The organism is Hymenobacter sp. UV11 (genome assembly GCF_004684095.1).
Classification (GTDB): Bacteria; Bacteroidota; Bacteroidia; order Cytophagales; family Hymenobacteraceae; genus Hymenobacter.
In genome coordinates this window covers 1-115343 of sequence record NZ_SRII01000007.1, presented here as the reverse complement: position 1 = coordinate 115343, position 115343 = coordinate 1, and the positions used below count along the sequence as shown (strand labels likewise).

The following is a 115343-nucleotide window of genomic DNA, read 5'->3' as shown; positions in this document are numbered from 1 at the left end:
CCGTAGTGGATGTGTAGTTGTTCAGCGTCACGGAGTTGCTGGCTGACCGCGAGAACATGCCGTTCTGGTTGTACATAAAGCCCGTTCCGATACTCAGCACTTTTTTGGTGCCTAGGTAGGTGCCTTGCGTGTAGGGCAGCAGGTTGGCTTCGGGCTCGAAGAAGTTGTAGCTGAAATAGCCCTGGTACACGTGCCCGTCGTTTTGCGGGCTATAGTTGGCTACGTTGGTGCCCGTGTTGGTAATAACGCCCGTGGTAGCGTTGGTAGTGGTGAAACCCAGCGCCAGCGGGTTGCCGGCCTGCGCCCCCGCCACGTAGAGCGGGTTGTTGGGCAGGTTGGTCAGGAAGGGGTCGCTCATCGAAAGCCGGTAGTCGAACTTACCGACGCGGCCCTTGGCATACACCCCAATCCAGCGCGCAAACTGGTCGATGGCATCAATGGTCGGGAAGTTGGTCAGCGGCACGTCCATCGTCATGATGCTCGTGGTGCTGGCGTTGGTCATGCGCGAAATACCGTTGTAGTAGTGCAAGCCTGCCCCCAGGCTGAGGTACTTGTTGACCTTGAACTCCGTTACAGCTTCGTGAATGAAAAACTGCGGCTTCTTGCCATCAACAGTGGGGGACACGCCGCCGCTCACGGCGTTCTGGTTGTTGATACCCAGGTGCGTATAAACCAGGAAGCGGGGGCTGAGCTGGGCCAGCAATATCATGCGCGAGCGCCGGATACCGAAGTCGAGCTGGCTGCTTTTGGGCTCGCTGGGGCCGCGCAGGGTGCCGGTGTTGTTCTCATTGTAGCGCACGTACACCTGGGTCCAGGCCATCAAGCGCACGTACTTCTGGCCATCGGGCGAGAGGTTGAACTTCATGCCGGCCCCGTAGGGCACCGACTTGGCGGGGGCGGGCGCCGGGGGGGGCGGGGCCAGCGGAGCAGGGGCCGGCGAGGCAGCGCTGGGCGCAGGTGGCGCCACTTGGGCAGTGGCGGCTCCAGCAAGCAGCAAGCTACTTAGCGCGAGTGCGTAGCGGGTAGATTTCATGCACTAATAAGTGAGTGGGTAGGAAAGCGTAGTAGTAACCCGGGCCTGCGTTTTGGCCCTGAGGTTTAGTGCTGCCAAATAGCAACCCTATTACTACCCCTGCTATCGCCTCGCTATCGTTTTGCTAAGTGCTATAGCTCAGCTACTGCCGAAACCGCTCCCAGCGTATCATCATGTACTTATCGCCTAGCTCCGTCACGACCAGGCCGGCGCTCTTCAGGTTTTCGGGCTTCTGAAAGAACTCCGCCAGCTCTTTCTGATTGAGGATTTTATACGTCGGATGATAGTCGGTTTGGCGGGGTGCTTTCACGCCGTATTTCTTTACCCAGTTCATCACACTCACGTGGCTCACGCCCAGCAATCGCTCAATTTCGCGGTAGCTCACTCCTTCGATATACAGCTGCAACGCCTTCACCACGTAGTAGGGGTTCACCTCACGGCCCACCTTGGCCACCGTGTAGTGGTAGCCGCAGCCCTTGCAGCGAAAGCGCTGACGCTCATTGATTACACCGCTCTTGGTTGCTTCCTTGGAATCGCATTTGGGGCAGATGGGGGCATTCATGGCGCGGCAGACTGAGGTAAAACGATAGGTAATCAGCAAATGTATACTGATTTAGCAAGAAACCCTATTTTCGTCAATCGCCCATCCCTTGTTAATCATTCTGTTAGGCAAATCTTTCCTTCATTGCCTACGCTCAGCCGGCCCATAGCGTGGCCAGGAGCGCCTCCGCAGCGAGGCCCAGGCGGCGCCTGTTGGGGGCGGCCAGCGTGGCGCTGGCGTAGGGCGGCAGCGGTAGCTTTGAGGCATTATCCTCCCCTACCCCCCCATGCCCGCCCCTACCCCCGCCTACCGCACCATTGCGCCCGCCGACCTGCCCCCAAACGATTTCTACCAGTTTTTGATTGGCTCGGTAGCCCCGCGGCCCATTGCCTTTGCCAGCACCATTTCGGCGGCGGGAGAGGTAAACCTGAGCCCGTACAGCTTCTTCAACGTGGTGAGTGCCAACCCGCCGATGCTGGTGTTTTCGCCCACCAGCCGGGGCCGCGACAACTCGGAAAAGGACACGCTGCGCAACGTGCGCGAGGTAGCCGAGGTCGTCATCAACATCTGCGACTACCCCTTGGTGGAGCAGCTGTCGCTGGCCAGCGCCGAGTATCCGGCCGGCGTTAATGAATTCACGAAAGCCGGCCTCACAGAGGCCAAGTCGGACCGGGTGCGGCCGCCGCGCGTGGCCGAGTGCCCGGTGGCGCTGGAGTGCGTGGTGGAGCAAATTATTGCCCTCGGCGACGGCCCTGGTCATGGGAACCTGGTGCTGTGCCGCGTGGTGCAGGCGCATTTTCGGGAGGATATTTTGCTGGAGGGCAAGCCGGGCATCGACCCACGCAAGTTTGAGGCGGTGTCGCGGCTCGGGGGCGACTGGTACAGCCGCCTGCGGCCCGAAAACCTGTTTACCGTGGCGCGCCCCAACCGCCAACTGGGCATCGGCTTCGACGAGCTGCCAGCCCACATTCGCCACAGCAACGTGCTCACGGGAAACGATTTGGCCCGCCTCGCCAATACCGAGCGCGCCGCTCTCCCTACCCCCACCCAGGTGGCCGAAGTCCGGCACGAGCCGCAGGTAGCGCGACTGCTCGCCGCGCACCCCGACGACCCGGCCGCCCTGCGCCACCAGCTGGCCCTGCTGGCCCGCCAGTGGCTGGAGGAAGGCCGCGTGGCCGAGGCTTGGCGGGTGCTGCTGCTTGCTTAGTGGCCATTTGGGGGTCGAACCACTACCCAGCCATTGCGCTTCCTCAGCTGAATAGCCGATTAAGCTGAAGGGTGCTCGCTGATGCTTGTGCCCAGCGCTTCGAGCACGCCCTGCGCTTTCAACAGGCACTCCTGGTATTCCTGCTCGGGCACCGAGTCGTAGGTAATGGCCGAGCCCACTTGCAGGCTGAGGTAGCCGGTATCGGCGCGGTATTGCAGGCTGCGAATCACCACGTTGAACTCAAACTCGCCATCGGGCGCGGGCCACACAAAGCCGAAGCTGCCGCTGTAGAGGCCGCGCCGGCTGGTTTCGTACTGCTCAATGAGCTGCATCGCCCTGATTTTGGGTGCGCCCGTCATCGAGCCCATCGGGAAAGTGGCGCGCAGGATGTCGGCCAGGTTTACGTTGGCCCGCAGCTCGGCTTCTACGGTTGAAATCAATTGCCAAACGTGTTTAAAGCCGTAGGTGCCAAACAGTTCGGGCACTTCCACCGTGCCCACCTCGGCCACGCGAGCCAGGTCGTTACGCACGAGGTCCACTATCATCAGGTTTTCGGCGCGCTCTTTTTCATCGTGCAGCAGGGCCAGGCGCTGTTGCTCATCCTCGGCGGGGGTAGGGCCGCGCCGCCGCGTGCCTTTGATGGGCTGCGACACGATAGCTGGGTAATAATGCGTCAAAAACAATTCCGGCGAGGCGCAAAGTAAGTAGTGGTCGTGGTAGCGCAAAAACCCCGCGTAGGGCGCCGGCGACGCTTCATTGAGCCGCCAAAACATAGCAACCGGGTCTAGTGCCACGCCCTCGGCGTAAAATTCCTGGCAGAGGTTCAGCTCGTACACTTCCCCGTTGAGAATGTCTTCGCGCACGCTCTCCACGGCTTGCAGATACTCGGTGCGGGGCATTCGGGCGCGCAACGGTGGCACGGCGGGGGGTAGGGCGGCCGGTACGGTCGTGGCCAGAATAGCAGCCAGCACATCAGTCACCGCGCCCTGAATTACCAGCGCCGTATTACCCTGCCAGTACAGGCAGGTTTCGGGCAGAAAAAAATGCAGCGCCGGCCAATCAAAGCCCGAGAAATTTTCGCTACTCAGCGCTTCAATCTCATTCTTAACATCATACGTAACAAAGCCGCAACGCGGCGGCTGGTGAGGCAGCCCACTGAGGTACGCGGGCAACTCGGCCAGCGTACGGGGGGTAGGGAGCGTGGTAGTGGCCACTGCCAGCAGCCGGGTAAAGGTGCCGGCGGCCGTGGCCTCCAGGTCATTGGGCTCATAATACGCGCAGTGCGGAAACTGCGCGGCCCACTGCAAGGCGCGGGCGCGAAAGTCGGCGGGCAGGTCGGTGAGCGGAATCGTTAGCATAGAATTGCCCTTACAACCCGCGCAGGGCCAGTTTGGCTTTCTGGTCGGTGCTGTTTTTGTATTCGTGCCGGGGGTAGGCCAACGCCTGCTCAAAATATCCTTTGGCTACCTGGCGCTGGCCCGCCGCCAGCGCCAGGTAGCCCAGCTGCAAAGCCGCCTGCGGCGCGAAGTAATAGGCCGGCTCGCCCAACGCGGCCGAGCGGCGCAGCGTGCGCTGGTAGTCGGCGCGGGCCGAGTCGAGGCGGCCTAGGCCCTGCCACACGCGGGCCCGGCGGTAGGGCGCCTCCAGGCGGTCGCGGGCGGGGGTAGCAGCCGCCAGCCGAAACTGCTGCAACACCCCGAGCGCCTGGATATAATAGCCGCCATCGGTGAGCAGGCGAGCGCGGGTGAGGGTGGGGTTGAGCAGCTGCGCATCGTGGTAAAACCGCTGGGCATACGCATCTTCCTCAATGGTGAGTGGGCCGGCCAGGTTGATTTGCTGGCGGTAGCGCTCGGCGGTGGCGGCCGGTACGCCGCCCAGCCACGCGGCCAGGTAGAGCTTAAAGGCGGCATCCTTGCGGTAATACTCGCCCCGGTAGTCGCGCAAAAACTGCTGGTTTTCGGCCGTCGAGCCGGCATAGTCGCCCCGATACAGCAGCAGGTCAGCCACCATGTGGTGCAGGTAGGCGAGCGGCAGGTAGGCCGGGCCAGTAGGCCGCGCGCGATAGGCGGCCAGCGCCTCCTCGCCGTGGTGCTGGCGCTTATTAAGACTGATAACCAAGTAGCTGAATAGCAGATTATCGGGCTGCTCGCTGGCCAGCCGGCTGGTCAGCGCCAGGCTTTCATCCCCTTTCTTATAGTACGCTTCGCGGATAAGGGCCAGCAAAATCTGGCTCTCGGGCTGAAAGTCGTGGGGCTGCGCGGCCGCCCGGCTTAGGTTCTGCAAGCCGGCTTCCACGCTGCCGCTCAGGCCCAGCAGCCGCAAAAACCAGTGGTAGCCCTCGGGCAGCGAGCCAATGCCGAACTGGCACAGGCCCAGCGTCATGCTCACCGGCAAAAAGGCAGGGTAGCGCCGGGCCGCCACCTGCACCAGCAGGGCCGCCTGGCGCAGGTTCCAGGCAGCGCGCACCTCGTGGTGAAATACCAGCTGGGCCAACGCCTGGTGCAGCCGGATTTCGACCAGCGCATAGTCGCGCAGCGGGCCGGCGGGCACTCGCTCCAGGGCGTCCAGGCGCGCATCCTGGGCGGCCACAGCAGCGGCAAAGCGGCTGGCATCCTGGCTGATAAGCAGCTCCACAAAATCGGCGCAGTCGGCCACCAGCAGCGTGCCGGGCGCGCCGGCCGGCTCGGGCGCCAGCAGCTGGCGGCAGGTAGTTACTTTCAGCTTCAGCAGCTCGGCGTAGGCGTGCCGGGCGCCGGGCGACAGCGTTTCGGCTGTCAGGCTCGTCGTTGGGGCCACCGTTTCCTGCGGCGGCTGGGCCCTACCCCCACCCGGCGCGCCCAGGCTGAGCGCGCACACTACCGCGCTCAGCGTACCTCGACGAATTCTTCTGCGCACCTCTGCGGTAACTTCCAGCACGAAATCAGGAGCTATAAAAAAAAGGAACGACCGCGGCCGTTCCTTTTTCCTGGAAAAATAATGTCCGCTTAGGCAACCACTGGCTTGCCTTCCACGTCGGCCAAAATGCGGCCGCAGTGTTCGCACACGATAATTTTCTTGTGCGAGATAATGTCGGCCTGGCGCTGCGGAGGCACCGTGTTGAAGCAGCCACCGCAGGCGTCGCGGCGCACCAGCACCACCGCCAGGCGGTTGCGCATGTTGCCGCGAATGCGGTCGTATGCCGTAACCAGGCGGGCTTCGATGGGCGCCACGGCCCCAACGCGCTCGCTCACGAGCTGCTTTTCTTCGGCTTCGTTCTCGGCCACGATGGTGTCGAGCTCGCTCTTCTTGGTGTCGAGGTCCTTGCGGCGCTCATCAAGGCGCAGGCGGGTCACGTTGGCCTCGGTGTTGCGCTGGTCGATGAGGTACTGAGCCTCCTTTATTTTCTTGTCCGAAATCTGAATTTCGAGGCGCTGCAGCTCTACTTCTTTCGCAATTGCCTCGTACTCACGGTTATTGCGAACGTTGGTTTGCTGCTCTTCGTAGCGCTTGATGAGGCCTTCGGCCTCCTTGGTAGCGGCTTTACGCTGCTTGATTTGGTCTTGCAAGCCGCTGATTTCGTCGTCGAAGCGCTTTACGCGGGCTTCGTAGCCAGCAATTTCGTCTTCAAGGTCGCGAACTTCTTCGGGCAGGTCACCGCGTACGCGGCGAATTTCATCAAGTTGTGAATCAATGCGTTGCAGGTTGAGTAACGCTTCGAGCTTGGCAGAAACGGGCGCGTCGGCCGGATTTGCCACGGCGGCGGAATTAGCAGTCATACTGAACGGGATTCGTGGGGGTATCGGCGAATAAGACCGCAAAAGTACGACCGAACGCCGCCAGCAGCAAATCGCGGAAAATCTCGTTCGTAAACTGCTCGCTCTCAAAGTGGCCCACATCGCAGAGCAGCAGCTGGCCCTCGGGCGCAAAAAACTCGTGGTATTTCACGTCGCCCGTCACGTAGGCATCGGCCCCGGCCGCCACCGCCGCGCCGGTCAGGAAGCTACCCGCGCCGCCGCACAGCGCCACCCTTTTGATGTCTTTCTCAAACGCCGTGTGGCGCACCACCGGCACGCCCAGCACCTCTTTCAGACGCTTGCGGAACTCGGCGGGGGGTAGGGCCGTAGGCAGCTCGCCCACCATGCCCGCGCCCACGTCCTGGTGTTGATTTTCGAGCTTAATCAGCTCATAAGCAACTTCTTCGTAAGGGTGTGCCTGGCGCAGGGCAGCCAGCACGGCCGCCTGCCGATGCAGGGGTAGCAGCACTTCCACCTTTACCTCGGCCACTTCGGTGGCCTGGTTTTCGGCCCCGATGGCCGGCTGGGTGCCCGCGCCCGGCGTGAAAGTGCCGGTGCCTTGGCTCTGGAAGCTACAGTCGGTATAGTTACCTACCTGGCCCGCGCCGGCGGCGTAGAGTGCGGCCAATACCCGACCCACGGTATCCTCGTGTGACTCTTTAATATACTTGGGCACGTAGGTACTGAGGCGGGCCAGCGTGCCGGTTTGAGGCGCCAGAATGCGGGTATTCACCAGGCCCAGCTTGTCGGCTAGCTTGGCATTCACGCCGTGGCGCACGTTGTCGAGGTTGGTGTGGGCGGCGTAGATGGCCACGTCGGCCTTGAGGGCAGCCATGATGGTCTGCTCGACTAAGCCCTTACCCGTGAGGCGCTTGAGCGGCCGAAAGATGACCGGGTGGTGGCACACAACTACGTTGCAGCCGCGCCGCGCGGCCTCGGCCACTACGGCCGGCGTACAGTCGAGAGCGATGAGCACGCCGGTGATTTCGGCTTCGGGCAGGCCGCATTGCAGCCCGGCATTATCGTAGCTTTCCTGGTAAGCGAGCGGCGCGGCGGTTTCGAGGGCGCGGGCGAGGTCTTGGACGGTAGGCATGTTACGTGCGACTTGAATTTTTGAAATGTTGTCATTGCGAGCGCAGCGCGGCAATCGCCCCAGAACGAGTCGTGTGGATTTCGTTTTGGTGCGATTGCCGCGCTGCGCTCGCAATGACAAACGTGGTTTTTATTGAAGCAGCCCGCCCAGCACCTCCACGTAGCGGGCTACGTTTTCGGCCAACACCTTGCGGCGGTACTGCATCAGGAAGCGCGGGTGGTCTAGGATTTCCAGGCGTTCAAATAAGCCCAGCTCGTCGTTGAGCTTGCGCAAGAACTCGCCGTTGCGGCGGCCCAGGCTCACGGCCACGTCGCGGCGCAGATTCAACTGCTGCACCTGCTCGGTGAGCGAGCGGCGCATGTCGGGCCACAGGGCTTTGGTGAGGGCCGGCGCGTCGTAGTAGTTATAATTTTTACCCGCGTGCGTCAGCTCCAGCGGGTACACCGAGCTCAGGAAAAAGTGCTCGTAAAACGCGGCCGGCCCACCCAGCGCATTAATGAAGTGATACACGAACTCGCTCGACAGCTCGCGGCGCTGCTTGAGCAGCTCGTGGCCGATGCCGCACTCAGTGCTAAGCGCCACCGGGTCGGTGAAGGCTACGCCCGTGCGGCCCCCGCCAAAGCGGCCAGGGTTGATGCCGAAAATGCCTACCCGCGAGGTAGCAGCGGCGTAAAATTTCTGGGCAAACTCGCTGAGAATAGCTTGCACCTCGGGTTCGTGAAACGAGTTGCGCACCACCACCGCGCCCGGCAGCGGGGCGGGGGGTAGGGAGAAGGTAGTGAGCAGCTGGAGCAGGCGGGCAGGAAAATCGGGCATGGCGCAAAGGTATTTGGGGGTTCCCGGTTTCGAGTTCCTGGTTTTTAGGTGTCGCTCAAACCAGAAACCAGAAAAAAACGACCTTTGCGCCATGCCTATGAAAGCAGATAACCAGCAACCAGCAACCAAGAGCCAGGAACCTGTCAACTACTTCCTGCTGCCGTTTGCCTGGCTTTACGCCGCCGTGCTGGCGGTGCGCAACTGGCTCTACGACTGCGGCTGGAAGCGCTCGGCGCCGGGCTGGGTGCCGCTGCTGGGGGTAGGCAACCTGCGGGTGGGCGGCACTGGCAAAACGCCCCACGTAGCCTGGCTGGTGGCCGAATTGCGGCGCCAGGGCCAGCGCCCGGCCATCCTGAGCCGGGGCTACGGCCGCCAAACCCGCGGCCCGCGCCTGGCCACGGCCGCCGACTCGGCCGCCACCGTGGGCGACGAGCCCTGGCAGTATTTCGAAGAATTTGGGTCCCAACACGTGCCCGTAGCCGTGGCCGAAAACCGCCAGCTGGGTCTCGACCTGCTACGTCAGCAGCACCCCGAGCTGACCTGCGTGGTGCTCGACGATGCTTACCAGCACCGCCGCGTGCGCCCTACCCTCAACATTCTGCTCACCGAGCTGGCGCGGCCTTTTTATACGGACTACGTGCTGCCCGCCGGCCGCCTGCGCGAAAGCCGCGCCGGGGCCGCTCGCGCCGACGTAGTTATCATCACCAAGTGCCCGCCCGACCTGTCGGCCGCCGCCCAGGCCGCCGCGGCGGCCCAGGTGCGGCGCTACGCCCAGCCCGGCGTGTCGGTGCTGTTTTCAGCCTATGCCTACGGCGCGCCGGTGCCGCTCACGGCGGCGGCGCGGGCCCTACCCCCCGCCCCGGGCCCGATGGCGCTGCTCACGGGCATTGCGCAGCCGAGGCCGCTGCGGGCGCAGCTGCTAGGCCAGGGCTACCAGCTGGTGGCCGAACACGTTTTTCCCGACCACTACGCCTTCACTCCGGCCGACCTGGCGGCGGTGCGGGCGCGCTGGCAGCCGGGCCAGGTTATTTTTACTACCGAGAAAGATGCGACGCGCCTGCAAGCGCCGGCCCTGGCCGCCGCGCTGGCAGAATTGCCTGTGTACACGATTCCGGTGCGGGTAGCGTTGCTGGGCACTGGCGCGGTGCGGCTAGCGGCGGCGGTGGCGGCCGCCACAGGCCGCCCAGGCGCTAGTACCTTTGCCCCTTAGCACAGTGCCTGCGGGCGGGTTTTGCTCCACAATTGCGTGTTTCTCTGCATGGCTTCTCCTATTTCTGCCGCCGCGCGCTGGCTGTTTTTTTGGCTGCTGGTGCTGGCCTGGCCGCTGGCCGGCCACGCCCAGATTGTCGACGACTCGACCAAAACGCTGTACGGCCCCAAAACGACCCACATCATCTACGAGGCCGAGGTGCAGCGCGACTCCACGGGCGGCACCCCCATCGACACTATCCTCACGCAGTGGCCACAGTCGCGGTTTTGGGCCCACGACACCACCTTTCAGCAGGATTTGGGGGTGCTGGGCTCGGCTTCGCGGCCGCTGCTCTACCAGCCCAACTACCAGCTCGGCGCGCGCTTTGGGCGCAACGCCTTTGACCGCAATACGCTGGATGGCAGCCTGGTGCCGTACTACGATAGCCGCTCGCCCTACTCGTTTTTTCGCTACGTGCAGGGCTCGGCCGGCGAGCAGGTATTCGAAATCAACTACAGCCGCTCGCTGAAGAAGAATTTTAGTATTGGCATTGATTACGAGCGCATTGCCGGCAACCAGACAGTAGGCGTGGGCTCGTCGCAGTGGCAGACCGAGCACAACAACTTTACTATCTACAGCCGCTTCCAGACTGAAGACGCCCGCTACCACCTGCTCGTCAACTACTCGGCCAGCCGGCAGCGCACCCGCGAGTTGGGCGGCATCTGGCCCACTGCCAACGAGCGGGTGAGTAATCTGCAAGGGGTCACTAGCCTGTTCAATTACAGCGCGGAGCGGGTGTACCTCTCGCCGGGCGTCAACATCGACGACCGCGACCAGTTTCACCTGTTTCAGTCCTACCGGCTTCTTAACAAAGGCTTTACCGCCTACCACATCCTCGACGTCCGGCGGCAGTATAATGGCTACACCGACAACGCCCTACCCCGCGATTCGCTCGGCCGCTTACTCTTTTACCCTACCACGGGCCCGGCGCAAGGAGCGTACCGCAACTCCACCGCCACCGACGACCGCGCTACCTACCGGCAGCTGGAAAACACCTTCGGCCTGCTTGGCCGCACCGACCGCATCGAGTACAATGTGTATGCCCGCTACCGCCATGCCAGCTTCTCGGCCCTCACTACCCCGCTCGCGCGCTCGGGTCCGGGGCTGCGCCTGGTGCGGGTAGGCAGCAGTTTGGAACCGCAAGATTCGTCGGCGGCACCGCACCACTTCAATCAGCTGTTTGTGGGCGGCACGGCTTCCTTTAACTACCGCACTATCTACGCCGTGGAGGTGGCCGGCGAGTACCTGCCGCTCGATGGCACCAGCGTGCGGGTCGTCGGCACTGGGGCCGAGTATTGGCTGCGGGGCCGCATTCGCACCGGCCCGCTGTCGGCCGAGCTGTTGCTCAACTCCTATTCGCCCACCATTACCCAGCGGGTTTTTGTGGGCAACCACTACCAATGGAGCAAAGTTCAGGGCACAGACGACTGGACGAGTACCTTCAACAACACTACCACCCAGCAGCTTACGGTGCGCCTCAAGCAGCGCCTACCCCTGCTGGCCGACCACAGCATCGAGCTCAGCGCGGCGGTCGTTAACCTCAACAATCTGGTGTATTACGGGCCCGCGGGCACTCCCCAGCAGCTGGGCAGCAGCCAGCGGCTGCTCATTGGCTTTGCGCGGCACCGCTTCCGGGTGGGTAGCGTATTTTTCGACAACCAGGGCACGTATACGCAGGGTGCCGGCCCCGATAACCCCGGCCTGCGCGTGCCGTCGCTCGTCACCGAGTCGCGGGCGTATTACCAGCGGCGGGTGTTTGGGCACGCGCTGTTTGCGCAGGTGGGCGCCGAGCTATATTATCAATCTCGCTTTCAGGGCTATGGCTACGCGCCGAGCACCCAGCAGTTCTACGTGCAGAATAGCTTCACGATGCAAAACTTCGCGGTGGCCAACGTTTTCGTGGCGGCCGATATCAGCTCGGCATCGATTTTTGTGAAGGTCGCCTACGTCAACCAGAGCCTCGTCAGCGATGGCTATTTTGTGACGCCCTATTACACGGGCTACCCGCGCCGCTTCCTGTTTGGCGTGCGGTGGCGCTTTTTCAGTTAATCGCAGATGTAGCGGATGGCGCGGATTTCGCAGATTCGAACGGCCGCGGGCGGCGCATGCTACCTGAGTTTGCAAGTCTATCTCAACGATTCCGTCCGAATCTGCGAAATCCGCGCCATCTGCTACATCTGCGATTCCGTTCGAATCCGCGCCATCCGCGCCATCCGCTACATCTGCGATTTATGAAGACCATCCTCAAGCTCAAGCTTAATTCCGACCCGCGCTGGGCCGACTTAGCTAGTAAAAACCTCGAAGAAATTCTCGTTGACCACGCCTATTGCGAGCAGAAAGCGGCCAGCACCGGCATCTCGCTCATCGTGCACTACCCCGAAAAGGAGCGCCTGGTAGACGAGCTAACGGCCTTAGTAGCCGAAGAATGGGAGCATTTTGACCGGGTAGTAAAAGAGCTGCGTAAGCGTAACCTGCCGCTGGGCCGCCCCCGGCGCGACGAGTACGTAGTGCAGCTTATGGCCTACGTGCGCAAGGGTGGCCTGCGCGAGCGCCAGCTCATGGACCAGCTGCTGGTGTCATCACTCATCGAGGCGCGCTCCTGCGAGCGCTTCAAGCTGCTGTGGCTACACCTGCAAGACCGCGACCCCGAGCTCAGCCAATTCTACTACGAGCTGATGGCCAGCGAGGCCGGCCACTTCGTGAGCTACGTGGACCTGGCCAAGGAGTACTGCGACCACACCGAGGTTGATGCCCGCTTGCAGGAACTACTCCAGATTGAGGGTGAAATCGTGGTCAGCCTGCCTGTGCGCAACGACCGCATGCATTAGTACCTTTTACCTGTCATTGCAAGCAACGTGAAGCAATCGCAATGACAAACGTCTTCACGTATCATTAAGCTTGATGAACACGCTTACCCTTGAAATCCCTACCCTCGCCGCGCTGCCCACGGCCGCGCAGCAGCTAGCCACGGCCCTAGCCGAGTCGGGCCAAACCATTGTAGCCTTTGAGGGCGACATGGGCGCGGGCAAAACCACGCTCATCCGGGCGTTGTGCGCCGAGCTGGGGGTAGGCGACGACGTGAGCAGCCCCACCTTCGCGCTCGTCAACGAATACCGGGGGGGTAGGGGCGAGCCCATCTACCATTTTGACTTCTACCGCCTCGATTCGGAAGAGGAAGCTGCTCGCCTGGGCGTGGCGGAGTACTTCGATTCGGGGTATCTTTGTTTACTGGAATGGCCCAGCCGCGTGGCCAGCCTGCTACCCCCGCAGCGATTGCTGGTGGAGCTGACCGCAACCGGCCCCGAATCAAGACAAATTCAATTAACAATTATCAATTAACAATTATCAATTTAAGTGGTGAGCAAGTAGTCAGGCGACGCGGCCATATTTTAAGCAATAGGCTGGCAAACTGATAATTGCTCATTGATAACTGATAATTGAAAAAGTTATGGCCGAACAGCTACCCTCTGGCTTTGGCGCGCTGGCCACGAGCCGCGCCTACTTCACCCAGGAGTCGATGCTGGCCGTGGAAACGCGCAAGCGCAAGCTCTTCATCGGCCTGCCCAAGGAAACTTCGCTTCAGGAAAACCGCCTGGGCCTCACGCCCGAAGCCGTGCTGCACCTCGTGAGCGAGGGCCACGAGGTGATGCTGGAAAGCGGCGCCGGCGAGCCCAGCAAGTTTTCCGACCATGCCTATTCCGAGGCCGGTGCCACCATCGCCTACTCCACCGAGGAAGTCTACAAGGCCGATATCATCCTGAAAGTGGCCCCGCCCATGATGGATGAGATTGAGCTGATGCGCCCCGGACAAACGCTCATCTCAGCCCTGCAAATGGGCACCATGACGCCCGAGTTCATCAATGCCCTGGCCCGCAAAAAGGTCAACGCCATCGGTTTCGAGCTGATAAAAGACCCCAGCGGCGCCCGCCCGGTGGTGCGCGCCATGAGCGAAATCGCGGGCTCTACGGTGATGCTGGTGGCGGCCGAGTACCTGGCCCGCTCCAACGAGGGCAAGGGCATTATTCTGGGTGGCATCACGGGCGTGCCGCCGTCGCAGGTCGTTATTCTGGGGGCGGGCACGGTGGCCGAGTACGCCGCCCGCGCCGCCATTGGCCTGGGCGCCGAGGTGAAAGTATTTGACAACCACTTGTATAAGCTGCGCCGCCTCAAGCACAACCTGGGCGCCCAGCTCTACACCAGCACCCTCGACACCTTCGCCCTCAGCCAGCAAATTCGGCGGGCCGACGTGGTTATCGGCGCGCTCGCGGTGGAAGAAGGCCGCATCCCGTTCATGGTGCCCGAGCAGATGGTGGCCAGCATGGCGGCCGGCTCCATCATCATCGACATCAGCATCGACCAGGGCGGCTGCTTCGAAACCAGCGAGCTCACCACGCATAGCAAGCCGGTTTTTCGCAAGTACGACGTGGTGCACTACTGCGTGCCCAACATTGCCTCGCGCGTGCCCCGCACCGCCACCAACGCGCTCAGCAACATCTTCACGCCCATTTTGCAAGACATTAGCCAGCAGGGCGGTATCAACGAGGCGCTGTTTACCAACGAGCACTTCCGCTCGGGCGTGTACATCTACAAAGGCTCGCTCACCAACGCGGCCATCGCCAAGAAATTCAACATGCGCTACAAGGAGCTGGGCCTGCTGATTGCGGTGCGCAACTAAGGCACACCGCGAAACCCTGCGGTTTTACCCTGCGAAACCCTGCGCGAAGGCTATTTCCAGCAGCTCACAATTTGTTTCTATTTAGTGCTTACGTTCCGTTCCGCTTCCTGCTTTTTACTGATGTTGGGGGCTCCTGTCGTCGCGCTTGCCCAGGCCCAGGCGCCGCCCGACTCGCCCCTACCCCACCTGCTGGCTGAGCGCCGGGTGCTCACCGAGCGCTACGCCGCAGCCAGTGCCCAGCGCCACGGCCTGTTTGGGCTCAGCAACAAGCCCAGCAAGCAGGATTTGCAGGAAGTAGTGGATGCCCTGCAAGGCATTGTGGATAAAGACGAGCAAATTGTGGCGGTGCTCAACCAAACCACCCAGCAGGCCCAAACCACGGCCACTACCCTCCAAAATACCGGCCGCGACGACCGCAACCTCACCGCCGAGCGCCTCAGCGAGCTGCAAAATGAGCAGCTGAACCAACAGGAGCGCCTGCGCCAGGCTACCGAGAAGCAGCGCGCCCTGGCAGCCGAGCTGCGCGAAGCCCAGCAGGGCCGCACCACGCGCGATGCGCTGCTGGTGGCCCTGGCGCTGGCGTGCGGCGGACTGTTTTTTTGGCGGCGGCGGCGCTAGGCGGGGCAGCGGCGGGCAGTACCTTGGGGCTACCAAAAGCCGCTGACCGCGTCGCTACGCATGATTTCTTACACCGAAGACCAAGCCACGGCGCTCGTGCCCGATGCGGGCACCCTGCAGCGGGGCCGCGAGCTGGCCGCGCCAGCCAAGTGGGCGGGCCTGGGCCGCACCGACACGGCGGCTTGGGGCGAGTGCGCGGGCAGCGGCACCAAGCCCTACCTCACCGGTATTGACCTCACGGCGCCGGCCTTCAAGTGCTCGTGCCCGAGCCGGGTGTTTCCGTGCAAGCACGGGGCGGGGCTGCTGCTGCTGCTGGCACAGCAGCCCGAGCTGCTACCCCCCGCCGCGCCGCCCACCTGGCTGGCCGAATGGCTGGACAAGCGCCAAACCAAGCAGGAAGAGCAAGCCGCAAAACCCACCGTGGCCCCGGCATCCGATGCCGTCGCCGACTCCGCCGCGCCCGACAAGGCCCGCCTCAAGCGCGAGGCCCAGCGGCAGGCGCGCATGGCGGCCGGGGCCGAGGAGCTGGAAACCTGGCTGCTCGACCTGCTGCGCACCGGCCTGGCCGACCTACCCAGCCGGCCCCGCAGCTTCTGGGAAACGCCGGCCGCCCGGCTGGTCGATAACCAGCTGCCCGGCCTGGCGGCAGTATTGCGCGAACTGGCCGCCTACCCCAGCACCGGCCCCGACTGGGCCAGCCGCCTGCTGGGCCAACTGGGTGAGCTATACCTGCTGCTCCGCGCCTGGGCCAACCGCGCCGCCCTACCCCCCGCTGCCCAGCTGGAGATAGCCCAGCAAGTCGGCGTTACCCTGAAAAAAGACGAGCTGCTAGCCGACCCCACCGCCCTGGCCGTGGCCGATACCTGGCTGGTGCTGGGCCAGCACACCTGGCCCGAGGACCGCCTCATGGCCCGGCGCAGCTGGCTGCACGGCCAGCACTCGGGGCGGCGGGCGCTGGTGCTGGAGTTTGCCTTTGGCAGCCAGCCGTTTGCCACGGCGCTGCTGCCGCAGGAGCGCTACGCGGGCGAGCTGATTTTTTACCCCGGTCTGCTGCCGCTGCGGGCAGTGGCCAGCGCCGGGCTCGTGCGCCAGCCGGCGGCACCGGGCCGGCGCCCTACCCCCCGCAGCCTGGCCGCCATGCTCGATGCTTACGCCACGGCCCTGGCCCGGCAGCCCTGGCTGCGCGAGTTTCCGGCCAGCGTGTGGGCCGTGGTGGGGCGCGGCGCGGCGGGCGCCTGGCAGCTGCACGACCCCGAATCGGGCGCAGCCCTGCCGCTGCGGCTGCCCTCCGAGCGGCGCGGCTGGCACCTGCTGGCGCGCAGTGGCGGGCAGCCCCTGGCGTTGTTTGGCGAGTGGGATGGCCGCGAGTTTCGGGTGCTCAGCTACTGGCTGACGACGGCTGAAGAGGGGGCGGAGCTGCCAATGGCGCCCGCGCCGGCTGTTGCCGGCCCTACCCCCGCCGCTACATCCCAAGTGGCCCCGCCCCCGCCCCCACCACCCGCCACCAACCCCTGGCCGGCCCTGCTGCGCGTAGCCTTGCTGGGTACGCGGCAGGCACCGGAGGCTTTGCCAGACCTCAACTTGGGCGAATTTCCGGCAGCCGCTACCCGTGAGCAGCAGCTGTTGAGCGATGCCGGCACACTGGCGCTGATGCAGAAAGCTGGTTTTCAGCTACTGAATAACGCCCTACCCCCCGCTGCGCCGCCCGAAGCCCAGCCGCTGCTGGGGCCGACGGGCCACGCTTTGCTGCGCCAGCTGCTGAGCCGCCCGCACTACCGCCCGCTACTCAGCCATTATTTACAACAAATAGCTCAGCACCAGCGAATAATACCGCCGGCGCTGCTGGTTGAAGTACTAAGTTGGCTGAAAGACCAAACTTGGGCCGCTCCTCTGCTAGAAGGGGCGCTGGGCGCACGCGGCCAGTGGCTGGCGGCCCAAAACCCCGACTGGTTCTTTGCCGTGGATACGGCCGCCCAGCACGCGCCCACCGAGGCCGACTGGCACACCGACCCTCACCCCCGCCGCCAGCTGTTCCTCGAAAAGCTGCTGCTCACGGACCCCGCCCACGCCGCCCGGCTGCTGGCCGACGCCCTGCCCCAGGAAGCCGCCGCCACGCAGGTGGCTCTGCTGGACGCGCTCGATACCTTGCCCCTGGCCCCGCCGCTGCCCGCCGATTTTGCGCCGACGCTGGCGCCCTTGCTAGCCTCGCGCAGCAAGGAGGTGCGCCAAATCACCGCCCGCTGGTTGGCCCGCGTGGCTGATAGCCCTTTGCTACCCCGTCTGTGGGCCCGCGCCGAACCGCTGTTGCAGGTGAAGCGTAAGCTGCTGGGCCGTGCTAAGCTCACCATTACCCTACCCACCGCGTGGGCGGCTGAGTGGCAGCGCGACGGCATTGAGCAGAAAACCGCCGACTACGCCGGGGGCGAAAAGGCCGGCCAGCTGGGCCAGCTGCTGGCGCTGCTGCCGCCCGGCCGCTGGGCCGCCGCCTGGGGTGTGCGCGCCACCGAGGCCGTGGCGCTGGCTGCCGCGTCTGACTGGGCGGTGGTGCTGCTGCCGGCCTGGCTGCGCGCCGCTCACCTGCACCACGACGCTGATTTTGCCCTGGCCCTGCTGCTGCACGAGGCCAGCCAGCCCAGCCTACCCCCCAAATCGCGGTTGGTTGTCGAAGCTTCGCGAGTGCTCTCGCCGGACCAAACAATTACGTGGCTGCTGGCCGCGCTGCCGGCCTCGGCCGCTACCTTGCCCGCCAGCAGCGCCTGGGCTCACTGGCTGCCGCGGGCCGGGCAGCCGTGGCCCGCCGCGCTGCGCCAGCGAGCGCTGCCGCTGCTGCGCGCGGCCCTGCGCCAGCCGCCTTCGTGGGCGCCCGAGCAAACGGAGCGCGACGCGGCCGTGCGGAACCTGCTCTTATCGCTGGGCGCCAGCCCCGACCCTGAGCTGCTGCTGCCGCTCACCGCGGCGCTGGGCGACCCGGCCGACTGGGAGCCGCGCTTCGCCGACGAGGTAGCCCAGACGCTGGAGCTGCTTGCCCTGCGCCCGCAACTGGCTGCCAGCCTCACGTAATCAGGGTGATTCAATGATAGAAGAACGTCATGCTGAACGCAGTGAAGCATGACAAACGGTTTTACTTTGCTCACTGTTAATTGCTCACTGAAAATGACTGCCCTCCGCCCTCACGCAGAAGAATTGTATGCTGAAGAGCTGGCCGCCCTGCGCGCTGATGACGACCGCCCCAAGCCGCCGGGCTGGCAACTGTCGCCTTGGGCGGTAGTTACCTATCTGCTGGGGGGTAAGCTTGCTAATGGCTTCGAGATTGAGCCTAAGTACATTGGCCAGCGGCGGCTGATGGAAATTGCCGTGGCTACCTTGGCTACCGACCGTGCGCTGCTGTTGCTGGGCGTGCCCGGCACGGCCAAAAGCTGGGTGAGTGAGCACATTACCGCCGCCATCAGCGGGCACACCAACCTGCTGGTGCAGGGCACCGCCGGCACCGCCGAAGACAGCCTGCGCTACTCCTGGAACTACGCCCGCCTGCTGGCTGAGGGCCCCTCACTGGCCGCGCTGGTGCCCAGCCCCCTCTACCGCGGCATGCAGGACGGCCAGCTCGTGCGCATCGAGGAGCTGACCCGCATCCCGTCGGATGTGCAGGATACGCTGCTGACCATGCTCTCCGAAAAAGTGCTGCCGATACCCGAGCTGAGCACCGAGATTCAGGCTACGCAGGGCTTCAACGTGATAGCCACCGCCAACGACCGCGACCGGGGCGTGAACGAGTTGAGCAGCGCCCTGCGCCGCCGCTTCAACGCCGTGGTGCTACCCCTGCCCGCCACTCTGGCTGAGGAAGTGCAGATTGTGCAAACCCGCGTCGAGAAGCAGGGCCGCACCCTGCAGCTGCCCGCCGAGGCACCCGCCCTGGCCCAGATTCAGCGCCTCGTCACCGTGTTTCGGGAGTTGCGCCAGGGCCGCACCGACAACGGCAAAACCAAGCTCAAAAGCCCCAGCGGCACGCTCAGCACCGGCGAGGCCATCTCGGTGATGAACGCCGGGCAGGCGCTGGCCGCCTACTTCGGCGACGGCACCCTGCGCGCCGCCGACCTGGCCGCCGGCCTCACCGGGGCCGTTATCAAAGACCCTACCCCCGACCGCGTGGTGTGGCTCGAATACCTCGAAACCGTGGTGAAGGAGCGCGAAGGCTGGCAGGATTTGTATAGGGCGTGTAGGGAGGCAGTGGAGTAATGAATAATGCGACCATTATGGCTCGTCTCCAAGCGCTAGGGCCACTGCCGGACGCGAGTACGTCCGCCGTTGATTCTTTTCCTTTTTTACTCTTTGATGAATTTGTGCAGCAGCTTACCGCACCACTCTCACAAGAGCACGCTATTGCTCTTATCAACCTAGGCCCACCACCTGACGCCGACAGCCTTGGCGTAGAATGGTCCCTAATACACGCAGTAGACCTATTATCTGCCGAAGCCTTGCAGCAAGCCCTCGCGCTAGCAGCCGATACCGAAGTGAAGCGCACGGTAGAAATACGCTTGGCTAATTATTTCAAAAGTCGGCCAACACCTTGAGAAGCGCCAACCGCAACTTATCTAACGAATGTGCCCCTACCCCCCCGCCAGCCACGCATTGGCGGCGCCCTCGTCCACGAAACGGGCGAACTGCACGGGGCTGTCGGGCGCAGCGACTTGGGCCGCATTGGGCAGGGAGGCGAGGTAGCCGGGCAGCACTAGGAAGCACACGCGTAACGGCTGGCCCAGTGCCTGCTGCACCTGCGGTAAAAACTGGGTAGTGACCCACTCGGGGCCGTTGAGGCTGCGGTTGGTGCGGCGGCGCGAGTCGATGAGCCAATGGCCGCAGCCGTGGTGTAGCGCCGCTTGGCGTAAGGCCGCGTAGCCGGTGTGCAGCTCCGCCTCGGCTACGGAGCGCAGCCAGCGGCCGGTGAGGTGGCCGAGGTCGGGGCGGTAAGCAATTTGCAGAAAATCAGTGGAAAACTGGGTGGGCGACATAGGGTGGCAAGGCAGCCGCGGATGAACTACAGACGCGCGCTAAAACTACGCAGCAGTCGGTGAAGAACGAGCCGCTGCCCTACTCCCCTACCAGCGCGGCAGACAGCCAGGTATTGGCCGCGCCCTCGTCTACGAAGCGGGCAAACTGCACGGGCGCGCTGAGGGGGCAGTTGCAGTAGGCCTGGGGCTGGCTGGCCAAGTAGTCGGGCAGCACCAGCACGCCCACACGCAGCGGCTGGCCCAGCGCCTGCTGCACCTGGGGCAAGTAGTGCGTCGTCACCCATTCGGCGCTACTTAGGCGGCACACGCGGCGGCGCGAATCGATGAGCCAATAGCCGCAGCCATGATGCAGCGCGGCCTGGCGCAGAGCCTCATAGCCGACGTGCAGCTCGGCCTCGGCTACGGAGCACAGCCAGCGGCCCATAAGCAAGCCCAGGTCGGAGCGGTAAGCAATTTCCAGGAAGGTGGTAGAGTATAAGTTTGAATACATAGGGCTGATAGAAGAATGGTAGAAAAGACAGAGAAGCAGTGACTCAACCTACAAAAATCCGGGAGTTGGTTTATTGAATAAAATCGTGCCAAAAATGCTATTTTTTGGTACTATTCAACTTTTAAATCGCTTTTTTTACTAATTACGAGTAGAAGAACTTGCAGTAACGTTGATTTTTAAAACAGCACAAAACTAATAAATAATCCTTCTTAAACTCACTATGCTCGGCCCACTTTTTTATTAATATTCCTACCTTGCTGCTTGCGCACAAGTTGGCTTTGCCGACTGACATCACTTGGCGCAGCCCGCTTGCACTATGCCCCCCGACCTGCGCCTGTTTGGAATTCGTCACCATGGCCCTGGCAGTGCCGCCAGCCTCTTGGCGGCACTCGATACGTTTCGGCCCGATATCGTGCTGCTAGAGTGCCCCGCCGATGGCGAGGCCGCCCTGGCTACCCTCCGCGACCCGGCGCTGGTGCCGCCGGTGGCGTTGCTGCTGCACAACCCCAGGCAGCCGGGCCAAGCCACGTTTTTGCCGTTTGCCGAGTTTTCGCCCGAGTGGCAGGCCGTGCGCTGGTGCCAGCGCGAAGGCGCGCACGTGCGGTGCTTCGACCTGCCGATGGCCATTCGCTTCGCTAGAGAGGAATTAGGAAGTGAAAAGGAAGAATTAATGCTGGATGAGGCGGTCCCGCAAGAAGACGCGCCGCCGGAAGCAGCGCCAGCCCCCGACGACAATTCCACCTTCCTCATTCCCGATTCCCAATTAACTCATGACCCCGTGGCGTACCTGGCCCGGCTGGCGGGCTACGCCGACTCGGAGCAGTGGTGGGAAACGCACCTGGAGCACGCGCCCGGCAACGCCGACACGTTTGCCCTGGTGCTGGAGCTGATGACGGCCCTGCGCGAAGAATCGCAACGCCCCGAAACCGCCGAAACCCTGCTGCGCGAGGCCTACATGCGTGAAACCCTGCGCGCTACCCTGGCCCAGGGCTACCCCCGCGTGGCGGTGGTGTGCGGCGCCTGGCACGCGCCGGTGCTCACGGACCCCAACTTTCAGAAGAAGGAAGACAAGGCGCTACTTAAAGGACTGAAAAAGGCACCCGTGGAGGCCACCTGGCTGCCGTGGACCTACGAGCGGCTCTCAACCAGCGCGGGCTACGGGGCGGGCGTGCTGTCGCCGGCCTGGTACGAGCTGCTGTTTACTACCCCCCGCGCCGAGGTCGTGACGCAGTGGATGGTGCGCGCCGCCCGGCTGCTGCGCGCCCAGGATTTGGCCGCGTCGTCGGCTCACGCCATTGAGGCGGTGCGGCTGGCCACCACGCTGGCCGCCGTGCGCGGACTCAGCCTGCCGGGCATTGAGGAACTCCAGGAGGCCGCTGTGGCGCTGCTGGGCGGCGGCTACGCCGAGGGCCTGGCTGTGGTGCAGCGCGAGCTGGTGCTGGGCGAAAAGCTGGGCGAAGTGCCCCCCGGCCAGCCCGCTACCCCTCTGCAGCAGGACCTAAGCCAGCAGCAGCGCGCCCTGCGCCTCAAGCCCGAGCCGAGTCGCAAGCCGCTGGCCCTGGACCTGCGCCAGGAAACCCACCTGCTGCGCAGCCATTTGCTGCACCGCCTGCGCCTGCTGGCCATCAACTGGGGCCGGCAGCAGCGCGTGGCCGAGGGTAAAGCCGGCACCTTCCACGAAGAATGGGAGCTGGAATGGCCGCCCGAAATGGCGCTGGCTGTACTCGATGCCGGCCGCTGGGGCAATACGGTGCTGGCCGCCGCCGCCGCCCGCGCCACCGCCCGCGCCGCCGAGGCCCCTACCCTGCCCGCCGTGAGCCAGCTGCTCGATGAGGCCCTGCGCGCCGACCTGGGCCCGGCCATCGGGCCGCTGGTGGCTCGCCTCGAAACCCTGGCCGCCGACACCCGCGACGTGACGCACCTGCTCGGCGCCCTACCCCCCCTGGCCCAGGTATTGCGCTACGGCAACGTGCGCCGCACCGATACCAGCCAGGTGGCCCAGGTGGTGGCGCAGCTGGTGCCGCGCCTGGCCATTGGCCTTCCCGCCGCCTGCGCCGGCCTCGACACGGAGGCAGCCCAACCCTTGCTGGAGCAACTGGAAGCAACGCACGCCGCCATTCGCCTGCTGGAAGATGCCCGCCACGCGGCCGACTGGTACGCCGCGCTGGCGGCCGTGGCCCGCGGCGCGACTAGCAACGGACTGCTGGCCGGCGCTGCCACCCGCCTGTTATTTGATGCGCAGCAGGCCACGGCCGACGATACGGCCACCGCACTGGGCCTGGCACTGGCGCCTGCCCAGCCCACCACCTACGCCACGGCCTGGATTGCGGGCTTCCTGCGCGGCTCGGGCTTGGTGCTCATTCATCACCGCCCGCTGTTCGACCTGCTCGATACCTGGCTGGGGGGCCTGGCTGAAGAGGTTTTTCGCGAAATAGTGCCGCTGCTGCGCCGAGCGTTTGCCGAGTTTTCGGCGCCCGAACGCCGGCAGCTGCTGGAACTGGCGGCGGCCGATGCGGCCGCGCCGCGCGCGGCGGCCGAGGTACTGGCCTTCGATTGGGCGCGCGGCGCGCGGGTGCTGCCCGTGCTACGCCAATTGGTGGGGGCGTATATTTAAGGTAGCGCTACCCCTACCATGCCCCTGCAAGCTACCTACGATGCCCTACGCCAGGCGGCCCTACCCCGGCTGGGCCGCGGCGAGGCCGAACTGGACCCGCTTATTGATTCGCCCCAGGATACCCGGCGCGGGATTACGCTGCTGGCCCGGCCGTCGGCGCCCATCACGGCGGCCCTCGCCGAAATGATGGCTGAATTTCAACTTACCGAGCCCGCACAGTACTATTACCCACCTACTGATATTCACCTCACAATTTTATCAATTATTTCTTGTTATCCCGATTTTAAGCTGCACGAAATCAACCCCGCAAGTTACCGTTGCGCGCTACGCCAAATTATTCAATTTATTCCCCCTTTCAGGCTAACTTATCAGGGACTTACGGCCTCAGCGAGCGGCATTCTGGCGCAGGGCTTTCCGCAGGGCAAGGAACTGGAAGAGTTGCGCACAGATATCAGAAATTTATTTCAAGATTCTGATTTACAGCAATCTATTGATAAGCGATACAGTATCCAGACTGCCCACTCAACTATTATTCGCTTTAAAACCCCTCTGCAAAACCCAGCTAAGCTGCTGGCAAACCTCAAAAAATACGAACGCCATTTTTTTGGCACCTTCGAGGTGAACAAGCTAGAATTAGTTTATAACGATTGGTACCAGCGCGCCAGAAATACCGTTGTACTGGACGAGTATTTGCTAAGCAGATAATACCTTTCAACTCTAACCCTTTATTCTTTTTTTTGTCCTATGTCGTCTACTTATCCTTTCAAAGTCGCCACCGCTAAATCCGACGCTGACTCGACTCGTCAGTTCGTCATTTTGGCGGAGGTGAGCGGCCTCGACGATTATTATCAGCTATTCGAAGACTACGGCTACGGCGGCGATGGCCTGTCGTGGCGCGAGCATATCGAAACGATTATCGAAGAGTTTCAGCCCGAGTTGCTCGACCAATTGGAGTTTGCGGAGGACGATACCACGTTCGTGGCCTACGCCGAGAGCCCCGATGCGGTGCGCGACTTTATGACCCTGGTGCTGCCGTATTTCGGCGATTTGGGTAAGCTGAAGAAGTACTTCGCGCAGGCCGACCCGGAGGATTTCTTCGCATAGCTGCCGTCTACCCCCGCGTTGGGTACTCTTCCGCCTGCCGGGCAGGTCGGAACTGGTTTTTTATGCCCCGCGCAGCTTATAATGCCTCTGCGGCGCGAGTCGTTAAAGGCTTGACGCTAAACTGCTGGAGCTACGCCAAAATACAGCCGCCGCCACGACAACAAGCATACAAGTGCCTGTTGTCGTGGCGGCGGCTGTATTTTAGCCTAACTAACCCAAACTACTTTCCAATCAGCCCTACCCCTGCTGCCCATGGCCAACGCGCCCCGCTGGAAACTTGTGCTCGGCGCGGCCGCCGATGCTGACAATAGCATCGAAATGCCCGCCGACTACGGCCCGCTCGACCAGGCTCTGACGGCCCTCTACGATGGCGAGCGCAAGGGCGGCCTGGGCGGCTCGGCCCCGCGCGTGAGCCGCTGGTTGGGCGACATCCGGCAGTATTTTCCGGCTGATGTGGTGGCCGTGATGCAGCAGGACGCGATGGACCGCCTGGGCCTCAACCAGCTGCTGCTGGAGCCCGAGATTCTACGCACCGTGCAGGCCGACGTGCATTTGGTAGCCACCCTGCTCTCGCTAAGCCGCGTAATGCCCGCCAAAGCCAAGGCCACCGCCCGCAAGGTAGTGGCCAAGGTGGTGCGCGAGCTGGAGCAAAAGCTGGCCCAGCCGCTGCGCCAGGCCGTGCAGGGCGCCCTGAGCCGGTCGGTGCGCAACCCGCGGCCCCGCTACCACGAAATCGACTGGGGCGCCACCATTCGGGCCAATTTGAAGCACTACCAGCCGGCCTACCGTAGCGTTATTCCGGCGCGGCTGGTGGGCCACGGCCGGCGCGGCCAAGCCCTGAAGGAAATCGTACTCTGCCTCGACCAAAGCGGCTCAATGGCCGAATCGGTGGTGTACGCGGGCATATTTGGGGCGGTGCTAGCTTCGTTGCGCGCCGTGAAAACGCACATGGTAGTATTTGACACGGCCGTGGTCAACCTCACCGAGGAGCTGCGCGACCCGGTGGACCTGCTCTTTGGCGTGCAACTAGGCGGGGGCACCGATATCAGCCTGGCCCTCAGCTACTGCCAGCAGCTCATCACCCGACCCGCCGATACCATTCTGGTGCTCGTGACCGACCTCTATGAGGGGGGTAGCGTGGTGGAAATGGTGAAGCGCGCCGCCGCGCTCCAGGCCAGCGGCGTGCAGTTTATCGTGCTGCTGGCCCTGTCGGATGAGGGCGCGCCGAGCTTCGACCGGCGCGTGGCCGAGCAGCTGGCGGCGCTGGGCATCCCGAGCTTTGCCTGCACGCCGGCCCGGTTTCCGGAGCTGATGGCGGCGGCCATTCAGGGACGGAATTACGTCGGTTTCTAGTTGCTGGTCCCTGGTTGTCGTTCAAACTAGGAACCAAGAACCAATAGTTATGCTTCGGCGGCGGGCGGGGGGGTAGGCGTAGCGGCGCGGCGCAGCACGGGGGCCAGTTGGGCGAGCGCGTCGGCGTGCAGGTTTAGCGTGCGGATGGGAAACGGAATGTTGATGCCCGCCGCATCGAAGGCGCGCTTGATGCGGATAATGGCCTCACTGCGAGCCTCTACGTAATCGACCTGCCGCCGAAAGGGCACCCAAAACCGCAGCTGAAACGTAATGGAGCTATCGGCAAAGGCCGTGAACATGACCTCCACCTTGCGCTCGGGCACCAGGCCGGGCAGGCTGCGCATGGCCGCCAGCACTACTTCCTGCACCTGCTCCAGGTCCGACTCATAGCCCACGCCGCACTCAATATCGACGCGGCGCACGGTTTGCTGCGTGAAGTTGATGAGCGGGTTTTCGAACACCTTGCGGTTGGGCACAATCACCAGCTCGCCGGTGGGCTGGCGAATGTCGAGCGTGCGCAGGCTGATGCGCTCGATGGTGCCGAAGAACTTGTCGGTTTCAATCACGTCGCCCACGTTGAAGGGCCGTTGCACGGCAATGATGACGCCGCTGATGAAGTTGGCCGCGATATCCTGAAACGCGAAGCCCAGCGCCAAGCCAATGATACCGACGCCGGCCAGCAGGGAAGTCACCGTTTTGTCGAGGCTGAGCACCGTGAGCACGAAGAACGTGCCCACCAGCAGGGTCATAACGTAGATAATGGTCGAAACCAGGTTGTTGAGCGTGACGCTGGGCGATACCCGTGGCAAAAACCGCTGCACCAGCCGCTGCACCAGCCGCGCCACTACGAAGGTGAGCACCAGCAGAATAAGCGCCACTACCAGGTTGGGCAGCATCACAATAAGCTGGCGCAACCAGCCCAGCAGCTTCTCATACAAAAGGTTAAACGCGCTACCTACTTCGTTCACAACTGCCAGCATTAGGGAAAATAAAATGAATTCGGACCTGCTTCTAAGATACGGGCCTGCTCCGCGAATGACCGAGAACAAGGGGGTAGGCGGTAGTATGGCCGGCGGTGCGACAACCCTAGCATGGGGCGTATTTTCAACTAAATCGGGCTTCTAACGCGCTAGCAACGCCATTTCGGAGGCTTTTGCGCTCGTGCCGGCTAGTGGCCGGCCACCTTACTCCCGAGCCAGGCCCGGCCCGCTCTTTTTTTACTAAGCTTTATTCCGCAAATAGTGATGCTAAACTTTCCTTCCATACCCCTCAAAACTGGTTTGGCCAGCCTGGCCCTGCTGCTTGGCATGGGCAGCGCGCAAGCCCAGAAATACACTCAGCTCGCCCAAACGCCGCCCATGGGCTGGAACAGCTGGAACAAGTTTGCCTGTGACGTAGATGAGCAAAAAATTCGCCAGGTGGCCGACGCTATGGCCGCCAACGGCATGAAGGCCGCTGGCTACGAGTACATCGTAATTGACGACTGCTGGCACGGCCGGCGCGACACGCTGGGCTTCATTCAGCCTGATAAGCAGCGCTTTCCGTCGGGCATGAAGGCGCTCGTGGATTACGTGCACGGCAAGGGGCTCAAGTTTGGCATCTACTCCGACGCGGGCAACAAAACCTGCGGCGGCCGGCCCGGCAGCCGCGGCCACGAGTACCAGGATGCCACCACCTACGCGCAGTGGGGCGTCGATTACCTGAAGTATGACTGGTGCGCCACCGAGGGCCTCAAGGCAGAGGGCGCCTATACCACCATGCGCGACGCGCTGGCCCGCGCCGGCCACCCAGTGGTGTTCAGCATGTGCGAGTGGGGCACCGCCAAGCCCTGGCTCTGGGCTAACAATGTGGGCCACCTCTGGCGCACTACTGGCGACATTTTTAACTGCTGGGACTGCCTCCAGGACAATGGCGGCGACTGGAAAGCCTACGGCGTGATGCGCATTCTGGACATGCAGGACGGCCTGCGCCAGTACGCTGGCCCCGGCCACTGGAACGACCCCGACATGATGGAGGTCGGCAATGGCAAGCTCACGCCCAACGAGGACCGCGCCCACTTTGCCATGTGGTGCATGCTGGCCGCCCCGCTCATCGCCGGCAACGACCTGCGCCAGATGAACCCCCAGACCCTGAGCACCTTGACCAACAAGGCCGTCATCGCCGTAGACCAGGACCCGCTCGGCGTGCAGGGCTTTCGCTTCGCGGCCAAAGACAGCGTCGAAACCTGGGTGAAGCCCCTGGCCGGCGGCGACTGGGCGCTGTGCTTCCTGAACCGGGGTAGGAAATCCCAACCCGTCACATTTGACTGGAAGACCCAGCCCATCCACGACGACGTAGCCAAGCGCGACCTCGCCGCCGACCGCACCCGCTATAAAATCCGCAACCTGTGGACCGGCTGCGAGGCGGGCACCACCGCTAAGCCTTTTCGGGCCGAGGTGCCGGGACACGATGTGGTGATGATTCGACTGAGTAAGTAGCCCCAGCCGGCTAACCTCACCCCCCGGCCCCCTCTCCCGTGGAGAGGGGGAGCCTGACGATTGCCTAACGGCCGCGCCGCCGTGGCTTCCCTTCTCCACGGGAGAGGGGACCGGGGGGTGAGGTGCCCCGCGTCCGGCTCAGTCGCGAAACGGCTGGGCGCCGATGGGCATTTTGAATAAATGCACGGGAAAGGCGACCGTCTCTACCCCCTTCTGGAAGCCGGCGGTGCGGTTCATCTGCGGCACCGGAATCCAGAGGTTGCCGGCGTGGTCAATCCACATGGCATCGGCCCAGATGAGGCGCGGGTCCTGCACCAGCACGCTGCTTTGGGCGTCGGGCGTCACTTTGAGAATGCGCTTTTCGTTAGCGTCGGCCACATAGAGGTTGCCGGCCGCGTCGATGGCCGTGCCGCCGCAGGTGGGCGAGTTGAAAAAATATGTCACCTGCTTGGCTAGGTCGGCCGAGCTGATTTTTGGGTCATCTAAGTACTTGGTTTCGACGCGGTACATGGGGCCGGCGGCGGTTTGAAAGTAGTAGTACTTACCATCGGGGCTCACCTCCATCTGGTCGGCGTGCAAGGCTACGTCGCTGCCGTCGGGCTTCACCATTTTCTTGCCTTCGCCCATCATGGGGCGGCGGGCGGTGGTGGTGGTGTCGTCGTCGAGCATGCGGCGCCCTACCCCCGTTTTTTGGTTGAGGATGATGAGGCCCGGCGCGCCGGCATCGGTCACGTAAATCATATCGCCGTGGAAGCGCAGGTCGTCCACAAAGCTCCTGCGCTTCACATACTTATCGAGCGAAATTGATTTCACCAGCTGGTTTTTGGCGATGTCGAAAGCCAGCAGCTTGGGGCCGTCGGCAACGGGCGGGGCATCGCTCTTGGGCGTGCCAGTGTCCACTATCCAGAGCAGGCCGTCGGGGCCGAAGCGTAGCGAATTGGTGCGCACGAACGCCTGCTTGGCGGGGTCGCCCTCCTTGGTCCAGGCATTCCAGGCGCGGGTGGGGTAGGGCGTGACTTTACCATCCTTCAGCTCGCCGATGCGGGTACCGGGGTGGCCCTCGTTGTGCGGGAACAGCACGAATACCCGGTCATTATCGCTGACCGCAACGCCGTTCCAGATGGTATCAGAGGTGGCTACCGACACCAGCTTCTTGGCGCTTTCGGAGGTGGGCACGGGCGGCGGCGTAGCCACGCCAGTCGATTTTTCGGTGCCGGGGCCGCCGGTGCAGGCGGCTAGCAGCCCGGCAACAGGTAGCAAGGCGAGAAGAGTACGCATAACGAAAGTGGAAAAGGAAGGAGAGGCAAAAAACGCCTTGCTTTACTTTCCAGACGCCTAAAAAGTTAGCCGCTTTTTTCCAGATTCCTCCATTTTACCGCTACTTGAAAGAAGCAGTGGCGCCAGTGAGCGCATCTTTGCCCATACTTTCTTGCTACGCTGCGTATGAATCGTCGCCTATTTGTGCGGGATGCGAGCCTGCTGGCCGCCGGCTCTTTCCTCGCCCTACCCCCCTTGCGCGCAGCCACGGCGCCGGCCTTTCCGGTGGTGCGGCCGGCGGCGGGCCAGCGCCGCTTCCGCAGCCGGGCGGTTGAAAAGGCCATCGCCGAGTTTCAGCAACAGGTGAAAGACCCCGAGTTGGGCTGGCTATTCGGCAACTGCTTTCCAAATACCCTGGACACGACCGTGACCTACACCGAGCGCCAGGGCCGGCCCGATACCTACGTCATCACCGGCGATATCGACGCCATGTGGCTGCGCGATTCGTCGGCCCAAGTGTGGCCCTATTTGCAGCTCGTGACCCAGGACGCGGCCCTGCGCCAGCTGGTGGCGGGCGTGATTAACCGCCAGGCGCAGTGCATCTTAAAGGACCCTTACGCCAACGCCTTTTACAACGACCCGACCAAAGTGGGCGAGTGGCAAGCGGACCACACCGCCATGCAACCCGGCGTGCACGAGCGCAAGTGGGAGGTCGATTCGCTGTGCTACCCCATCCGGCTAGCGTATCACTATTGGAAAACGACCGGCGACACCCAGCCTTTCGACGCCGACTGGCGCCGGGCTATTACTCTGATTGTAAAAACTTTCCGCGAGCAGCAACGCAAAACCAGCCCCGGCCCCTACCACTTTCAGCGCCAGACGCTGACCTCGGCCGACACCCAGCCGCTGGCCGGCTACGGCTACCCGGTGCGGCCCTGCGGGCTCATCGCCTCGGCCTTTCGGCCCAGCGACGACGCCACGCTGCTGCCGTTCCTGGTGCCCAGCAACTTCTTCGCCGTAGCCAGCCTGCGCCAGGCCGCGCTCATGCTCTACGACATCTACCACGAGCAGGCCGGCTACGACGAGCTAATGGCCTTCGCCGATGAAATTGCGGTGGCCCTGCGCCAGCACGCCGTGGTGCCGCACCCCGAGTTTGGGCAAGTGTATGCGTATGAGGTAGATGGCTTCGGCGGCCACATCCTGATGGACGACGCCAACGTACCCAGCCTGCTGGCCCTCCCCTACCTCGGGGCCCTGCCCCTCAACGAGCCCACCTACCAGAACACGCGCCGGCTGGTACTCTCGGCCGCTAACCCGTTCTTTTTCAAAGGCTCGGCGGCCGAAGGCATCGGCGGGCCGCACATTGGCCTGGATATGATTTGGCCCATCGGCATCACCATGCGCGGCCTCACCAGCACCGACGATGCCGAAATCCGGGCCTGTATTCAAACCCTCAAAACCACCCACGCCGGCACCGGCTACATGCACGAGTCATTTAATAAAGACGACCCCGCCAAGTTTACCCGCGCCTGGTTTGCCTGGGCCAACACGCTGTTTGGGGAGTTGTTGTGGAAGACATACCGGGAGCGGCCGGCGCTGCTTGGGTAGGGCTTCGCGGCTGGCCCTACACCAAGTTGAGCCGCCTCCCCAGGGAAGCGGCTCAAGTAGGCTGCCTGCAACTGAAGGGTAGGCTAGGATTTGGCCGGGGTGTAGGGAAACTTGCGCGAGGCATTGCGCATCAGCGCGTTTACCATATTCTCGGGGGAGCTGCCCACCGAGCCGGAGGCCACAAAATCGTACTTCCAGAGCAGTTTGCCCGCGGGGCCATCGTGGATATTAACCGTGATGTTGGCTTGGTTGGTGGCACCCCAGGCGCCGACCAGCACACCCAGGGCTACGGCGGCCCCGTCGCTCATGGGCTTGCTGGTGCGCACGCTGGTAGTGAGCACGGCATCGACGCCGAGCATTTTGGCCAGGTCTTGCGGCGAGAGCGTGCGCATGTCTTCGTCGGTGAGGTTAGCTTTGTGCAACATCGCATTGGTCAGCGATACGTCCTGAAACTCTACCGTGTAGTGCTGCTGCTGCTGGCGGCGCAACAGCCAGGCATAGATGCGCGCCTGAAAATCGAGCGCGCTCTGCTGCTGCATCGTGCGCATTTGCTCGGCGCTGGTGTTGCGGGCCTGGTTGGGCCGCATTCCGATGCTGACGCTGGCCGGCAGAATAGCGACCACCTTGTGGTTGGGGGCGTAGGCGCGGAAGTCCTGCGCCAGGTAAATGCTGGGGCCGCACGCAGTGCACAGCAGGGCTAAAAATAAGACGGCCGCCAGGCCTAAAGTACGAATGCGCATAGAGCAGGAAAAAAGTAAGTTTTGCAGAAAAAAAAGAGTGGACAGCCTATGCGCAAAGCTACGGGCAACTGGTTGATACTATTTTGTCATTCCTAATTATTTATACTAAAAATTTCACCTATTGCCCTTTCGTTAGGGACCGGCATTTTATTTTGTAGCTAGCCACTCATTTTCCCTTTTCGTTGTTACCTCTACAACGAAATCAATCCGCTTTCTTTTGTCTACCGAACTCCCTACCCCCCACGCCGAGCCTTACGCTATTGAGAAGGAATTACGCCGCGTGCAGGCCATGCTCAAGCTGGAGCAACAAGAAGATTTAGAGCAGTTTAAGCTGAAAAATGCCAAGGCTACCGTGCAGGAGCGCCAAAAGCGCGGGCTGACCTGGTACCCGGTCACCATCACCAGCGAAGACGTGGGCTTTGGCGGCAAAGTGGTGCTGGAGCTGGAGCGGCCGGCCGGGCAGCAGGGGCTGCACCTGTTTCAGGTGGGCAAGAATGCGGCGCTGTTTGGCAATATTCCGGGACGCTCGGCCACCGACCGGCCTACCCTTAGTGGCGTGATTACCAGCGTGCGGCGCAATAAGCTCACGCTGACTACCTCCAAGGAAGACCTGCCCGACTGGGTGCACGAGGGTGGCAAGCTGGGCATCGACCTCACCTTCGATGAGGTGAGCTACCGCGAGATGGACTATGCGCTGGGCAAGGTAATGGGCGCCCACGGCGACCGCCTGGCCGACCTGCGTGACATCCTGCTCGGGGCCAAGCCCGCCCGCTTCCGCGCCGAGAAGGCCGATGATATCTTCTACCCCAGCCCGCTCAACGAGTCGCAGCTAGCGGCCATTCGGCATGTGATGGCGGCGCAGGATGTGGCCATTATTCACGGGCCGCCCGGCACCGGCAAAACCACCACGCTGGTGCAGGCCATTCTGGAAACCATCCGGCGCGAGCGGCGCGTGCTGGTGTGTGCGCCCAGCAATACGGCCGTGGACTTGCTGACCGAGAAGCTGGCCGAGCGCGGCGTGAACGTTATTCGGATGGGTAACCCCTCCCGGGTGTCGGACCTGCTGCTGGAGCACACCCTCGATGCCCAGGTGATGGCCCACAAGCGCTACGGCGAGCTACGCTCGATGCGCCAGACGGCCGAGCAGTACCGCGAGGAAGCCAGCAAGCACACCCGGCAGTTTGGCTGGGAAGAACGCGAGCAGCGCCGCCTGCTGAAGGAAGAAGCCCGCGCCCTGCACCAGGAAGCCGATGGCCTGGAGCGCTACATTACGGAGGACTTGCTTGACCAAGTGCAGGTGATTACCTGCACGCTGGTGGGCGCCAGCAACCGCAATATTCGCCACCTCACCTACGAAACGGTGTTTATCGACGAGGCGGCCCAGGCGCTGGAGCCGGGCTGCTGGATTCCCATCGCTAAGGCCGGCCGCGTGGTGCTGGCCGGCGACCACCAGCAGCTGCCGCCCACCGTGAAGAGCGAAAAAGCGGCCAAGGAAGGCTTGCGCGAAACGCTGTTTGAGAAGGGCATTACGCGCCAGCCCGAGGCCAGCCGCATGCTGACCGTGCAGTACCGCATGCACGAGCAGATTATGCAGTTTTCGTCCGAGCAGTTTTACGAGGGTAGGCTGGTGGCCGCGCCCACCGTGGCCCACAGCGGCCTCGACGCCTACGACATTCGCTTCGCGCCCGACCTGCCGGTGGAGTTTCTGGACACGGCCGGCTTTGGCTTTCAGGAGATTACCATTCCAGAGAGCCGCTCCACGGCCAACCCCGAGGAGGCCGACCTGCTGCTGCGCCGCCTGGCCCAATTGCTGGAAACCTACGATGCGCCCGACCACGAAGCCGACCCGCTCAGCATCGGCGTGATTGCGCCCTACCGCGCTCAAATCAACTATTTGAAAGATGCCGTGGAGGAAAACGACGAGCTCAGCGGGCTCATGCTGCACCGCCAACTGAGCGTGGGCACCGTCGATTCGTTTCAGGGCCAGGAGCGCGACATTATCGCCATCAGCCTCACGCGCAGCAACTCGCACGGCGAAATCGGCTTCTTGTCCGACATCCGACGCATGAACGTGGGCATGACCCGCGCCCGCAAAAAGCTGCTGCTCGTGGGCGACTCGTCCACGCTGGGCTCGCACCCATTCTACAAAGCCTTTCTGGAGTATGTGGAGGGGGTAGGCGGCTACCGCACGGCCTGGGAATTGCAGGAGTAGCGGCAAGAGGCTTTGGGGCCACGTTGCTACTGCGGCAAAAATGCAAAAATCTGGTTGTTGTTGCCTGGCGCTGCCAGCAACCGCAACCGGGTTTTTGCGCGAGGCAATGCGCAGGTGAAGGGGTAGGCCGCTGTCGTTAGGAAAGCTTATGCCTTCCCTACCCCCCGCTGGCTAAGGCAAGGCGATGGCTTGCTGCCAAGCGTAGGCCACTTCGGGGTGGCAGATATCGGAGTGGTCCTGGATGATGGCGTCGGCGTTGAGGTTGAAGACCCGGCCCTTGGCAAAAACGTAGGGCGAGCCCACAGCCCCCATCGGCTCCTCAGTGGCTTCGGGCGTTTTTTGGGCGCCGTTGCGGCCCATGCCGCCGTATTTGTCGTGGGCATCGCCGAGAGCCGCGCCCACCTGGTGCGCCAGCATGGAGGCCAGCGGGTACATGGTACCCACAGCCGAATCGTGGGCCGAATGCGTAATGAGGATGGGCCCCGACACGGCCCCTTCGGTGAGCACCCGCCGGAAAAAGCCCGCGTGGGTGCCATCGTAGCTATTGGAAAAGCCGTAGTGCGAAAACGCCGCCTGGAGCAGCGTGAGGCTACTCACCGGCAAAGGCGGCTGCCCGGCGGGCCCGGCCGCGGCGGCCGTGACCACGCGCCCCCCAAAGCTGTGGCCCGCCAGGTGCAGCCGCAGCTTTGGCAACTGCTTCCGCACCGCTTGCAGCACGGTGCGCAGGCCGCCGCTGCCCACGCTGCCGGCGCGCTCCTTCATTTGGTAGTAGGTGGTGTAGTTCAGCAGGTTGAGGGCGCCCGCCTTGATACCACCGAAGAACTGGCCCAGCCCAGCCTGCTGCCCGTTGAGGTACGGCCCTACCCCTGCGGCCGGGCCCGAGGGGGTAGGGCGCGGCAGCAGCGCCGCCGGCAGCGGCTTGCCCAGGTACGCCAGCAGCTGCTGGCCCGGCAGGGCAAAAAAGTCGTGGCTGGCATCCACGTCGGGCGAGGTTTCGACCGGCGACACTACCGAGCGCAGCAGCCGGGCAAACTCGGCCTGGGCAGTGGGTTGGTCTTCGAGGGTGGGCAGCAGCTTTTTGGCTGCGTCGAGGGCCTGGTCGGCGCCGGGCTGGTCGAAGGTGCCGTGCAGACGGTCGAGGGCGGCGGCCAGCAGCGCCGTGGTCACGGGCGACCCTACCCCCGCCGCGCCGCTCGGAATAAGGTTGGTATCGGCAAATTTCTTGGATGGCCACAGCACGCCCAGCACGGCGAAGGTGCGCCCGGCCAGCGCCGCCCCGGCGGGGGTGGCCAGCACCTGCTTGAACTGCGCCATTAATCTATCGTAGAGCAACTTGGCTTCGGCCATGTCGTTGTTCCAGCCGTGCGAGAGCACCAGCAGGTCGGTGGGGGGTGCCTGGCGCAGGCCCGCGAGCAAAGCCGCCTGCTGGGTGGGGTTCGACACCTGCCCGTCCTTGGTGAACTCGATGGGGAAATAGGGGTAGCCTTGCAGGGTTTCCATAGGAGTATGAATGTATGAAGGTCAGATACTTACCTACACCGACTGAATGGCGCGCATCAAATCGACCAGGCCGCTGCCCTGGAAGTAGCGCTCGCGCCGCAGGTCGGTGGCCGAGCTGAGGAAGATGTTCTTTACCTTCTCGGGCTCGCCGATAAACTCGCGCCGGATGGAGAGGAAGGCCGCGATGGCGCCCGATACGTGGGGCGCGGCCATGCTGGTGCCGCTGTCTTCGAGGTAGTCGCACTTCAGGCCTTTATCGGTCATTTCCTGGAGCTTGTCGCCGGCCGCGCACGACAGGATTTTCTCGCCCGGGGCCACGAGGTCGGGCTTCAGGCGGCCGTCGCCGGTGGGGCCTTTGGAGGAGAAGTAGGACACGCCGTAGACGTGCGGCATGTCGCGGTGCGTTGAGCCCACCGTGATGGCCAGGTCCGCGTTGCCGGGGTCATTGATAGTCAGGCTCATGCCCGCCGAGATGATGCCGTTGAACTGGCTCTGGGCCACGCCGTAGCCGGTGTTGCCAGCCGCCACCACCACTACCACGCCCGAGCGCACCAGGCGGTCTACCTCCACGCACAGCGGGCTGCGGCCACAGGCAAACCACTCGGGGTCAAAGTCATAGCCTACGCTCATATTCACGCCGTGGATGAGCAAGCGGCGGCCGTAGCCGTTGATTTCCTGAATGAGGCCGATGGCGGCAATCAGGCTGCTGGCCTGGCCCTGGCCCTGGGCATCCATCACCTTGAGGCTGACCAGCTTGCACTGGGGTGCGATGCCGCTGATGGTTTTGGCCGTTACCTGAGTGTAGTCGATGGCGCCTTGCTCGTCGCGCTGGCGGTTGTAGGCTTGCAGCGGCGGCGCGGCGGCGGGCCAGCCACCCGCAATAATGCCCGCTACGTGGGTGCCGTGGCCGGTACCATCCAGCAGGGCCGGGGCGGCGTCCCCTACCCCCACCGCAGCGCCGGTAAAGTCGACGTGGCGCAGCGGCAGGCTCAGCTCCAGGTTGCGGTGGGTGGCGAAGTGCGGGTGCGTGGCATCGATGCCCGAGTCGAGCACGGCCCACACCATGCCGTTGCCCACGGCCGCGTAGGAGGCGTGGGCCGCGTCGCCCTTCACCGTAGCTAAGGACTTATTGAGCAGGGGCTTGATGGCAAAATCGGGCCAGATGTGGTAGATGGCCTTGGGCCCGGCCGGGCCTTGGGTGGCGGGGCGAGGGGTAGCGTCGTTGCGCTGCTTGTCGCGGGCCACCAGCGCCTCAATCACGGCGGCTTCGAGGCGCACAAACAGGTACTGCTGGCTATACTGGTTTTTGGGGTGCTGGTCGGCCTGGAGGCCCGCCGCGCGGTGCGCCTCGCTGGCCGTGAGCTGCGGCACCAGCTCGTTGAGGGCGGCCACTACCCACTGCAGGGCGCCGGCCCGGCCGCCGGGGTAGTCCAGGTTCAGGTCGATAACCACACCCAGCAGACGGGGCAGCGGCGGGGCGGCGGCAGCTTTGGCGCGGGCCTTGGGTGGGCGCAGGCGCTGGTGCTCCTCGGCCAGCTGCTGCAGCAGCGGCAGGGCAATAACCGACTGGGTCAGGTTTTCGGGCTTAAATACCCTGGGGGTCGAGGGGCGGGTGGCCATGAGAATGGGCTGGGTAAAAAGCTGGCAGACACGCGGCCAGGCTCCTACTTCCGACACAGGCCCTGGCATTGCTATGTGGTCGGCCGAGCTTCATCGCTCCGCTTTTCAGTGTGCGCCGGGCGGTTGGGAGCAGGCACAAACGTAGGCCAGCACCCCAGCGGCGGCATCAGTGTCAACACTGAATTTGAGTTTTAGAAGAAGCAAAAAAAGCAGACGCCAGGTGAGCAGGACGTTCTTTTTGCGCGGTTTTTAACTCCGGAACACGTTTATCCGGCGGCGTGGGCAGCTCGCGCAACGCCTGCCAGGCCCGGCACGGAAACTCGGTGGCCAATAAAAAGACTGGCCCTACCCCCTTGCCCGGTTGGGAAGGGGGTAGGGCCAGTAGCAATGCCGCGCTTTTGCCCGGCCTACCCCCCACTACGGCAAGTCAATCGCCGACTCGGTGTGCGGAGCGTCGGACTTCGTGTTCACGAAGTGCTTGTTGGGGTTGTCGTAGTTCGAGATAAGCAGTTCCTTGCCCTTGAGCAGTACCTCGGCGGGCTGGTCGAGGCGGCCGCCTGCGCCGTTGGTATCGCCGTTGCGGGCCAGAATGGTGTGGGCGTTGGTCTTGAGGTCAACCACATCAATCGAGTTGAGGCGGGCGCTGGTGATGTAGGCTTTATCCGTAGCGCGGTCGATAACCAGGCCGTCGATGCACGGAATTTTGGGGCCGGCTACCGGCACTACTTCCTGGCTGGCGTAGCTGCCATCGGGCTTGAGCGTGACGCGGTAAAAGGTACCATCGCCAAACGAGCCGGTGTAGAGGCGGCCCTGGCTGTCGTAGTCGATGCCATCGGCGCCGTTGTCCACGCCGGTTTCGTTCACGGTCGTCGTGAACATGGCCAGCACGTGCGGGTCCTTGGTTTTGGGCTTGAGGTGGATGGTGGTGCCGGGCTTCAGCTCGGCCAGGGTAAAATGCATAATGGCGCTGCCCTTGTCGTTGTCGGGCAGGTCCCACTGGCTATCGGTCACGTAGAGGTCGTTGCCTTTCCACACCGTGCCGTTGGCCAGGGCGAAGTTGTCCACGGCCGTTTCGATGGTGCCAGTGGGCTTGCCATTCTTCATCAGCGCCCGCATCAGGCGCGATTTGAAGTCCTTGCTATTTTCGTACTGGTTTTCAGCGTAGTACAGGTTACCATCAGGCCCGATAGCCAGGTCCATTGGGGCGGCGTGCTTGGTAGTGGGCTCCACCGGCGGGTGGCTGATGAAGGGCTTGTAGCCGTTGGCCGTTAGCTCCACGATGCGGGCGGGGAAGCTATTATCGGCCATGTTGGGGATGGACAGCAGCACGCGGCCGTCGGGCAGCAGAGCTAGGCCGTCGGGCGTGTTCATCGAGTCGGGGAAGGTCGTAATTAGCCGGGGCTTAGCACCTTGGGTAGCCGTGTCGGCCAGCTCGGTGGATTGGTCAGTAGCAGTGGCTACCTCTTTTTTCTCTTCAGCTTGCTGGGGGCCGCAGCTGGCCAGCAGGCTGCCGCCAGCTAGGACGGCTAGCGTTAAGGAACGAATTTTCATGTGGATTCAGGAAGATGTGCAGCCCTGCTTTACGACTAGGCCGGGACCGTAGTTGTACTGTTTAGGGCGGGCCGGCCGCCTGTTTTTCTGCCCGATTTTTTTTTCAGGGAAACTACCTCCGCTTTAAGTGAGCAGGGCTTATTGACTATCAGTTTATAACTGGCCGTAGCCCGCAGCCGAGCGGCGGCTCCTAAGGAAAGATTAAGCTAACCCCTTGGCTTAAAACCTCGTTGAGAAAGCTCTACCCCCTCTTCCTTCAATTAATTATGGAACAAAAACCTCTGGCAAAGCAGAACCATGAAGACATGGTAAGCAACCCGAAAACCGATGAGTTAGCCCAGAACCGCAAAGATGGCTATGGCCAGTTTCTGACTACCAACCAGGGCTTGCGCGTCAACGACGACCAGAACTCGCTGAAGGACGGCGACCGCGGCCCCACGCTGCTGGAAGACTTCATTCTGCGCGAAAAAATTACCCACTTCGACCACGAGCGCATTCCGGAGCGCGTAGTGCACGCCCGCGGCGTAGGTGCCCACGGCTACTTCGAGGCCTACGGCAACGCCACGGACCTGACTCGCGCCGCCTTCTTGCAGCCGGGCGCCGTAACGCCGCTTTTTGCGCGCTTTTCGACGGTAGCAGGCTCGCGCGGCTCCTCCGATATGGCCCGCGACGTACGCGGCTTCGCGGTTAAGTTTTACACCGAAGAAGGTGTGTATGACTTCGTTGGCAACAACATTCCCGTATTCTTTATTCAGGATGCGATAAAGTTTCCCGACCTCATTCACGCAGTGAAGCCGGAGCCGCACAACGAGATTCCGCAGGCCGCCTCGGCTCACGATACATTCTACGACTTCATCTCGATTACTCCCGAAAGCATGCACATGCTGCTGTGGGTGATGTCGGACCGCGGCCTCCCGCGCAGCTTGCGCATGATGGAAGGCTTCGGGGTGCACACCTACCGCTTGGTGAACGCCGAAGGCAAGTCACGCTTCGTTAAGTTTCACTGGAAGCCCAAACAGGGCGTGCATTCGGTGGCCTGGGAAGAAGCGCAGCAGATTTCGGGCAATGACCCCGACTTTCACCGCCGCGACCTCTGGGGCTGCATCGAGATGGGCGCTTACCCTGAGTGGGAACTAGGCGTGCAGGTAATTGAGGAAGAAGACGAAATGAAATTCGGCTTCGACATTCTCGACTCGACCAAGCTCATTCCCGAAGAGCAAGTGCCGATACAGCTTATTGGCAAGATGGTGCTTAACCGCAACGTGGACAACTACTTCGCCGAAACTGAGCAGGTGGCTTTCTGCCTCAGCCACTTGGTGCCGGGCATCGATTTTTCGAATGACCCGCTGCTGCAAGGCCGCATCTTCTCCTACCTCGACACCCAGCTCAAGCGCCTGGGCGGCCCCAACTTCCACGAGATTCCGATTAACCGCTCGCTGGCTCCCGTGCGCAATAACCAGCGCGACGGCCACATGCGCCAGACCATCGACAAGGGCAAAACTGCCTACGGCCCCAACCTGCTGAATGACAACTTCCCTCAGCAAGCCAAGCAAAGCGAGGGTGGCTTCACGTCGGTACACGCCCGCGTAGACGCCGCTAAAATTCGGCGTCGTAGCAAGAGCTTCACCGATTACTACAGCCAGGCAAAGCTGTTTTGGAACAGCCAGACCGAGCCCGAGAAAATGCACATCGTCAAGGCGTTGCGCTTTGAGTTGGGCCACGTGCAGACTGCCGACGTGCGCACCCGCACTATCATGCAGCTGGCGCAGGTAGACCACGACTTGGCCAGCCGCGTAGCCAAGGGCCTGGGCATGGAGGTGCCCTCGGCCGATGGCGTAATACTGAACCTAGGCAGCGCCGGTGCCGATGCCAACCTGGCCGACTACCAGTCGGCCCCGGCCAAGGACGCGGGCAGCTCGCCGGCCCTGAGCATCTCGGCCGACAGCCCCATCAACGCCGACAAAACCGACATCAAAACCCGCCAGATTGCCATCTTGGCCACCGATGGGGCCGATGTGGCCGCCATCACGGAGCTGATGCGCACACTGATGGAAGCCGGGGCCCAAACGGCCCTCGTGGCTACCCATCTGGGTTCGATAAAGGGCAAAGGCGGCGAGGAGATAATGGCCAACTGGACGTTCCAGAGCACTTCCTCGGCCTTGTTTGATGCCGTGTACGTGGCCGGCGGTGCCGATAGCGTGAACATGCTGAAGCAGGATGCCGCCGCCGTGCGCTTCGTAAATGAGGCGTTCCGCCACTGCAAGCCCCTCGCGGCCGTGGCAGAAGGTGTAGACCTGCTCAAAGCTGCCGCCTACCCCGGCGCTACCGACATTATGGGCGCCGATGGCGTGGTAACCAGCGACCATGCAACGGGCGCCGACCTCACCCAAAGCTTCATCAAAGCTATTGCGCACCACCGCTTCTGGAGCCGCGAGATGAAGTCGATGCCGGCTTAATAAGCCAGGCGCAGAGTAACCCGATTCCCCCGTCGCCCGTTGGGTAAGGCGGGGGAATCTTCTTTTTTATTACGTGCGTTGGTGGCAAAAAATGGCTTGGTGGCGCTTTCATCAGCTTTTACCGGCCGCCCTACCCCTACCTTTGCCAGCCAACACTAACCCACCCTTGCCATGGCCGCCATTGCCCAGAACTCCGTCGTAACGCTGACCTACGACCTCTCCGTAACCGACGAAAATCAGCAGAAAGTATTAGTAGAGCAAGCCGAAGCCGACGAGCCGATGGTGTTCCTGTTCGGCCACAGCGGCCTGCCCGAAGAGTTTGAGAACCAGCTCGATGGCAAGAATGCTGGCGACGATTTCAGCTTCTCGCTGACGCCTGAACAAGCCTACGGCGACTACGACGACCAGGCCGTAGTGGAGATTCCAAAGCAGGTATTTGAAATTGACGGTCAGCTTGACGACCAGATGCTGCAAGTGGGCAACTACCTGCCTATGGCTGACAACGAAGGCAACCACATGCAGGCCAAAGTAGTTGAAATCGGCGACGAGCAGATAACCATGGACTTCAACCACCCGCTGGCCGGCATGGTCATGCACTTCGACGGTAAAGTTCAGGACGTGCGCCCCGCCACCGCCGAGGAGCTGGCCCACGGCCACGCTCACGGCGAAGGCGGCCACCAGCACTAAGTTTCTTTTTTGCCAGCTTGCCCACGCGGGCCGCACTTGCAGCAGTAGGTGCGGCCCGCTTTGCGTAGGGCCCTACCCCTGCTCGCCAGGCTGAGCAGCGGCGGCGCGCCGGGCGGCCACGTCGGCCACCAGCTGCGGCCAGAACTCTTGAAAATCGGCCTCGTAGTCGGCGTAGTGGCGCACCAACTCCGTGGTGGCCTGGTCCATGCCCGAACCGGGGCTAGCGCGGCGGCTCAGGCCCAGCAGCGCCCGCCCTACCCCCTCCACTTCGGCGTAGTGCAGCAGCCAGTTGTGCTGCACCAAGTGCGGAAAAAAGCGCTGCACCGCCGTCGGAAACCCGGCCTGCTGGCTGGCCAGCAGCGCGTACACGCGCTGGGTAAACCCGGCCAGGTCTTCGCCCGCCAGCCCGGCAAAATGGCGCGCTAGGTAATGGTCGTAGAACACATCGGCCACCACCCCCGCGTACTTGCCGGCGCCGGCCGCGCGCAGGCGGGCCGTGCTGCGGCGCACCACCAGGTGCTGGTCGGTGAAGGTGTCGATGGCGCGGTGCGCCCGAATGCCGGCCCGCACGGCGGCCGGGTAGCTTTCGAACTGCCGGCCGGGCACCGAGTCGGCAATAAACTGGCCCACGAGCTGGCCGAGGTAGTCGGGCGCGGTGGGTGGGCCCGCCAGGTAAAGATGAGCCAGAAAATTCATGGCAGCTAATAGAGGGAGTAGGAAGGCTCTGACTTCCCTAACCGGAAAACCAGATGCGGGTTCGGCCGTAAGCTAAGGCTACCGCGGGCTGCCAGCCGGGCCGCGCTTGTTCCTTCTAACGTTTCCTTCCCATGTCTGATACGAAAACTCCGGTCACCCACGACCTCAGCAAGCTTTTTGAAAAAATCAAGGATGTGCGCATTGCTATGCTCACTACTTTCGATGAGGAGCACAACCTGCACAGCCGCCCCATGGCCACGATGAAGCCCGAAGCCGACGGCGCCTTGCTGTTTTTTACCGATAAAGACTCGGCCAAAGTTTACGAAGTAAACAAAGATAATAAGGTGAACCTGAGCTACTCAGACCCCGATGGCAACACCTACGCCTCCATCACGGGCACGGCCAGCACCTTCCGCGACGAGGCCAAGATTGCCGAGCTGTGGAGCGAGCCCATGCGCGGCTGGTTTCCCAAAGGCAAAGAGGACCCCAGCATCACGATTCTCAAGATTGACATCGAAAAGGCTGAGTACTGGGACTCGCCCAGCAGCCTGCTGGTGCAAGCCTACGCCTACGCCCGCGCCGTGGTAACGGGCGAGCGCAGCACATCGGACGACGTGAATGAGCACGCCCAGGTGAAAATCTGAGTCAAGAGTTAAAAAAGAACGTCATGCTTCGACAAGCTCAGCATGACGTTCTTTTTTACTTTTTAATGGAAAAGGCCGGACGCAATTCCGGCCTTTTTTTGCGTCCATTTGTTTGCTTGCTTGAATGCTTACTACACTCACTGTTATTACCCTGAAGCCCGGCGCTAACGTAGCCCGCTGGGCGCTGGCCCAAATGGCCACGGCCCCGCCCCGGCTGCGCCGGGTGGCGGGCCTGCGCTTTTGCCAGCTGCTGGGCAGCGGGGCCGACAATGGCTTCGGTTTCTGGCCCAACCTGCGCCGCTATGGCCTTATCGCCACTTGGGCGCGGGCCGAAGACGCGGCGGCGTTCTTCGCCAGCCACCCCGTGTGGGCCGCCTACGCCCAGCGCAGCCACGAAACCTGGACCGCCGAGCTGGCCCCCCTACAAGCCCACGGCGCCTGGAACGGCACCAACCCCTTCGAGGGCGGCGACCTGGCCGCGCCGGGGGGGGTAGGGCCGGTGGCGGTGCTCACGCGGGCCAGCATCCGGCTGCGGCGGGCGCCGCGCTTCTGGCGCTTCGTAGAGCCCACGAGCCGGGCGCTGGCTGGCACCGAGGGGCTGCGGCTGGCCATTGGGCTGGGCGAGCTGCCGCTGGTGCGGCAGGCCACGTTCAGCATCTGGGATTCGGCAGCGGCTATGCAGCAGTACGCCTACCGCGATGCCCGGCACCGCGAGGTTATCCAGCTTACGCGCCGCGAGGGCTGGTATTCGGAAGAATTATTCGCCCGCTTTCGGGTTTTGCGCAGCACCGGCACGGTCGATGGCGTTGACCCGCTGGCGGGGGGGTAGGCGGCCAGCCGCCGGGCTAGCCCTGGGCCGTGGGGCGCACGGTGATGTCGCCCACATCCACATCAGCGGGCTGCCCGATGGCAAATGCGATGGCCTGCGCGATGGCTTCGGGAGAAATAGCCAGCTTATCGCGGGTAGCCAGAATCTGGGCCTTCACGGCCGGGTCCGGCATGGAGTCGGCAAAGTCGGTGTGCACAAAACCGGGCGACACCACCGTCACGCGCAGCGTGGGGCCCGCTTCCTGCCGCAGGCCTTCCGAGATGGTGCGCACCGCATTCTTGGTGCCCGCATACACCGCCTGTAGCGGCACAATCTTGAGGCCGGCCGTCGAAACCACGTTCACGAAATGCCCGGAATTCTGCCGGCGAAAAACCGGCAGCGCGGCGGCAATACCGTACAGCACGCCCTTGATATTGACGTCAATCATCTCCTCCCAATCGTCCACGCGCAGGTCGTCGAGCAGGGAGATAGGGCCAATACCGGCGTTGTTGACGAGTACATCGAGCCGGCCAAACCGCTCGGTTGCCAGCTCTACGAGGCCGGCCACGTCGGCGCGGCGCTTCACGTCGGTGCCCAGGTAGGCGACTTCTCCCCCGGCCGCCGCAATGCGCGCCGCCAGTGCTTCCAGGCGCTCCACGCGGCGGGCACCTAGCACCACTTTCGCACCGCGCCCAGCCAGCAGCAACGCCGTGGCCGCACCAATGCCGCTGCTCGCGCCCGTGATGACGACTACTTTGCCGGCAATTTCCTGTTCCATCCTGTTCCTTTTGTGTTTGGTGATAATACCACAAAGGTCGCGGCAGCGGCACGAGGGAAAATATGCCAATCAATCCGAAACGTATGAATTGACTGCTGGCTGGCGGCGGTACTGGGCGGGCGACTGACCCGCGTGCTTTTTGAAGAAAAGCTGAAAGTTGGGCGCGTGCTCGAAGCCCAGGCAGTAGCCAATCTGGGCCACGCTCCAGCTGCTGTGCCGTAGCAGGGCTTTTGCCTCGGCCACCAGGCAGGCCGCAATGTGCTGGGTAGTGGTTTTGCACGTGGTTTCCTTCAGCGCCTTGTTCAGGTGGTTGGTGTGCACCGCGAGCTGCCGGGCAAACTCGTTGGCATTTTTGAGGGGTAGAGAATGGTGCGGCGAAGCCAGCGGAAACTGCCGGTGCAGCAAGTCCAGAAACGCGGTGGTAAGCTGCGCAGCTGCGGTAGCCGGCGGGGCGGCCGGGGCGGCAGGCGCCAGCTTCAGCGACTCGTGCAGAAGCAGCTGCAAATACGTGCGCAGTAAGTCATACTTATGAGCATAAGTAGCTTGTATCTCCACCAACAGCTGCTCGAAGAGTAGCTCCAACCGACTTACCACCTCAGGGGGCGGAAACAATACGGGTGTACCGCCCACCCGAAACAGCGGCGACTCGGCCAGGCTCCCCATGCGCAGCTGCGGCGTAATAAACTCTTCCGTAAACAAGCAGGCGAAACCCGTTTCGCGGCCGGCGGTGCGCTCCCACGAATACGGAATCAGGGGGTTTACAAAAACCAAGGTGCACGCCTGCACTACCACATGCTGGTCGGCATACGACAGGATACCTTGCGCATCGCAGAGCAGCTTCACCTTATAAAAATCCCGCCGGATGTGCGGAAAAACCGCAGGGGTAGGCACGTCCTCAATGCGGTAAACCGTTACCTGCCCGGCCGCGGGCGTTCCTCTTCCGTAGCGTTGGTAATACTCGGCAATATTTTCGTGAGCATTCATACCGCAAGATATGCCAATCACCTAGCTAGTACCTTGCGTGGGGCAGCGCTACGCGCAGCCCCTACCCCCTACTCTACCTCTTCGCGGCGGCTGCCCAGCTGCAAGCGGTACTGGCTGGCCACCCAGGCGGCGGCCGTGGCGGGCGCCGGAGAACCGGGCACCACGCGCACGGTATGGCTCACCTGCACCAGGTCGTCGGCCGGGCCAGGGTAAATGGTGAAGCCCGTGTCGGCAGCCTGCATAATGTCTTCCTGCAAAAACACGTTGCGCCCCGCCCCGCCGTGCAGGTGCACCCCAAAGCCGGGCGCCAGCCGCCCGCGCAGCGTAAACGCATCCTTGCCACCCAGCCCGTAGATGGAGAGCCGCGTGGTGCGCCGCACGTCGTAGAGCTGCTCGCCCACTAGGCTGTCGGGCCGCGCCGGGCGGCGGGCAAACACGCGCAGCCGCAGCTGGCCGGGCCTCAGGCCCATAAGCTCAAAGTGCTCGGCGGCATCGGTGCCGGTGACCACGGCGGCTTCTTGCAGCACCTGGTAGTAGCGGCGGGCCACGGCGGGCAGGGCGTCGCGGCGCGCGCGCAGGGCGGGCAGCAGCTCGCGGGTCATACGGGCGCGCACCTCGGCGGGCACGCTTTGCAGGGCCTCGGCCAGCACGGCATCGGGCAGGCGGCGGCGCAGCGAGTCGGCCTCGGCCACGAAGGCGGCCTCGGGCAGCAGGGCCAGAGCGGTATGGTCGAGGGCGCGGGCCGTGGTGGTGAGCGGGCCCACATCGGCGGGCACGAGGTCGGGGTTGAAGGTCTGGTAGCGGGGCCGGAACCAGGAAATCAGGCGCGTGAGCCACCCATCATCGAAGCGAAAAAACGCCTGGTCGCGGTCGCGCGGAATGGGCCGAAACACCCGGCCGCCTACCCCCGCAAACGCGGCCCAGCGCCACTGGTCGGCGCGGCGGCTCCAGTCGCCCACCAGCAAGTCGAGCAGCCGCGCGCGCAGAAACGCGTGGGGCGCCAGGTGGGCCGCCGGGCTACTCAGCACCTGGCGCAGCATATTCTCAGAGCCCACCACCTCGGCGGCGCCGCCAAAGCTCACGGCGTGGCGCTGGTCGTGGTCGGGCCGCTCTTCTAGCAGGTACAGCGCAGGGGTAAAGCGGCTACACCACTTTCCCAGCAGGGTATCGGGCAGCAGGTACACCAGGCGCGGGTTGGTATGAAACACGCCGGCGGCGCGGGCCAGCCGGGCGGCCACGTAGGCGCCGTAGGGCGGCGCGGCGCAGGTTTGGTCGCGCAGCACGGGGGCCGCGGCACGGGCCAGCCAATTGGCTTTTACGTTGCGGCTCAAATCTTTATCAACCGAGCGCAGCACAAAATCGCGACCATCGGGCGAGCGCACGTGCAGGGAGTTGGTCTGGAAGCTGCCGCCCGCCTTAATGGGTGTGAGGCCCACCGCGCCCAGGCGCAGCACGGGCACCGTGACGGGGGTAGCCCACAGGGGGCGGTAGTGGCGGCCCCACAGGTGCTGCCACCACCAGCCGCGCCAGGCGTAGTGCGCCCCGGCCGCCACGCGCACCGCGCTCGAATCGGCGCTGAATACCGGGCCGCCCTCGCCGGGCGTAGGCCGGGCCGGCTCGGCGCAGCCGCCCAGCAGCCACCCCAAGGCGGCCAGCAAGGTCCACCTGGTACTTCTTCCCAACCCTTTAACAAATAGTAACACGGATACACCGAAGGTAGCCGCTGGCTGCCTTCCTTCTGGATAGGACAATAGAAATGAGTAGGCAGCCGCCTACCCCCGTATAGCGCAGGCCAGGCCGGTGGGGTTGCTGGCTTAACTATCAAAATAGGACCTATCCTTTCCGATTGAGCTACGTTAGAAGCCCTGGATTGGCTTTTGCCGCCTTGCACCCGTTATTCCGGTCCGTTTTGCGCACTGTTACTATATTATTACTTTCTGGGGGCCTGATGATAGGCTTGAGCGCGGGGTGTGCCCGGCGCCATTTTTTCCAGCCCGATGCCCGGCTGCCCGCCGCGGCGGGCCAGCGCCCTACCCCCCCCGATAGCGTGTGGGCTACCGCCGGCCGGCAGTACAACCAGCACAGCGGGCTCTACAAGGCCTTTATGGGGCCGCACCACCGGGCGGTGTGGGCGGCGCCGGTGCAGGTGCCGGTGCTGCGCCTGGCCTCGGCCGTGCCCGCGGCAGGGCCGCTCACGGCAACCAAGCTAGGGGGTGGCTTCCAGAGCACGAGCCTCACGCTAAAGGCGAATGACGGCCGGCTCTTCGTCATTCGCTCGCTCGATAAGGACCCGGCGCGAATTTTACCAAAATTTTACCAGAAGACCTTTCTGGCCAATGGCTTGCGCGATGGTACCTCGGCCGGTAACCCCTACGGGGCGCTGGTAGTGTCGCCGCTGGCCCAGCAGCTGGGGGTGCCGCACACGCATCCGCGCATTCTGTACGTGCCCAGCGATACCGATAACCTGGGCTCGGCCGAGGCCAACGAGCGCCTGCGTGGCAAGCTGGTGCTGCTGGAAGAAAAATATACCGGCGAGGAAGTAAGCTCGCCGCTCGTGCCGGAGGCGCAGAAGTTTATCGACGATGAGGACATGCGCCAGCACCTCTACGCCGACCCGCGCAACCGCCCCGACCAGCCGGCGCTGCTGCGCGCGCGCCTGCTCGACTTACTCATCGGCGACTGGGACCGCCACTCGGGCCAGTGGCAGTGGGGCGAAGTGCCTAACCCGCAGCGGCCCGGCGGCAGGGTGTTTGTGGCGGTGCCCAAGGACCGCGACCAGGCATTCTTCCGCATGTCGGACGGGGTAGTACCGTGGCTGATGACGCGCAAGTTTCTGGTGCGCCACCTCGTCACGTTCAAGCGCCAGTACCACGACCTGCCGGCCCTCATCGGCCAGGGCCGCCACGTAGACCAGCGCGGCCTGAATGCGTTGACCCGGCGCGACTTTGTGGCGGCCGGCCGCTACGTGCAGGCCCAGCTGCCCGACTCGACCCTGGCCCGCGCCGTGCACCAGCTGCCGCCCGCCGTGCATGCTATTGAGGGCCCTACCCTCCTGCGCGACCTGCAAGCCCGGCGCGATGCCCTGCCCGGCGTGGCCGAGCGCTACTACGAGCTGAAAGCCGAGCGCCCCGTGGTGGCCGGCACCGAGCTGCCCGACTACTTCGCCGTGGCCCGCACCCCCGACTCGACCACCGTGCGCGTGTATAACCGCACGCTCGGGGCCGACTCGCTCTTCTACCAGCGCACCTTCTACACCCGCGAAACCAACCGCCTCACCCTCGAAGGCCTGGGCAGCAACGACACATTTGAACTGACCGGCCACGGCCTCAAAATCGTGATTCACGCCGGGGCAGGCGAGGATGTGCTGCGCGCCACCTCGCACCGTCGCCTACGCTACGAGCCCGAGTCAAACGGCACACTTAATACCCCCGCCCCGACCAAGAAAAAGGAGCAGTTTGATATCTACAACCGGCTCACGGATGAGTAACCACTTGTCATTGCGAGCGCAACGAAGTGGAGCGCGGCAATCTTTCCTTGGTCGTTCGCTTCAGTAGATTAGTAATCCAAACGTGAAGGAAAGATTGCCGCGCTCCACTTCGTTGCGCTCGCAATGACAGACGGCTTTACACCTCCGCCAGCATTTCCAGCACTAGGTGCTCGGTGGGCGACAGGGCATCTTGGTCCTGGGGGTCGGCATCGTGGCGGCGCAGGTACTCAATGAGGCGGCCCGACTTGAATAGCTCCGTCACCTGCGGGTGAATGTAGTACTTGGAGCATACCGTGGGCGTATTGCCCAGGTTGGAAGCGACCTCCTTGGTAGCCTGGCGGATGGCTTTTTCGGGCGCCAGCTCGACGTCGCCCTTTAGCGCGTGTTCGAGGCACTCCACCATTTTCACGGTGCCGCCCCAGGTACGAAAGTCTTTGGCTGAGAGCGCAATGCCAGTGTGCTGGTGCAGGTAGTCGTTCACGTGGCCCGATTCCAGGGGGTGGCGCTGGCCATCGGCGCCGTAGAACTGGAACAGGTGCTGGCCCGGAATCTCCTTGCACTTGCGCACCAGGCCGGCCAGCTTGCGGTCGTGAATGGTGACGTCGTGCGCTACCCCCTTCTTACCCACGAAGGCGAAGCGCACGTCGCTACCCTCTATTTGCGCGTGCTTATCGAGCAGCGTGGTGAGGCCGTAGCTCTTGTTTTTCTTGGCGTATTCCTCGTTGCCGATGCGGATAAATGACTGGTCCATGAGCGTGAGTACTAGCGCCACCACCTTGTCGCGGTCGAGGGCCGGGCGGGCCAGGTCCTTGCGCAGCTGGGCGCGCAGCTCACCCAGCTTCTGGCCAAACGCCAGCAGCCGCGAAAACTTGGTAAGCGAGCGGGCCGCATCCCAGGCCGGGTGGTAGCGGTACTGCTTGCGGCCGGCCGCGTCGTGGCCCGTCACCTGGAGGTGAAAGCTGGGGTTGGGCGCAATCCACACGTCCGTCCAGGCCGGCGGAATCACAAAGCTGTGGATGCGGGCCAGCGTTTTTTCGTCCTCGATTTTTTCGCCTTTGGCATTGAAATACACGAACTCGTCCTGGCCGTGGGCCTCGCGGCGCAGGCCGGGGCCGGCGTCGGTGGCGTAGCGCAGGCCCGCCAGCTCGGCCTGCCGGGCGGGGTCTTTGTAGAGCTCGTGGGCGGCCAGCTCGTGGATGGGGGGTAGGCTTTTCTTGCGGGTTTTTGGGCGGGGTAGGGCGTGGGTAGCGGTCATGGGAAGGGCGGGGAAAGGTGCCTTCTACGCAAAATTCAGCCGGAAGGCGGTGTCGGTTGAAACCTCCATCCGCCGTAGGTTTGCCGGATGGATGCAGGGCAATGGTTAGCCGATGGCTGGGAATGGGTCGATGCGGCCATTACGCGCGTGGCGGCGCGGCTGGGGCGCTTGCGCCCGCTGCACCTCGACGTGTACCGCAGCTACGGCACGCCGCACCGCTTCTATGTGAAAGGCCGCCTGCTGGCCGACCGCGGCCTCACGCCCCAAACCGACGCCGACTCGCCGTGGCGCAATTTCCAGGCGATGTACCGGCGCTTCAACAGCCGCGAAATACCGGGGGCCGAAGTGGTTATCTCCTTACCCAACCACCTCGACCTACCCGTGACCACCGGCTCCACCGGCTACTTTACGCTGCGCCTCGACCCGCCCGCGCTGCCGCCGGCCGTGGACTACCTGTGGCACCCGGTGCCGGTGCGGCTCAGCAAGCTGCCGCAGCGGTTTCGAGGGCTGCTGGGCCAGGTGGAGGGCGTGGCGCAGGTACTCATTCCGCCGCCCACGGCCGAGTTCGGGGTAATTTCGGACCTCGACGACACCGTTATTGTCACTAAGGCCACCCACCTGCTGCGCATGCTGCGCACGGTGCTGCTGCGCAATGCTTACTCGCACGAGACGCTGGCGGGGGTAGCTACCTTTTACCAGGCGTTGCTGTATGGGCAGAGCGGCCGGCCCGACAACCCGTTCTTCTACGTCAGCTCCTCGCCTTGGAATCTGTACGACGTGCTCGACGACTTTCTGCGCCTGCAAGGCGTGCCGCCCGGCCCGCTGCTGCTGCGCGAAACGCTGCTCGGCCGCACGCCCGGCTCGGAGGGCCGCACGCCGCAATCGTCGCCCCACCACGGGCACAAGCTCAAGGAAATCAACCAGATACTCGACACTTATCCCGACCTGCCGTTTATCCTGCTCGGCGACAGCGGGCAGCAGGACCCCGACATCTACGCCGAGGTGGTGCGCACGCATCCGGGGCGCATTCGGGTGGTGTACATCCGCGATGTGGGCGTGCCCGGCCGGGCCAGCCGCGTGGCCCCCATTGCCGAAGCGCTGCACCACGACACAGGGGTAGAGCTGCTGCTGGTGCCCGACTACCTGACCGCCGCCACCCACGCCGCCGCCCACGGCTTTATCACGGCCGAAGGACTGACGAAAGTGCGCGCAGTGCACGGCTAACCTAATTTTGCCCCGTGGCGCAGTCTATTCAATCTCTCCTACCCTCCTGGCGCACGGTGTTGCGCATGGCGCTGCAAACCGTGGCCGCGCTGTTTTTGCTCACCGTGACCTGGGTGCTGCTGTATCGCTGGCTGGCGCCGCCCGCCACCTGGCTCATGCTCGACCGCCGCGCCCACGCGCCGGTGGGCCTGGGCTACATCGGCATTCAGGCCGACCCGCGCCACGCCCGCTACAACTTCACCTCGCTCGATGAGGTGGCGCCCAGCGTGCCGCTGGCCGTGGTAGCGGCCGAGGACCAGCGGTTTCTGGTGCACCACGGCTTCGATGTGGATGGCATGTGGCGGGCGGCACAGTACAACTGGCACCGCGCCGAGGGCAAGCCCGTGCGCGGCGGCTCCACCATCTCACAGCAGGTGGCCAAAAACGTGTTTCTCTGGCAGGGTCGCTCCTATGTGCGCAAGGCCGCTGAGGCGTACTTCACGGTGCTCATCGAGCTGCTGTGGAGCAAGCGCCGCATTATGGAAATGTATTTGAGCGTGGCCGAGATGGGCGACTGCACCTTCGGCGTGGAAGCCGCCAGCCAGCGCTATTTCCACAAGTCGGCCCGCGACCTGAGCGCCCCCGAAGCCGCCCTGCTGGCCGGCGTGCTGCCCAATCCGCTGCGCTTCCGGGCAGGGCAGCCGGGGCCGCAGGCGCGCGCCAAGCAGCTGCGCGTGCTGCGCAACATGCGGGCGCTGGGCGGCACCGCCTACGTGGCTACCTTGCTGAACCGCTAGCGTTTAACAACAGAATTCGCCTGTCATGGCGAGCCTGCGAAGCAATCGCCCCAGAACGAGTCGGGTGGGTTTCGTTCTGGGGCGATTGCTTCGCAGGCTCGCCATGACGACTAGGTTAAAAATCATTTTTTCCTTTTCTCTCATGCTCCTGACTCTTACCCTTGCCTGCGCGCTGGCCGCGCCGCCTACCCCCCGCCAGGCCATCGCCCAGGTGCTCACCACCCAAACGGCCGCCTGGAACCGGGGTGACATCCCCACCTTCATGGCCGGCTACTGGCACTCCGACTCGCTGGTGTTCATCGGCAAGGGCGGGGCTACCTACGGCTGGCAGCCTACCCTCGATAATTATAAGAAGCATTACCCCAGCGCGGCCGAGATGGGTAAGCTCGATTTCAGTCAGCTGCGCATCACGCCCCTGGGCACTGAGGTGGCGCAGGTGGTGGGCCACTGGCACCTGGCGCGCCCCGGCGCGGCCACCGGCGATGCGCAGGGCCAGTTTTTGTTGATTTTTAGAAAGTTGAATGGGCAGTGGGTCATTGTGGCCGACCATTCGAGCTAGGGGGTAGGATAAGCTTTAGCTTGTCCGGCGTTGAACAATCGGGCCACGGACAAGCTAAAGCTTATCCTACATTTACTCGGCATGCCTAACATATTTCGAGACTATCGCGTATCTTTGCACTGCGTTTTAATTCTTTAATCACCAGTTCTCATGAAAAAGACTACTGCCCTACCCTCGCTGCTGCTGTTGCTTGGCGGCCTGGGCTCGCTCCGCTACCTGAGGGCGCAGCTGGCTACCCTCAACCTGACCTTCAACCTGCACGGCGAAGAGGACCATTACTACCTCTAACTGTTCAGGTTCCCACCATACCGTTGCCCGAAGCCCCGCCCCCGGCGGGGCTTTTTGCGTAAGAAGCCGGCAGTAGTGCCGACCTTTACGGCCGGCACTGCCTATTTCTCACGCCGGGCCGGCTCTGGCGAGCCGGCCGCATTACCCTCATTTTTCCCGTGACCCTCGACACCAATCAGCAGCAGGTCAGCTACATCATTGGCCGCGACCTGGCCCGCAACTTCGCCCAGCAGGGCCTGGAGCTCGACATTGACATCCTGGCCGCCGCCCTCCGCGAAGGCCTTTCGGGGCAGCCTAGCCGCCTCAACCAGGAGCAAATGCAAGCCGCCATGCAGCAGCTACAAGAGCAGCTCGGCGGCGGCGAAGAAGACCAGGACAACGACGAAACCCCCAATCCCAACTCGATGAACAACAAAGCCGAAGGCGAAGCTTTCCTCGCCGAAAACCAGAATAAGCCGGGCATCACTACCCTGCCCAGCGGCCTCCAGTACGAAGTGCTGACCGAGGGTGCCGGCGCCAAGCCTACCCCCCGCTCATCGGTGACGACGCACTACCACGGCACCCTGATTAACGGCACCGTGTTCGACAGCAGCTACCAGCGCGGCCAGCCGGCTACGTTTGGCGTCAACCAGGTAATCGCGGGCTGGACAGAGGCGCTGCAGCTGATGCCCGAAGGCTCGAAGTGGCGCCTGTACATCCCCTCGGACCTGGCCTACGGCAAGCGTGGCGCGGGCCGCGACATCGGCCCCGACTCGGCGCTGATTTTCGACGTAGAGCTGCTCAAAGTAAACAACTGAGCCGGGTCGTCGGCCGGGGCGCTGACGGCGCCTACCACCCCGACTACCACTGCCGCGCCCGCCTGGGTGCGGCATAGTACGGCCGTGCCTGCCCCCAGCCCACTGCCTACTCCCGCGGCCCTCGCACTTACTCCGCCACCGGTTGCTCCCGCGCCGGTGGCGGTTTTGGCGGAGGCCATCGAGGAGCCCGCACCGGCTTCCCTACCCCCCCTACCCACCGTGGGCAGCCCCGATGGCCGCCTAACGCTGACGGGCACTTCGCTCACCGTACTCGGCCGCACGTTTGGGCTGCGCGAGCTGGAGCGGGCCGAGGTGCAGCCGGTGCGCTGGCTGCTGTGGTACCTGCTGGGCGGGCTGGGGCTGGCCATTGTGCTGATTCTCTTTTTAAATAACTGGCTGCGTACCCTTCCCACCATGGCCGGCCTGCTGGCTACCGCCCTCATGCTGCTCTACGGCCACCGGGGCACCAACCGGCTGCGGCTGTGGCTGCTGGGCCGCGAGGCGGTGCACTTTGCGCTGCCTGGCGAGGCGGCCATCTGGCAGCGCCTGGTGGGGGAGCTAAACCGCCGCGTGGCCCGCGCCCACGACCAGGCTGCCGCCGAAGCCGCCGCCCTGCTGGCGGCACTGGCAGCCGAGGAGGAGGCAGCTACCTGGGCCACCCAGGCCGAAGCCGAGCCACTCGCAGCCAGCCCAGCCATTCCCGACGCGCCTGCGTAAAAGCCGGCCGCTATCCTCTCGTATGTTTACCGCGTCACCGGGCCTAACCTGCTGCTTCCTGACCAAGTAATTACTCCGTTACCACATGAGTTCTAAACACTCGCACACCGCCATCTCCGGAGCCGGCTTGCTCATTGCGTTGGGCATTATTTACGGCGATATCGGGACGTCGCCGCTCTACGTGATGTCGTCCATCCTGAAGAGCGGTCGCATCCCCGACTACATCGACCCGGTATTGGTGCTCGGCGGCATCTCGTGCGTTATCTGGACGCTCACGCTCCAGACTACCATTAAGTACGTGATACTCACGCTCAATGCCGATAACAACGGCGAGGGCGGCATCTTCTCGCTCTACGCGCTGGTGCGGCGGCGCGGGGCCTGGCTCTCGGCGGTGGCCATTATTGGCGGGGCCGCGCTGCTAGCCGACGGCGTTATTACGCCGCCCATCTCGGTGGCGTCGGCCGTGGAGGGCTTGCGGGCCATTTACCCGACCATCCCGACGGTGCCCATTGTCATTGGCATCATCGCGGGGTTGTTTTTGCTGCAAAGCTTCGGGACGCAGATTGTGGGCAAGGCTTTTGGGCCGATTATGTTCCTATGGTTCACGATGCTGGGCGTGCTGGGCGTGCTTTGGATTACCAAGAATCCAACTATCCTCAAGGCCATTAACCCCTACTACGCTTATCAATTGCTGGTAAACTACCCCGGTGGCTTCTGGCTGCTGGGCTCGGTATTTCTGTGTACGACCGGGGCCGAGGCGCTGTATTCCGACTTGGGCCACTGCGGCAAGGGCAACATCCGCATCAGCTGGGCCTTTGTAAAAACTGCGCTGGTGCTCAATTACATGGGCCAGGGCGCGTGGCTGCTTTCCCACCAGGGCCAGCAGCTGGCGGGCCGCAATCCGTTTTATGAGCTGATGCCGCCCTGGTTTCTGCTGTTCGGCATTGGGCTGGCTACGGTAGCGGCGGTTATTGCTTCGCAGGCGCTCATCACGGGCTCGTTTACGCTGGTGGCCGAGGCTATTCGCCTCAACATGTGGCCCAAAGTGCGCCTCAACTACCCCACCGACGTAAAGGGCCAGCTCTTCGTGCCCAGCATGAACCGGCTGCTGCTCATTGGCTGCATCGGGGTAGTGCTGTTCTTCCGCGAAAGCTCGAATATGGAAGCGGCCTACGGCCTGGCCATCACGCTTACCATGCTGATGACCACCGTATTGCTGACGGTGTGGCTCAGCAAGGTTAAGCGGGTGGCCCTACCCCTGGTAATACTGTTCGTGCTGGTGTATGGGCTCATTGAGGGCTCCTTTATGGTGGCCAACCTTATCAAATTTCCGCACGGCGGCTGGGTGTCGCTGGCCATTGGCTCGGCCCTGATGGCCGTGATGTACGTGTGGCTGAAGGCTTTCTACATCAAGCGCCGCCTCACCGATTTTGTGAAGATGGAGCCCTACATCGAGCCGCTCAAGCAGCTCAGCAACGACGAGTCAATCAGCAAATACGCCACGCACCTCGTGTTCCTGACGTCGGCCGAGCGCGCCAGCGAGATTGAGCAGAAAATCATCTACTCCATCTTCCAGAAGCGCCCTAAACGGGCTGACATCTACTGGTTTATCCACGTCGATACCACCGACGAGCCATACACGATGGAGTACAAGGTGACCGAGCTGGCGCCCGACGACGTGTTCCGCATCAATTTCCGGCTGGGCTTCCGGGTGCAGCAGCGCATCAACCTGTTTTTCCGCAAAGTGGTGGAAGACCTGGTGCGCAACAAGGAGGTGGACATTACCTCGCGCTACGCCTCGCTCAGCAAGCAGCACGTCACAGGCGACTTCCGCTTCGTGGTGCTGGAGAAGTACCTCTCGGTCGAAAACGACTTCCCTACCCAGGAAAAACTCGTGATGCAGGCCTACTTCTACATCAAGCAATTCATCTCGGGCGAGGCCCAGTACTTCGGCCTCGACACTTCCTCGGTGAAGATGGAAAAGGTGCCGCTGGTAATTGCCCCCGTGCGCGAAGTAGCCCTGACGCGGGTGAAGTAGCCATAGGCTTACCTGCTAATACCCTCATAGAGCAGGCTCACGCCACCTTTTTAGCATGGAACACCATCACGACCTGATTCGAAAAGCATACGCAGCCTTCAACGCCCGCGACATTCCTGCTGTCCTAGCTACTTTGCACCCCCAGGTACGCTGGTCGAAGGCGTGGGAGGGCGATTATGCCACTGGCCACGACGAGGTGCGCGCCTACTGGCTGCGGCAGTGGCAGGAGTTGAGTCCGCAGGTTGAACCGACTGGCTTTCGGGAGCGGGAAAATGGCCAGCTGGAAGTTGCCGTTCACCAGGTAGTAAAGGATAAGCAGGGACAACTGCTATTCGATGGCCCGGTGAAGCATGTCTATACCATTCAGGATGGGCTGTTTAAGCAGATGGACATCGAGCAGGTATAAGTCTGGTTTTTAACTGCAACGAAAGCCCCATCCGGCTTATCCTTACCCCCTAAAAAAGCCCTCCTGACCAGTATGGTTGGGAGGGCTTTTTTAGGTTCTGTGCGGGTTATTCAAGAAGCAGACCCGGCAGTAGATTGATACCAGCAAGGTCTTCTGGTTGCCGAAGCTAAGCCAACCCACGACCTGGGCAAGACCAAGCCAGCAGGCCGGAGCCACGTTCAGTTAGCGCCCGTAACTACTACTTGCCCAACCACTTGGCTAATAGCCGCTGCTGGTCGGGGGTAGGGCTGGCTACGGGCTGAATCTGGTAGCTGCGGTCGGGGTCGGGTTGCAGCGTCAGGCTCAGGTCGTGGGTGTAGGCGTTGTGCTTCACCTGCATTTTGACGACCGTGCCGGGCGCGGTGGCGAAGAGGGCCTGCTTCACCGACTCGTCTGTGGGGGCGCCGCCGTTGAGCTGCATGATTTCGTCGTTGGCGTTGAGGCCGCCGTTCCAGGCGGTGCCGTCGCGCTTCACGTAGGTCACGAGGTAGTGGCCGTTGCGGTTGGTAAGGGTAGCGCCCAGGCTGCCGTTGGGGCTGGCGGGCGCGCTGTTGAGGGTCAGGCCCACGTAGCCGAGGGCGGTGGCGTAGTCGAGGGTACGGGTATCGTAGACGTAGTTCTGGAAGAAGTCGTCGAAGCGGCGGCCGGCCACCTCGGCCACAGCGTCCTGGTATTCCTGGTCGGTGAAGCCGCGCTTCAGGCCCTTGTAATATTTATCGTAGAGCAGGCGAAACACGTCGTCGATGTGCTTCTGGCCGTTGGTGGCCTGCACTATCATGAGGTCGAGCACCATCCCTATCATCTCGCCCTTGTCGTAGTAGCTGATTTCGGAATTCTTGGAATTCTCATCGGGCCGGTAGCCGCGAATCCAGGCGTCGAAGCTCGACATGGCCGCTGGCTGAAGCTTGTTGCCGGGCTGGTTCTCTACCCCCCCCAGCACGGCGGCTAGCTGGTCGAAGTACTGCTGGGCCGTGTAGAAGCCCGCGCGCTGGGCAATCTGATTGGCCATGTACTCGGTTTGGCCCTCGCTCACCCACAGCATGTGGGTGTAGTTCTCCTTGTCGTAGTCAAACGGCCCCAGCGCGATGGGCCGGATGCGCTTCACGTTCCAGAGGTGAAAATACTCGTGCGCCACTAAGCGCAGGAAGTTCTTGTAGGCCGTTTCATTCGAATACGTGCCCGGCCGGGCGCCCAGCGTGGTCGAATAGAGGTGCTCTAGGCCGCCGCCGCCTGCCTCCAGGTGGTGCACGATGAAGAGGTAGTGGTCGAGCGGATTCTGGCCCACCACGCGCTGGGCTTCCTCCGTAATCTTCTTCATATCAGCCAGGAAGCGCGGCTCGTCGGGCAGCGTAAAGGGGCCGTACATCGCCATTTGGTGCGGCGTGTTGTTGGTGGTGAAGTTCAGCACCCGCTGGTTGCCAATTTCGATGGGCGAGTCGGCAAGCTCATCGTAATTAGCTGACTGATAGACGAATTTCTGCATACCCGACGCGGGGCGCAGCGCCGTGCTCACGGTGGCCCAGCCGGCGGCGGGCTGCACAGTTACCTGGCTGGCCATGTTCTTGGCTGCGGCCGGGTACATAAAGATGCTGCTGCCCAGCGCGAAGCCGTGGTCGGCGTCGATGTAGCTGGTGCGCACGCTGATTTCGTAGGCATACACTCCGTAATCGACCCGAAACGTGGCCTGGCCGGGGTGGTGCACGCGCCAGGTATTCTTATCCAGCTTTTCCACGCGCAGGGCCTGGCCGCCGGCCGCCTGGGCCTTGAGGCGCTCCACGTGCCGCTCAAACTCGCGCACCAGGTACGAGCCCGGCGCCCACACGGGCATTTTGAGGTCGGTGTATTCCTGGCCAAAGCCCTGCAAATCTATCCGCACCTCGAAGTAGTGCGTTTGGGGGGCGGGCATGGCCAGCGTGTAGCGCAGGCTACCCCCGGCGGCGCTGGCGGCGGCCGGCGCGGCAGCCGCGCTGACGCTGTGCTTTACCTTGGTTTTGACTTTGACTTGGGCGGCGGCGGGCCCGGCCGCCAGCAGGCCAGCCACGGCGGCCAGACGGCAAAAAGCAGAAGAAAATGCGAACATGCGCGCAAAGTAAACGCCTTCGCCGGGCCGGGCCGTCAAATTTTTGCCCTTGCTCCACGTTAACTTCTGCCGGGCACCCACCGTTAAGCGGGCGGGGCCCTTGGCTTTATCGTTGGCTTATGCGCAGTATCTGGTTGATTTTTGGTGGTTTACTGGCTATTTTACTGGCGGTTAAGTTCTACCCGCAACAGCCGGCTAATGGGCTGGTGGCCAGCCGCCCTACCCCCTCCCTGCCCATCGTACTGGTGAGTGAGCGGCGGCCAGCGCGGCCCACGGCCGAAGAGGTGCGACGCGACAGCGTGGTGCGCTACGCGATGCGCCAGTTGGGCAGTCCGTACCTCTACGCGGGCATTAGCCCAGCCAGCGGTTTCGACTGCTCAGGCTTTGTGTACTTCGTGTTCTCGCACTTTGGGGTGCCTACCCCCCACTCCACGGCCCTACTCATCGACGTGGGCCGGCCAGTGGCGCGGGCCGACGCCCGGCCCGGCGACATCGTGGTTTTCACTGGCACGGCACCTACCAGCACCGCGCCTGGCCACGCGGGCATCGTGATTTCGGCCCGCGGCGAAACGCCGCTGCGCTTTGTGCACGCTTCCTCGGCCCGGCGCGAGTCGGGAGTAAAAGTCAGCCAGGTGGAGAATTCGGGGTATGAGCGCCGCTTTATGCAAGTGCGGCGGGTGCTTTAAAGTAATGAGCATCTAAGGCAAAAAGGAACGTCATGCTCATCTGGCGTCCGCTTGTCGAAGCATCTGAGCCGCTTCATCCAACGAGGCGACCAAGATGCTTCGACAAGCGGACGCCAGATGAGCATGACGTGCTTTTCTGTTCTTCCTAATTCTAAAAAAACGATACCCGGCCGGCCCACTGCGGAACGCTCACGCGCGCCGTTGGGCCAACCGGGTATCTAATCCTTCAAATCTTACCAAGCGGCAGCGCTGGGGTACAGCGCCGGCGTCTCACAGTAAGACCTGTCCAACGAGAGGGAACCACGATACCGCGGTGCCCTCCGCCGAGCTGTGTGTTTTAGGCGAGTACGGCGGTGAGGCGTACTACATTGGACAGGCTCGGCAGGATTTGGTTGGGACTACTAGACATTATGTACCTCCTTTCTTTATGGTTCCACATAACCCCGGACGCGCTTCCCAGCAATTTAGGGCGGCTTGTACGGGGCCGTAGCACTCGCTACTAAAGGTTAAAGTTAATTGCTGGCGCGCAGGTTCAAAACTTTCGGTCATAATTCTGGGGTGCCGGGCCAGTCTTTTTAGCATTTAACTGACAATCAAGCTACTTATTTCATAACCGAGACCGACTAATTTTTACTTTTCCCGTTGGGGCGCCGCGGGGCCGGTTCTGCACGGCTCTGGTGGAAGGCTAAAATTTCTGGCCGTATAATTGCCCTACCCAATCCATATTTTTCACCACTCCTTCATATTCCCGACGATGCACAAATACTTTGTCTTTCTGCTCGCCCTTTGGCTCGGTGTAGCGGCCCGCCCGGCACAGGCTCAAACCTTATCGCCGCTGGGCGTGTGGACCAACGCCGAAAAGAAAGCCACGTTCGAGATTTATAAGTGCGGCGACAAGTTCTGCGGCAAGATTGTTACTCTGACTGTGCCCAACGACCCCAAAACCGGCAAGCCCAAGCTCGACTCCGAAAACCCTGACCCTAAGCTGCGTACCCGCCCCCGCCTGGGCCTGGACTTCATGCAGGGGTTTAGCTACGATGGCGATAACAAGTGGGACAACGGCAAAATCTACGACCCCGAAACTGGCAAAACCTACTCGTGCTACATGAAGATGGAATCGGCCAACATGATGGAAGTGAAAGGCTACATCGGCTTCTCGCTCATCGGCAAGTCGCAGACCTGGACGCGGGTGAAATAAGCCTGCAACCAGCCTCGTTTTCCTTGCTAGCGGCGCCTCTTCCTGCGGGATGGGGCGCTGTTTTTTGGCCCCTACCCCCCGCTGGCCAACTGGCAGCGCCCGAAACTATTTGTCGAAAACAGTGTTTTTGCCCCGTTCAGCTTGACCGGATTTTCCCCAGTGCTTCAGTTTATTCAACAGCTTTTTCAGCGGCGCGGCGAGGCGGCGGCCGGGTGGCACCCTGCCCCCGAGCCCACGCCCGCTCAGGCCCAGCGCCACGAGGCCTGGGTGGCAGAGCGCGTGTACCGGAACTGGCTGGGACCGTACTTCAAGGCCTACCACCTGCGCAAGGGAGGCATAAGAAGTCGGCGAGATTTTCGCGTTGACCTGCTGCAGGAAGATGGCCGCCAGGGGGCGCTGTTTTTTTATGACCCCAGCATTGGGCCGGGCAATTTTGGGCACTTGTTTCAGCTGCTGGGCGAGCGCGTGGGGGCGCTGGGCTACCACCGTGCCTGCCACGACAGCCGCCTGCGCCGCCACCAGCAGCTGCGCGAGCACACGACCAAGCAGTTTTTCAAGCCCAACCCCACCGACTGCACCGTGAGCGGGCGCTGCGACCAGCGCTACGGCCTCATCACGCTCGACCTAGTGACGGTGAACGACCGGCCGCTGTTTATTCGCCTCAGCGCTAACCCCGTGCACGAGTCGCATTTCACCAATCCGCAGTCGTTTGAAGCACTCCTCAAAACCGTGTTTGACGAGCCGCTGGCTGACGAAGCCATTGCCCACAAAATAGTGGAGTACTACGAGGAGTAGGGAGGCAATGCCCCCTACCGGGCCGGCATTGGCGCGCAAAGTATTGCCGAGGGCGGGCTCACCACAGGTACCGTTGTAGCGGGCCGCTGAGTAGCAACAGGGCCAGCTTATTTTTTCACGCATTCCAAATACTAGCCCAAACCGGCTGGCGTTGATTTTAGTAGTTATCCGAAGATAACCGGCTGAGGCAGACTAGCAAACCCAAGTTGCGAGGCATGCTCCCCGGTCCGCCGGCGCGAGCCGGCCGACCGGTTGTCGTGGCGTGGGCCGCAGCTGGCAACGATAACCGGTCGGCCGGCTCGCGCCGGCGGACCGGCCAGGCGGCCACTCCAGTTGAAACTTCCCCCCGTAGCAAGCTGGTCTGCAACTTGGGTTTGCTCGGGCCGGTAGCTTTCGGAAACCCCGCTGCCTCGCCTATCTTCACTCAGCTACTCCTAAGCACGGAGTAGCAGGCTTTCTGCTATGATGAAAACTTACTATTCGCTACTGTTGAGTTGGGGCTTTGCTTTGCCACGGGCCGGGCGGCTGGTGGCAGCGCTGCTGCTGAGCCTGCTAGCCGCGCCGGCCGCGCGGGCTACCCACATCGTGGGAGGCGAGATGGACTTGCAATACGTGAGCGGCAACACCTACCAGCTCACCATGAACCTGTATTTTGATGCCGTAAAAGGCAGCCCTGGGGCGCTGGATACGGAGCTAACGGCCGGCATTTTTGATAAAGCCACCAACCGCGCCATGCAGTCGGTGACGCTGCCGCTCATCAGCAACACGTTTGTGAGCTACACTAACCCGGCCTGCACCATTGGCGACCTCAGCACCAAGGCCCTAGTGTACCGCAGCACCATTGAGCTACCGCCGGGCACGTACAACGGCAGCCAGGGCTACTACGCAGCCGTGGAGCGCTGCTGCCGCAACGTGTCTATAAGCAACATTGTGGCGCCGCAAAACGCGGCCCAAACCTTTTACCTGGAATTTCCGGCCGTGGTGCGGGGTGGCCAGACGTTTCGCGACTCGACGCCGCGCGTGTTTCCGCCGGTGAGCGACTATGCCTGCCTGGGCGAGCTATTTACCTACGATTTTGCGGGCCAGGATGCCGATGGCGACTCCTTGGCCTACGACATGGTGACGCCCCTCAATGGCCACGCCACGGCCGTAACTCCCAAGCCCACCTCGGCCACCAGCGCACCTTACACCGAAGTAATCTGGCAGAGTGGCCGCGGCCTGGCCAGCCAGATTCCGGGCTCGCCGGCGCTCACCATTGGGGCGCGCACGGGGCGGCTCATGGTGCGGCCGTCGGCCACGGGGCTATTTGTGTTTGGGGTGCGCTGCCAGGAGTTTCGCCAGGGCGTGAAGATTGGCGAAACGCGGCGCGATTTCCAGATTTTTGTCACTACCTGCCCCAAAAACGCCGCGCCCAGCCTGCTGCTGCTGCCCAACCCCAGCGGCAACGTGGCCTACCGGCCGGGCCGCGACACGCTGCGCATTGTACCGGGTGGCCCGCACTGCGTGCGCCTGCGCTTCACCGACCCCGACCCCAACTCGCGCCTCACCCTGAGCCTGCGCAACGTGAACTACACCGGCGCCCTACCCACCTTCACCACGGCCACCGTGGGCACGGTACACCTGGCCGGCCAGCCCGATACGCTGGTAGCTTCGCTCTGCTTCAACGACTGCGTAAATACCAAGGGCAAAGTAGCTTACATCGACGTGCTGGTGGCTGATAACGGCTGCTCGCTGCCCAAGCAAGACACGGTGCACGTGGCCTTTATTGGCACGCCGCCGCCTAACGCTCCGCCTACCCTCAGCAGCACGGCCGGCCCTACCCTGCCGCTGCACGTGCGGCCAGGCCAGACGCTGGCCTTCGACCTCATCGGCACCGATGCTGAGAGCGACCCCATCCTGTTTACGCTGGCGGGCGGCGTGGGCTTTGCGCCCGCCGGGCTGGGGGCCGTGCTGGTGCCGCAGACCCAGGTGGGGCCGGTGCGGCGCGCCCGCTTCACATGGCCCGTGGACTGCCGGGCCGTGACGACCCCACCGGGGCAGGTGCAGCAGCTGCTCTTCACGGCCAGCTCCACCACGCCCTGCGGCGACACGCAGCTCTCGGCCCCGCTCAGCATTCCGGTGATTGTGGATTACAGCAACGCGCCGCCGGTGCTCACCACTACCCTACCCCCCGTCAGCGGGGCCGGGGTGCCGCTGGTTAAGGTGGTGCTGGGTCAGCCTTATTCGGCCACCCTCACGGGCTTCGATGCCGATACCGACGTGCTCGCGCTGAGCGCCACCGGCCAGGGCTTCGACCTGGCGGCGGCGGGCATGCGCTTTGTGACGGCGGCCAGTCCGGCGGGCCGGGCCAGCGCCACCTTCGAGTGGCTGCCGGGTTGCGACGCGGCCAGCGTGGTCAATGGCCAGCCGCAGCTGCTCACCGTCACGTTTCAATTGCAGGAAACTACTTGCCGGCCCCAGCCCCAGACCCGCACCGTGCGCTTTGAGGTGGTGAACCCCGACAGCTCGAATTTTACGCCGCCCAACATCATCCTGCCCACCGGGAGCAACCAGGCCAACCGCGTGCTGACGATGAGCCGCCTACCGGCCGATTTTTGCGACGCGCGCTTCGCGGGTATCAAGATATTCTCGCGCTGGGGCCGGCTGGTGTATGAGTCGGCCGACCGCAACTTCAGCTGGGCCGGCGATGGCGCGGCGGGCACCTATTACTATTTATTGACTTACACCACTGGCCGCCGCTACAAGGGCTGGGTGGAGGTGATGCAGTAGCGTAGTAGCGCGAACTTTGTAGTTCGCGTCGCCGCGCCGTTCGAACGGTTTTAACGGCTCAGTAGCGCGAACTACAAAATTCGCGTCGCCGCGCCGTTCGAACGGTTTTAACGGCGCGGCGACGCGAACTACAAAGTTTGCGCTACTGAGCCTTTTTCACCGGCAGCGGGCTAATTTCGGCCCCGTGAATTATCCCTCCCTACCCCTACTCCCACCCGTGGCCCGCTTCGTGGGCGCGGCCCTGCTGCTCACCGCTACCGCCGCGCAGGCGCAGGTGGGCCCCGGCACCCAATGGACCAAAGATGGCTACGGCTACTACCAGGTTCAGCAAGACGAAATCGTGCAGCTCGACGCCCGCAAAACCGGCCAGCCAATTACCATTCTTAGCAAGGAGCAGCTGATGCCCGCCGGCGCCACCGCGCCGCTGAAAGTGCGCCGCTTTTCGCTTTCTGAAGATGGCAAGCTGGTGTTGCTCAACACCAATACCCGCAAGGTGTGGCGCTACGACACGCGCGGCGACTACTGGGTCTATAACCTGAGCACCAAGCAGCTAACCCAGCTGGGCAAGGGCCGGCCCGAGTCGTCGCTGATGTTTGCCAAGTTCGCGCCCGATGGCCGCCGGGTGGCCTACGTGAGCGAGCACAACCTGTACGTGGAGAACCTGGCTGACCACGCCATCACGCAGCTCACCCAGGATGGCACCGACCGGCTCATCAACGGCACCTTCGACTGGGTGTATGAAGAGGAGCTGGACTGCCGCGACGGCTTTCGGTGGAGCCCCGACGGGCAGCGCCTCGCCTACTGGCAGCTCGACGCCACCAAGACGCGCAACTACCTGATGCTGAATACTACCGACAAGCTCTACCCCTACACCACGCCCGTGGAGTACCCGGTGGTGGGCGAAGACCCCAGCCGCTGCCGCGTGGGCGTGGTGCCGGTGGCCGGCGGCGCTACTAAGTGGATGGACATTCCCGGCGACGCCGTGCAGCACTACCTGCCCCGCATGGAGTGGGCCGACGCGAATGAGCTGATACTGCAGCAGCTCAACCGCCGCCAGAACGAGAGCAACATCCTCGTGGCCAATGCCACGACCGGCGCGGCCAAGTCTATTTTCAGCGAAACGGATAAGGCTTGGATTGACGCCAAGGACGGCGCCGTGGGCTGGAACTGGGTCGATAAGGGCAAGAGCTTCGTGTGGAGCAGCGAGAAGGACGGCTGGCGCCACCTCTACGCCATTGACCGCGCGGGCCACGAGAAGCTGCTGACGCCCGGCAGCTACGACGTGATTAGCGTGGAGAATATCGACGAGGCCGGGGGCAAAATTTACTTCATGGCCTCGCCCGCCAACGCCACCCAAACCTACCTCTACCAAGTGCCGCTGAAGGGCGGCAAGGCCACCCGCGTGACGCCCCAAAACCTGGTCGGCACCAACAACTACGACATCTCACCCAACGGTAAAATCGCGCTCCACACCTACTCCAGCGCCGCCAGCTACCCGGCGGCCGACGTGGTGAGCCTACCCGTTCACCAACGTCTGAGCGGCGGCGAAACTCCGCCCCAGGCCCGCGCCATGAAGCTGCCCAAAACCGAGTTTTTTCAGGTGAAAACGGCCGATGGCGTGACCCTCGACGGCTGGATGGTGAAGCCTACCAACTTCGACCCCAAGAAGAAATACCCCATCGTGTTCTACGTATACGGTGAGCCGGCCAGCCAAACGGTGGTGGACCGCTTCGGCACGGGCGCTAACCGCCTCTACCAGGGCAACATGGCCGACGATGGTTACATCTACGCCTCGCTCGAAAACCGGGGCGCGCCTGCCCCGCGCGGCCGCGAGTTCCGCAAGGCCATCTACCACAATATCGGCGCGCTCAACATCCGCGACCAGGCGATGGGCGCCAAGGAAGTGCTCAAAAACAGCTTCGTCGATACCAGCCGCGTGGCAGTGTGGGGCTGGAGTGGCGGCGGCTCCAGCACGCTCAACATGATGTTTCAGTACCCGCAGATTTACAAAACGGGCATCTCCATCGCGGCCGTGGATAACCAGCTCAACTACGACAACATTTACCAGGAGCGCTACATGGGCCTGCTGCCCGAGGACCAGCACTTTTTCGTAGATAACTCGCCGCTGGCCCATGCCAAAGACCTGCGCGGAAACCTGCTGCTCATCCACGGCACCGGCGACGATAACGTGCACTACAACAACGCCGAGCAGATGATAAACGAGCTGGTGAAGGACGGCAAAACCTTCCAGCTGATGAGCTACCCCAACCGCACCCACAGCATCTCGGAGGGCGAAGGCACCAGCCGCCACCTCGGCGCCACTTATACTAAGTTCCTCAAGGAAAACTGCCCGCCCGGCGGCCGCTAACCGCTAGCTGGCTTTAAGCAAAAGAGGGGGGTAGGAAAAGCGCTATGGCTTTTCCTACCCCCCTCTTTTTTGCTGGAATCAGTAGCGCGAACTTTGTAGTTCGCGTCTCCGCGCCGTGAGCATCATCTAACTGGCGCGGGGACGCGAATTACAAAGTTCGCGCTACTGCTAATACAAGAACAGAAACACCCCGAACAGTGCCACCCACAGCACGTCGATGAAGTGCCAGTAGGTAAGCAGCGCCCGTAGCTGGCGTAGGTGGTAGGGATTGCGAATGAAGACCAGCGTGCGCACGCTATCGCGGCTGGCGTGCAGGGTACGCAGCATATTGACCAGCAAAAAGAGGAGGCCGGCCACAATATGGGCCACGTGCAGCCCCGAAATAACGTAGACGAACGTGCCACTGCGCTCGCCCGTGAACAGCACGCCCTGCTGCACCAGCTCGCGCCAGCCCTGCACCTGCAAGCCGCTGAATACGCAGCCCAGCAGCAGCGTGGCGCCCAGGCAGCGCACCAGCCCGCTGAGGTCGTCGGCGCGGTACAGGCGCGGAGCCTGCGCCAAGGTATACGACGACACCAGCAGCACTATCGTGCTCAGCGAGAAGTAGCGCGGAAACGGGTGCAGCCCGGTCGGCACCGTGCTTTGGGCCCTGGAAGCCACGTACATAGCAATCAGCGTCACAAACAGCATGGTGATGCCCACCAGTGCCAGGTAGAGCAGCATGAGCAGCGGCGGCAAGCGCTCGATGCGGCTGAAAGCCGAGTCGCCGGCCGGGCGGCGGCCGGTGCCGGGGGGAAGATTGCGGTCGTCGCGGGGGACTTGCACGGGAAAACAGATTACGACAAGATGAACTGCTAGTTTAAGGCGAAAGGGAAGATTTTTGTTCGGCCAAAGGCGGGAGCTTACTTAAAAAAGGAGCCGATTTTACCCAGCACCGCATTCAGCGTAATCTTGGGGCCGCTGCGGTCGGGCAGGCCGAAGGTGACGTAGGTTTTGCCACCCACCCGCAGGTCGAGTACCAGGCCCAGGCGGCGGGCCAGGTGGTGCAGCTGCTCCAGTGGGTCGGGGCCGGGCTTTTTGGGCGGCTTGGGAGTGCCCGGCGGCTGGGGCGGGCCGCTCGTAATCAGGTCGAGCACCTGCTGGCTGGGCACGTTGAGAATGAGGTAGGAACCGGCCGCGGCCAGCTGAATTTCGTGCCCGCCCGGCCAGGTAAGCGTCAGCCGGGCTTCCACCTCAATAGCGCTAGCCACGCGGCGCGTTGGGGTCTGGCACGGGCGATACGATGGGCGCGGCGCTGGCCGTCGGCGCCTCGCCGCGAGTGCGGATGCGTAGCGCGCCGTTGAGCTTCCAGGTGGCGGGTAGGCCGGCGGGGTTGGCCTGGTTGGGCACTTGCAATTCAACCTGGTCAAAATTCAGGTTCAACTCGACGCCGCCCGAGAGCTTGGTGAGCAGCGAGGCGGCAGTATCGGCCCAGGAGGTGGCGGATTGGTCAGGCATGAGGGGAAGTGGTGAGAGGTGAGGTGGTGAGAAGCGAAGGAGCTACTAGGGCCGCCAGGGTGCAAAGCACGGCCGTTTGCTGCTAAAAATCCAAACGCAGCCGCCGGGCCAGGGTTGCCGTTGGGCCGGCGGGTGTATTTTTGCGGCAGTCACTCCGTTTTTGCCGTTTTCCTTCGCTCATGAAATTCTTCCTCTGGTTCGCCGCCGCTACCGTCCTCTTTTTGCTCGTTGCCCGCTTCAAGCCCCAGGCCCCGGCCGAACCCATTATCCCCACCGGCGCTAAAGAGGCTCAGGGCCAGACGGGTGAGGAAAATGCGCCGCCCGCCCGCACCGAGGAGCAAGGTGAGCGCGACGCCCAGAAGGGCGGCACCACGTACGTGCTGCCCGGCCTGCGCTTGTCGAGCGCAGCGTAAAGTTTCTGCATTTGGATTACAGTAGAACGTCATGCTGAGCTTGCCGAAGCATCTCACTAGAATCGTTGGTCAATCAGCCTAACAATTCGAGCGAGATGCTTCGGCAAGCTCAGCATGACGTTCTATTTTATTTGCTTATCCGTTTCTTCCGCGCTGCCCCTACCCCCCTATGGACCCGCAAGCCCGCATTCAGGCCCTCGCCCAACGCCTGCACCACCTCAACCAGCAGTATTACCAGCACGATATCTCCGAGGTATCGGACCAGGAATTTGACCAGCTGCTGGCCGAGCTGAACCAACTGGAGCAGGCCCACCCCGAATTTGCCCAGGCCAATTCGCCTACCCAGCGCGTGGGCGGCACTATCACCAAGCAGTTTGCGCAGGCCACGCACCGCTACCCCATGCTGAGCCTGGGCAACACGTATTCGGAAGACGACCTGCGCGAGTTTGACGAGCGCGTGCAAAAGGGTCTCGAAGGCGCGCCCTACTCGTATGTGTGCGAGCAGAAAATCGACGGCGTGGCCATGAGCCTGGCTTACGAAAACGGCAACCTGCACCAGGGCGTGACACGCGGCGACGGCACCCGCGGCGATGTAGTGACGGCCAATGTGCGCACCATCCGCACCCTACCCCTGCATTTGCCCGGCAGCTTCCCGGCCGAGGTAGAAGTGCGCGGCGAGGTGTTTATGCCGAATCAAGTCTTCAACGACCTCAACCAGGAGCGCGAGCAAAACGGCGAGGCCCTGCTGGCCAACCCGCGCAACGCGGCCAGCGGCGCGCTCAAGCTGCAAGACTCGGCCCAGGTGGCGGCGCGGCGGCTGCGCTTTTATGCGTATTCGGTGCTCACGCCGGGCCGGCACTTCACCAGCCACAGCGAGAGCCTGGAGGCCGCCACGGCCTGGGGCCTGCCGGTGTCGCCCACCTGGCGGCGCTGCGCCAACTTGCAGGAAGTGCTCGACTACATCCACGAGTGGGAGCAGAAGCGCTTCACGCTGCCCGTGAATACGGATGGCATTGTGATTAAGGTCGATAACCTGCGCCAGCAGGACCAGCTGGGCCTCACCGCCAAGAGCCCGCGCTGGGCCATTGCCTACAAATACCCCACGGCGGCGGCCCGCACCCGGCTGCGCGAAATCATCTACAACGTAGGCCGCACCGGCGCCGTAACGCCCGTGGCCCTGCTCGACCCCGTGGCGCTGGCTGGCACTACCGTGAAGCGCGCCAGCGTGCACAACGCCAACCAGATAGCGATGCTCGACCTGCGCCTCGGCGATATGGTTTTCGTGGAGAAAGGCGGCGAAATTATCCCCAAAATAACGGGTGTGGACCTGGCCGAGCGGCCCGCCACCGCCGTGCCGGTGCGCTTCCCCACCGAGTGCCCGGCCTGCGGCACGCCGCTGGTGCGCCCCGAAGGCGAGGCGCACTTCCGCTGCCCCAACGAGCGCGGCTGCCCGCCCCAGCTTAAGGCCCGGCTGGAGCACTACGTATCGCGCAAGGCGCTAAACATAGATGGCTTAGGCGCCGAAACGGTGGGCCGCTTCTTCGACCTGAACCTGGTTGCTACCCCCGCCGACCTCTACGACCTGGCCCAGCGCCGCCCCGAGCTGGAGGGCTTGGAGCGCCTCGGTACCAAATCGATTGAAAACCTGCTGGCGGGCATCGAAAAGAGCAAAACCGTGCCCTTCGAGCGGGTGCTGTTTGGCCTGGGCATTCGCTACGTGGGCGAAGGTGGCGCGCAGCGCCTGGCCCAGCACTACCATACGCTGGCCGCCATTATGACGGCCCCCGCCGAGGAGCTAGCCGCCGTGCCCGACGTGGGCGGCATCACCGCCGACTCGGTAGCCCTGTGGAGCCAGCAGCCCGAAAACCAAGAAGAAGTGCGCCGCCTGGCCGCCGCCGGCGTGCAGCTAGAGGCCAATGGCGAGCCGCCGCTGGCGGTGAGCGACCGCCTGGCCGGCCTCACCTTCGTGCTCTCGGGGGTGTTTGAAAACTACAGCCGCGAGCAGCTCCAAACCCTCATTACCTCCAACGGAGGCAAAATCACGGGCTCCATTTCGAAGAAGCTGAGCTACTTAGTGGCCGGCGACAATATGGGCCCCGCCAAGCGCGAGAAGGCGCTGGGCTTTAAGGTGCCAATTATCTCGGAGAACGAGTTGCTGGCCCTGCTGCCGGTGGGCGAATAGCAGCGCAAGGCTACCAAAAGAACGTCATGCTGAGCCCGCGAAGCATCTCGCCCACGCCGTTGGATTCTACCTCTGACGGCGTGGGTGAGATGCTTCGCGGGCTCAGCATGACGTTCTTTTTGACTTATTTAAACCAGTTGCTACTTCGTAAAATCGGGTACTACCTCCAAAAACATGGGCGAGGGCAGGCTTACTGACTGTTCGGTGGCAGTCAGCTTACCGTTCTGCTTATTAACCCGATAGGTGAAGATATTATCGGAATTCTGGTTAGCCACCAGCAACATTCGGCCACTGGGGTCGAGGGCGAAGTTGCGAGGGGTTTTGCCCTGCGTGCTCACGTGCTGCACCAGCGTGAGGCGGCCATCGGCCGGCGCGATGCTGAACACGGCGATGCTGTTATCGCCCCGGTTGGAGGTATAGAGAAAGCGGCCGTCGGGCGACACATGCACGTCGGCCCCCGAGTTTTCGCCCGTAAAGCCCTCGGGCAAAGTCGAAAGCGTCTGTATTTCGCGAAACGTGCCATTGGCCGCGTCGTAGGCCAGGGCCGTCACGGTCGAGCTCAACTCGTTTTCGAGGTAGGCCCAGCGGCCATCGGGGTGAAAGGTGAGGTGGCGCGGCCCCGCGCCCGGCTTGGCCGCGAAGGCGGGGGTAGGGAGCGGCCGCAGCTGCCCGCTGGCCGCATCGAGCTGGTAGCCATATACTTTGTCGGTGCCCAAGTCCACGGCAAAGGCGTAGCGGTTGGCCGGGTCCGGGATGAAGCAATGGGCGTGGGCGTGGTCCTGGTTTTTGTGCGGGCCCAGGGGCGGCAGGTGCTGGTCGGTGGTGGCGGGCGGGGCCAGCTGGCCATCGGCACGCAGCGGCAACAACGTCACGTTGCCGCCTACATAATTGGCTACCAGCGCATTCTTGCCCGTGTGGTCGAGGCTGATGTAGCACGGCGACGCGCCCATGGATGGCTGCTGGTCGAGTAGCGTAAGCGCGCCGGTAGAGGAGTTTACCTCAAACGCGCTCACGCCCCCGCTGTTGGTGCGCCCCTGGAAAGTACCCGTTTCGCTCACCGCGTAGAGGTGGCGCAGCGAGGCGTCCATCGTCAGGTAGCTGGGCTGGCTGCCGCCGTGCTGCACGCTCACGGGCGTGAGCTCGCCGGTGGCCGAGTGCAGGCGGTAGAGGTAGATGGTAGCGGCCTGGTCGCCACTCACGTTGGTGCCCACATACACCAGGTAATTACGGTCAGCAGGGGCGGCTGAAGAGCCGGTGCTCGTGCTGGCGCAGCCGCCTAGCGCGGCTAGTACTGCCAGTGCGGCTACTCCACGAAATGGCCATGCGGCCGCAAATTTATTCATCATAAGACCCAAGTGAGAACCGCAAAGATGCTACGGCCCGGCGCTTTTAGCGGCGCAGCAGCACTACTTCGTTGGTGCGCAGGGCCAGCGTTTGGGTAAGGGCCGCACCGGCCGCCAGCCGCTGGGCCGGCTGCACGGTGGGCGCGGGCTGGGTTGCGGCCTGCAGCGTGCGCACCTGCGCCGGCGTTAGCGCGGTGGGGCTACCCAGGCGGAGGTAGGCTGAGTAGGCATCGCGTTCGTTGTAGCCCACGCGCTGCACTTCCACGGCGCAGGCACCTGCTGATAAGCATTTTAGCACCAGGCGCACCGTTTCGGCGGGTGCATCGGGATGCGCCTTGCGGAAGTACACCTGGTTGGTTTCGCTGCCCTGGGGGGGTAGTGAAATTCCAGAGCAGCACCTGCACGTTGCCGGCCGCGTCTTTGGTAGCCCATGAGGCCAGGTCGGTGTTTTGCAACTCGGTAGGGCTCAGCTAGTGCAGGTATTGGTAGGCGAAGTACGCCGGCTTTTTGATATTCTGCAGGTTGAGCAGCCCAAAGCCGCCGTGGAAGGGGGTAGGCGGCACCGCGGCCTCCTCAAAAATGTCGGTAAACGTCCAGTACGACATTGAAATGGCCGTTTTTTCGGTCTGCTTCAACGTGTTGAGGATGTAAGCGGCGCTTTCGTACGCGTCGTGCACGGGGTCGCGGGGCGAGTACGAGGTATTCCACTCTGTGATGTGCAGCTCCACATCGGGAAAGGCCGAAGCCCGGATTTTGGCGCGCACCGCGGCCACGTTGTGGACAATGCTGTTGGGGTCGCCGAGCTTTTGCTGGCCCTGGCCAAACTCGTCGAGGCCGCCCTCGGTCACGCCGTAGTCGTGGGTCGAGATGAAGTCGATGGGCACCTTATTCTGGGCGCAGTAGGCCAGCGTTTCGGTTATCCAGCTGGTGCCCGCAGTGGCAGGGCCGGCCCACCCGGTAGCTCGCTGATACGGCTTTCACGGCCCGCGCCGTGGCAGCATACAGCTTAAAAGATATTTTTCATGGGTAGGCTACGCGGTTAGTTTTGACCAATTGTTACGGGGGCGCCGGTAAGAGCCAGGTCGGCTTTCAGCACCTTACCAGCTTGCACGGCGGCGGCCAGCGGCTGGCCGCCGCCCACGAAAACCTGCACTTTCTCGGCCAGCTCCACGCGCCGCGCCTGGGCATCGAGGCGCGAGAGCTGGCGCGGCGACAGGGTAAACTGCACGGTCTTTTTCTGGCCAGCGGCCAGGTTCAGCCGGCGGAAGCCTTCGAGGGCGTGCCGGGCCACGCGGCCTGAGGTGCCGGGGTGGCGCACGTAGAGCTGCACCACCTCATCGCCGGCGCGCGGGCCAGTGTTCTGCACCTCCACGCTCACCGTCACGGGCCGGCCGGTCTGGGGCTTCGACAGCACTTTTAAGTTACTGTACCTGAACGTCGTATAGCTCAGGCCGTGGCCAAACGCGAACAGCGGCTCGCCGGTGAAGTAGCGGTAGGTGCGGCCAACCATGCTGTAGTTGTCGAAGGCCGGCAGCTGGGTTTCCGACTTATAAAACGTGACGGGCAGGCGGCCGGCGGGGTTGTAATCGCCGAAGAGCACGTCGGCCAGGGCGGTGCCGGCGGCCTGCCCGCCGTACCAGGTATTGACGATGGCCGGCAGGTTGGCCGCTTCCCAGGGGGTAGCAATGGCGCTGCCCGTCATCAGGGCGAATACGACGGGCTTGCCGCTGCTGTGCAGCACTTTGAGCAAGTCGGTTTGCACCTGCGGCAGGCCGATGGTGGTGCGGTCGCCGCCGCTGAAGCCGGGCACCTTCACGTTCATCTCCTCGCCTTCGAGCTTGGGCGAGATGCCGCCGATGAATACGATGGCGTCGGCATCTTTCACTTTAGCCAGAATATTGGCCGCGTTCATGGGCACGACTTTAGCGCCGGTGAACTTGAGGATGGTGCGGCGGTCGGTCTGGAAGTATTCCAGCCTGAGGTCCAGCGGCTTGCCGGCCGTCACGTTCAGCACGTATTGGTTGGTCGAAACGCCCCGGCTGGCCCAGGCATCAATTACCGGCTTGCCATCCACGAAAAGGCGGTAGGCGTCGTCGCCGGTGATTTGCAGGGCCAGCTCCTCGGTGTTGGCGGGAGTAAACGTGGCCTGGTAGCGGGCCGAGAAATTTTCGGCGGGCAGGCCCGGCGCCACTTCCATCTTCACGTTGGCGAGGTAGCGGTCGAGGCCGGCTTCCTGGCGCGTGGCCACGGCGGCGCCTTCCAGGTTGGTACCCTTAAAATACTCGGCATGAAAGCCCGGCTGGCCGTTGTAAGCCAGGTTTTTGTTGATATCCAGCGGCTCGTACACGGTGTTGCTGGCGTAGTCCACGCCTTGCATGTATACCACCTCGGTGCCCGGCCCCACCTTGGCCCGGATGCCTTCGAGCGGCGTCACGATGTCGGTCGGGAAGCCGTTGTAGTTACCCAGCTGCACGCTCTCGTTGTCGGCGTTGGGGCCCATTACCACTAGCTTCTTCAGGTCTTTGCGCAGGGGTAGGGTGTTGCGCTCATTCTTGAGCAGCACCACCGACTCACGAGCCATCTTCAGGGCATGGGCCTGGTGCGGCGCGCTCTCCACCACGCTCATCGGAATCTGGGCGTATTTCACGCGCTCCACGGGGTCAAACATGCCCAGCTGAAACCGGATTTTATACAGCCGCTTCACCGACGTATCAAGCTGCTGCTCGCTGATGAGCTTTTTCTGTACCGATTCCAGCAGCGAATTATAGGTAAAGAGCTTGCCCGTAGCGCACTCAATATCAGTGCCGTGCAGCACGGCGTTGGCGGCGGCGGTGGCCGCGTCGGGGTCCGTTTTGTGGTGTTGCCAGAAGTCGTTGATGCCGTCGCAGTCGGAGGTGACGTAGCCTTTAAACTGCCATTTTTTGTAGAGAATATCCGTCATCAGGATGTCGCTGCCGCAGCAGGGCTGGCCGGCGTAGGCGTTGTAGGCGCACATCACGCCGGCCACCTTGGCATCCACAATCAGGTCGCGAAAGGCGGGCAAGTACGTGTCCCACAGGTCGTAGTCGCTGATTTGGGCATTGTACTCGTGGCGCGACGACTCGGGCCCACTGTGCACGGCAAAGTGCTTGGCGCAGGCCGTGATTTTCAGGTACTTCGGGTCATCACCCTGAAAGCCCTTCACCAGCGCCGAGCCCAGCTGGCCGGTCAGGTAGGGGTCTTCGCCGTAAGTTTCCTGGCCCCTACCCCACCGCGGGTCGCGGAAGATGTTGATGTTGGGCGTCCAGAAGGTAAGGCCCTGGTAAATACCCCGCTCACCGCGCCGCACGTACTCTTGGTGCACCGCCCGCGCCTCGTCGGAGGTCATGGTGGCCATCGTCAGCATCGCGTCCTTATCGAAGGTGGCGGCCATGCCGATGGCCTGCGGGAACACCGTGGTTTTCAGGCTAGTGCGGGCCACGCCGTGCAGGGCCTCGTTCCACCAGTTGTAGGCCGGAATGCCCAGCCGGTCGATGGCCGGCGAGGCGTTCAGCATCTGCGATACTTTCTCGGGCAATGTGAGGCGGCCCACTAGGTCGTTCACCCGCTGGTCGAGGGGCAGGTCGGGGTTTTGGAAGGGGTAGGCGGCCGTGGGCGCAGTAGCCAGCGGCCTGGTGGGCGGGCGCTGGGCGCTCGTAACGGCCAACAGGCCAAGGCCCAGGAGGAGTTTAGGGAATTTCATGGGTGGGAAAGGCTGTAAAAACGAAGTGGCACTCCGTTTCATCGTCCGACCAGAAACGGAGTGCCACTCCGTTTTACAAGGAGCTACCGGCTGCCCAAACTGCCTTTAGTAGCCGGAGCAGCCGCATTTTCGGGCAGGCCGAGGTAGGTGGCGGGCACACTGCTCTGGCTCACCACCAGCTTTTCGAGCACCACGCCGGGGTCTACGCGCCAGAACTTGAGCACGTGCGCGCCGGCCGCGGCCACGTTGTGCTGCGAGGTTTTGAGGATGATGGCATTGGCCACGGCCTTTTCCCAGGGCCGGTTGCTTTCGCCGGGCTTCATACCGGTATGCAGGTTAATGAGCTGCGGCGCTTCCTCATCCAGCGACACGGCATAGCGCAGGCCGGTGGTATTGGTGAAGTCCAGGGTCGGCGCGAGGTAGGCGCTCACCGTTACCGGGCCCGCCTGGGTTAGCGTGATGTTGTACTCCAGGTGCGGACTGTTGCCGCCCGGTGCGGGGGTAGGCGCGGCCGTGGTGGGGAACGTGGTAACGGCCCCGGCGGTGCGGCCCAGGTCGGGCAGGCGCTGCCAGGTTACGGGGCCGGCGTTGATGGCCTGGGTATACTGCTCGGCCTCCATCGACACGTACGCGCCGGTGGCGGGCGCCGCCGGGGCGGGGGCGGGCATTGGTACGGCGTCGGCGGCCAGCGTCACTACCGCGGGCATTATGTCCTGGCGCTCGTCGTGCCAGGCGGTGTAGCCGATGTGCATCTGGTCCATCATGTGGTTCCATTTACCACCGGCCACGGCGTGGTAGCGCGCCTTTATTTCGGCGTCTTTGGCAAACAGCGCCTTGGCTTTTTCGGCCAGGATATTGGTAGTTGGCTGGTTGGTTTTGGCGGCCTCCTGGTTTAGGGCCACGGTGTAGTACAGCTCGTTGAGGTTGGCGCAGGCCTGCACTGGGTGCAGCACCAGCTCGTAGTAGGCGTCGCGGCCGGCGGCGGGCAGCTTGCGGTTGATGGCCTCGGCGCGGGCCAGCAGCTGGTTGTACTCGGCCACCACGGTTGCCCATTCGCCGGTGGCGAGGCTGTAGGTGTTGGCATCGAGTAGCTCGGGCTTGCGACGGCCGTTATACTTGGCATATTTGGCCAGAATATCGGCGATATCAGCTGCGTATTTCGGCCCAAACTGCTGGGTGGCCCAGCGCTGGGTGTAGGCCCCTACCCCCTCGGCGGGCAGGGCATCGGGGTTCCAGGCGTAGTCGAGGAAGAACGAAATGGGCAGCTCCATGGGCTTGAGGTCGCCCACGTTCACAATCCAAATCTGGTTCACGCCGTACTCGTGCGCCAGGTGCATTTGCTCCCACACGCGCGGCAGCGGGTTCGTGTTCAGCCACCGGTAGCTGCGCGGCCCGCCCACGTAGTCGAAGTGGTAGTAGATGCCGTAGCCGCCCTTGCGAGGCTTGTCGGCCAGCTTGGGCAGCTTGCGTAGGTTGCCCCAGTTGTCGTCGCAGAGCAGCAGGGTCATGTCGTCGGGCACGCGCATTCCCTTGTCGTAGTAGTCCTGCACCTCCTTGTAGAGGGCCCAGAGCTGGGGCGTCTGGTCGGCGGGCTTGTGGGTTTCTTCGGCCAGAATCCGGCGCTGGTCGGCCACTATTTTTTCGAGCAGCGCAATGTTGTTTTCCTCGCTCATGGGCTCATCACCGTCACCGCGCATGGCCATCGTCACGATGCTTTCGTGGCTGCCCATGTTCTTGATGCCCTGCCGCCAAAACTCCTGCAGCACCGGCGCATTGGTCTGGTAGTTCCAGGGGCCTTTGCCGTAGCGCTTCCACTCCTGCTGGGCGCGCAGCATGGGCTCGTGGTGCGAGGTGCCCATCACAATGCCGTAGCTATCGGCCAGCTCGGGACTACGCTTGTCGTCGTCGTTGAAGGCATTGCCCCACATGGCGGGCCACAGGTAATTGCCTTTCAATCGGAGAATCAGCTCGAACACGTGCTCGTACATCTTCGAATTAATACCCCCAAATTTCTCCTTGGCCCAGCCGGTTAGCGCGGGCGCCTCGTCGTTGAGAAAAATGCCCCGGTACTTCACGGCGGGCTCGCCCATGGTGTGGCGGCCGGCGGCTACGTAGAGGTTTTTTTGAGTAGGCACAGGCACGTCGGCCCACCACGTCCAGGGCGACACGCCCATCTGCTGCGACAGGTCGTAGAGGCCGTAGATGGTGCCGCGCTTGTCGCTGCCCGCCACCACCAGCGCCTGCTTCACGCCCGGCAGCGGGTCGGCCACAGTTTGCACCACAAAGGTTTCCCAGCGCCCAGCCAGGTTAGCTACGTCGAGCTTGCCGGCCTGCACCAGCTTGTCAATCAACGGGCTGTGGCCCAGCGTACCCACAAGCACCACCGGCTGCGCCCCCTGCGGCGCATCAGTCAGAAAAGCCGGCTCCTGCCCGGTCACGTGCTGCACATCGGCCTGCACATCGCGGATGGTGCGCAGCACGCCCGGCCAGTCGGTTTCGCTGGCGTAGAACGCGGCGGCCCTACCCCCCGCCACCAGCGGGAAGCTCCCGGTCGCTTTTTTGGCCGAGATGTAGTGGGTGGTGAGCGGCGCGGCGGCCTGCTGCGCCACGGCCAGCGTGGGCAGCAGCAGCAACAGGGCGGCGCGGCGGAAAAGGAGTAGCATAGGAGTACTGTTTAAGGGCAGCTCCCAGTTCCAACCCTCTCCCGAATGGAGGGTAGGAAGCCGGAGCCGGGAGCGGCCGTCAGGGTATTAAAACTTCACTACTTCGTAGTAAGCCGGCTTGGGCTTAAACTGCTCGTCGAACAGCAGCGGGTGGTTTTTGCGGCCCGCCACGGGGTAGGTATCAAGCCACGAGTAATGGTCGGAGATATTCCAGAACGTAATGCCCGTCATGTACTTAGCCTCGTCGCGAAACACCTTGAAAAACATGGCGTACTGCGCCGCCTGCTTGGTCTGCATCTCGGGCGTGTAGGCGTCTGACTCGTCGGGGCGCTTGGCGCGGCGGTCCTTCTCCCAAGGATACACCGACACGTCGAGTTCCGTCACCTGCACCTTCAGCCCCAGCGAGCCAAAGCGCTCGATGGTGGTGCGCAGCTCCTGCTCGGTGGGCTCCACCAGCGACCAGTGCCCCTGCAGGCCCACCGCGTCGATGGGCACGTGGGTATCCTTCAACTTCTTCAGCAGCTTATAGATGCGCTCCATCTTCTCGGGCCGCTCGGTATTGTAGTCGTTGTAGAAAAGTACGGCCTTGGGGTCGGCCGCGTGGGCGTAGCGGAAGGCCTCTGCAATGAAGTCCTCGCCGCAGATTTTATACCAGTCCGAGTCGCGCAAAAATTCGTTGGGGTTGTCGGCAATGGCCTCGTTCACTACGTCCCAGGCGTAGATTTTGCCCTTGTAGCGCTTCACTACCGCGTCGATGTGGTCGTGCAGGCGCTTGAGCAGCACCGCTTTGCTCACCTGGCTACCGTCGGCGTTTTTAAAAATCCACTTGGGCGTCTGCTCGTGCCAGCACAGGTTGTGGCCGCGCACCTTGAGGTGGTGGGCCTGGGCAAAGTCCACGATGGCATCGGCGGGTCCCCAGTTATAGCGGTTTTCTTCGGGGTGGATGGGGCCCATCTTCATGTCGTTCTCCGGCGTGAGGCTGTTGAACTGCTGGAGGATAAGCGCTACTTCGGCCGGATTTTGCAAGGCCCGCGGCGACACTGCCACCCCAATGGGAAAGTAGCTTTTGTAGTAGTCTTTGAGGCCTTTTTCGGCGGGCGGGCGCTGGCTGCTAGTGAGGGCCGCTGCACCCAGCAAGCCGGCCAGGGCGCAGCCATACAGGTTAATTTTCATAAGTCTGACGTGTTTAACAACTTCTTTATTACTTCCGCGCCCTACCCCCTCTCGGCTGTCAAGCGCACAAAAATGCCCGTAGCTGAGCTGGCCGCCAGCCCTACAGGGCAGCAAGCCAGCCCAGCTACGGGCATAGTAAAAAGAGCCGGCTCAGCCGCTCAAATAGGGATCTTTCGGCAAGGTTCAGCCAGTGGCGGCGGCCAGCAGGCCGCCGAAAAATCAGGTTTTCGGACACGAACGGAGTGGATTGCGGGTGGTCAGTTATCGAAATGCAGGGCCGCATTTGCGACGCGCCCGGCAGCCGATTCCCGGCCACCCGCAACGCGCCGCTTAGTTGCCCTTGGCTACTACTTCCTTTTTCTCCGTTGCCGGGTCTTCGGGGTGGCCGGCGAGCACACCCTGGGCGCGCTTCACCACGTTCTCCACCGTGAAGCCGAACTTTTCGAACAGCTCCTCGGCCGGGGCCGACTCGCCAAAGCGGTTCATGGCAATGATGCCGCCTTCGTCAGTAGTGTACTTATGCCAGCCGATGGGCGAGCCGGCCTCAATGGCCAGGCGCTTGCGCACGGTAGGCGGCAGCACTTTTTCGCGGTAGGCTTTATCCTGGTGCTCAAACAGCTCCCAGCTCGGCATGCTCACCACGCGGGTAGGCGTACCGGCCTGTTGCAGCTCCACTTGCGCGCCCATCGCCAGCTTCACTTCCGAGCCGGTGGCAATGAGGATGAACTCGGGCTGGCCGCCGTCGGCCTCGCTCAAAATGTAGGCACCCTTGGCCACGCCTTCGCGGGCCGAGCCCAGCTTGGTCTGGTCCAGAATCGGCAATTTCTGGCGCGAGAAGATGAGCACGACCGGCGACTTGGGCGTGGTCATGGCGATGCGCCAGGCCTCGGTGCTTTCGTTGGCGTCGGCGGGGCGCAGCACCACAATGTTGGGGATGGTGCGCAGGGCCAGCACTTGCTCCACCGGCTGGTGGGTAGGGCCATCTTCGCCCAAGCCAATGCTGTCGTGGGTGAATACAAACGTGGCCGTGCTCTCGGCCAGGGCCGTGAGGCGGATGGCCGCCCGCATGTAGTCGCTGAACGTGAGGAAGGTACCGCCGTAGGTACGCAGGCCGCCGTGGTGGGCAATGCCGTTCATGGCCGCGCCCATGGCGTGCTCGCGCACGCCCCACCATACGTTGCGGTTGGCCAGGTGCGCGGGCTGGAAACTGTCGCTGCCCGACTTATCCATCTCGTTCGACGAGGCCAAATCAGCCGAGCCGCCGAACATAAACGGCACCGATTTCTTGATGGCGTCCAGGGCTTTGCCCGATGCCTGGCGGGTAGCCAGCTCGCCATCGGCGGGCGTGTAGGTTGGTAGGTCCTTGTCCCAGCCTTCGGGCAGCTGACCGTCGAAGGACAGCTTGAACATAGCGGCCTCGTCCTTAAAAGCTTCGGCATAGGTGGCGAAGTCGGCATCCCACTGCTTTTGCAGCTCGGCGCCCTTCTGGCCGGGCTGCTTGAGGTGCTCGTACACTTCGGCGGGCACCTGAAAGCTCTGCTCGGGGTCGAAGCCGTAGAACTTCTTGGTGACCTTCACATTATCGGGGCCCAGCGGGGAGCCGTGCGACTTGCTGGTGCCGGCCAGCGGCGAGCCGAAGCCGATGATGGTGCGCACCGCAATAATCGAGGGCCGGTCCGTCACCGTCTGCGCCACCTTGATGGCATTTTCGATGGCGTCGAGGTCGTTGCCGTCCGGTACGTGCTGCGTGTGCCAGTAGTAGGCATCGAAGCGCTTCATCGGATTCTCGGTGTAAGTCAAGCTGGTAGGCCCGTCGAGCGAGATGTTATTATCATCGTAGAGATAAATCATCTTGCTCAGCTGCAAGTGGCCGGCCAGTGAAGCCGCCTCCGAGGCGATGCCTTCCATCAGGTCGCCGTCGCTCACCAGCACGTAAGTGTAGTGGTCCTGCACCGGCGCGTGGCCCTCCTTGTTGTACACCGCACCGAGGTGCGCTTCCGCCATGGCCATACCCAGGCCATTGGCGAAGCCCTGGCCGAGTGGGCCGGTCGTCACCTCCACGCCGGGCGTGATGTGTGACTCAGGGTGGCCCGGCGTCTTGGAATCCATCTGCCGGAAGTTCTTCAGGTCGTCGATGGTCATGTCGTAGCCGTAGAGGTGCAACAAGCTGTACAACAGCGCTGAACCGTGGCCCGCCGACAGTACAAAGCGGTCACGGTTAGGCCACTTCGGGTCCTGAGGGTTGAAGCGTAGGAAGCGCGACCACAGCACGTAGGCCATTGGGGCGGCGCCGAGGGGTAGGCCGGGGTGACCCGAATTAGCCTTCTGCACCATATCTACCGACAGCAGGCGGATGGTGTTGACGCTCAGCTCGTCAATCGAAACTTGGGGGTTGCTCATGGTTGAAGCGAAAATGATTGGTAGCGCAAAGGAACGCGACGCGAACGGCCGCCCCGCGCTCCTGCACGATTTTTTCGCTAGATGTATTGATTAATAATGCTCTCCAACCACTCTTGCTTGCCGCTGCGGGGGGTAGGCTCGCCCGATTCGTGCGCGATTTTGCGCAGGTCTTCCAGCGTGAGGCCACCCTTGGCAAACTCGGCGCCTTTGCCCGAGTCGAACGAAGCGTAGCGGTCGGTGCGGAACTTCTTGTAAGCCGACTTCTCCAGGATGGCATCGGCCGTAACGAGGGCGCGGGCGAAGGTGTCCATACCAGCGATGTGGGCCACGAAAATGTCCTCCAGGTCGGTCGAGTTGCGGCGCGTTTTGGCGTCGAAGTTGATGCCGCCCGGCGTGATGCCGCCGTGCTCCAGGATAATGAGCATCGACTCGGTCAGCTCATTCAGGTTGTTCGGAAACTGGTCGGTGTCCCAACCGTTCTGGTTGTCGCCGCGGTTGGCGTCGATGCTGCCGAGCAGGTTGGCATCGGCGGCTACTTGCAGTTCATGCTGGAAGGTGTGGCCGGCCAGCGTGGCGTGGTTCACTTCCAGGTTCAGCATGAAGTCGTTCTCCAGGCCATGCTCCCGCAGGAAACCGATGACGGTGGCCGCGTCGAAGTCGTACTGGTGCTTAGTAGGCTCGGCTGGCTTGGGCTCGATGAAGAACTTGCCGGTGAAGCCCTGCTTGCGGGCATAGTCGCGGGCGATGCTTAAGAACTGGCCCAGATGCGCCTGCTCGCGCTTCATATCCGTGTTGAGCAGGGTCATATAGCCCTCGCGGCCACCCCAGAAGGTGTAGCCCTCGCCGCCCAGCGCGATGGTGGCGTCAATGGCGTTTTTCACCTGGGTAGCAGCATAGGCCACCACCTGGAAGTCGGGGTTGGTGCTGGCGCCGTTCATGTAGCGCGGGTTCGAGAACACGTTGGCCGTGCCCCACAGCAGCTTCACGCCGGTTTCCTGCTGCTTCTGCTTGGCGTAGTCCACAATGGCCGCCAGGTTGCTCTCGTACTCGCTCAGCGACGAACCTTCGTCTACCAAGTCGATATCGTGGAAGCAGTAGTAGGGCGTGCCGAGTTTGGTGAAGAACTCAAACGCCGCGTCGGCCTTGTCTTTGGCGCGGCCCAAGATGTCGCCCTTGCTGTCCCAGGCAAAGTTTTTGGTGCCAGGGCCAAACGGGTCGCCGCCGGTGCCCACAAACGTGTGCCAGTAGGCCGTGGCGAAGCGCAGGTGGTCCTTCATGGACTTGCCCGCTACCATGCGGTTTTCGTCGTACCACTTAAAAGCCAGGTGGTTATCAGATTCGCGGCCTTCGTACTTAATCTTGTCGATGCCTTTGAAATATTCGGAGGTTGCCATGGGAATGGAGAAATGGGGAATTTTAGAAGTGATTAGTTTTATGCCAGCAGCAATTCCGCCGGCCGGGTTTCGCGGGCCAGCAGGGTCTGCCAGTCGCTGTAGGTTTGCTGATATTGGGCTTGCAAGGAGGGGGTAGGCTCTACGGTGTTAATGAGGACCAGGCCATTAAAGGCCTCCTTCGGGCTGGCGTAGATGCCGGCTCCCATGCCCGCGCCGCGCGCCGCGCCCTGGGCCGCGTCGGTGTCATAAAGCTCCAGCGTCACGTTGCCGCAGTTCACGAAGGCCTCGCGGAATACGGGGCTCAGGAACATGTTGGCGTGGCCGGCGCGCACTTTCTGTACCTGCACGCCCGAGGCGCGCATGATGTCCATGCCGTAGTTAAGGGCATACACGATGCCTTCCTGCGCGGCCCGGATGAGGTGCGACTGACCATGGATGTTGAACTGCAAGCCGTGGAGGCTGGCGGCGGCGGGCCGGTTTTCGAGGATGCGCTCGGCGCCGTTGCCAAAAGGCAAAAATAGCAGGCCCTCGGCCCCGACGGGCGCCTGAGCGGCCAGCGCATTCATCTGCTCGTAGGGCAGGTTGCCCACGGTTTTGCGCAGCCAGCTGTTGAGGATGCCGGTGCCGTTGAGGCACATCAGCACGCCGTTTTTGGGCTGCTCGGGGGTGCTGTTGACGTGCACAAACGAGTTGACGCGCGAGCGCGGGTCGGCCGTAGTGGTTTCGTTGATGCCGTAGACTACGCCGCTGGTGCCGCCCGTGGCAGCCACTTCACCCGCGTTCAATACATTGAGCGAGAAGGCATTGTTGGGCTGGTCGCCGGCGCGGTAGCTGATGGGCGTGCCGGCCGCCAGGCCCAGTACCTGAGCCGCCTCGGCCGTAAGGTGGCCCTGCACCGAGAACGTATCAACCACCTCGGGCAGCAAGTCGGCGCTGATACCGTAGTAGTCCAGCAATTCCTGGGCAATGGCCTGCCGCTTGAAATTCCAGAACACGCCCTCCGACAAGCCCGAAACGGTGGTTTGCATCTGGCCCGTGAGCTGGTAGGCCAGGTAGTCGCCGGGCAGCTGAATCTTGTGAATCTGGGCGTAAATCTCCGGCTCGTTTTCGCGCACCCACTTCAGCTTGGAGGCCGTGAAATTGCCCGGCGAGTTCAGGAAATTCTGCAGGCAAAACTCCTCGCCCAGCCCGGCAAAGGCGTCGTTGCCGATTTCCACGGCCCGGCTGTCGCACCAGATAATGGCGGGGCGCAGCACGTGGCCCTCTTTGTCGAGCAGCACGAGGCCGTGCATCTGGTAGGTGATGCCGATGCCGGCCAGCAGCGTGGCGTCGAAGCCGTAGCTGGCTTGCAGCTTTTTGGTGGCGTTGATGACTTCCTGCCACCAGCGCTCGGGGCGCTGCTCGGCCCAGCCGGGCTGGGGCACGGCCATCTCCATCTCGGTGCCGGGCGAGGTGGCGGCGGCCACGCAGCGCCCGGTGGCGATGTCGAGCAAGGAGGCTTTGATGGAAGAGCTACCGATGTCGTAGCCGAGAAGATATTTCATTTTTAATTATGAGTTATAAGTTATGAATTATGAGTTTCACTTTTCATAATTATTTGATGGTCAGTAGCGCCGACGCCGGCCTGGCCGCGCCCAGCGCCAGGCTGCGGGCCGAGGGCAGGGAGCCGCCCACGTACACCGTGACCGGGCCGCGCGGGGCGTAGGCGGCGCCATCTTTGCCAATGAGGGCCAGCTGCGCGAGCGTGAGGGTGAATTTCACCTGCGTGCTACCCCCCGGCTGCAGTGTGACGCGCTGGAAGTTCTTGAGGGCAAACAGCGGCGTTTGGGCGCCGGCCTTGGGCGGGTGTGTGAGGTAGAGCTGCACCACCTCGTCGGCGGCTACGGGGCCGCTGTTGGTGACGGTTGCCGTGACTTCGGCCGACTCCTGCTTCCCGATTTTTGCCTTAGCAAACTTCAGGTTTGAGTAGCCAAACTTGCCGTAGCTGAGGCCGAAGCCGAAGGGGTACATGGGCTCGGCGGCGAGGTAGCGGTAGGTGCGGCCGGCCATGGCGTAGCTTTCGTAGGCGGGCAGCTGGGCCAGGCTCTTGGGGAACGTAACGGGCAGCTTGCCCGAGGGCGAGGCCTTGCCAAATACCAGGTCGGCCACGGCGTTGCCGCCTTCCTCGCCGGGGTACCAGGTCAGGAGCACGGCATCGGCCAGCTCGTGCACCTGGGCCAGGTTCATGGGGCTACCCCCCGTCACGACGGCGATAATGGGCGTTTTGCTGCCCTGGCGCAGCTTTTTAAGAAAGTCAATCTGATTCTGGGGCAGGTCGTAGTCGAGGTGGTCGCCGGCGTGGGCCGAGGCGATGGACTCGCCCTCCTCCCCTTCCAGCACACCCGTGATGCCCAGCACCACGATGATGGCGTCGGCCTGCTTGGCCTCGCCGGTAGTCCAGTCGATGGGGTTGATGTTGGGCCGGTCGAGCAGCGCGCCCTGCTTGTACTCAATCTGGCTGCCGGGCTGCACCGCGCTCACCAGGCCTTCCAGGATGGTGCTCATCTGGCCATTCACACCGTAGTAGTTGCCGAGCAGCGCCTCCACGCTGGTGGCGTTGGGGCCGGTCACGAAGTACTTGCCCAGGTCGGGGCGCAGTGGGAGCGCGCCATTGTTTTTGAGCAGCACCACTGACTTGAGGGCCACCTCGCGGGCTAGGGCCCGGTGGGCGGCGCTGTTCACCACTTCCGGCCCGAGCTTGTCGTAGGGGGTAGCGCTGGGCCCGTCAAACAAGCCCAGCTTGAAGCGCGTGCGCAGCAAAATGGCCAGCGCGCTGTCCACCTGCGTTTCCTTGAGCAGGCCCTGGCGTACGGCCTCAGGCAGCTTGGTGTAGGTGTCGCCGCAGTTCAGGTCTACCCCCCGCGAGAGGGCCAGCGCGGCGGCTTCGGTCTTGGTCTTGACGGTTTTGTGGCCTTGATAAAGGTCATCCAGGGCCCCGCAGTCGCTCACCACGTGGCCCCGAAAGCCCCACTCCTTGCGCAGCACCTGGTCGAGCAGGAACTCGTTGCCGCAGCAGGGCTCGCCGTTGGTGGCGTTGTAGGCGCACATTACGGCCTCCACTTTCGCGTCCTGCACCAGGGCTTTGAAGGCGGGCAGATACGTTTCGCGCAGGTCCTGGGGCGAGGCTTCGGCGTTGAACTCGTGGCGCAGACGCTCGGGGCCGCTGTGCACGGCGTAGTGCTTGGCGCAGGCCGCCACCTTGAGGTACTTGGGGTCGTCGCCCTGCAAGCCGCGCACAAAGGCCACGCCCATGCGGCTGGTCAGGATGGGGTCTTCACCATAGGTTTCCTGGCCCCTACCCCAGCGCGGGTCGCGGAAGATGTTGATGTTGGGCGTCCAGAAAGTGAGGCCGCCGTACTTCACGTAGTGGTTTTTGGCGATGGCGGCGTTGTACACGGCCCGCGCCTCGTCCGAGATGGCGGTGGCTTCGCGCAGCGCCAGGCCGTCGTCAAACGTGGCCCCCAGCCCGATGGCCTGCGGAAACACCGTGGCCGGGGCCGAGCGGCCCACGCCGTGCAGCGCCTCGTTCCACCAGCTGTAGGCCGGGATGCCCAGGCGCGCAATGGCCGGGCTCTGGTCGAGCATCTGCTGGGCTTTTTCTTCCAGCGAAAGCTGCTTAATCAGGTCATTCACTCGCGCGCTCAGCGGCTGCTTCACGTCGCGGAACACGGGCGTGGTCTGGGCTTGGGCCGCGAAGCTCAGTGCCCACAGCGCCGCGCCGGGCAGCAGAAAAGGCAGTTTAGAAGTCATCGGTGCGGAAGGTGGAGGTGGGAAGTCCTTCTTTGTTGTACAGGTTTGCCCCCTCAGGGTTGTCGGCCCAGCCGTAGCGCACGGCCACGGGCGCTGCCACCTGCTCGCTGCTCACTACTACCCTACCCCCCTCGATTCGGGCCTGGGCGGGCACAAACTTATGGTCGGCCCCGGCCACGGTGAAGCCTTCCACCGGCCCGCCGCCCTTGGCTACCAGCCCGGTCCCTACCCCCCCAAATGTGAGCGTAGCCTGGTTGCCGGTAGTTTTCATCGTTTGGTAGAGGGGCCCCGAGGCCACCACCTTGGCGTCGCCGTAGGCTACCTTTTCGGCGGCCAGGGCCAGGCGGTGGCCCACGGTCTGCTTGTCGAGGGGGTGGATGTCGTTCCACTCGCCCACGTCCGAAATCACGGCCATGCCGGTGTGGGGCAAGGCCAGCAGGCGGCGCTGGGCGTCGCGCACCAGGGCCTGGTTGCTCTCGCCGGGCTCCTTTTTAGCGGCGTTGATATTGGCCAGCTGCACGTAGAGAAACGGCAGGTTGGGCTGGGCAAATTGCTTGCGCCAGTCGGTGACGATGCCCGACGTGAGGGCGTAGTAGTCGGCCGGGCGGCCCACGTTGCTCTCGCCCTGGTACCACAGCACGCCCTTGAGGGCGTAGGGCAGCGCCGGGGCCACTAGGCCATTATACAGCCCACCGGGCTGGTACTGAAACGTGGTCGTGCCCGGCGTGGGCGGCGTAGTCGCGCCCAGCTTATACTGCCAGGGGCCGCGCAGGTCGAGTGACTGCCCGCCGGCCGTGAGCTGGTAGGTCTTCTCCTTGGTAAAGCCGCCGCGCCCGCCGTTGCTGATGAGGCGCACCGTAATCACGTTCTTGCCAGCTTTTAATATGCCAGGGCCAAAATCATACTTGCGCGGCGGGTACTGGTAGGCTGTACTACCCACCAGTTGGCCGTTGATGTAGGTCGAGTCGGCATCGACCAGCGTGCCTAGCTCCAGGCGGCCGGCCTGGCCCGCCATGGCGGCGGGCACTTCCACTTCCTTGCGAAACCACAGCACGCCGTTTACCATGCCCAGCGGCGTTTGGTCGGCCCAGTAGCCGGGCACATTCATGGTGGGCCAGGCGCTGGCGTCGTAGCCGGCGCTACTCCACTTGGGCTGGCCGGGGGCCTCGCCCTGGTCGGCCTGGTGCAGGCGCTGATACCAGGCCCCCACGGCGGCGCCCTCGCGCTGCTTAATGCCGACTACCGCCGCACTGTCGCGGTAGGGCGCGACTTGCTGCTCGTATTTAGGAAACTGCTTTAGCGCGTCGGCGCTCAGCCAGGCCTCGGCGGGCGAGCCGCCCACGGCCACCTTTATCAGGCCCACCGGCACCTGGTACTTGGCGTTGATTTCCTTGGCGAAGAAGTAGCCCACCGCCGTGAAGTTCAATATCGTTTCGGGTGTCACCGCCACCCAGTTCCCCCCCGTCACATCGGCCTTGGGGCCCCGGAAGTCGTAGCGCATCGGCACGTCAAACTGCCGGATGCGCGGGTTGTTGGCCGTGGCCACTTCCTGCGGGTACTTGTCGCGCACGCGCCGCATGGGCAGCTCCATGTTCGACTGCCCCGCGCAAAACCACACGTCGCCCACCAGCACATCCTTTAGCACCACGTGGTTGCTGGCGTCGATGGTCATCTCGTAGGGCCCACCGGCTTTGAGGGGGGGTAGGGCCACGTGCCACTGGCCATCGGCGCCGGTAGTGGCGCGGTAGCTTTTGCCCTGGAAGGCCACGGTCACGGCCTCGCCCGCCTTGGCCCAGCCCCAGATGCGTACCGGCGCCTCACGCTGCAACACCATACCATTGCTGACCAGGCGCGGCAGGCGCACCTGCGCCTGGGCGGCGGGCGCGGCTGCCAGCAGGCCAGCCGCCAAGGTGAGCGCGCCGCGCCATGTATCAAAGGAGGAAATCCGTATCATACGCCGCTACAACTTAATATGTGTAAATCTTTACGTGCTGAATCATGTACTCATTGCCGGGCACGCGCACGTGGCGGCCCTGGTGGTCTTCGTCGCCGTTGAGGCGGCGGCCGGGCACCCACTGCTCGCCGGCAAAGTGGCCTTCTTCTACGCGCACGTAGCCGGTGCGCTTGCCGGTGGCCAGGGGCTCGGCGGTGAGGACGAGGCCCGTGCCCACCAGGTAAAACTCGTCGGGCGCCACCGCGATGAGCAGACCGCCGCCGGGCGTCCAAGTGGCGTTTTTGGCGCCCAGCGACCAGCCCAGCGTGTACTCGTGCTTGGCCGTGAAGCGGTAGTTGCCGAGCGTAGTGGTGCGGGCTGCTGAGTCTTTTTGCACCAGAAAGCCGCGCACCTGGCCGGCCGGCTGGTACTTGGCCAGCAGCGGCGCCACCTGCTGCAGCAGCTCATACGCCTTGCCGATGGGCGCGCCCTTCAGCGTGTCGCTGCCCTCGATGGCGAAGGGCGAGAATGAGAGGCAGTTGTAATTGCCAAAGGCGAAAAACGCCTTGGCCGCTACCCCCTCTTCAAAGCGAATTTCGGGGATGAACAGCGGGTTGCCGCCGCGGGTATACAAATCGCACCAATGCTTGAAATCGGGGTTATAAAAATCGGGCGCCAGGATGTCAATGGCAGGGGCCCCGGCCAGCCACACATCCATGACGTGGGGCAGGGGCCCAGCACTGGGGTACTTGCCCGGCGCCACGCCCGGCCGGTTCAGGGCCGCGTTCACGTACATTGGGAGGGGGTAGGCGGCTTTGCCGGCCGCCGCCACGGCGTTGGTATAAGTGGCGTAGTACCAGGCCATAAAAATCTCGTCGGTAGCCAGGCTTTTGCCGAAAACCTCCTCCCAGTTACCCTTGGTTTTGAAACCCTGCCGCTGCCACACGGCCGCAAACTCGGGTTTCAGGTTCTTCTTTTCTCGTTGCAAATAGGTGAGCAGCTGCGCCGGCACCGGCTGTTTGAACGCCGCGTTGGCGCGAGCGTCGTAGCTGCGGGCAGTGGGCAGCATGCCAATCTCATTCTCGACCTGCACCGTGACTACGGTGTGCTGCTGGCCGTCGGCGGCCTTCAGGTGCTGCATCAGCTGCACGAAGGCCCGGCGGTCGGCCTCCAGGTTACGTGGCTCGAAGGGCGTCATAATTTCCTCCGGCACGCCCTGGTCGCTCTCGATGCGCGAGAAGCGCTTGATATCGGTTTTCACCCAGGCCGGGGCGTAGCACGACATGCTGTTTTTCCAGGCTCCGAACCACAGCAGCACCAGCTTCATGTGGTGCTGGCGGGCGTCGCGCAGCAGGTCATCTACTAGCGTAAAGTCAAACTTACCCTCGGTGGGCTCCAGCAATTCCCAGTACACGGGCGCAATGACCGTGTTCAGGTGCATGGCCTTAAGCCGGGGCCAGATGGGCTGCATGTAGGCCGTGCTGGAGGCAGCCGAGTTACCTAGCTCGCCTCCCAAAATAAAATAGGGTTTGCCGTCGACTACCAGCTGCGTGCTGGGCCCGACTTTCACCAGGTGGGGCAGGGCGCTCTGGGCATAGGTACCCAGGGCGCTCAGCATAACCAAGATGATTGTCAGAAGCTTACCTAGCAAATTTGTAGCACTCAAGATTCTCTACTTTAAAGCGACTTCCGGTGGAGCGTTGAACTAGCTTAAAACGAGGTAGCCAGTGACTACCGGGCCGCACGAACGCGGCCCGGTAGCGCTGATTAGCTATGGTTAGTACCCAGTGTTCTGAGTGAGCTTGCCGCTAGTGCGGTCAATTTCACTCTGCGGAATGGGCCGCAGCACGTGAAAATCTTTGATGTTGATGGCCGCGTTGGAGCCATACACCCCGCCCTTGGTGAAGCCTGCCGTCGTTACCGAGCGCAGCGCGGGCGCATAGTTGGTGTTGCGAACGCGCGTGAGCAGCTCATTGGCCCCACTAGCAGTATTTGTGCGCTTCAGGTCGTACCAGCGGGTGAATTCACCGCACAGCTCGCGGGCGCGCTCATCCAGAATGAAATCGATATTCACCTGCGCGGCCGTAATGTCCATCTGCGTTTTTTTGCCGGCGGCAGCGGCGCGCTCACGCACCACGTTGAGGTAAGTGGCAGCCTGGGCGGTGTTGCCGAGGTAGAAGTACGCCTCGGCGGCCATCAGGTACGTTTCGGCCAGGCGGTAAATAATGTTGGGCCGGGTCGAGAAGCCGTTGAGCGACGAGCGGTTGCGGCTGTCGAACTTGTTGAGCGTCGGGAAGTACTCCGTGGTGTACTGGCTAGGCTGAATGACGATGTACGGATACGGCGTGCGGTTGGCAATGCGCGTGAGCTGCGCCGCCGTCAGGTCGCGGCCGGGGTACCAGGCGGCCGTATCGCCGATGACGGCCTTGGTGCTGCCGCCATTGGCGTTGGGCGAGTTTGAATTCACGGTGTACACCGTCGTAAACCACTTATTGTAGCGGGTGTCGGTGGTGCGCAGCGCGGCGCCCGACTCCAGCGCGTTGCCGCTGGCGTCGCGCAGGATGTACGAATTTTCGAGGAAGTACGTGGGCACGTGGCGGGCAAACGGGCGACCATTGTACGTGTCGCGGGCCATGTTGGGGAGCTTGTCGTAGCGGCTGCGGTACTGGAAGCCCAGCACATTTTCGCCGCTCACATAAGTGAAGCCATCCAAGCCCGTGAACGTGGCATCGTTGTTAAACTGCGCGTTGAAGATGACCTCCTTGCCGTTCTCATTGCCTTCGGCAAATACGGTAGCCGGGTCAGCTTCCAGCCCTAGGCCATAGCGGCCCTGGTTGTCAATCAGCTCCTTGGCATACTGGGCTGCCATGGCGTAGTCGGTGGCCTGCTTGGCCGACGAGGTAGCGCGGGTCAGGTACACCTTGGATAGCAGGTGCAGGGCCGTGGCGCGCGTTACGCGGCCGGGCTGGGCAGGCTTATCGGCAATGGTGGCCAGCGACTCAGTCAGGTCTTTGAGTATCTGGGTGTACACATCGGCCAGCGGGGCCCGGCTGATGTCCTTGGTGGGCGAGTCGATAAAGTTGGTGTACAGCGGCACGTCGCCGAAGTCCTGCACCAGCACGAAGTAGTACTGGGCCCGCAGCAGCTTGGCCTCGGCCAGCAGCTGGGTGAGGCGGGTGGGCGTCAGGCCCTGGGCATCAGGGCCGTATCGCAGCACTCCGTTGGCGGCGTTAATCTTCTGGTAGCACGCCGTCCAGATAAACGAGTGCGAGCCGTCGCCCACCGGCGTCAGGGAGTTGTTGTCGTAGTCGGACAGGCCGCTACTAGCCGAGATGCCGGTAGTCCAAAGGTCGGTACCGGCCTCGGTGGTGAAGGTGGCCGCGTCGTTGCCGTACACCTGGCGTAGGCCCGAGTATACGCCCGTTACGCCGGCCTCGACGCCCTGCGAGGTTTGCAGGAACGCGGGCGTCAGCACCGACGTCGCGTTCTCGTCCAGGATGTCCTTGTTACAGCTGGCCGCCGACAGCACCAATGCCGTGCCGAGCGTAGCTAATACTATTTTTTTCATGATGATTGCGAAGGATTGGATGGGGAATGGGGTGGTTTGTGGCCCTTAGTCGGGCTAGCCTGGCAGGTGGAGGCTAGCCCAACTAAGGGCCGCAACTCAGCGCTAGAATCCCAGGTTTACGCCCACGATGAAGGAGCGCGTAACGGGGTAGTTGCTGCCGCCCTGGAAGGTAATGCCGGCACCCGAGATGTCACCGCCGCCAAAGCGGGTCGAGTAGGAGAGCGCATCGGGGTCGATGGCCTTATTGTGCTGGAAGTACTTGTCGGCCGCCCAGATGTAGGGGTTCTGTACCTGCACGTAAATGCGGGTGCTGCTCATGAAGGCTGCCTTGGCCCAGGCAGCTGGCAGCGTGTAGCCCAGGTCGATGCTACGCACCTTGATGAACGTGCCACTGTGGTAGCCCAGGGTCGAGCCATAGGTGGGCCACTCGTTGGCACGCACGGTCTGGTCGGGCTCGGGGTAGGTGTTACTGGGGTTGGCGGGCACGCCGCCAGGAGTGCTCGGCGTGAGGTTGGCAGGAATGCCAGTGGAGTAATAGTCGAAGTTTATTTGGTTGCGGCGGCCAGTATTGGTGGCGTAGTAGCTAGGGCCAAACGAGTAGGGGTCTACCACGGTGGCGCCCACGCGGGTCAGCGCTACTATCGTCAGGTCAAGGCCCTTGAAGCGGAAGCGGTTGGTGAGGCCGGCCTCAAATTTAGGCTGGCGCGAGCCCACAATCACGCGGTCGTTAGCATTGATGACGCCATTGCCATCCACGTCCTCTACCTTAATCTGGCCCACCTTGGTACCATACTTCTTGGCTAGGTCAGCCTCCGAGGCTTGCCACACGCCCAGGTTGCGGTAATCGTAGATAACATAGAGCGGCTGGCCAATGAAGCGCTGGTTGCCCACGTCGTCGCGCTTGCTGCCATCAGCGTTAGTTAGGTTCAGGTCGAGCACTTTCTCGCGGTTCACGGTGAAGTTCCAGTCAGTGCTCCACTCAAAGCCGCCGAGGTCTTTGGCCCGCACGTTCACGGTGGTTAGCGAAATTTCAACGCCGCGGTTTTGGGTCTGGCCCGCGTTGCGCAAAAACGAGCTGTAGCCGCTGGCGGTGGGTAGGGCGTCGGGCAGCAGCAGGTCGCTGGTGCGCTGCTGGTACACTTCTATACTACCCGTGAGGCGGTTTTGGAGGAAGCCGAAGTCTAGGCCAAAGTTAGTAGTAGTCGTGTATTCCCAGCCCAATAGCGGGTTCGGAATACTATTGGGTATCACCCCTATTCCGCCGGTAGTGCCGTAGTTGTAGGCGCCGTTGCCAATGCCCGTAATCAACGACCCCTGCGTTTGGTAGGGGTTGATGGCGGTGCTACCCACCCGGCCCAGGCTGGCGCGCAGCTTTAGGGTGTTGAGCCACGCCGAGCCATTCAGGAACGACTCGTTGGCTATGTTCCAGGCCACGGCGGCCGAGGGAAACAAATTGGTTTTGTGGCCTATTGCTAGGCGCGACGACTGGTCGACGCGGGCGGTCAGCGTGGCCGAGTAGCGATTGTCGTATGCGTAGTTGATGCGGCCCATGTACGACACCAAGCCCCAGTCGATGGGCTGCGTGTTGTTGTTGACGGCGCTTGGCGTACCCGCCCCCAGGTTGTCGGCCAGCTGGAAGTCGGCTAGCGTACCCCGCACCCCGGCCTGGAAGCCGTCGGCGTGGTAAGTCTGGCGGCTGTAGAGCGCCGTCACGTTCAGGTCGTGCTTCTCGGCAAAGGTGCGGTTATACGTCAGCAAGTTCTCCGCCAGCAGGTTGTAGGCAATGCTCGACGAGCGATTGGCCGTGTTAATGCCGCCTCCGTTGTTGGGCGTTACTGAAGCGTAGAACGACTCGTCGGCCTGGGTGCGGCCGTCGAGGCCCACGTTGAGCCGGTAGTCGAGGCCCTTGAGAATATTCACCTGCCCGTAGAGGCTGTTGAATGAGCGCAGGCGGCGGCTGCGGTCGAGGTGGGCATTGGGGGTATACAGCGTCAGCGGGTTCGAGCCGGCATTGTCGCCGTTGGGGTATAGCACCAGCTGGCCATTGGCATCGTAGGGCGAAGCTAACGGGCTGGTCGTCAGAATCTGGTACAGCACGTTCACGTTCGGGTCGTTGGAATTGGTGAACGTGTTGAGCGAGTTGACGCCCACTTTGACGCGCTTGCCAATCTGCTGGTCGAGGGTGGCGCGCAGCGAATAGCGCTGAAAGCGCTGCACCGGCACGATGCCCGTTTCGTCGTAGTAGCCCAGCGAAGCCGAGTACTGCGTTTGCTCAGTGCCGCCACTCACGCCCAGTGTGTGGTTCTGGATGTGGCCTTTCTGAAACAGCAGGCTTTGGTAGTCAGTCGTTTTGCCGGCGGCGTAATTGTTGCGCTCGTCCTGCGTCAGGAACGACGGGTTGCTAGGGTCGAACGTGGGGCTCTGCGTACGGTAGGCTTCGAGCTTGTAGTTGTAGTACTGCTCACCGTTCATCAGGTCGAAGCGGCCGTAAATGTCCTTCATGCCGTAGTAGCCGGCGTATGTGGCGCGGGCCGCCCCGCTCTTGCCGCGACGGGTAGTGATGAGGATAACGCCGTTGGCACCCCTAGCGCCATAGATGGCCGTCGAGCTGGCATCCTTCAGCACCTCTAGCGAGGTAATGTCATCGGGGTTCAGGTCGTTGAGGCTGCCGTCGAAGGGCACGCCATCCACCACCAGCAGCGGGTCGTTGGAGCCCGAGAGCGAGCGGCTGCCCCGGATGCGGATGGTCGGCGACTGGCCCGGCGCCGTGCCGTTGCTCGATACCGTGATGCCGGCCGCACGGCCCTGCAGGGCCTGGCCCACGTTGGCCACCGGCACGTCGCGCAGCTGCTCGCTGCTCACCGAGGAAATGGCGCCCGTCACCTGGCTTTTGCGCTGGGTGCCGTAGCCTACTACCTGCACCTCGTTGAGGGCCTGGGTTTCGGGCACGAGGCTCTGGCTCACGCTGGTGCGCTTGCCCACGGCTATCTCCTGGCGGGTATAGCCGATAGAGCTAAATACCAGTACGCTGTTGTCGTTGGGTACGTTCAGGGTGTAGTTACCATTCACGTCGGTAGTGGAGCCGACGGTGGTACCCTTCACTACTACCGTTACCCCAGGAATGCCTTCTCCATTGTCGGAGGTGACCTTGCCGGTAACGGTGTGAGGTCCGGTCGTGGTGGCCGGAGTTTGTGCAAGTGCCACGGCGGGGGGCAAGCTGCTAGCCAGCAGCAATAGCGACACCAAGCGTGACCATTTCCAGCCGCGTTGCGCGCGGCTTGCAGGTAGGCGTGTGTTCATGGGGTGGGAAATTTGAAAAGTGAAAAAAGCGAAATTTTACGCAGGGCAAAACCCTAGAATCCAATAGAGTTACCACCATCCACGGGCAGCGACACGCCGGTGATGTAGCGCGCGCCCTCGGAGGCTAGAAACACGGCGGCGTGGCCGATGTCGGAGGGCTTGCCAAACTTGCCCATGGGCGTGCGACGCATGGCGCGGTCGCGGCGCTCAGGGTCCGAGTTCATGGCCGTGCGGCTCATCTCGGTTTCGATAAAGCCGGGCGCGATAGCGTTCACACGCACGCCCTGCGAGGAGAATTCGGAAGCCAGCACCTTCACCATGCCTTCCACGCCCGACTTGGAGGCCGCATAGGCCACCACACGGTCGATGCCGTAGTAGGCGGCCATCGACGAAATCATGAGAATGGTGCCGCTGCGGCGGGCCACCATGCGCTTGGCAGCGGCGCGCGTGAGCGCAAACACGGCGTTCAGATTAGTATGAATAATGCGGCTGAAATCCTCATCGGTAACTTCCAGCGCGGGCTTTTTCATATTGATGCCGGCGTTGTTGACCAGAATATCCAGCGGGCCGTGGTCGGCTTCGAGCTGCTCCACCAGGCCATCGAGCGAAGTCAGGTCGCAGATGTCGTTTACATAAAAGTGGGCCCGCTCGCCCAGGTCGGCGGCTGACTCCTGCAGCACGCTTTCGCGGCGGCCGGTGATGATGACCGTGGCCCCAGCCGCCACCATGCAGCGGGCTATTTCGAGGCCGATGCCCGTGCCGCCGCCCGTGATGAGCGCCACCCGCCCAGCCAGCGAAAACACGTCGGGCTGCGCGGCGGGGGTAGGCACGGGAGCGGCGTGGCCGTTAGAAGTAAGTACCGAAGAGTTCATGAGAAAAAAGGCAGGGGTAGGGGTAGGAACTACTTGAGCTGGTAGAGCTGCACGAGCTGCTTGACGTCGGCCAGCGAGCGGGTAGGCGGCGCAAACGGCGCTGGAATGGGCTGCTTAGCAAAAGTCTGGAAGTAGAGCACGCAGGCATCACGCCACCACAGGGCCTCTTTGCGCTGGGTTTGAAGGCGGGCGGCCACGTCGGCGTACAGGGCGGGGTCGAGGGCGGGCTTGGCGGCGGCCCACTGGCTTTGCATCCAGAGCACCGAGTCGGCCCCGGTGTAGTAGCGGGTGGCCAGCTCGTTCCAGAGAGTGCGGCCGGTGCTGAGCCGCTGTGTCCAGGGCAGGTGGTGGAACCAGAGCAGGTAGCTGAGCGGGCAGGTTTGGGCGTTGCCCCACTCCTGCTGCACCTCGGGCCGGTACAGGGCCAAGGCATTGCTACCCCCCTTGGTGCGGTCGAAGCCAAGGCCGATGGAATCGGCTTTGTGGTAATACACGGCCGTCCAGTCGGGCCGGCCGGCTTTGGCCAGCCACGGCTGCGGGCCGTAGTGAATACTCTCCCCCATAATATGGTGCAGGCCCAGCGGCACGGTGTAGCGCACGTAGATGCTGCGCGACTGGTCCAGCAGATTCACGAGCGTGCGCACGGCGGCGGGCTCGGTGGTCAAGGTCATTTTCGTCCATTCCTGGGCAATGACATCGGCGCTCAGGGTGTGGTCCCATGCCAGGCGGCCGAAGGCGTACCAGTTGGCCTGGCCCACCGGGTGGCCGGTCCAGTTGCGGTCCGAGCCGATGTTTGCTACCCCCGCAATGGCGCTCAACTCGTGCTTATCGAGCGAGCCATCCACGATTTTGGCCACCGTTGAGCCGGAGCCTTTGGCGTAGGTATCGGCCTCCAGGCACTCCTTGATGAGCGGCGCGAGGTACACGAGGTGGGTAGCAAAACCCAGGTACTCCTGCGTCAATTGCACTTCCAGCACCAGCGGCGTACGCGGCATGGCCCCGAAGAGCGGGTGAAACGGCTCGCGGGCCTGGAAGTCAATCGGGCCATTCTTGACCTGCACCAGCACCTTGGGGTCAAACTTGCCGTCGAGGGGCTGAAACTCCTCGTAGGCTTCTTTGAAGCGGTCACCGTTGCTGTTGGCCTTGTACACGAAAGCGCGCCACATTACTACCCCCTCGTGGCGGCCCAGGCTCTGAGCCAGCATGTTGGCCCCGTCGGCGTGATTGCGGCCGTAGTCCTGCGGGCCGGGCTCGCCCTCCGAGTTGGCTTTCACCAGAAAGCCGCCAAAGTCAGGGATTGCTTTGTACAACTCGTCCGACTTAGCCGTCCACCACTGCTTCACCGCTGGGTCGAGCGGGTCGGCGGTGTTGAGCCCGCCAATGACCTTGGGCGCGGCCCACATTACCGACAAGTACACCCGCTGACCGTAGGGCCGCAGCACGCCCGCCACTGCCGCCACCTTACCGATATATTCGGCTGAGAGGTAGCGCGCGCTGGCGTTTACATTGTTGACTACTACCCCGTTAATGCCAATCGACGCGTTGGCGCGGGCGTAGTCGGTGTAGCGCGGGTCAAGGCGTTCGGGCAGCTCGTACCACTGCCAGATGCTGGAGCCCGCGTAGCCGCGCTCCACGGTGCCATTGGGATTGTCCCAGTGGTTGAGTAGGCGGAAGTTGATGCGCGGGTTGCTGCTCAGGTTGAGGCCCACCAGCGGCTGACGCGTCTGCACCTGCCGCAGCAGCGCGAAAGCGCCGTAGAGTACGGCCCGGTCGGTGCGGCCGGTAATAACCAGATTGTTTTTCTCCTTAACGATGCGATAGCCTTCCGGCTTCAACGGCTGCCCGCCGGCGTTGGCCTGGGCATCGACGCGCAGTACTACGCCGCCGGTGCGGCTGCCCGCTGCGGCCACTACCGGCACTGGCTGGCCTAGCAGGCCACTCAGCCCGCGCTGCAGCTCGGCGCTGGCGGCCCGCAAAACGGGGGTAGCACCGGAGCCAGCCACAAATTGCATCCCTTGCGCATATGCCTGTCGCTCAGCGGCGTTCGGCAGCTTGTCGTACTTCAGCCACAGCCGATAGCCATCGTCGGCCCAGCTACGGGGGGTAGCGGCTACGAGGCAAAGCAGAAGTAAAAGCACGTTGCGCAGCAACATGGCGGGCGGGTGGGAAAAGTGGAGTAAAATGCAGGTAGTCAGCGCGAAGAATTAACGAGAAATAACTTCCTCATTCTTCACGTTCACTTCCTCAGTCAGGGCACGGCGCAGGCCGTATTCGAGGCCGCGCAGCTCGGCCAGGCCACGCAGGCGGCCGATGGCTGAGTAGCCGGGGTAGGTTCGTTTAGCGGTGTTCAGGTCGTCGAGCATCTGGTGGCCGTGGTCGGGGCGCATGGGCAGGGCCGTGATTTCCTCGCCGGCGGCCTCACGCCGCAATTCTTCTTCTACCAGCGCCCGCACCACGGCGTACATATCCACGTCGCCGGCCAGGTGGTCGGCCTCGTGGAAGTTGCGCGGGTTTTCCTCGCGCTTGGTGGTGCGCAGGTGCACAAAGTGAATGCGCGCGCCAAAGCGCGCAATCATGCCGGCCAGGTCGTTGTCGGGGCGCACGCCCAGCGAGCCGGTGCAGAAGGTCAGGCCGTTGGCGCGCACGTCGCAGGCGGCAAGCAGGCCGGCCAAGTCGGCTTCGGTGCTCACTACCCGGGGTAGGCCCAGCAGCGGGAAGGGTGGGTCGTCGGGGTGGATACACAGGCCGATGCCGACTTCCTCCGCCACCGGCGCTACCTGCTGAATGAAGTAGTGCAGGTTGGCCGTGAGCGCAGCAGCGTCAATGGCCTTGTACTCATCTAAATAATCCTGAAAATGGCTCAGCTCGAATGCCTCCTCCGAGCCGGGCAGGCCCAGCAGTGTAGTGTTGGTAAGCTGGGTTATCGCCTCGGCGCTCATGCCGGCAAACTGCTGGCGCGCGGCGGCGGCCACGGCAAGCTCGTAGTCGGCCTCGGCGCCGGGGCGCTTTAAAATGCACAAGTCAAACACGGCAAAATCCTGCCACACGAAGCGCAGCGCCCGCGAGCCATCGGGCATTTCGTAGCTCAGGTCGGTACGCGACCAATCGAGCACGGGCATAAAATTGTAGCACACCGTGCGCACGCCGCAGGCTGCCAAATTGCGCAGCGACTGCTGGTAATTGGCAATGTAGGCGTCGCGGCTGGGCCGACCTTTCTTGATATCCTCGTGAACGGGTAGGCTCTCTACCACAGCCCAATGCAGGGGCGAATGGGTTTGGTTACTGGCCTCGATGAGCTGCTGCCGGGCCTGAATCTCGGCCACGGGCCACACTACCCCTACCGGCAACTGGTGCAAGGCAGTGACCACTCCGGCACAACCTGCCTGCCGAAGGTCGAAGAGGGAAACCGGGTCGTTGGGCCCGAACCAGCGCATAGTGTGCAGCATGGCAGCTTAGCGTAAGAGTGCAATTTTTTACCTATCTCAACTAGCCGCTTTACCTATCTCTAGGCTGGCGAATGACAATAGGCTGGAGGGGAATCTTAGTCAAATGTAACGGCACTGTTACCACTTGCAAAAGGTTAAAAAGCTAAAAATCAAGGAAAATAGCCATAAAAACTATCGGCAACGTTTCCGGAAACGTCACCGATAGCTAATTTTCGCAAAATATTTTTCCGGGCGCTACTTTCCGATAGCTACTTCGTACCTTCTGAACGACCTTCGCATTATCTAACTTTCTTCCCACCCTTGCTTTATGGTCAAATGTGTTAAGTGTAGCCTGGCCGATGATGTGCTTAAAGCAGGCTTTGTGCGGGGGCGGCAACGCTTTTTTTGCAAGTCCTGCGAGTATCATTTCACGGCCGAGCGGCCGGCCGGCGTGCCTAGCCGCAAGCGCCACCATGCTACCATTGCCGACGTGGCCCGGCAGGTGGGGGTAGCCCCATCCACCGTATCGAGGGCGCTCAATGGGCACAGCGATATCAGCCCCGTGACGCGGCAGGCCATTCTGGATGCCGCCCGGCAGCTCGATTACCAGCCCAACCTACTGGCCCAGAGCCTGAAGAACCGCGCTACCAATACCATCGGCGTGGTGATACCGGACCTGGAGCGGCCCTTTTTTGCTACCGCCGTGAGTGGCATTCAGCAGGTGGCTACCGAGGCGGGCTACCGGGTAATGATTTGCCAGTCGAAGGAGTCGTACGCCACGGAGGTGAGCAATGTGCAGGCGCTGGTGGCCAGCCAGGTCGATGGGCTGCTCATCTGCCACTCGCGCGAAACCGAGAACTTCGACCACATGAGCTCCACGGCCTGCCGCGACATTCCCATCGTGCACTTCGACCGGGTGTATAACCAGGAAAACGTGTCCAGGGTGATGATTGACGACTGGAGCGGGGCCTTCGCCGTGACCGAGCACCTGGTGCTGGAGGGCTGCCGCCGCATTGCCATCCTGGCGGGGCCGGCGTCACTGCTCATCAGCCAGCAGCGGCAGGCGGGCTACCTGGGGGCGCTGCGCAAGCACGGCCTGCCGGTGGAGGAAGAATTGATTGCCCATATTGACTTCCGCGCCGAGTCGGCGGTGGCCTGCCTTGATGCCTGGCTGGCACTGCCCAACCCGCCCGATGCCATTTTCTCCATCAACTATACCAACGCCTTCGACCTCATTCTGGCCCTGCGCAGCCGGGGCCGGCGCGTGCCCGAAGACATGGCCATTGCAGGCTTTGGCGATGAGTTTCTGGCTAGCCTCATCGAGCCTGGCCTCACCACCGTCGACCTCCACCCCTACCGCATTGGCCAGCAGGCGGCGCACTTATTTCTGGAGCAGGTGAAGCTACAGGAGCGCTTCGAGCCCCGCACCTGCGTGGTAAAGAGTGAGCTGATTATCCGGCAATCGTCGCTTCGGGGACAGGGCCAGGGCTTTCAGCTAGCCATCTAGCGCGGTTTCCAGCGAAAAGCTCTCGCAACCCGTCTGTCATTGCGAGCCTGCGAAGCAATCGCAACAGCACGACACCCGAACGATTTCGTTCTAGTGCGATTGCTTCGCGGGCTCGCAATGATGGACGATTTTACTTTAAAAGCTCTGCACCATGTTGTTGTGCAGGGTGCGGGGCGTCCAGTAGCCGCTGGCGATGATGCGCCGGATGGTGAAGAGCGGGTCCGTCTGGTCGCGCTTTTCGGCCAGCGAGAAGGCGGCCACGAAGCCGCGCTGCTTCAGCTCGGGGAAAGCCTGCGTGTTCCAGAGGCCGAAGGGGTAGGCGAAGTACTTGATTTTCTTGCCCGTAATATCTTCAAGCGTTTTGGTCGGCTTGTCAATTTGGGTCACCCAGTCCTGGCCCTGGTACTTCTTCACGTTGTGGTGGTCCCAGGTATGCGAGCCGATTTGGTTGCCCTCGTCGGAGAGCTGCTTCACCATATCCTTGGTCATGTAGTGCGGGCGGCCGAGGCTCACGGTCATCACGAAGTACACGCCCTTGTAGCCGTACTGGGCCAGCGTGGGGCGGGCGATGGTAAATTGGTCGAGGTCGGTATCGTCAAACGTCAGCATCACCGGCTTGGGGGGTAGGGGCGCGCCGGTGGTGAGGTAGGCGTAGAGCTGGTCGGGCTGAATGCTGTGGTAGCCGCTGTCGGCCAGCATCTTCACTTGGGCTTTGAACGCCGCGATGGGAATGATGTAGTCTTTAGCGCCTTTCGAGTCGCGGGCCGTCCAGTCGCGAATCTGGTGGTAGCACAGAATCGGCACCTGCGGGCGGGCGTAGATGGCAGCGGCATCGCCAGCTTTGGCGGCCGGGATGGTGCTGGGGTCGGGGCCGGGCTTGGCGTTGGCCTCGTCGGCGGCCACGGCGGCAGTGCCGGAGGTAGGCGCCACTTCATCGGTTTTGGCGGCCGCATCCTTGCCCATATTTTCGGCAGTGGAGGGCATTTTGGCTTCGCCGGTAGTGGCAGTTTTGGAGTCGCAGGCGGTGAGGGCCAGGGTAGCGGCTACCAGGCTGGCCGCAGAGAACAGGGTTTTCAAGAATACAGAAAAAATGGCCGGCTGAGCGCGACGGCGGACGAGAAGCGTACTTTTGCACAAAGCAACAACCTCCACAGCGGATGAACAAACTACACGGCACCGGCGTGGCCCTGGTGACACCCTTTACCCCCACTGGCGCAGTCGATACGGCCGCCTGGCTACGGCTCCTCGATTTTACCATCACTGGCGGGGTAGAGTACCTGGTTATCAACGGCACCACGGGCGAGTCGCCCACCGTCACCCCCGACGAAAAGACTGATTTACTGCGCCTTGCGCATGAGCACGTGGCCGGCCGCGTGCCGCTGGTGTACGGCATCGGCGGCAACGACACGGCCACCGTGGAGCGCCAGCTGCGCGAAACGGACCTGACAGGCGTAGTAGCCATCCTGTCGGCCAGCCCGGCCTACAATAAACCCAGCCAGGCCGGCATAATGGCTCATTATCAGCGCCTGGCCGATGCCTCGCCCCTACCCCTCATCCTGTATAACGTGCCTGGCCGCACCAGTTCCAACCTCACGGCCGATACCACGCTCCGGCTGGCCCAGCACGCCAATATTATCGGCATCAAGGAAGCCAGCGGCAATATGGAGCAGTGCCTGGCCATCTTGGTCAGTAAGCCTGCCGACTTCCTGTTTTTGAGCGGCGATGACATGCTCACGCTGCCGCTCATTGCCTGCGGCGGCCAGGGCATTATCTCGGTGATGGCCAATGCGTTTCCGCAGCGCTTCAGCAACATGACCCGCGCCGCGCTGGCCGGCGACTTCGCCGGTGCTCAGCAGTTGCTCTACGGCCTAGTGCCACTCAACCCACTCATGTACGAGGAAGGTAACCCTGTGGGCGTGAAGGCCGCGCTGGCCCTGCAAGGCGTGTGCGACGCCGCCGTACGCCTACCTCTGGTGCCCGCCAGCGAGGAGCTGACGAGCCGCATTAAAACGCTGCTGTAAGATAGAGACTTCCCTACCCCCTACTCCACTGGCCGGGTGGCAACGGCAATTTTAGAATCGGCCGTGCCGTAGTAGAGCAGCCAGCGATTATTGAGCCGCACCAAGGCTTCTAAAAATACCACTTGGTTGACCTGGCCGGTGATTTCGTAGGGGCGGTCGGGGCGCAGAAAACAGGTATCGAGGCGCCGGAGCAGCTTCGTGGGGTCGCGGCGGTCGAAGAGCGCCTGCCCGGCCGCGTAGGTGCCGGCGGGCAGCGCCTTATCGCCAAAAGCCGGCTCGTTGCGGCCGTTGTAGAGCAGCCGGATGCCCTGGTCGGTGAGCATGGCCGGCGGGCCGGGCTCCACCAGGTCACTGTCGAATTTGCCGGCGCGGGTCGGCAGTATCACGCGCAGGTCGGACACGGTGGCGGCGGTGCTGCGCAGGGGCACGGGGGGCCGCTCGCCGGGCGTCATTTCCAGGGGCGTCCAGTGAATGAGGTCGGGGGAGGTGGCCAGCCAGATTTGGGTATCGCCCCAATACATCCAGTAGCTACCGTTGATTTGAGCGGCTACTACGCGGCCATCGGCCTCATAACGCGCCACGATGGCACCCGACTTGGCCCACTTATCGACGTACTTGCCGCCGTAGGCCCCGGCGAAGACGTTGCCGTATTTGGTCCAGTGCCGCAGGTCGGGCGAGGTAGCTACGTGCAGGCGGGCCAGGTGGCCGTCGTAGGCAGTGTAGGTGAGGTAGTAGAGGTGGTTAGGGCCTTCCACCAAGCGCGGGTCTTCGGTGCCACCGGGCCACTCGTATTTTTTCTGCGCGTCGTTGGCGGGGTAAAGTACGGGGGTAGGCTGCCGGGCAAAGTGAACACCATCGGCACTAGTAGCCAGCCCGATACGCGAGGTTTTGGCAAATTTTCTCACCTCATTTTCGGCCCGGTACAGCAGCCACACCTGGCCGTCTTTCACGGTGGCGGCCGGGTTAAACACGTCCTTTTCCTCCCACTGCACCGCTAGTTGGAGGATGGGGTCCGTAAAGACCCCGGCCGGGCTGGGGCCCAGCACGGGGTTGCTACTATCGGCCTTGGTGAAGCCCAGCAGCGCCCAGCTAGTGGCAGCCGGCGCTTTGGGCAGCGTGGCAGCTGATTTGGTGCGTTGGGCCAGCTGGCAGCCCACCAGCATAGCCAGCGCCAGCGGGGGTAGGGCAGCGAGGCAAACGGGAATTCTGGTCATGGCAAGCAACTTATCTTACGGGTGAAGGGCGCCACGCCACCGGGCAGCTACCAGCCGCTAGCCAATACATCGGCAATGTGCATCGTTTTGATAGCCAGCTTTTCGCGCCGAATATACGCCTCCAGGTGCATGAGGCAGCTCACGTCGGTGCTCACGATGTAGTCGGCGCCGGTGGCCAGGGCGTGCTCCACTTTTTGCTGCGCCATGGCCACTGAAATGGCCTCAAACTTCACAGCGAAGGTGCCACCGAAGCCGCAGCAGGTGGTGGTTTCGGCCATTTCAAGGCGGCTGAGGCCAGCCACGCCATCGAGCAGGCGGCGCGGCGCCTCCCGGATGCCACACTCGCGCAGCGCCGAGCAGGAGTCGTGGTAGGTGTAGGTGCCGGCCAGCGCCGCACCGGGGATAGTGCTGACATTCAGCACATCGGTCAGGAATTCGGTCAGCTCGTAGGTGCGGCGCTGCACGCCCTGGCAGCGCGCCGCCTCGGGCGAGCCGGCGAAGAGGTGCGAGTAGGCATTGCGCACCATGCCCACGCACGAGGCCGAGGGGCTGACCACGTAGCGCGGCTCGTTGGAATGCGGGGCGAAATCGGTGAGAAACTTGGTGGCGATGTCGCGGCTTTCCTCCTTGTAGCCTGCGTTGTAGGCCGGCTGGCCGCAGCAGGTTTGGGCGGGGTTGTAGTGCACCTGGCAGCCGGCTTTTTCCAGCACTTTCACCATGTTGAGGGCGGTGTGCGGGTAGAGCTGGTCAACGAAGCAGGGGATGAAAATATCGACTTGAGGCGTGGGCATGGCTGATGGCGCGGATAAAATTTACCGCGGAAGACGCGGAAGAATTCGCGGAAGACGCGGAAGCTAGGCGGCGTGGGTGGGGGCAAATACCAGGGCGGCCTGTGCCTGCGCATTGGCAAAAGCCGCGGGGTCGAGGAGCGTTTCCTCCCCTACCCCCTTCAAAAATGCCAGCAGGTTCTCGGTGGCCATGTTGCCGGTGAGCACGTCGGCGGCCATGGGGCAGCCGCCGATGCCGCCGAGCGCGCCGTCGAAGCGGCGGCAGCCGGCCTGGTAGGCGGCCTGCACCTTTTCGAGCCAGGTACCGGGGGTAGTGTGCAGGTGCGCGCCGAACTCAATGTGCGGAAAGGCCGGAATCAGCTCTTCAAACAAGGGCGTGATGAGCGCAGGCGTGCTCGCGCCGATGGTGTCGGACAGGGCCACGATGCGCACGCCCAGCGTAGCGAGCCGCTGCGTGAAGTCAGCCACGAGGGCCGGGCTGTAGGGGTCGCCGTAGGGGTTGCCGAAACCCATTGACAAATAGACTATCAGCGTTTTACCCCGGCGCTCGCACAGCTCGTGCATGGCGGCTACATCGGTTAGCGCCTCGGCGATGGTCTGGTTGGTATTGCGGCGCTGGAAGGTTTCGCTCACCGAAAGCGGGAAGCCCAGGTAGTGGATTTCGGGGTGGCTGGCGGCCTGCTCGGCCCCGCGCTGGTTGGCCACGATGGCTAATAATTTGGTGCGGGTGCGGTCGAGGTCGAGGCCGGCGAGCACCTCGGCCGTGTCGCGCAGCTGCGGAATGGCCTTGGGCGACACAAACGAGCCGAAGTCGAGCACATCGAAGCCCACGGCCAGCAGCTGTTGGAGGTAGGCCGTTTTGAGGGGGGTAGGGATGAACTCGGGCAGCCCCTGCATGGCATCGCGCGGGCACTCGGTAAGGATGACGGGGTGGGTAGGCATAGTGGGGCGAAGGTAGAGTTTCAGTGAGCAATGAGCAGTGAGCGGTGGGTAAAAGAGCGTCATTCTGAGCTCACCGAGGAATGACGCGTGCAGCACTACCTAAATCGTTTAACGACCCACGCGAGATTCCTCGGCAAGCTCGGAATGACGTTCTTTCCGTACCAGCTACCTAGAACTTGCCCGACCGCGCTAGCGTTTGCCGGATATGCTTTTTTCGTTCTTTTCCACTTTCGGCAGGCGGCAGGCCGGAAGCTCTCTCGTGCTGCTGCTGGCCCTGCTGGCCCTGCTAGCCTCGTGCAGCAAGCCCCAATTGGCGGCGCTTTTCCAAAAAACCACTCCGCACGACGACTACGCCCGCGCCCTCGACCGCGCCGGCTTGCAGGAAGCCGCCCTGGGCCGGCAATGGCAGCGGGCCGCTGACCAGGCCCTGCGCGACTCGCTGACCGTGACACTGCCCGTGCTCGAAACCGGGTATTTTCGCCCCGAGCAGCCCACGGCGGCCAGCTACCGCTACGCCGTGCGGGCCGGCGAGCTGGTGCACGTGCGCCTCACGCTGGCGCCCGGCCCGGTGCTGGCGCCCCGCGTGTTCGTCGATGCTTTCGCCCTACCCCCCGGCCAGCGGCCCGAGCTGCTGAAGTGGACGGCCACCGACACCACCGCCGCCGGCAGCTACGACTACAGCTACCAGGCCACCGACGATGCTCAGCACTTGCTGCGCGTGCAGCCCGAGCTGCTGGCCGCCGGCCGCTACACCCTGCGCCTATGGCGCGGGCCGGGGCTGGGCTTGTTTCCGGTGAAAGGCCGCACCGACCAGGCCATTGGCAGCTTCTGGGGCAATGAGCGCGACGGGGGTGCCCGCCGCCACGAGGGCGTGGACATATTTGCCCCGCGCGGCACGCCGGCCGTAGCCGCTGCCGATGGCACTATCACCCGCACCGGCGAGAGCAAGCTGGGCGGCCGCGTGGTGTGGCTGGCCGATGCCCAGGGCCAGCACCTCTACTACGCCCACTTGGATAAGCAGCTGGTGCAGCCCGGCCAGCGCGTGCGGGCCGGCGACACGCTGGGCCTGGTCGGCAACACGGGCAACGCCCGCACCACGGCGCCGCACCTGCACTTTGGCATCTACCGGGCCGCGCGCGGGGCCGTGGACCCGTGGCCTTTTTTGCACCGCGAAGACCCTCTCCCTACCCCCCTCACCGGCCCCGACCGCCGGGGCGAATGGGTGCGCTCCCGCCCGGCCCAGGCCACCCGGCAGCTGCCCGCCACCCTGCCCCTGCTGGTGCTAGGCCAGCGCGCCGGCTACCTGCGTGTAGAATTGCCCAACGGCCAGCTCCGCTACGTGGCCGCCCGCACGGTGGCCCCGGCGCAGCCGCTGCGGTGGGTAGTACTGGCGGCAGCCCACGAAATTCAAACGGAGCCGCTGACCAGCGCCCCGGCCCTGGCCGCCTGGCCTTCCCAAACGCCCGCTACCGTGCTGGGCCAGAGCAATGGCTACGCGCTGTTGCGCAACGCCGCTGGGCAGCAGGGCTGGGCAAAGATTTAGATTGAGGATGACAGGTAGCTACTCTGCTAACACCACTACCCGGCCGAGCTGGCGCGCATATATCAGGCGCGTTTCGCCCTTGCTGCCGGGGTAGTGGAAGCCCACGGCGGCTGGGTCGCGGCGCAGGCTGGCCCAGGCCTGGGCGTCGAGGCCGGCGGGGGGGGTAGCAACGGCGGGCACGGCGGGCTGCACGAAGTGGCTGTCACCAAAAAACGTGTTCATGCCGCGTAACACGCTGATTTCGCGCTCGCGCACCGAGGCCGACAGGTTATCTTTTAGCGTGGGGTCGGTGAGCAGGACGCTGGTAGGCAGCACTTCGCGGTGCAGCGTGTCGCCCTTGCTGCTGAGCACGCTCAGGTGCAGGCGGCTGCTAAGCACGCGCGGGCCGCGTAATTCCAGCACGAACGTATCGGGGTTTTTGGGGTCTGAAAAGATGTGCGTGGTGCGCACCGTATTGAGTACGGTGGCCCCGCCCACGCGCTCGCCCCGGCCCTTGGGGGGCGAGTACTCGGTGCGCGGGCCGCGGCTGGAGGTAGCAGTTTCGCGCTCCGTACTCGCGCAGGAAGCCGCCGTGAGTAGTACTAGACAAGCCCCCAGGGAGCGGATAGAAATCATCATTATCGTTAATTACAGCAGTTTACGAGCCGAGAGTAGGCTGAGTTAAAAATCAAGAATCTGACAATCAAATTTTTAATTTATCATTTTTAATTCAGCCTAAAGACTAGCTGGTCAAGCGGCTCTTCCCCTTACGTACGCCCCACAACCGGGCCAGGGTTTAAAACCAGCCCAGCTCAACGCCCAGTACCCAGCGCGGCGGCTCGGGCAGACTGGTGCCCGGCAAGAGCTCGCTGAGGCGGTAGCGGCCCACCAAGGCCAGCGAATTGCTGCCCAGGCGCAGCCCTACCCCCCCCTGCCAGCGTGCCAGGTAAGCGGGCTGGTGCTCCACCACTTCGCGCCGCCCGCCGCTGGGCGACGGGCCGACGGCGGTATAATTAGCGGCCAGCGTGGGGCCACCATAGGCCAGCAGGTCGAGGTAGCGGCCCACGGTGTTGCCCCGGCGGCGCTCGGGGTTGAGGCGCAGGCTGGCCTCGCCCTGCAGCTGGTGGTACGTGATAGTCTGGCTGTCGAAGCCGGCGCCGAAGGGCGCCGGCCGGGCCACGTCGGGCGCCAGGCCATAGCGCAAGTAGGCGTAGCGCAGGTCGGCATTAAAGGCCAGATACGGCCCCAGGCGGCGCTTGAGCCGCCCGCCGGCCTGCACTTCAAGCGAGGAGAAGCCAGACTTTATCTCCAGCTCACTGGGGCCGGCGGCCAGCCCGATGCTCCCGTACAAGTGCCCAAAGTAGCGGCGGTTGGGACCCGTACGGGGGGGTAGGGTGTCGGTGGCCACGTCGGTTTGGAGCAGCACCTGCTGGGCGCGGGCCGCCGGGCCAGCTAGCAAGCCAACCACCAGCAGGCCCCAAAACCGCTTCTCAACCTGTAGCCTCATTGCCTGCCTATTCCGCATATTGCCCCGTATAACCTTGATAATAAACCCGTAGCACATTGCCACCGCGTGCCAGGCGGCGCGGCACCTGCACCACCAGCCGCTGGGTGGTGGCGCGCACCTCGTAGCGATGCAGCACGCCACGGGCATCGGCCAGGTGCCAGTAGAGGCGCGCCGGATACGAGGGGTAGGGCGGCAGGGCGGGCGCGGCATCGGTGGGCGCGGGCTGCTCCTGGCCCACGGGCGCCACGTTGGTGGCCGTGGGCGTGCCGGGCGGGCGGGCGGGGGTGGGCGGCGTGAGCCAGCTGGCGGTGGCAGGACTTAGCTCGTCGGCCTCGGCCACCAGGGGTAGCGGGCGGGCGGCGGGGATGGTAGCGGCGGGCCGCAACACCACGGCCACCAGCGAGTCGTGCAATACAAAATCGAATGTCGGGGCCACCGGCAGCAGCGGGCCCTTGAGGCGGGCCAGCAGGCGGCTGGCTTCGGGGCGACCGTAGCCGTGGGCGTAGTCGTAGTACGGGTACAGCTCGCCGGCCTCGCGCACCTGCTTGTATAAGGCCATGGGCGGCAGCTTGCCCCCGTTGGCTTGCAGGGCGCAGGCGGCCAGCCCCGCCACCAGCGGCGCCGCGAAGGACGTACCTTCTACCCGCTCGTAGCCGCCGTTCGCATTGCTGGTCAGCACAATGCCAAAGGCCGACACGTCGGGCTTGAGGCGGCGGTCGGCGCTGGGCCCTACCGAGCTGAAGGCCAGGTGCAGGCCAGTGGCCGGGTCGAGACCACCCACGGCCAGCACCGAGTCGGCATCGGCGGGCGTGCCGATGCGCACCCAGTCGTCGTCGCCGTCGTTGCCGGCGGCGCTCACCACCAGCAGGCCCTTGCGGGCCGCCATCGTGGCCGCCCGCCCAATGAGCGAGTGCATGCCGTCCATCTCCTCCGGAAAATAGCGCTGCTCGGTGTAGGCCAAGGATGAGCTGATAATGTCGGCGCCCTGCTGGTCGGCCCACTCCACGGCGCGCAGCCAGGCTTCTTCCTCCGAGTAGCGCTCGCTGGCCAGGCCCTCGGTACGGGCCAGCAGGTAGGTAGCGGCCGGGGCCAGGCCCAGCGCGGGGCCGCCCGCCAGCGTATCGGCGCTGGGTAGGCGGCCGGCCAGGCAGCCCAGGACCTCCGTGCCGTGCGAGCCACCCCGAAACACGTCGGGCTTATTTTTCAGAAAATCATAGGTAATCGCGATGCGCCCTTCGCGCCGCAGCACCCGAAAGGCCGGGTGCCAGTTCACGCCCCGGAAGCCCACGTCAAACACCGCGATGCGCACGCCCTGGCCCAGCAGCCCGGCCCGGCTGAGGTCGGCGCGGCCCAGGGCGGCTGTTTGCTGGCGGCCCAGCTGGTAGTCGGCCGGGCTCACCACGGGGCGGGCGGCTACCGGAGCCGGCGCGGCCGCTGTGGCGGCGGCGTAGCGGGCGGGCCGCAGCCGGCTTTGCACCGGCCAGGGCGTTACGGCGGCCACGCCGGGCTGCTGGCGAAGGGCGGCCGCCTGGGCCGGCGTGGCGCGGCAGGCCACGGCATTAAACCAGCGGCTAACGACCGTAACGGTATCGACGATGGCGCGCACGGCGGCCAGGTAGTCGGGCCGCACGGGGCGGTCGAGGTAGTCGGCGGGGGGTAGGGCCTGGCGCTGGCGGCGCGCCCGCGCGGCCGGGCTGAAATACTGCGCCGGGTCAAACCCTACCCCCTGCTTGTCGCGCAGCGTGACCCAGTAGCGGCCCGGCGCGGCGGTGGCCTGCGCCCGGCTTCGTGCAGGCACGCCCAACAGCCCCAGTCCGATACTCAGCAGTAGAAGTAAACGCATAGTTACAAGTGGCCCCACCCGGCTCCTTCGCAAAAGTACCCCCGCGCCGCGCTCCTACCGAAAGCGCTGGGTAACCTGGCCCGCAACTAACTCGTTTAGCCCAAGAGCACCGGCGCAAAGCTGGCTCTTTTCTACCGCTTTACGCAGTTTATATATGACTTATTTTGAGAATAAATTGGGAAATATTCTCCCAACCCTGTTGCTGGCCACGGGCCTGCTCACGCTGCCAGGCTGCAATAAAAAGGAAATCGCGGCCTTGCAGCAGCAAAATGCCGACCTCAGCCGGTCGCGGGATGAGTTGACCAAATCGCGCGACCAGCTCCAGGCCGAGAAGTCGGCGCTGCTTCAGTCGAGCACCCGCACGCAGGCCAGCCTCAGCGCCGACCTCATGAACAAATCCAACCAGGTGAGCCAGCTCAACCAGGCACTCGGCACCACTGAGCAGGACCTGGCCGCCAAAAACGCCCGCGTGGCCGAGCTGCAGCGCGTGCTGGATGAGAAGGATGCCGCCACCAAGGCCCTGCGCCAGAAGGTGTCCGACGCCCTGCTGGGCTTCAACTCCAAAGACTTGCAGGTGAACGTGAAGAACGGCAAAGTGTACGTGTCGCTCTCCGAGCAGCTGCTCTTCAAATCGGGCGCCACCAAGGTGGACCCCGCTGGCCAGGACGCGCTGGTGAAGCTAGCCAACGCCCTCACCGGCAACAAGGACGTCAATATCCTGGTCGAAGGCCACACCGATAACGTGCCCATCAAGGGGGTAGTAAACGGCGCCAAGGACAACTGGGACCTGAGCGTGCTGCGCGCCACCGAAATCACGCGCCTGCTCACCGCCGCCGGCATCGACCCCACCCAGATTACGCCCTCCGGCCGCGGCCAGTACCTACCCGTCGCCGCCAACGACACGCCCCAGGACAAGGCCCTCAACCGCCGCACCGACATTATCCTCACGCCGAAGCTCGATGAGCTGTTCTCGATTTTGAATACCCAATAAATCGCGGATTAAGCGGATGGCGCGGATTTCGCGGATTCGGACGGCTCGTTCTTCTTGGGGAGGACGGGCCGTTTTGTTTCAGTTTTTGTTACAGCTTGGTTTTTACAAACCGTTTGTAGTGCAGGCTTTCCTGGCCAAAGTTCAGGAGTAGTCCTACTTCCAAGTGGTAAGCCTTAAGGTAGTTGATAATTTGAGCGTGATGTAGTGCAATCAATTCAGTTGTCGCTTTTAATTCTACTAGCACGATGCCTTCCACTAGAAAATCAACGCGGCGACTGCCTACCGGCTCTTCGCGGTAGAAAAGGGGTAGGTGCACTTCTACTTCAAAAAGTATTCCCGCCCGGCGCAGTTCAATTGCCAGGCAACGTTGATAAACTACCTCCGGAAACCCGGCACCCAGTTCGGTATGTACCCGCATAGCACAACCGATAACAATTCCCGTTAATTCTTTATATTTAAGCTCTTCCATCCCACAAATAAACAAAACGGCCCGTCCTCCCTAAGAAGAACGAGCCGTCCGAATCCGCGAAATCCGCGCCATCCGCTTAATCCGCGATTAGAGGCCGTACTTCCCCAGCAGGTAAATCAGCGACGCCATGGCCGCGCCGCCCAGCTCCAGCTCGCGCCGGTTCACCTTATCGAAGGTGTCGGCAGCGGTGTGGTGAATGTCGAAATAGCGCTGCGAGTCGCAGTCGTAGCCGAAGAGGGCCACTGGATGCACGGCGGCGGCCAGCGGCTCGATGTCGGTACCGGCATGGCCGGGCGTGAGCTGGCCAGCCAGGTAGGGCGCCAGCAGCGGCTTCCAGGCCGCCACTTTCTGAAACACGGCGGGGGTAGTTTCCACGTTGAAGCCGCGGGGGGTGAAGCCGCCGCCGTCGCTCTCGATGGCGGCGAGGTGGTTTTCGTGGTTTTGCTGGGCCTGCTCGGCGTATTTGGTGCCGCCGCGGGTACCGTTTTCCTCGTTCATGAAGAGCACGGCGCGCACGGTGCGCTCAGGCTTGAGGCCGGCGGCCTTGAGCAGGCGCAGCGCCTCAATGCTCTGCACTACCCCCGTGCCATCGTCGTGAGCGCCCTGGGCGAGGTCCCAGGAGTCGAGGTGGCCGCCTACGGTGATAATCTGGTCGGGGTATTTGGTGCCGCGCACCTCCCCTATCACGCTGTAGCTCTTCTCGTCGGGCAATTGTAGGCAGCTCATTTCCAGCTCAAACTGCAGCTTAGGGTCGGCGCTAAGCAACTGGCTGAGCTGGTCGGCGGCGATGGTGCTGAGGGCCGCGCCGGGCACCTTGGTGGGCGTGTCGCCGTAGTTGGTGGCCCCCGTGTGGGGGTAGTCGTCGTGGGCCGCCGTGAGCGAGCGAACCAGCGCACCTACTGCGCCACGCCGGCCCGCCTCGGCGGGACCGCTGCGGCGCTGGTCGCCGGCCGCGCCGTAAGCCTGGCCCGGCTCGATAAAGGCATCGTTGAAGGGGCGGTTGAAGAAAATAAATTTACCTTTAACCGCCGCATCGGGCAGGGCTTTCAGCTCCTCCAGGCTCTTTACCTCCACTACCCCGGCGCGCAGGGGCTTGTTGCCGGGCGTGGCTACCGAGCCGCCCAGCGCGCACACGGCCACCGAAATGCTCTTGCCCTTGTTGCCGATAATCTGGCCCTTTTCCTTGGCCCCGCGCACCCAGTGCGGCACCATGCACTCCTGCAAGTACACCTTATCGAAGCAGTTGGCCTTTTCCATCGTCAGCTTGCCCCACTCTACGGCCATGGCGGCCTGCGGCGAGCCCGCCAGGCGCCCCCCGATTTTTTGGCACAGGTAGCGCAGGTTGTCGTAGCTCTGCCCGCGCAGCAGCGCCTCGTCGTAGATGTGACGCAGGTTGAGCGAGTCGGTTTTGGCGGTGGCTTGGGCCGCGGCCGGGGCCGCGCTGGCAGCCAGCAGGCCCGCCAGCAGCAGCGAAGAGAAGGAGCGCATAGAGCAGAAAAATAAAGCGGCGGGCCGCGTAGTCGGCCAAAAGTACCAGCTTAGCGGCTTTTATTCCTACTGTTTCTTGCCCGCGCGCCACAAACCGCGCTCGCGCAGCATGCGCGCCACCGGCGAGGCAGGGCGCAGCAGGGGGAGCAGCTCGGCGTAGGGCACCACCAGGGTTACCGGCGGATACACGCTGGACAGTATCTCGGAGCCAGGGCAAAAGCACCAAAAGGTTAGTTAGCGTCTGGGGACTGAGGAGCTAATTGGCAGAGCAGTTGTCGGAGATAGTCATCATCACGCGCCGCTTTC

The 115343-nt window shown here is 63.2% G+C and carries 90 protein-coding genes and 1 pseudogene (1 of these 91 running past the window's edge); 40 read left to right on the top strand and 51 right to left on the bottom strand.

Annotated elements, in window-relative coordinates; genetic code table 11:
• Together E4631_RS14580 and E4631_RS14575 are read right to left on the bottom strand one after the other, a co-directional pair.
• Positions 1 to 1033, bottom strand: the 5' portion of a protein-coding gene (locus E4631_RS14580; protein ID WP_166647997.1) for a hypothetical protein. The gene continues 536 nt to the left of window position 1, outside the view; only the first 1033 of its 1569 coding nucleotides appear in the window; its start codon is at positions 1031 to 1033; its stop codon lies off the left edge, out of view.
• A 142-nt stretch (positions 1034 to 1175) separates the two neighbouring features.
• A complete protein-coding gene (locus E4631_RS14575) occupies positions 1176 to 1595 on the bottom strand; it encodes a transposase (protein WP_133656556.1) in 420 nt (139 codons plus the stop codon).
• A 265-nt stretch (positions 1596 to 1860) separates the two neighbouring features.
• Between E4631_RS14575 and E4631_RS14570 the strand changes: the two genes are divergently transcribed.
• Entirely contained in the window at positions 1861 to 2781 is a 921-nt protein-coding gene (locus E4631_RS14570) for a flavin reductase family protein (protein WP_133656557.1), read from the top strand.
• Between the two features lie 59 nt (positions 2782 to 2840).
• Here E4631_RS14570 and E4631_RS14565 read toward each other — a convergent pair whose 3' ends face one another.
• The 5 genes from E4631_RS14565 to E4631_RS14545 all read right to left on the bottom strand — a co-directional run bounded on the left by E4631_RS14565 (position 2841) and on the right by E4631_RS14545 (position 8463).
• A complete protein-coding gene (locus E4631_RS14565; RefSeq protein WP_133656558.1) occupies positions 2841 to 4139 on the bottom strand; it encodes an anthranilate synthase component I family protein in 1299 nt (432 codons plus the stop codon).
• Positions 4140 to 4149: 10 nt separating this feature from the next.
• Positions 4150 to 5697, bottom strand: coding sequence for a tetratricopeptide repeat protein (locus E4631_RS14560; RefSeq protein WP_133656559.1), 1548 nt, complete (start codon positions 5695 to 5697; stop codon positions 4150 to 4152).
• Positions 5698 to 5765: 68 nt separating this feature from the next.
• Entirely contained in the window at positions 5766 to 6536 is a 771-nt protein-coding gene (locus E4631_RS14555) for a zinc ribbon domain-containing protein (RefSeq protein WP_133656560.1), read from the bottom strand.
• Complete coding sequence (locus E4631_RS14550) at positions 6526 to 7647, bottom strand: Nif3-like dinuclear metal center hexameric protein (protein ID WP_133656561.1); 1122 nt, start codon at positions 7645 to 7647, stop codon at positions 6526 to 6528. Before E4631_RS14550 ends, E4631_RS14555 begins: the two co-directional genes overlap by 11 nt.
• A 129-nt stretch (positions 7648 to 7776) precedes the next feature.
• On the bottom strand, positions 7777 to 8463 hold the full coding sequence (locus tag E4631_RS14545) for a uracil-DNA glycosylase family protein (RefSeq protein WP_166647998.1): 687 nt from the start codon (positions 8461 to 8463) through the stop codon (positions 7777 to 7779).
• Between the two features lie 91 nt (positions 8464 to 8554).
• Here E4631_RS14545 and lpxK point away from each other — a divergent pair, with 91 nt between their 5' ends.
• The 8 genes from lpxK to E4631_RS14505 all read left to right on the top strand — a co-directional run bounded on the left by lpxK (position 8555) and on the right by E4631_RS14505 (position 19238).
• Complete coding sequence (gene lpxK, locus E4631_RS14540; RefSeq protein ID WP_166647999.1) at positions 8555 to 9673, top strand: tetraacyldisaccharide 4'-kinase; 1119 nt, start codon at positions 8555 to 8557, stop codon at positions 9671 to 9673.
• A gap of 48 nt (positions 9674 to 9721) precedes the next feature.
• Entirely contained in the window at positions 9722 to 11761 is a 2040-nt protein-coding gene (locus tag E4631_RS14535; RefSeq protein WP_133656564.1) for a putative porin, read from the top strand.
• A gap of 182 nt (positions 11762 to 11943) precedes the next feature.
• Positions 11944 to 12540, top strand: a complete 597-nt coding sequence (locus E4631_RS14530; RefSeq protein ID WP_133656565.1) for a tRNA-(ms[2]io[6]A)-hydroxylase — start codon at positions 11944 to 11946, stop codon at positions 12538 to 12540.
• A gap of 73 nt (positions 12541 to 12613) precedes the next feature.
• A complete protein-coding gene (gene tsaE / locus E4631_RS14525; protein WP_133656566.1) occupies positions 12614 to 13051 on the top strand; it encodes a tRNA (adenosine(37)-N6)-threonylcarbamoyltransferase complex ATPase subunit type 1 TsaE in 438 nt (145 codons plus the stop codon).
• Between the two features lie 109 nt (positions 13052 to 13160).
• Positions 13161 to 14387 (top strand): alanine dehydrogenase, encoded by a 1227-nt coding sequence (locus E4631_RS14520; protein ID WP_133656567.1) that lies wholly within the window; start codon positions 13161 to 13163, stop codon positions 14385 to 14387.
• A gap of 120 nt (positions 14388 to 14507) precedes the next feature.
• Positions 14508 to 15005: a hypothetical protein gene (locus tag E4631_RS14515; RefSeq protein WP_133656568.1), complete on the top strand. Its 498-nt coding sequence runs from the start codon at positions 14508 to 14510 to the stop codon at positions 15003 to 15005.
• Positions 15006 to 15065: 60 nt separating this feature from the next.
• Positions 15066 to 18065 carry a DUF5691 domain-containing protein gene (locus E4631_RS14510; RefSeq protein ID WP_133656569.1) on the top strand — a complete coding sequence of 1000 codons (3000 nt, stop codon included), beginning with the start codon at positions 15066 to 15068 and terminating at the stop codon, positions 18063 to 18065.
• A 93-nt stretch (positions 18066 to 18158) separates the two neighbouring features.
• Positions 18159 to 19238 (top strand): AAA family ATPase, encoded by a 1080-nt coding sequence (locus E4631_RS14505; protein ID WP_133656570.1) that lies wholly within the window; start codon positions 18159 to 18161, stop codon positions 19236 to 19238.
• Positions 19239 to 19609: 371 nt separating this feature from the next.
• Here E4631_RS14505 and E4631_RS14500 read toward each other — a convergent pair whose 3' ends face one another.
• The gene (locus E4631_RS14500) at positions 19610 to 20011 is read right to left on the bottom strand and encodes a hypothetical protein (protein ID WP_133656571.1); all 402 of its coding nucleotides are present in this window, start codon (positions 20009 to 20011) and stop codon (positions 19610 to 19612) included.
• 79 nt (positions 20012 to 20090) lie between these two features.
• Positions 20091 to 20501 (bottom strand): hypothetical protein, encoded by a 411-nt coding sequence (locus E4631_RS14495; protein ID WP_133656572.1) that lies wholly within the window; start codon positions 20499 to 20501, stop codon positions 20091 to 20093.
• Positions 20502 to 20817: 316 nt separating this feature from the next.
• Here E4631_RS14495 and E4631_RS14490 point away from each other — a divergent pair, with 316 nt between their 5' ends.
• The 4 genes from E4631_RS14490 to E4631_RS14475 all read left to right on the top strand — a co-directional run bounded on the left by E4631_RS14490 (position 20818) and on the right by E4631_RS14475 (position 25572).
• Positions 20818 to 23115, top strand: a complete 2298-nt coding sequence (locus tag E4631_RS14490) for a DUF5682 family protein (RefSeq protein ID WP_133656573.1) — start codon at positions 20818 to 20820, stop codon at positions 23113 to 23115.
• Positions 23116 to 23133: 18 nt separating this feature from the next.
• Entirely contained in the window at positions 23134 to 23820 is a 687-nt protein-coding gene (locus E4631_RS14485) for a 2'-5' RNA ligase family protein (protein ID WP_133656574.1), read from the top strand.
• A 39-nt stretch (positions 23821 to 23859) separates the two neighbouring features.
• On the top strand, positions 23860 to 24219 hold the full coding sequence (locus E4631_RS14480; RefSeq protein WP_133656575.1) for an Imm51 family immunity protein: 360 nt from the start codon (positions 23860 to 23862) through the stop codon (positions 24217 to 24219).
• Between the two features lie 252 nt (positions 24220 to 24471).
• Complete coding sequence (locus E4631_RS14475; RefSeq protein WP_133656576.1) at positions 24472 to 25572, top strand: VWA domain-containing protein; 1101 nt, start codon at positions 24472 to 24474, stop codon at positions 25570 to 25572.
• 47 nt (positions 25573 to 25619) lie between these two features.
• On the opposite strand, the gene E4631_RS14470 is transcribed toward E4631_RS14475, so the two are convergent.
• Entirely contained in the window at positions 25620 to 26552 is a 933-nt protein-coding gene (locus tag E4631_RS14470; protein ID WP_133656577.1) for a mechanosensitive ion channel family protein, read from the bottom strand.
• A gap of 264 nt (positions 26553 to 26816) precedes the next feature.
• On the opposite strand from E4631_RS14470, the gene E4631_RS14465 reads away from it, so the two are divergent.
• A complete protein-coding gene (locus E4631_RS14465) occupies positions 26817 to 28049 on the top strand; it encodes a glycoside hydrolase family 27 protein (protein ID WP_205704244.1) in 1233 nt (410 codons plus the stop codon).
• Positions 28050 to 28187: 138 nt separating this feature from the next.
• On the opposite strand, the gene E4631_RS14460 is transcribed toward E4631_RS14465, so the two are convergent.
• Positions 28188 to 29327 carry an L-dopachrome tautomerase-related protein gene (locus tag E4631_RS14460; RefSeq protein WP_133656578.1) on the bottom strand — a complete coding sequence of 380 codons (1140 nt, stop codon included), beginning with the start codon at positions 29325 to 29327 and terminating at the stop codon, positions 28188 to 28190.
• Positions 29328 to 29492: 165 nt separating this feature from the next.
• Here E4631_RS14460 and E4631_RS14455 point away from each other — a divergent pair, with 165 nt between their 5' ends.
• Positions 29493 to 30914: a glycoside hydrolase family 125 protein gene (locus E4631_RS14455; RefSeq protein WP_133656579.1), complete on the top strand. Its 1422-nt coding sequence runs from the start codon at positions 29493 to 29495 to the stop codon at positions 30912 to 30914.
• An 83-nt stretch (positions 30915 to 30997) separates the two neighbouring features.
• On the opposite strand, the gene E4631_RS14450 is transcribed toward E4631_RS14455, so the two are convergent.
• On the bottom strand, positions 30998 to 31654 hold the full coding sequence (locus tag E4631_RS14450) for a hypothetical protein (protein ID WP_133656580.1): 657 nt from the start codon (positions 31652 to 31654) through the stop codon (positions 30998 to 31000).
• Positions 31655 to 31871: 217 nt separating this feature from the next.
• Between E4631_RS14450 and E4631_RS14445 the strand changes: the two genes are divergently transcribed.
• On the top strand, positions 31872 to 33866 hold the full coding sequence (locus E4631_RS14445) for an AAA domain-containing protein (protein ID WP_317129132.1): 1995 nt from the start codon (positions 31872 to 31874) through the stop codon (positions 33864 to 33866).
• A 171-nt stretch (positions 33867 to 34037) separates the two neighbouring features.
• Here the strand turns inward: E4631_RS14445 and E4631_RS14440 are convergent, their stop codons facing one another.
• The 3 genes from E4631_RS14440 to E4631_RS14430 form a co-directional block, all read right to left on the bottom strand.
• Positions 34038 to 35366: a hypothetical protein gene (locus E4631_RS14440; protein WP_133656581.1), complete on the bottom strand. Its 1329-nt coding sequence runs from the start codon at positions 35364 to 35366 to the stop codon at positions 34038 to 34040.
• Positions 35367 to 35399: 33 nt separating this feature from the next.
• Complete coding sequence (locus E4631_RS14435; protein WP_174805443.1) at positions 35400 to 36986, bottom strand: S8 family peptidase; 1587 nt, start codon at positions 36984 to 36986, stop codon at positions 35400 to 35402.
• Between the two features lie 417 nt (positions 36987 to 37403).
• A complete protein-coding gene (locus E4631_RS14430; protein ID WP_133656583.1) occupies positions 37404 to 38537 on the bottom strand; it encodes an SMP-30/gluconolactonase/LRE family protein in 1134 nt (377 codons plus the stop codon).
• Between the two features lie 266 nt (positions 38538 to 38803).
• Here E4631_RS14430 and E4631_RS14425 point away from each other — a divergent pair, with 266 nt between their 5' ends.
• Positions 38804 to 40993 carry a catalase gene (locus E4631_RS14425; protein WP_133656584.1) on the top strand — a complete coding sequence of 730 codons (2190 nt, stop codon included), beginning with the start codon at positions 38804 to 38806 and terminating at the stop codon, positions 40991 to 40993.
• 171 nt (positions 40994 to 41164) lie between these two features.
• Positions 41165 to 41680 carry a peptidylprolyl isomerase gene (locus tag E4631_RS14420; protein ID WP_133656585.1) on the top strand — a complete coding sequence of 172 codons (516 nt, stop codon included), beginning with the start codon at positions 41165 to 41167 and terminating at the stop codon, positions 41678 to 41680.
• A 72-nt stretch (positions 41681 to 41752) separates the two neighbouring features.
• Here the strand turns inward: E4631_RS14420 and E4631_RS14415 are convergent, their stop codons facing one another.
• A complete protein-coding gene (locus tag E4631_RS14415; RefSeq protein ID WP_133656586.1) occupies positions 41753 to 42376 on the bottom strand; it encodes an ACP phosphodiesterase in 624 nt (207 codons plus the stop codon).
• A gap of 131 nt (positions 42377 to 42507) precedes the next feature.
• Here E4631_RS14415 and E4631_RS14410 point away from each other — a divergent pair, with 131 nt between their 5' ends.
• Complete coding sequence (locus E4631_RS14410) at positions 42508 to 43020, top strand: pyridoxamine 5'-phosphate oxidase family protein (RefSeq protein ID WP_133656587.1); 513 nt, start codon at positions 42508 to 42510, stop codon at positions 43018 to 43020.
• A gap of 124 nt (positions 43021 to 43144) precedes the next feature.
• Positions 43145 to 43849, top strand: a complete 705-nt coding sequence (locus E4631_RS14405) for a spheroidene monooxygenase (protein WP_133656588.1) — start codon at positions 43145 to 43147, stop codon at positions 43847 to 43849.
• A gap of 16 nt (positions 43850 to 43865) precedes the next feature.
• Here E4631_RS14405 and E4631_RS14400 read toward each other — a convergent pair whose 3' ends face one another.
• The 3 genes from E4631_RS14400 to E4631_RS14390 form a co-directional block, all read right to left on the bottom strand.
• Positions 43866 to 44606, bottom strand: coding sequence for an SDR family oxidoreductase (locus tag E4631_RS14400; protein ID WP_133656589.1), 741 nt, complete (start codon positions 44604 to 44606; stop codon positions 43866 to 43868).
• A gap of 69 nt (positions 44607 to 44675) precedes the next feature.
• The gene (locus E4631_RS14395; protein WP_133656590.1) at positions 44676 to 45590 is read right to left on the bottom strand and encodes an AraC family transcriptional regulator; all 915 of its coding nucleotides are present in this window, start codon (positions 45588 to 45590) and stop codon (positions 44676 to 44678) included.
• A gap of 68 nt (positions 45591 to 45658) precedes the next feature.
• Positions 45659 to 47293, bottom strand: coding sequence for a hypothetical protein (locus tag E4631_RS14390; protein ID WP_133656591.1), 1635 nt, complete (start codon positions 47291 to 47293; stop codon positions 45659 to 45661).
• Between the two features lie 245 nt (positions 47294 to 47538).
• Between E4631_RS14390 and E4631_RS14385 the strand changes: the two genes are divergently transcribed.
• A complete protein-coding gene (locus tag E4631_RS14385) occupies positions 47539 to 49077 on the top strand; it encodes a hypothetical protein (protein WP_133656592.1) in 1539 nt (512 codons plus the stop codon).
• A gap of 136 nt (positions 49078 to 49213) precedes the next feature.
• On the opposite strand, the gene E4631_RS14380 is transcribed toward E4631_RS14385, so the two are convergent.
• Positions 49214 to 50332 carry a DNA topoisomerase IB gene (locus tag E4631_RS14380; protein WP_133656593.1) on the bottom strand — a complete coding sequence of 373 codons (1119 nt, stop codon included), beginning with the start codon at positions 50330 to 50332 and terminating at the stop codon, positions 49214 to 49216.
• 87 nt (positions 50333 to 50419) lie between these two features.
• On the opposite strand from E4631_RS14380, the gene E4631_RS14375 reads away from it, so the two are divergent.
• From E4631_RS14375 to E4631_RS14345, 8 genes are all read left to right on the top strand, one after another.
• Positions 50420 to 51556, top strand: coding sequence for an App1 family protein (locus E4631_RS14375; protein ID WP_133656594.1), 1137 nt, complete (start codon positions 50420 to 50422; stop codon positions 51554 to 51556).
• Positions 51557 to 51570: 14 nt separating this feature from the next.
• Entirely contained in the window at positions 51571 to 52332 is a 762-nt protein-coding gene (gene mtgA / locus E4631_RS14370; RefSeq protein ID WP_240734936.1) for a monofunctional biosynthetic peptidoglycan transglycosylase, read from the top strand.
• 142 nt (positions 52333 to 52474) lie between these two features.
• Complete coding sequence (locus E4631_RS14365) at positions 52475 to 52891, top strand: DUF4440 domain-containing protein (RefSeq protein WP_240734934.1); 417 nt, start codon at positions 52475 to 52477, stop codon at positions 52889 to 52891.
• Between the two features lie 150 nt (positions 52892 to 53041).
• Positions 53042 to 53179 carry a hypothetical protein gene (locus E4631_RS25945; RefSeq protein ID WP_166648000.1) on the top strand — a complete coding sequence of 46 codons (138 nt, stop codon included), beginning with the start codon at positions 53042 to 53044 and terminating at the stop codon, positions 53177 to 53179.
• Between the two features lie 149 nt (positions 53180 to 53328).
• Complete coding sequence (locus E4631_RS14360; RefSeq protein ID WP_205704252.1) at positions 53329 to 53976, top strand: FKBP-type peptidyl-prolyl cis-trans isomerase; 648 nt, start codon at positions 53329 to 53331, stop codon at positions 53974 to 53976.
• Positions 53977 to 54132: 156 nt separating this feature from the next.
• Positions 54133 to 54693: a hypothetical protein gene (locus E4631_RS14355; RefSeq protein ID WP_133656597.1), complete on the top strand. Its 561-nt coding sequence runs from the start codon at positions 54133 to 54135 to the stop codon at positions 54691 to 54693.
• Positions 54694 to 54778: 85 nt separating this feature from the next.
• Complete coding sequence (locus tag E4631_RS14350) at positions 54779 to 56731, top strand: KUP/HAK/KT family potassium transporter (protein WP_133656598.1); 1953 nt, start codon at positions 54779 to 54781, stop codon at positions 56729 to 56731.
• 55 nt (positions 56732 to 56786) lie between these two features.
• A complete protein-coding gene (locus tag E4631_RS14345) occupies positions 56787 to 57137 on the top strand; it encodes a nuclear transport factor 2 family protein (protein WP_133656599.1) in 351 nt (116 codons plus the stop codon).
• A gap of 238 nt (positions 57138 to 57375) precedes the next feature.
• On the opposite strand, the gene E4631_RS14340 is transcribed toward E4631_RS14345, so the two are convergent.
• Positions 57376 to 59256, bottom strand: a complete 1881-nt coding sequence (locus tag E4631_RS14340; RefSeq protein WP_133656600.1) for a M61 family metallopeptidase — start codon at positions 59254 to 59256, stop codon at positions 57376 to 57378.
• A gap of 119 nt (positions 59257 to 59375) precedes the next feature.
• Between E4631_RS14340 and E4631_RS14335 the strand changes: the two genes are divergently transcribed.
• The 5 genes from E4631_RS14335 to E4631_RS14315 all read left to right on the top strand — a co-directional run bounded on the left by E4631_RS14335 (position 59376) and on the right by E4631_RS14315 (position 67072).
• On the top strand, positions 59376 to 59942 hold the full coding sequence (locus tag E4631_RS14335) for a C40 family peptidase (protein WP_166648001.1): 567 nt from the start codon (positions 59376 to 59378) through the stop codon (positions 59940 to 59942).
• 754 nt (positions 59943 to 60696) lie between these two features.
• The gene (locus E4631_RS14330) at positions 60697 to 61140 is read left to right on the top strand and encodes a DUF2147 domain-containing protein (protein ID WP_133656602.1); all 444 of its coding nucleotides are present in this window, start codon (positions 60697 to 60699) and stop codon (positions 61138 to 61140) included.
• A 159-nt stretch (positions 61141 to 61299) separates the two neighbouring features.
• Complete coding sequence (locus E4631_RS14325; protein WP_133656603.1) at positions 61300 to 61935, top strand: hypothetical protein; 636 nt, start codon at positions 61300 to 61302, stop codon at positions 61933 to 61935.
• A gap of 462 nt (positions 61936 to 62397) precedes the next feature.
• Positions 62398 to 64704 (top strand): gliding motility-associated C-terminal domain-containing protein, encoded by a 2307-nt coding sequence (locus E4631_RS14320; protein ID WP_133656604.1) that lies wholly within the window; start codon positions 62398 to 62400, stop codon positions 64702 to 64704.
• A gap of 184 nt (positions 64705 to 64888) precedes the next feature.
• Positions 64889 to 67072 carry a S9 family peptidase gene (locus E4631_RS14315; RefSeq protein WP_240734932.1) on the top strand — a complete coding sequence of 728 codons (2184 nt, stop codon included), beginning with the start codon at positions 64889 to 64891 and terminating at the stop codon, positions 67070 to 67072.
• Positions 67073 to 67240: 168 nt separating this feature from the next.
• Here E4631_RS14315 and E4631_RS14310 read toward each other — a convergent pair whose 3' ends face one another.
• From E4631_RS14310 to E4631_RS14300, 3 genes are all read right to left on the bottom strand, one after another.
• A complete protein-coding gene (locus E4631_RS14310; RefSeq protein WP_240734930.1) occupies positions 67241 to 67897 on the bottom strand; it encodes a cytochrome c oxidase subunit 3 in 657 nt (218 codons plus the stop codon).
• Positions 67898 to 67974: 77 nt separating this feature from the next.
• A complete protein-coding gene (locus tag E4631_RS14305) occupies positions 67975 to 68322 on the bottom strand; it encodes a hypothetical protein (protein ID WP_133656605.1) in 348 nt (115 codons plus the stop codon).
• Positions 68315 to 68569: a hypothetical protein gene (locus E4631_RS14300; protein WP_133656606.1), complete on the bottom strand. Its 255-nt coding sequence runs from the start codon at positions 68567 to 68569 to the stop codon at positions 68315 to 68317. The genes E4631_RS14305 and E4631_RS14300 overlap by 8 nt, the downstream gene beginning before the upstream one ends.
• A gap of 179 nt (positions 68570 to 68748) precedes the next feature.
• Here E4631_RS14300 and E4631_RS14295 point away from each other — a divergent pair, with 179 nt between their 5' ends.
• Positions 68749 to 68982: a hypothetical protein gene (locus tag E4631_RS14295; RefSeq protein WP_133656607.1), complete on the top strand. Its 234-nt coding sequence runs from the start codon at positions 68749 to 68751 to the stop codon at positions 68980 to 68982.
• A gap of 169 nt (positions 68983 to 69151) precedes the next feature.
• On the top strand, positions 69152 to 71164 hold the full coding sequence (ligA, locus tag E4631_RS14290) for an NAD-dependent DNA ligase LigA (protein ID WP_133656608.1): 2013 nt from the start codon (positions 69152 to 69154) through the stop codon (positions 71162 to 71164).
• A gap of 140 nt (positions 71165 to 71304) precedes the next feature.
• Here the strand turns inward: ligA and E4631_RS14285 are convergent, their stop codons facing one another.
• The 17 genes and pseudogenes from E4631_RS14285 to uxuA form a co-directional block, all read right to left on the bottom strand.
• Positions 71305 to 72510: a lactonase family protein gene (locus E4631_RS14285; protein ID WP_133656609.1), complete on the bottom strand. Its 1206-nt coding sequence runs from the start codon at positions 72508 to 72510 to the stop codon at positions 71305 to 71307.
• Between the two features lie 43 nt (positions 72511 to 72553).
• The gene (locus E4631_RS14280) at positions 72554 to 72856 is read right to left on the bottom strand and encodes a hypothetical protein (RefSeq protein ID WP_133656610.1); all 303 of its coding nucleotides are present in this window, start codon (positions 72854 to 72856) and stop codon (positions 72554 to 72556) included.
• Between the two features lie 121 nt (positions 72857 to 72977).
• Positions 72978 to 73445, bottom strand: a pseudogene (locus tag E4631_RS14275) (hypothetical protein); the annotation flags it as partial.
• A gap of 101 nt (positions 73446 to 73546) precedes the next feature.
• Positions 73547 to 76228: a glycoside hydrolase family 3 C-terminal domain-containing protein gene (locus E4631_RS14270; protein ID WP_133656612.1), complete on the bottom strand. Its 2682-nt coding sequence runs from the start codon at positions 76226 to 76228 to the stop codon at positions 73547 to 73549.
• 83 nt (positions 76229 to 76311) lie between these two features.
• Entirely contained in the window at positions 76312 to 78891 is a 2580-nt protein-coding gene (locus tag E4631_RS14265; RefSeq protein WP_133656613.1) for a glycosyl hydrolase 115 family protein, read from the bottom strand.
• A gap of 87 nt (positions 78892 to 78978) precedes the next feature.
• Complete coding sequence (locus tag E4631_RS14260) at positions 78979 to 80064, bottom strand: endo-1,4-beta-xylanase (RefSeq protein WP_133656614.1); 1086 nt, start codon at positions 80062 to 80064, stop codon at positions 78979 to 78981.
• 330 nt (positions 80065 to 80394) lie between these two features.
• Positions 80395 to 82464: a transketolase gene (gene tkt / locus E4631_RS14255; protein WP_133656615.1), complete on the bottom strand. Its 2070-nt coding sequence runs from the start codon at positions 82462 to 82464 to the stop codon at positions 80395 to 80397.
• A gap of 77 nt (positions 82465 to 82541) precedes the next feature.
• On the bottom strand, positions 82542 to 83858 hold the full coding sequence (gene xylA / locus E4631_RS14250; RefSeq protein WP_133656616.1) for a xylose isomerase: 1317 nt from the start codon (positions 83856 to 83858) through the stop codon (positions 82542 to 82544).
• A 38-nt stretch (positions 83859 to 83896) separates the two neighbouring features.
• On the bottom strand, positions 83897 to 85402 hold the full coding sequence (locus tag E4631_RS14245) for a xylulokinase (RefSeq protein ID WP_133656617.1): 1506 nt from the start codon (positions 85400 to 85402) through the stop codon (positions 83897 to 83899).
• A gap of 49 nt (positions 85403 to 85451) precedes the next feature.
• Positions 85452 to 87647: a glycoside hydrolase family 3 N-terminal domain-containing protein gene (locus E4631_RS14240; RefSeq protein WP_133656618.1), complete on the bottom strand. Its 2196-nt coding sequence runs from the start codon at positions 87645 to 87647 to the stop codon at positions 85452 to 85454.
• A complete protein-coding gene (locus E4631_RS14235) occupies positions 87637 to 89601 on the bottom strand; it encodes a sialate O-acetylesterase (RefSeq protein ID WP_133656619.1) in 1965 nt (654 codons plus the stop codon). The genes E4631_RS14240 and E4631_RS14235 overlap by 11 nt, the downstream gene beginning before the upstream one ends.
• Before the next feature lie 13 nt (positions 89602 to 89614).
• Positions 89615 to 91198 (bottom strand): DUF5597 domain-containing protein, encoded by a 1584-nt coding sequence (locus tag E4631_RS14230; RefSeq protein WP_133656620.1) that lies wholly within the window; start codon positions 91196 to 91198, stop codon positions 89615 to 89617.
• 159 nt (positions 91199 to 91357) lie between these two features.
• The gene (locus tag E4631_RS14225) at positions 91358 to 93148 is read right to left on the bottom strand and encodes a RagB/SusD family nutrient uptake outer membrane protein (RefSeq protein ID WP_133656621.1); all 1791 of its coding nucleotides are present in this window, start codon (positions 93146 to 93148) and stop codon (positions 91358 to 91360) included.
• A gap of 102 nt (positions 93149 to 93250) precedes the next feature.
• A complete protein-coding gene (locus E4631_RS14220; protein WP_133656622.1) occupies positions 93251 to 96448 on the bottom strand; it encodes a TonB-dependent receptor in 3198 nt (1065 codons plus the stop codon).
• A gap of 53 nt (positions 96449 to 96501) precedes the next feature.
• Positions 96502 to 97320 carry an SDR family NAD(P)-dependent oxidoreductase gene (locus E4631_RS14215; protein WP_133656623.1) on the bottom strand — a complete coding sequence of 273 codons (819 nt, stop codon included), beginning with the start codon at positions 97318 to 97320 and terminating at the stop codon, positions 96502 to 96504.
• Between the two features lie 29 nt (positions 97321 to 97349).
• Positions 97350 to 99473, bottom strand: coding sequence for an alpha-glucuronidase family glycosyl hydrolase (locus E4631_RS14210; protein ID WP_133656624.1), 2124 nt, complete (start codon positions 99471 to 99473; stop codon positions 97350 to 97352).
• A 51-nt stretch (positions 99474 to 99524) separates the two neighbouring features.
• A complete protein-coding gene (uxuA, locus tag E4631_RS14205) occupies positions 99525 to 100766 on the bottom strand; it encodes a mannonate dehydratase (protein WP_133656625.1) in 1242 nt (413 codons plus the stop codon).
• A 307-nt stretch (positions 100767 to 101073) separates the two neighbouring features.
• Between uxuA and E4631_RS14200 the strand changes: the two genes are divergently transcribed.
• A complete protein-coding gene (locus E4631_RS14200) occupies positions 101074 to 102252 on the top strand; it encodes a LacI family DNA-binding transcriptional regulator (RefSeq protein WP_133656626.1) in 1179 nt (392 codons plus the stop codon).
• Positions 102253 to 102387: 135 nt separating this feature from the next.
• Here E4631_RS14200 and E4631_RS14195 read toward each other — a convergent pair whose 3' ends face one another.
• The gene (locus tag E4631_RS14195; RefSeq protein WP_240734928.1) at positions 102388 to 103329 is read right to left on the bottom strand and encodes a polysaccharide deacetylase family protein; all 942 of its coding nucleotides are present in this window, start codon (positions 103327 to 103329) and stop codon (positions 102388 to 102390) included.
• Between the two features lie 80 nt (positions 103330 to 103409).
• On the opposite strand from E4631_RS14195, the gene dapA reads away from it, so the two are divergent.
• Entirely contained in the window at positions 103410 to 104273 is an 864-nt protein-coding gene (dapA, locus tag E4631_RS14190; RefSeq protein ID WP_133656627.1) for a 4-hydroxy-tetrahydrodipicolinate synthase, read from the top strand.
• A 20-nt stretch (positions 104274 to 104293) separates the two neighbouring features.
• Here the strand turns inward: dapA and E4631_RS14185 are convergent, their stop codons facing one another.
• The 3 genes from E4631_RS14185 to E4631_RS14175 all read right to left on the bottom strand — a co-directional run bounded on the left by E4631_RS14185 (position 104294) and on the right by E4631_RS14175 (position 107217).
• Complete coding sequence (locus tag E4631_RS14185; protein WP_240734926.1) at positions 104294 to 105487, bottom strand: glycoside hydrolase family 130 protein; 1194 nt, start codon at positions 105485 to 105487, stop codon at positions 104294 to 104296.
• Between the two features lie 47 nt (positions 105488 to 105534).
• Positions 105535 to 106278: a (Fe-S)-binding protein gene (locus E4631_RS14180; RefSeq protein ID WP_133656628.1), complete on the bottom strand. Its 744-nt coding sequence runs from the start codon at positions 106276 to 106278 to the stop codon at positions 105535 to 105537.
• A 63-nt stretch (positions 106279 to 106341) separates the two neighbouring features.
• The gene (locus E4631_RS14175; protein ID WP_133656629.1) at positions 106342 to 107217 is read right to left on the bottom strand and encodes a hydroxymethylglutaryl-CoA lyase; all 876 of its coding nucleotides are present in this window, start codon (positions 107215 to 107217) and stop codon (positions 106342 to 106344) included.
• Between the two features lie 205 nt (positions 107218 to 107422).
• Between E4631_RS14175 and E4631_RS14170 the strand changes: the two genes are divergently transcribed.
• Complete coding sequence (locus E4631_RS14170; protein ID WP_133656630.1) at positions 107423 to 108760, top strand: M23 family metallopeptidase; 1338 nt, start codon at positions 107423 to 107425, stop codon at positions 108758 to 108760.
• Positions 108761 to 108778: 18 nt separating this feature from the next.
• Here the strand turns inward: E4631_RS14170 and E4631_RS14165 are convergent, their stop codons facing one another.
• The 3 genes from E4631_RS14165 to E4631_RS14155 form a co-directional block, all read right to left on the bottom strand.
• The gene (locus tag E4631_RS14165; RefSeq protein WP_133656631.1) at positions 108779 to 109378 is read right to left on the bottom strand and encodes a hypothetical protein; all 600 of its coding nucleotides are present in this window, start codon (positions 109376 to 109378) and stop codon (positions 108779 to 108781) included.
• Between the two features lie 157 nt (positions 109379 to 109535).
• Complete coding sequence (locus E4631_RS14160) at positions 109536 to 110246, bottom strand: hypothetical protein (protein WP_133656632.1); 711 nt, start codon at positions 110244 to 110246, stop codon at positions 109536 to 109538.
• 7 nt (positions 110247 to 110253) lie between these two features.
• Entirely contained in the window at positions 110254 to 112089 is a 1836-nt protein-coding gene (locus tag E4631_RS14155; RefSeq protein WP_133656633.1) for a S8 family serine peptidase, read from the bottom strand.
• 154 nt (positions 112090 to 112243) lie between these two features.
• Between E4631_RS14155 and E4631_RS14150 the strand changes: the two genes are divergently transcribed.
• Positions 112244 to 113080: an OmpA family protein gene (locus tag E4631_RS14150; protein WP_133656634.1), complete on the top strand. Its 837-nt coding sequence runs from the start codon at positions 112244 to 112246 to the stop codon at positions 113078 to 113080.
• 88 nt (positions 113081 to 113168) lie between these two features.
• Here E4631_RS14150 and E4631_RS14145 read toward each other — a convergent pair whose 3' ends face one another.
• The 3 genes from E4631_RS14145 to E4631_RS26795 form a co-directional block, all read right to left on the bottom strand.
• A complete protein-coding gene (locus E4631_RS14145) occupies positions 113169 to 113549 on the bottom strand; it encodes a GxxExxY protein (RefSeq protein ID WP_133656635.1) in 381 nt (126 codons plus the stop codon).
• An 87-nt stretch (positions 113550 to 113636) separates the two neighbouring features.
• Positions 113637 to 115037: a M20/M25/M40 family metallo-hydrolase gene (locus E4631_RS14140; protein WP_133656636.1), complete on the bottom strand. Its 1401-nt coding sequence runs from the start codon at positions 115035 to 115037 to the stop codon at positions 113637 to 113639.
• Positions 115038 to 115103: 66 nt separating this feature from the next.
• Positions 115104 to 115226 (bottom strand): hypothetical protein, encoded by a 123-nt coding sequence (locus E4631_RS26795; RefSeq protein WP_262709795.1) that lies wholly within the window; start codon positions 115224 to 115226, stop codon positions 115104 to 115106.
• Positions 115227 to 115343 lie beyond the last annotated feature (117 nt).

Bases quoted from the DNA above. Each gene is read 5' to 3' on its own strand.
- E4631_RS14230 (WP_133656620.1), bottom strand. From the start codon at position 91,198: ATGCTGAGCGCCCTGGGTACCTATGCCCAGAGCGCCCTGCCCCACCTG.
- E4631_RS14455 (WP_133656579.1), top strand. From the start codon at position 29,493: ATGAATCGTCGCCTATTTGTGCGGGATGCGAGCCTGCTGGCCGCCGGC.
- E4631_RS14245 (WP_133656617.1), bottom strand. From the start codon at position 85,402: ATGAAATATCTTCTCGGCTACGACATCGGTAGCTCTTCCATCAAAGCC.
- E4631_RS14375 (WP_133656594.1), top strand. From the start codon at position 50,420: ATGGATGCAGGGCAATGGTTAGCCGATGGCTGGGAATGGGTCGATGCG.
- E4631_RS14555 (WP_133656560.1), bottom strand. From the start codon at position 6,536: ATGACTGCTAATTCCGCCGCCGTGGCAAATCCGGCCGACGCGCCCGTT.
- E4631_RS14365 (WP_240734934.1), top strand. From the start codon at position 52,475: ATGCTCCTGACTCTTACCCTTGCCTGCGCGCTGGCCGCGCCGCCTACC.
- E4631_RS14485 (WP_133656574.1), top strand. From the start codon at position 23,134: ATGCCCCTGCAAGCTACCTACGATGCCCTACGCCAGGCGGCCCTACCC.
- E4631_RS14170 (WP_133656630.1), top strand. From the start codon at position 107,423: ATGCTTTTTTCGTTCTTTTCCACTTTCGGCAGGCGGCAGGCCGGAAGC.
- E4631_RS14295 (WP_133656607.1), top strand. From the start codon at position 68,749: ATGAAATTCTTCCTCTGGTTCGCCGCCGCTACCGTCCTCTTTTTGCTC.
- E4631_RS14330 (WP_133656602.1), top strand. From the start codon at position 60,697: ATGCACAAATACTTTGTCTTTCTGCTCGCCCTTTGGCTCGGTGTAGCG.
- xylA (WP_133656616.1), bottom strand. From the start codon at position 83,858: ATGGCAACCTCCGAATATTTCAAAGGCATCGACAAGATTAAGTACGAA.
- E4631_RS14490 (WP_133656573.1), top strand. From the start codon at position 20,818: ATGCCCCCCGACCTGCGCCTGTTTGGAATTCGTCACCATGGCCCTGGC.
- E4631_RS14180 (WP_133656628.1), bottom strand. From the start codon at position 106,278: ATGCCCACGCCTCAAGTCGATATTTTCATCCCCTGCTTCGTTGACCAG.
- tkt (WP_133656615.1), bottom strand. From the start codon at position 82,464: ATGAGCAACCCCCAAGTTTCGATTGACGAGCTGAGCGTCAACACCATC.
- E4631_RS14225 (WP_133656621.1), bottom strand. From the start codon at position 93,148: ATGAAAAAAATAGTATTAGCTACGCTCGGCACGGCATTGGTGCTGTCG.
- E4631_RS14160 (WP_133656632.1), bottom strand. From the start codon at position 110,246: ATGAGGCTACAGGTTGAGAAGCGGTTTTGGGGCCTGCTGGTGGTTGGC.
- E4631_RS14380 (WP_133656593.1), bottom strand. From the start codon at position 50,332: ATGACCGCTACCCACGCCCTACCCCGCCCAAAAACCCGCAAGAAAAGC.
- E4631_RS14270 (WP_133656612.1), bottom strand. From the start codon at position 76,228: ATGAAATTCCCTAAACTCCTCCTGGGCCTTGGCCTGTTGGCCGTTACG.
- E4631_RS14505 (WP_133656570.1), top strand. From the start codon at position 18,159: ATGACTGCCCTCCGCCCTCACGCAGAAGAATTGTATGCTGAAGAGCTG.
- E4631_RS14140 (WP_133656636.1), bottom strand. From the start codon at position 115,037: ATGCGCTCCTTCTCTTCGCTGCTGCTGGCGGGCCTGCTGGCTGCCAGC.
- E4631_RS14575 (WP_133656556.1), bottom strand. From the start codon at position 1,595: ATGAATGCCCCCATCTGCCCCAAATGCGATTCCAAGGAAGCAACCAAG.
- dapA (WP_133656627.1), top strand. From the start codon at position 103,410: ATGAACAAACTACACGGCACCGGCGTGGCCCTGGTGACACCCTTTACC.
- E4631_RS14410 (WP_133656587.1), top strand. From the start codon at position 42,508: ATGTCTGATACGAAAACTCCGGTCACCCACGACCTCAGCAAGCTTTTT.
- E4631_RS14165 (WP_133656631.1), bottom strand. From the start codon at position 109,378: ATGATGATTTCTATCCGCTCCCTGGGGGCTTGTCTAGTACTACTCACG.
- E4631_RS14300 (WP_133656606.1), bottom strand. From the start codon at position 68,569: ATGCCTGACCAATCCGCCACCTCCTGGGCCGATACTGCCGCCTCGCTG.
- E4631_RS14495 (WP_133656572.1), bottom strand. From the start codon at position 20,501: ATGTATTCAAACTTATACTCTACCACCTTCCTGGAAATTGCTTACCGC.
- E4631_RS14440 (WP_133656581.1), bottom strand. From the start codon at position 35,366: ATGGAAACCCTGCAAGGCTACCCCTATTTCCCCATCGAGTTCACCAAG.
- E4631_RS14285 (WP_133656609.1), bottom strand. From the start codon at position 72,510: ATGATGAATAAATTTGCGGCCGCATGGCCATTTCGTGGAGTAGCCGCA.
- E4631_RS14435 (WP_174805443.1), bottom strand. From the start codon at position 36,986: ATGGCCACCCGCCCCTCGACCCCCAGGGTATTTAAGCCCGAAAACCTG.
- E4631_RS14550 (WP_133656561.1), bottom strand. From the start codon at position 7,647: ATGCCTACCGTCCAAGACCTCGCCCGCGCCCTCGAAACCGCCGCGCCG.
- E4631_RS14465 (WP_205704244.1), top strand. From the start codon at position 26,817: ATGCTAAACTTTCCTTCCATACCCCTCAAAACTGGTTTGGCCAGCCTG.
- E4631_RS14200 (WP_133656626.1), top strand. From the start codon at position 101,074: ATGGTCAAATGTGTTAAGTGTAGCCTGGCCGATGATGTGCTTAAAGCA.
- E4631_RS14450 (WP_133656580.1), bottom strand. From the start codon at position 31,654: ATGCGCATTCGTACTTTAGGCCTGGCGGCCGTCTTATTTTTAGCCCTG.
- E4631_RS14150 (WP_133656634.1), top strand. From the start codon at position 112,244: ATGACTTATTTTGAGAATAAATTGGGAAATATTCTCCCAACCCTGTTG.
- E4631_RS14175 (WP_133656629.1), bottom strand. From the start codon at position 107,217: ATGCCTACCCACCCCGTCATCCTTACCGAGTGCCCGCGCGATGCCATG.
- E4631_RS14400 (WP_133656589.1), bottom strand. From the start codon at position 44,606: ATGGAACAGGAAATTGCCGGCAAAGTAGTCGTCATCACGGGCGCGAGC.
- E4631_RS14340 (WP_133656600.1), bottom strand. From the start codon at position 59,256: ATGTTCGCATTTTCTTCTGCTTTTTGCCGTCTGGCCGCCGTGGCTGGC.
- E4631_RS14240 (WP_133656618.1), bottom strand. From the start codon at position 87,647: ATGACTTCTAAACTGCCTTTTCTGCTGCCCGGCGCGGCGCTGTGGGCA.
- E4631_RS14395 (WP_133656590.1), bottom strand. From the start codon at position 45,590: ATGAATGCTCACGAAAATATTGCCGAGTATTACCAACGCTACGGAAGA.
- E4631_RS14215 (WP_133656623.1), bottom strand. From the start codon at position 97,320: ATGAACTCTTCGGTACTTACTTCTAACGGCCACGCCGCTCCCGTGCCT.
- E4631_RS14570 (WP_133656557.1), top strand. From the start codon at position 1,861: ATGCCCGCCCCTACCCCCGCCTACCGCACCATTGCGCCCGCCGACCTG.
- E4631_RS14155 (WP_133656633.1), bottom strand. From the start codon at position 112,089: ATGCGTTTACTTCTACTGCTGAGTATCGGACTGGGGCTGTTGGGCGTG.
- E4631_RS14535 (WP_133656564.1), top strand. From the start codon at position 9,722: ATGGCTTCTCCTATTTCTGCCGCCGCGCGCTGGCTGTTTTTTTGGCTG.
- E4631_RS14510 (WP_133656569.1), top strand. From the start codon at position 15,066: ATGATTTCTTACACCGAAGACCAAGCCACGGCGCTCGTGCCCGATGCG.
- E4631_RS14350 (WP_133656598.1), top strand. From the start codon at position 54,779: ATGAGTTCTAAACACTCGCACACCGCCATCTCCGGAGCCGGCTTGCTC.
- E4631_RS14430 (WP_133656583.1), bottom strand. From the start codon at position 38,537: ATGAAAATTCGTTCCTTAACGCTAGCCGTCCTAGCTGGCGGCAGCCTG.
- E4631_RS14475 (WP_133656576.1), top strand. From the start codon at position 24,472: ATGGCCAACGCGCCCCGCTGGAAACTTGTGCTCGGCGCGGCCGCCGAT.
- E4631_RS14265 (WP_133656613.1), bottom strand. From the start codon at position 78,891: ATGCTACTCCTTTTCCGCCGCGCCGCCCTGTTGCTGCTGCTGCCCACG.
- E4631_RS14545 (WP_166647998.1), bottom strand. From the start codon at position 8,463: ATGCCCGATTTTCCTGCCCGCCTGCTCCAGCTGCTCACTACCTTCTCC.
- E4631_RS14530 (WP_133656565.1), top strand. From the start codon at position 11,944: ATGAAGACCATCCTCAAGCTCAAGCTTAATTCCGACCCGCGCTGGGCC.
- ligA (WP_133656608.1), top strand. From the start codon at position 69,152: ATGGACCCGCAAGCCCGCATTCAGGCCCTCGCCCAACGCCTGCACCAC.
- E4631_RS14210 (WP_133656624.1), bottom strand. From the start codon at position 99,473: ATGTTGCTGCGCAACGTGCTTTTACTTCTGCTTTGCCTCGTAGCCGCT.
- E4631_RS14320 (WP_133656604.1), top strand. From the start codon at position 62,398: ATGATGAAAACTTACTATTCGCTACTGTTGAGTTGGGGCTTTGCTTTG.
- E4631_RS14235 (WP_133656619.1), bottom strand. From the start codon at position 89,601: ATGATACGGATTTCCTCCTTTGATACATGGCGCGGCGCGCTCACCTTG.
- E4631_RS14145 (WP_133656635.1), bottom strand. From the start codon at position 113,549: ATGGAAGAGCTTAAATATAAAGAATTAACGGGAATTGTTATCGGTTGT.
- E4631_RS14565 (WP_133656558.1), bottom strand. From the start codon at position 4,139: ATGCTAACGATTCCGCTCACCGACCTGCCCGCCGACTTTCGCGCCCGC.
- E4631_RS14460 (WP_133656578.1), bottom strand. From the start codon at position 29,327: ATGCGTACTCTTCTCGCCTTGCTACCTGTTGCCGGGCTGCTAGCCGCC.
- E4631_RS14515 (WP_133656568.1), top strand. From the start codon at position 14,508: ATGTTGGGGGCTCCTGTCGTCGCGCTTGCCCAGGCCCAGGCGCCGCCC.
- uxuA (WP_133656625.1), bottom strand. From the start codon at position 100,766: ATGCTGCACACTATGCGCTGGTTCGGGCCCAACGACCCGGTTTCCCTC.
- E4631_RS14470 (WP_133656577.1), bottom strand. From the start codon at position 26,552: ATGCTGGCAGTTGTGAACGAAGTAGGTAGCGCGTTTAACCTTTTGTAT.
- E4631_RS14500 (WP_133656571.1), bottom strand. From the start codon at position 20,011: ATGTCGCCCACCCAGTTTTCCACTGATTTTCTGCAAATTGCTTACCGC.
- lpxK (WP_166647999.1), top strand. From the start codon at position 8,555: ATGCCTATGAAAGCAGATAACCAGCAACCAGCAACCAAGAGCCAGGAA.
- E4631_RS14385 (WP_133656592.1), top strand. From the start codon at position 47,539: ATGATAGGCTTGAGCGCGGGGTGTGCCCGGCGCCATTTTTTCCAGCCC.
- tsaE (WP_133656566.1), top strand. From the start codon at position 12,614: ATGAACACGCTTACCCTTGAAATCCCTACCCTCGCCGCGCTGCCCACG.
- E4631_RS14260 (WP_133656614.1), bottom strand. From the start codon at position 80,064: ATGAAAATTAACCTGTATGGCTGCGCCCTGGCCGGCTTGCTGGGTGCA.
- E4631_RS25945 (WP_166648000.1), top strand. From the start codon at position 53,042: ATGAAAAAGACTACTGCCCTACCCTCGCTGCTGCTGTTGCTTGGCGGC.
- E4631_RS14415 (WP_133656586.1), bottom strand. From the start codon at position 42,376: ATGAATTTTCTGGCTCATCTTTACCTGGCGGGCCCACCCACCGCGCCC.
- E4631_RS14220 (WP_133656622.1), bottom strand. From the start codon at position 96,448: ATGAACACACGCCTACCTGCAAGCCGCGCGCAACGCGGCTGGAAATGG.
- E4631_RS14405 (WP_133656588.1), top strand. From the start codon at position 43,145: ATGCTTACTACACTCACTGTTATTACCCTGAAGCCCGGCGCTAACGTA.
- E4631_RS14345 (WP_133656599.1), top strand. From the start codon at position 56,787: ATGGAACACCATCACGACCTGATTCGAAAAGCATACGCAGCCTTCAAC.
- E4631_RS14425 (WP_133656584.1), top strand. From the start codon at position 38,804: ATGGAACAAAAACCTCTGGCAAAGCAGAACCATGAAGACATGGTAAGC.
- E4631_RS14480 (WP_133656575.1), top strand. From the start codon at position 23,860: ATGTCGTCTACTTATCCTTTCAAAGTCGCCACCGCTAAATCCGACGCT.
- E4631_RS14520 (WP_133656567.1), top strand. From the start codon at position 13,161: ATGGCCGAACAGCTACCCTCTGGCTTTGGCGCGCTGGCCACGAGCCGC.
- E4631_RS14185 (WP_240734926.1), bottom strand. From the start codon at position 105,487: ATGACCAGAATTCCCGTTTGCCTCGCTGCCCTACCCCCGCTGGCGCTG.
- E4631_RS14420 (WP_133656585.1), top strand. From the start codon at position 41,165: ATGGCCGCCATTGCCCAGAACTCCGTCGTAACGCTGACCTACGACCTC.
- E4631_RS14335 (WP_166648001.1), top strand. From the start codon at position 59,376: ATGCGCAGTATCTGGTTGATTTTTGGTGGTTTACTGGCTATTTTACTG.